Source organism: Agarivorans sp. D1326 (genome assembly GCF_056958115.1).
In genome coordinates this window covers 172,346-282,883 of sequence record NZ_JBTWEN010000007.1, presented here as the reverse complement: position 1 = coordinate 282,883, position 110,538 = coordinate 172,346, and the positions used below count along the sequence as shown (strand labels likewise).

Sequence of the window (110,538 nt, the reverse complement as noted above, 5' to 3'; positions counted from 1 at the left end):
TCAGCCCTAGGCCTTGCCAACCCTGACGTAGCCTTGCTTCGCTTTAGCGCGCTGCGTGCCGTGTCAGTGGAGGTGCATTATAGGGATCGATTCCCGCGGCGCAAGCGTTTTTTGAAGAAACATTAGGATTTTTGTTTAAGTGGTTAAAGCTTGTGCAAATCCACACAAAAACTATAGATTTCGCTGATTATTTATCCAGTTTTGCGAACTGAGTAGCAAATTCATCTACCTTCGCCCAATCAGTTAACTCTAGGTCTTGGCTTTTGTCGGTGCTACCACCGGTCATTTTCATGATGAATTGAATAAGCAGCGCTTGCCACCAAGTGTACTTTGAATAAAGCAATGCACCCGCAAACACAGCTTGCAATTTAGGCATCCAAGCGGCATTAAGGTTTAGCTTCTTCATATATACACTTGTTTCGGGGGTGTTTTTTTCAGGCTTGCGGGCGGTAAGGCACACACCAAAGAACGCTACAGGTACATTAGCCAATTGGTTTTGGTACTCGGCTAACACCGAGTAAAGTTGCGGCCTGAATTTGCCATAACGAATGGATGCGCCAATGAGTACTTTGTCATAGGCCGTTAAATCTAGATTTTGTTGATTACTATCTATCTGTATGTAATCAGCCGCTACCTCACCTGCTTGCTGAAACACAATATGTTTAGCAATCTTTAAGGTTTGTCCTTCGCAGCTTGAATATAATACTAACAACTTCATGATTAACTTTTCCAAAACACTGGGGTAAATAGTACCAATAAGGTAAACACTTCTAGGCGGCCAAATAGCATAGCAATTAGCAATACCCATTTGCTGGCGTCGCTTATATCTGAATAGTGCACCGCTACTTGACCAAGCCCCGGACCAAGGTTGTTTAAACAAGCCACCACTGCTGAAAATGCCGATAGCTCATCCATACCTGACGCTATAAGCCCCAACATACAAATAACAAACACTAATGTATAGGCAGAGAAGAAGCCCCATACCGCTTCTAATACTCGGTCGGGCAAGGCTTTATTTGCCAACTTAATTTGATAAACCGCACGCGGGTGAACCAAGCGTTTTAGCTCTCGCATGCCCTGCAGACTTAAAAGAAATACCCGGATTACCTTTAAGCCGCCACCGGTCGAACCAGCGCAGCCACCAATAAAACTAGAAAATACTAACAATACAGGCAAAAACAACGGCCACTCAGAGAAACTGGTGGTAGTAAAACCAGCTGTCGTTGAGATGGACACAGATTGAATAAATGCTTGGTCTAGCGCAACCGTGGGTGAGCTATAGACTTGCTGGGCTAATAAAATAGCCACACAAATTAGAGTTAAGCTAATCTGGATAAAGAAAAACGCTCGGCATTCTGGGTCGAGAAAATAGTACTTAAAGGTTATGTTGCGACCATTTACCGCGGCAAAGTGTAAAGAGAAATTAATCCCGGAGATAATAAGAAACACCGCACAGATGGTATTAATGAGAGAGCTATCGAAGTGACCAAGGCTGGCGTCATAAGTAGAAAAGCCACCAATAGCAATGGTGGAAAAAGCGTGACAAATCGCATCAAACATCGACATGCCTGCCAACCAAAATGCCACCGTACAACTAATCGTGAGAAACAAATAGATGTACCAAAGCACCTTGGCGGTTTCGGCAATTCTGGGGGTCATCTTTTTGTCTTTAACTGGACCAGGAATTTCGGCGCGATATAACTGCATGCCCCCAACCCCAAGAATAGGCAATACTGCAACCGCTAATACAATGATGCCCATTCCACCCAACCATTGCAGCATTTGCCGGTAAAACAAAATACCTTTAGGCAGGTTTTCGATACCAACGATCACCGTGGCACCGGTTGTGGTTAAGCCAGAAAACGATTCGAAGAAGGAGTCGGTAACCGACATGTTAGGGTTTTCGGTAAGAATAAACGGCAGCGCACCTACGCTGCCCAGCACTGTCCAGAATAGAACAACAATGAGAAAGCCTTCTTTGGCTTTAAGCTCAGTCTTTTGATGCCGTTGTGGGAACCACAATAGAAAACCAGCGCTAACACACAGTGCAAAGGCGGCCATAAAGGCCTTACCAGCACCATCTTTATATACCGCAGCGACAATAGCCGGAACGATCATAGCGAGACTAAATAGCATTACTAGAAGTCCAACGATCCTAATAATCGCTCTGATCTGCATCCGTGTCGTATCTCTTTCTAAATAAAGTTAATGCTGCATATCTTGAAGTAAAGCGTTGCACAAGACAACTTAAGACAGCAGCTTCCCTACCTTAATCTGCCCACTTGAGAGGTTAATCAGCTGTTGTTTGAAAGCTGCATATTCACTAAGCGGTAAACTAACCTGCATCTGCGCTAGGCTAGAAAACTGAGTATCAAGCTTAACCGCACGATGGCGCTCGAGCATACTCTCTACTTGGGCTGTATAGGCATAATCAAATTCCAAGCTGCACTCTCCACAAGCTACCACTCGCTCAGATTCAACTAACTTTAATGCCTGCTGAACACCACCACCATAAGCTTTAACCAGACCACCAGTACCAAGTTTAATGCCACCTGAATAGCGAACAACCACCGCCAGAATTTGACCTAAGCCACTTCCCTGCAATTGGGCTAACATAGGTTTACCCGCCGTACCCGAGGGTTCGCCATCATCGCTAAAACCCAAACATTGGCTATCGTTAGGGTGACCAGCCACAAAAGCCCAACAATGATGACGCGCTTGTGGATGTAATTGTTTAATCTCTTCTAATTGTTGCTGTGCTTGTTGGCGATTAGCAACTGGAATAATCAAGCTAATAAAACGGCTACGTTTGATTAACTCTTCGCAGCTCACCGTTTGCTGCGGTTTAAAATAATCATTTACTGCTATTGCCAATTTTGCTCTCGCGTTAGGTTGTTACAAGCCAGCGCGGTAACCACAACATTGTCTTCTATACGAATACCGCCAAAGCGACGCATTTCATCAACCCTTGCCCAATTAATCAAGCGAGTATGCTCTGATTCGGCCAATTCGGTTAACAAGCTTTCGATAAAATATAAACCGGGCTCTATGGTAAGCACTTGGCGTGGTTCAATCATGCGAGTACAGCGCAAAAACGGATCACTGGCCGGTGCAGCTTGTACATCGCCGTCTTCATCTTGCATAAAACCACCAACGTCATGCACTTGCAATCCTAAGTGATGACCCAAACCATGTGGGAAAAAACAACGTGTAATGCCTTTTTCCACGGCGGCAGCGGCACTACAGTATACAAACTCAAAATCCACCAGCAGCTTGGCCAACTGTCGATGCGCTTTAAAATGCAGGTCGGTATAGCGATACCCGGGTTTTAAATCAGTAATCAAAGCCAGCTGCAGTTTGTCCATTTCAGCCACCAACTCAGCAAACAGCCCTTTACGGTAAGCATAGGTGCGGGTGATGTCTGCCGCGTACCCCCGATACTCAGCGCCAGCATCAATCAACATTGAATAATGCTGTTTCTCGGCAAGCTTACTAGCACTTAAAGCGGTGTAATGAAGAATCGCCGCATTTTGATTCATGCCAATTATGTTTGAATACGGAAGTGAGTATTCACTTTTCCCCAAGCTGGCTAAATAAGCTAAGTTAATTTCAAACTCTGATGCACCAGCGAAAAACAACTCTTTAGCGCTAAGGTGGGCTTTAACCGCTCGACGGTTTGCCTCATGAATGCATTCGAGCTCGTAGTCGGTTTTGTAAGCGCGGTAATAATGCAGGTAGTTAAGTACCGATTCTGGGTTTCGCTCCCCAATATCCAAAGCCTCGGCTAACTCTGGATGCTCGCCGATGTAGGCACAACGTTGTCGCTTAACTGGCAGGAAGGGCTCAATATCTTGCGGATTAGCCATCCGCTTAATCTCAAAACTATCTACCCAAAAGCCCTCTGGGTCACCTGCCGTTTTATGCCAATAGTCACTTGGCTGATGATAAATCAGTACCGGCTTGCTTGTACCATCAACCACCAACCAACAATGTGGATGCTCTGTAAGCGGCAGCCAATGTTTGAAATGCGGGTTAGTTTTAAAAGGATAATGCTGATCATCCAAAAAGGTTCGTAGAGGGTAACCGGAGTGAATGATTAAGGCGTCGAGCTCCTCACGCTCTAATACATCTGCAACCCGCTGCTGCAATTGTTCAATATGCTGAGAAAACAGTTGATGAATAGTTGGCATAGCACCCTCTCTACGACTATTAATTAGCTATTTAGTTATAGCGCATTTAATAAACATATAGTTGGATCTAGAGCAGTTAATTGATGATTTATTAAGGATATAAGCCAGCCACTCATAAGCGGTTTTGTGCGGCGAGCAACAAAATATCAAACAAGTGTTTTAAATGGGTGTTATATTTGCTTTAATGTTTGAGTAACAAATTGATTACAAGTTTATCTCTAACCCCTACACAAAACTGGTGCAATGCACACCAGCCACAAGGAGAGCAGAATGATATATCAAGGCGAGAACCTTAGTGTTCGTTATATTGCCGACGGTATCGCTGAACTAACATTCGATGCCAAGCAAGGAAGTGTAAATAAGCTAGATAAAAGCACTTTAGTATCGCTAAATGAAGCTATTAGCGCGTTGCAACAGCAAACAGAACTAAAAGGCTTATTGCTTAGTTCGGCAAAAGACGCCTTCATTGTTGGTGCTGATATCACCGAGTTTTTGGGTTTGTTTGCACTACCAGAAGAAGAGCTAGGCGCTTGGCTCACCAAAGCCAATGACATTTTTAACGCCCTAGAAGATCTGCCTGTACCTACGGTTTCCGCGATTAACGGTTACGCACTTGGTGGCGGCTGCGAATTTATCCTTTCTACAGATTTACGTATTGCCGAGCCTAGCGCACGTATAGGCTTACCCGAAACCCAACTAGGCATTATGCCTGGCTTTGGTGGCACAGTGAGATTACCCCGAGTAATTGGTGCCGATAACGCCATGGAATGGATTACTACCGGTAAAAACTACAAAGCAGCAGAAGCCCAAAAATTTGGCATGGTAGACGCTGTTGTCCCCGCAGAACGATTACATGATGCGGCCTTAGCCATGCTGCAAGATGCCATCAGTGAAAAAATTGATTGGCAGAATCGTCGCCAAGCTAAACTATCGCCCCTCGCATTAAACAAAATCGAAGCGATGATGAGCTTCAACTGCGCTAAAGGCATGGTTATCGCAAAAGCGGGCCCACACTACCCCGCTCCTATCACTGCAGTTAAAACCATGGAAAAGGCAGCAGTTTGCGGACGTAAAGAAGCTTTGGCCTTAGAAGGCAAATACTTTATTGGTTTGGCAAAATCAGATGTTGCTCAAGCCCTAGTTGGTATCTTCCTAAACGATCAACAACTAAAAGGCTTAGCTAAAAAGGCAGCTAAAAATGCCCAAGCCATTAATCAAGCCGCAGTATTGGGCGCAGGCATTATGGGTGGCGGTATCGCTTATCAAAGCGCTAGCCGCGGCGTACCTGCGGTAATGAAAGACATTAACCAAGCAGCACTAGAGCTTGGCATGAATGAAGCAACCAAGTTACTCAACAAACAGTTAGAGCGTGGTCGCATAGATGGTTTGAAAATGGGCAAAATCCTTTCAGCCATTAACCCAAGCTTAAATTATGAGTCTATCGCTAATAGCGACATCGTGGTTGAAGCAGTGGTTGAAAATCCAAAAATCAAAGCAGCTGTGTTGCAAGAGGTGGAACAGAAAGTCTCTGCCGACACCATTGTGGCCTCAAATACGTCCACTATTCCTATTTCGCTATTGGCTAAGAACCTAGCCCGCCCAGAAAAATTCTGTGGCATGCACTTCTTCAACCCAGTGCATCGTATGCCATTGGTTGAAGTTATTCGCGGTGAAAAAACCTCTCAAGAAACCATCGATAGCGTGGTGGCTTACGCTGCCAAAATGGGCAAAACCCCGGTGGTAGTTAATGACTGCCCAGGCTTTTTTGTAAACCGTGTATTGTTCCCTTACTTCTTTGGTTTTACTCGCCTACTTCAAGATGGTGCTGATTTTGTAAAAGTAGACAAAATCATGGAGAAGCAATTCGGTTGGCCAATGGGCCCAGCTTACCTGCTTGATGTGGTAGGTATTGATACCGGCCACCATGCTGGCGCAGTAATGGCTAACGGCTTCCCTGAGCGCATGAGCAAAACCGGCGAAGATGCGATTGATGTTATGTACCAAGCTGAACGCTTTGGCCAGAAAAATGGCTTAGGATTTTACGCCTATACCAAAGACCGCCGAGGTAAACCGAAGAAAGATGCCGATCCGGCCAGCTATGATTTGCTCACCAAAATTTGTAAAGAACGTTACGACTACAGCAGTGAGCAGATTATTGCCCGCATGATGATTCCAATGATTAACGAAGTGGTGCGCTGTTTAGAAGAAGGCATTATTCAAAGCCCTGCCGAAGCCGATATGGCACTGGTTTATGGCTTAGGCTTCCCTCCATTCCGAGGTGGTGTATTCCGCTACCTAGATACCATGGGGTTAGATAACTACGTAGCTCTTGCAGATCAATACGCTGAACTTGGTCCACTTTACCAAGTTACCGACGGCCTCCGCGCTAAAGCAGCGGCGGGCGAAACTTACTACGGCAAGCAAGGTTAATGGAGGAATATAAAATGAAAGAAGTAGTGATTGTAGATTGTATTCGTACTCCTATGGGCCGCTCTAAAAACGGGTGTTTTAGAAATGTACGTGCCGAAGACTTATCTGCTCAGCTAATGAAAGGCTTGGTAGAGCGTAACCCTAAGCTCGATCCCAATGACATTGAAGATGTTTACTGGGGTTGTGTGCAACAAACCTTAGAGCAAGGCTTTAACGTTGCGCGTAATGCCGCATTGTTAGCCGGCTTGCCGCATTCAACCGGAGCTGTCACCGTAAACCGTTTATGTGGTTCGTCGATGCAAGCCTTGCACGATGCCGCACGCGCCATTATGGCCGACCAAGGTGATGTATTCATCGTAGGTGGTGTTGAACACATGGGCCACGTGCCAATGAATCACGGGGTAGACTTTCACCCTGGCATGGCTAAATCAGTCGCAAAAGCAGCGGGCATGATGGGCTTAACCGCCGAATTGCTATCGCAAATGCACGGCATTAGCCGTGAAGCGATGGATGAATTTGGCGCCCGCTCACATCGCTTGGCTCACCAAGCGACGCTAGAAGGTCGCTTTGCCAGCGAAATATTCCCAGTTGAAGGCCACGATGCCGACGGTACCTTGAAGTTAATTGAAACAGACGAAGTGATTCGCCCAGAAACCACAGCAGAAGGATTGTCTCAACTACGTCCGGTATTTGACCCAGCTAACGGTAAAGTAACCGCGGGGACCTCTTCAGCATTGTCAGACGGCGCATCGGCCATGTTAGTGATGTCGGCAGAAAAAGCCGCTGAGCTTGGATTAACGGTTCGCGCCAAAGTACGCTCTATGGCCATTGCGGGCTGCGATCCGTCGATTATGGGTTACGGCCCAGTGCCAGCGACCCAAAAAGCACTTAAACGTGCCGGTCTAAAAGTTGAAGATATCGATTTATTCGAACTTAACGAAGCCTTTGCTGCACAGTCTCTACCTTGCGTTAAAGACTTAGGCTTGATGGACCAAGTAGACGATAAGGTAAACCTAAACGGTGGCGCCATTGCTTTAGGTCATCCTTTGGGCTGTTCTGGCACGCGAATCTCTACAACGCTAATCAACCTTATGGAAGCCAAAGACGCCAAACTGGGTGTTGCCACTATGTGTATTGGTTTAGGCCAAGGCATCGCGACAGTGTTTGAGCGACCATAAAGTGTAAAAAATAGCTGTGAATGGGAGCATTAAGCTCCCATTTTTTTTGCTTAAACAGAGCAAGCGTTTTTCCCAAGCCCGTTGTTTGTTATTCTTAGGCCATAAACTCTTCGAAAAACAGAATTGAGGCTCATGGTTATAGCTAAACAGTTATTGGTAGTGGATGATGACTTAGAAATTCGCAGCTTACTTGAACAATATTTAAGTAAGTCAGGTTTTGACGTGATTAGCGCCAACGACGGTGAAGAGATGGCAAAATTGCTAGAGAGCAACGACCCTGAGTTAATCATTCTTGATATTATGTTACCCGGCGACGACGGCTTCACCCTTTGCCAAAAAATTCGTCGTACCTCAAATGTGCCAATTATTATGCTTACTGCCAACTCCGACGAAATGGACCGTATTGTAGGTTTAGAGTTAGGCGCAGATGATTACATTGGTAAACCCTTTAACCCTCGTGAATTATTAGCACGTGTAAAAGCCTTGTTGCGCCGTTCTCAAGTTACCGCGAATGCGCAACAAAATACCCGCTACATTCGCTTTGGCCAATGGCGGCTAGATAGCCAAACTCAGCAGCTTGAACATGAAGACGGGGATAAGCTCGAACTATCAAGTAGTGACTACCGCCTGTTACAACTGTTTTTGCAGCACCCCAACGAAACCCTGGATCGCGATACCATTAGCGATGCCACCCGCGGCCGCGAAAGCTTGCCAATGGAGCGTGGTATAGATGTACAAATTTCTCGTTTGCGCCAGCGCCTCAAAGACGATGGCAGTAATACCCGCTTAATTAGAACTATTCGCGGTGTTGGTTATATGATGGTGACGCAAGTGAGCCATGAAGTTTAAGGCCTTCTTAAATAGAATAAAGCCCAACTCATTATTAGCGAGAATGCTACTGCTATTGCTATTAGCAATTGGCCTAGCGCAGGGTGCAAGTAGCTTTATTTGGTTTTACCAGTTGCGCCAATCCGAGTCTGATGGCTTACGTTCAACCTCCCAAAACTTAGCCTTGAGTTTGGCCTCTACGGTGACCTTTTTTGAGTCTTTACCTTCTGAATATCGCCACATTGTGCTTAATCAGTTGCGCAAAATGGGCGGCACCCGCTTCTTTGTTTCACTCAATCAAGAATACATTCACATTGACTCCATCCCCGATAGTCACCGTAAAAACATTGTGATTCAAACCGTGGGCGAAGTATTACATCGCGAGCTCAATCGCAGCCCAATGATTGATGTAGACTTTTCCATGCCCGACAAGCTGCATGTACTCAAAAACGATATATTACTTAAAGACTTACCTTCTTCTTGGGCATCACATACTCTGCAAGTTCAACCGCTTAATCCACCTATTTTAGTGACTCAAATCGAGCTAGAAAGTGGCGAGTGGATTTATTTAGCAGCATTGCTGCCCGCGCCCTACATGACCTTGCAAGACAACCTGTTACCGCAAGATCGCATCATGTTCATCGCCTTGATGACTTTTTTCTTGCTACTGTTCACCTTTATCTTAGTTCGCCGTCAAACTCGCCCACTGCGTCGTTTGGCTAAAGCGGCTTCACGTTTAACCATCGATTTATTTCAACCGCCATTGGTGGAAGAAGGCAGCGATGAAATTCGCAAAGCTACCCGCGCCTTTAATACTATGCAGGGTAAACTGAAGCGTTATATTGAAGACCGAGAATTATTATTTCGCTCTATTTCTCACGACTTAAAAACGCCGATTACCCGGCTACGCTTGCGCGCAGAATTACTTGACGATGAGAAAATAATTGATGCCTTTAACCGTGATTTAGACGAGTTAGAGATCATGGCAAAAGGTGCTCTGCAAACAGTTAAAGATACCGACATTCATGAAAACTTAAGTGATATCAATATAATGACTCACTTAAAACACTGCATTGAACCGTTCTTAGGCAAGGTAGTGGTATTTGGTGAAACCGACAATCCTTATCGCGGAAAACCGCTAGCGATAAAGCGCTGCATCAGCAACCTTGTAGAAAATGGCATTAAGTACGGCAACGATATTGAGATTTATTTGCTCGATGATGATGCCGAGCTTTGTTTGCTATTTGTTGACCATGGCCCTGGTATTCCGGAAGAGCGAATTAAAGAAGTATTTAACCCCTACGTACGATTAAGCAAAGACGATTCTGGCTCTGGTTTAGGCCTAGGTATTGCCCGCAATATTGCCCATGCTCATGGTGGTGACATCACCCTACAAAACCTCCCTCAAGGGGGTTTAGAAGTAAAACTCCAACTGCCTCACATTAAATAAGCCTTTTGTAACAACTTCGTTACAAAAGGTTACTTTGTTATCAAGCTGTTTCATCTAGTCTATTTAGTAGCCAATCAGCGCAGTAAGATTGGTGAAATAAGGAATGGAATTCACAAAAAAATAACAAAGGCATCAATATGCGTAAATTTGCAACTCTCGCCTCTACCCTGGCACTTACTAGCGCTATTAACCTTGCTTATGCAGGGGAAGTAGAAGTTCTTCACTGGTGGACTTCAGGTGGTGAAGCCAAATCTGTAGGCGTGCTAAAAGAAATGTTAGAAGCCCAAGGGCATTCTTGGAAAGACTTTGCCGTAGCTGGCGGCGGTGGTGAAAGTGCGATGACAGTACTAAAAACTCGCGCGATCTCTGGTAACCCACCAGCAGCAGCTCAAATCAAAGGTCACGACATTCAAGAATGGGCAGACCTTGGATTTTTAAGTAACCTGAATGACGTAGCTAAAGCCGAAGAATGGGACGATGCGGTTCCGGCTGTGGTTACCAATGTAATGAAGTTTAACGGCGACTACGTAGCCGTTCCGGTAAACGTGCACCGCGTAAACTGGTTATGGGCTAACCCAGCAGTATTTGAAAAAGCGGGCGCTAAAATCCCTACTACTATGAATGAGTTTTTTGTTTCTGCAGAAAAACTTAAAGCGGCTGGTATTATCCCATTAGCTCACGGTGGCCAAGCTTGGCAAGACGCCACAGTATTTGAAGCCGTGGCTTTAGACATCTTAGGTTCTGAAGACTACAACAAAGCGTTTGTGATGCACGACGATGCAGTGCTTAGCAGCGACAAAATGGTTGAAGTATTTACGGTATTCAAAAAAATGAGTAACTACATCGATAGCGACTCACCAGGCCGTGATTGGAACATTGCCACCAGCATGGTAATTAATGGCCAAGCCGGTATGCAAATTATGGGCGACTGGGCGAAAGGCGAATTTGTTGCTGCAGGCAAAGTACCAGGCAAAGACTTCGTTTGTTTACCAGCACCCGGTACCGACGGCCAATTTACCTTTAACATCGACAGCTTCGCCATGTTTGAACTAAGCAACGCCGATAATGTTAAAGCGCAAAAAGCCCTAGCTAAAACTATCCTTACTCCAGAATTCCAAGAAGTATTTAACTTAAACAAAGGTTCTATTCCAGTACGTACCGATATGGATATGAGCAAATTTGACAGTTGTGCCTTGGATTCAATGGCGACCTTTAAAGCCAGTAACCAATCGGGCGACCTAGTGCCAAGCATGGCGCATGGCCTAGCCACTACTGGTTACGTTCAAGGTGCCATTTACGATGTAGTGACTAACTTCTTTAATGATCCAGACGGTGACCCTAAAGAAGCGGTAACTAAGTTAGCGCGCGTAGTTAAAGCCGCTAAATAAGCCTTAAAACTCCGGCCACCCGGTCGGAGTTTACCTTTGCTATCCCCATGTTAGTTTGAACACGGAGTTCGAACGAGGCTGTACTATGTTTAATACTCTGCAAAAATGGTTGCCTAAAATCATTCTGTCGCCGTCGATATTTCTGGTTACAGTGTGTATTTATGGCTACGTAGCTTGGACTGGCTACTTATCGTTAACCCATTCTCGCTTTTTACCCAACTTTAAGTGGGCGGGTTTACTGCAATACCAAAAATTGATGGAAAATGACCGTTGGGTCACATCCTGCATTAACCTGCTGATTTTTGGTGTATTGTTTATCATTATCTCAATTATTTTAGGCACCTTGTTAGCGATATTTCTGGATCAGAATATTCGCCAAGAGGGAGCTATCCGCACGATTTATCTTTACCCGATGGCGCTGTCATTTATTGTGACAGGTACTGCCTGGAAGTGGATTTTAAACCCCGGTTTAGGTTTAGAAAAAATGATGCACGACTGGGGCTGGACCAGCTTTGAATTCAACTGGCTAGTGAGCAATGACATGTCGGTGTATACCCTAGTGATTGCAGCCGTTTGGCAATCCTCCGGCTTTGTAATGGCAATGTTTCTGGCTGGCCTGCGTGGCATCGACTCAAGCATTGTAAAAGCGGCGCAAATCGATGGCGCAAGCATGCCCACCATTTACTGGAAGATCATACTTCCTTGCCTACGCCCAGTGTTCTTTAGCGCGGTAATTATCACCTCACACATTGCAATTAAGAGCTTTGATTTAGTAACCGCATTAACCTCTGGTGGCCCAGGTTATTCCTCGGATCTACCGGCACTCTTTATGTATACCCACGCCTTTACTCGCGGACAAATGGGCTTAGGTGCGGCCAGCGCCATGATGATGTTAGGCGGCGTACTCGCGATACTCGTGCCGTATTTATACTCTGAACTGCGTAACCGGGAGCAATAATCATGACTAAATTTTCTCCGGGACGTTTGTTCATCTACTTCATCTTAATATTGTTTTGTGCCATTTATTTAATGCCACTACTGGTAATGCTATTAACCTCGTTTAAAACCCTACCGGATATTCGTGGCGGCAACCTGTTGTCGTTGCCAGAAGTATGGGTATTTGAAGCTTGGTTTAAAGCCTGGGGCAGCGCCTGTACCGGGGTAACCTGTGAGGGGGTGAAAGGCTACTTCTGGAACTCCTTTAAAATGGCCATTCCAGCAGTATTTATCTCTACCCTAATTGGCGCTTTAAACGGCTATGTCATTGCTCATTGGCGTTTTAAAGGTTCAAACTTGTTTTTTGCCTTAATGCTATTTGGCTGCTTTATTCCCTTCCAGGTAATTTTGCTCCCTATGGCAGCTACCTTAGGTAAATTTGGCTTAGCCAATACCACCACCGGTTTGGTATTTGTGCATGTGGTTTATGGCTTAGTATTTACTACCCTGTTCTTCCGTAACTTCTATGTATCGGTGCCAGGAGAGCTAGTAAAGGCAGCTAAGTTAGATGGCGCTGGCTTCTTCACCATCTTCTTCAAAATCATGCTGCCCATCTCCAAACCTATCATCATGGTTTGCATCATTTGGCAGTTTACCCAGATTTGGAACGACTTCTTATTTGGCGTGGTGTATTCGGGCTCAGACTCGCAGCCTATAACTGTGGCATTAAACAACTTAGTGAACACCAGTACTGGTGTTAAAGAATACAACGTAGACATGGCCGCCGCGATTATCGCCGCGTTACCTACCCTATTTGTTTATGTTGTAGCAGGAAAATATTTTGTGCGCGGCTTAACCGCTGGCTCAGTAAAAGGATAAAAATTAATGGCGACCTTAGATATAAAACAACTTTATAAGCGCTATGGTAAAAACGGTCCCAATACCCTAGAAGATATTAATATCTCCATTGAGTCGGGTGAGTTTTTAATCCTAGTTGGACCTTCAGGCTGTGGTAAATCTACTTTAATGAACATGATTGCCGGCTTAGAAGAAATTACCGCCGGAGACATTTGCATCGATGGCAAAGTAGTAAACAACGTAGACCCCAAAGACCGCGATATTGCGATGGTGTTCCAGTCTTACGCGCTTTACCCCAATATGACAGTGCGTGGCAATATTGAGTTTGCCTTAAAAATTCAAAAAATGGATAAACCAGAACGCGATAAAGAAATCACTCGTGTTGCCCAATTACTGCAAATTGAGCACCTGCTAGACAGAAAGCCTTCGCAGCTCTCGGGTGGTCAGCAACAACGGGTATCAATGGGCCGCGCCTTAGCGCGTCAACCCAAGATCTACCTGTTTGATGAGCCTTTAAGTAATCTAGATGCCAAGCTACGAGTTGAAATGCGTCATGAGATTAAAAAGCTACATCAGCGCTTGGGCACTACCATCGTTTATGTAACACACGATCAAATTGAAGCTATGACTTTAGCCGATCGCATCGCCGTGATGAAAGATGGCCAGCTACTACAATTGGGCTCACCAGCTGAGATTTATAACGACCCAGCAGACATGTTTGTTGCTGGCTTTATGGGCTCGCCAGCCATGAACTTTTTACACTGTAGTGTGGAACAAAGTGAGCATGGTTTAGTGGGCTCCTTAGTGTGTGACCAACAACAATCACACACTATTCCACTGCCAGAACACTTAGCAAAATACGCCGATAAATCGGTTGTGGTAGGCATTCGCCCAGAGCAGATTACCCATGTGAATCCTTACAAACAAGACAAGCCGTTAGTCACAACCTTAAACCTAAAACTGGGTGTTTTAGAACCTACTGGCCCCGATACCATTGCACTGGTGACATTAAACGACAAAGAAATTAGCTGTCGTTTAGATCCTGATAAGCCAGCGGTGATGGGCGAAAGCCTAGATTTGATGTTTGATATGTCGAGCGCAGTGTTTTTTGACCCTAATAGCGAACAGCGGATACGCTAAGTAATACACTAGGGTCTGTTGATCTTTGCTGATGGTTTTTGCATCAATTTATTAGCCATTTAGGCAAGGCAGTGAGTGTGCAGTTAAGTGCGCTTAATAATCACTCGCTAACACTGAGTAAATGGCTAAGAAATGCTGCCCGAAGGGTTCGGGTAAGCGGGCTTTACTCTTTGTTAAGCACTTCTTGCTTAGCCCACTAGGCTGCTAAGTGCTCGCCGCGATTAAAGCCCGCTTATCTCGAACAACATTTCAACACCAAAGATAAACAGACCCTAGCAACAAGAGGCTTCGGCCTCTTTTTGTTGGGTTTTCTGCGCCTTATCCATTGCCATATAGCTCACTCTCCACACAATGGTCAAAGTTGACAGCTGACACCTCGCTTTTAGCTGGTATACAATAGCGCTGTAGCACAAAGAGACCGCAGTAAAATGAGCAATAACATAGATTTCAATCAAGCCGATCACCAATTAGATGCCTTAGGTTTACGTTGTCCTGAACCTGTTATGATGGTTCGCAAAGCCATCCGTAACATTGATATTGGCGAAACCTTGTTAGTGCAAGCCGACGACCCATCAACCACTCGCGACATGGTCAGCTTTTGCGAGTTCATGGATCACACGTTAGTGGCTAAAAAAACTGACCAAACGCCCTTCCAGTATTTGATCAAGAAAGGCAGTTAGCTTAGTTTTTTCAAAAAAGTCTAATTTATCAGCAATTCCCCGCACAACAGCACTAGGGTCTGCCTGCTTGCTAGGGTATACTCCGTCAGTTATAAAACCGATTATTTTTCATACGCGCGACACTAATCATGCATAAATACGATATTAAAACCTTTCAAGGCCTTATTTTGGCCTTACAGGACTACTGGGCCCGCCAAGGCTGCGTAATTGTTCAACCTTTAGACATGGAAGTAGGTGCAGGCACCTTTCATCCGCAAACCTTTTTGCGCTCTATCGGTCCAGAACCGATGTCTAGTGCTTATGTACAACCATGTCGTCGCCCAACCGATGGCCGCTATGGTGAAAACCCTAACCGCTTGCAACACTACTACCAATTTCAGGTAGTGATGAAGCCATCACCAGACAACATTCAAGAGCTTTACCTAGGCTCTTTAGTTGAGCTTGGCATTAACCCAGAGGTTCACGATATACGTTTTGTTGAAGACAACTGGGAATCACCAACACTTGGTGCTTGGGGCCTAGGCTGGGAAATCTGGTTAAACGGTATGGAAATTACTCAGTTCACCTACTTCCAACAAGTTGGTGGCTTAGAATGTTCGCCAGTAACCGGTGAAATCACTTACGGTTTAGAACGCTTAGCCATGTACATTCAGGGCGTAGACAGTATCTATGACCTAGTGTGGACAGATGGCCCAATGGGCAAAGTGACCTATGGTGATGTATTCCATCAAAACGAAGTAGAGCAGTCTACTTACAACTTTGAACATGCCGACACCACGGCCTTATTCGCCCAATTTGATCAGTGTGAAAAAGATAGCCAAAAATTAATCGAAGCAGGCTTACCATTGCCAGCTTACGAACAGGTAATGAAAGCCTCACACGCCTTCAACCTACTTGATGCTCGCCATGCTATATCGGTAACCGAACGTCAGCGTTTCATCCTACGTGTCAGAACCCTTTCTAAAGCCGTAGCCGAAACGTATTACAGTGCTCGTGAAGAGCTTGGTTTCCCATTATGCAAAGACAAAAAGTAACGGAGGCAGCATGAGTAACGAAAACCTATTAGTAGAAATCGGCACCGAAGAGTTGCCACCTAAAGCCTTACGCGGCTTGGCTGAGTCTTTTAAAAGCAACGTACAGCAAAGCTTAGAAAAAGCCGGTTTTGAATTTACCAGTGTTGAATGGTATGCCGCTCCGCGTCGCCTAGCACTAAGCATTCAAAACTTAAGTGAGCAGACCCCAGATAAAGTTGTAGAAAAGCGCGGCCCTGCTATTAGCAGTGCTTTTGACGCCGACGGCAATGCCACTAAAGCCGCCGAAGGCTGGGCGCGCTCAAATGGTATTACTGTTGATCAAGCAGAGCGTTTAAAAACCGATAAAGGCGAATGGCTACTACACAAAGCTGAAATAAGTGGCCAAAGCATTTATCAATTATTTCCAGAAATTGTGGCTGACGGCTTAGCCAAACTGCCAATTCCAAAACCGATGCGCTGGGGGGCTAAAAGCACTCAGTTCATTCGCCCTGTTCATACCATCACCATGCTATACGGTGAGAAATTAGTTCAAGGCAATATTCTGGGTATCGAGTCAGCCCGTACCGTGCGCGGCCACCGCTTTATGGGTGAAGCCGAGTTCGAACTAAACCATGCTAACGACTACGTTAAACAGCTAGATCGCCGCGGCAAAGTGATTGTTGATTACCAACAACGTAAAGCCATTATTCGCGAGCAAATTGAAGCTGAAGCAGCCCGAGAAGGCGGCGTAGTGGAAATGGATGAAGCGTTACTTGAAGAAGTATGTTCTTTGGTTGAATGGCCAGTAGCCATGGTAGGTAGTTTCGAAGAGAAATTCTTGGAAGTTCCTGCTGAAGCACTGATTTATACCATGAAAGACAATCAGAAATACTTCCCGATTTTAGATACCAAGGGTAACTTATTACCACGTTTTATCTTTGTATCTAACATTGTTAGTAAAGACCCTCAGCAAGTTATCGAAGGTAACGAGAAAGTTGTTCGCCCTCGCCTTGCTGACGCCGAGTTCTTCTTTGAAACCGATAAAAAATCACGTTTAGACTCGCGCCTAGATAAGCTTGCCAATGTTGTATTCCAACAAAAATTAGGCAGCCTACTCGACAAAGCTAATCGTGTTTCAGAGCTAGCTGCACAAATTGCCGCAGAAATTGGTGGTGATAGCCAACACGCACAGCGCGCTGGTTTGCTATCAAAAGCTGACTTAAACAGTGAAATGGTACTTGAGTTCCCAGACATCCAAGGTGTTATGGGCATGTACTACGCCAAGTTTGATGGTGAACACGAAGACGTAGCCAATGCGCTTAACCAGCAATACTGGCCACGTTTTTCTGGCGATAAATTACCAGAATCTAAAGTTGCTTCTGCGGTAGCAATTGCCGATAAACTGGATACCTTGGTGGGTATTTTTGCTATTGGCCAGCTGCCTAAAGGCGATAAAGACCCGTTTGCTCTGCGCCGTGCCAGTTTAGGCATTATTCGCATCATTCAAGACAAAGGCTTTGAACTAGATTTAGATACGCTAATCAACAGCGCCCTGTTGCTATTGCCGCTTGAGTTAAACCAAGAGCAACAAGCTAAAGTACATGGCCAACTTATTGAGTTTGTCTATGCTCGCTTGCGCGCCATGTATCTTGAGCAGGGAATTGACGCCAGCGTCATCACTGCGGTACTAGAGCGTAAACCAACTAAGCCAGCAGACATTGAGCAACGCATTAAAGCGGTAAGCCACTTCCGCTCTTTAGAGCAAGCTCAAGCCTTAGCGGCTGCGAATAAACGTGTATCAAACATTCTGGCTAAAAACCCAGATTTTGTTAAACCACAAATTGATAGCAGCTTGCTAAAAGAGCCACAAGAAAAGGCCTTAGCAGAAGCTATTTCAACTATGCAAAGCAGCTTAAAACCTTTGTTGGAAAACGGCGATTACCAAGCAGCATTAATAGAGCTAGCCACCTTACGTGAAGTAGTGGATAACTTTTTTGATAACGTGATGGTTATGAGCGATGAAGACGCGCTAAAAATTAACCGTTTAAGCCTATTAAACTCGCTACGAGAGCTGTTTTTAGAAATTGCTGACATCTCTGTGATTCAGTAGCCTAAAAGCCTACGCTGCACAATAAAAAAGCCGCGTCCAAGCAAGGGATGCGGCTTTTTTTGATCCACTTAACTTTTTTAATAAAATCAGCCTTTTCTTGAAATCCTTTTCAGCATAGTAGTGTGAGCTTGGCACGTTTTTTCGCGCCTAGCTTCGCTATAAATAAGCTCGAGTTCGGCTCATTACGTAATGTTTGTCTGTAAAGACAAAGGAAAGCTATAAAAATAGAAAGGAATTGGAAATGCTTAAAAATATCATGAAAGCAGGTGTGCTAGCGCTAATCACCGTAATTGCTGCAGGCTGTGCCTCTGGCGATTCAAACAGCAAACTAACTCGTGACGTATACCTACGTGGTGTATTCACATGGTGGGATGCTGATCCTCAGTTCAAACTTCAGCCTGTTGAAGGTAAAGAAAACGTATGGTTTGCTACTTCTGCTGCTGACGAGCCACTAATCGCTGACGGCCAACCTTACGAGTGGAAATTTGGTGATGCTGCATGGCAATGTGGTACTAACTTCGGTTTCCTATCTGGAGAAGCAGACATCAAACTTGGCGAGCGTCGTCAATCTAACAAATGTTCAGCATTTGATAACTTCAAGTTCACTCCAGAAGAAGATGGTGTTTACCGTTTCTTCCTAGACTGGACAGAAGAATTACCAGTTGTTTACATCGAAAAAGTAGAAATGTAAGCACAGCTTACTCTCTATATAAGCCCCTCTTTGGGGCTTTTTTTTTCGGTCAACAGCAATAACTATATGGATGTAAGCAATGCAACAAGTCATTAAACCTGCCCTGCTTGGTTGTTTAGTCAGCATGGCAATAGCTGGGTGTGCTTCAAACGAGGCAAACACTGGCGGAGCTGCTAGCAGCTCAAGCGAAGCACTTGCTCAAAGCGCACAATGCCTACAATGGGATGGTCAGCCCGTAACGGTAGATGTAAGTGAAAGTTTTGAAGAAGGCACCGCTGTTAAAGATTTTTATAGCGGTCAAATGAGTACCGTTTATCAAGGTAAGGTAACTTTTACCCCTTCACCTGAAAGTGGCGGCTTGTTACTACTAGAGTCTGTGGGTAAAAAAGCCGATGAATTTAGCTGGGATAGCGCCTCTGTATACTTTGTTATGACAGACCGCTTCTACAACGGCAACCCCGATAACGATAATAGTTATGGCCGTACTAAAGATGGCAAGAACGAAATCGGTACCTTCCATGGCGGCGACATTGCCGGCCTGAGCAAAAAGCTCGATTACATTGAAGATTTAGGCATCAACGCAATTTGGATTACTGCACCTTACGAGCAAATCCGTGGTTGGGTTGGCGGCGGTATGCGAGGTGACTTCAAACATTACGGTTACCACGGCTACTACGTGCAAGACTACACCGTAATGGACCAAAACATGGGTACAGCGGAAGAGTTTAAGCAGTTCGTAGATGATGCCCATGCTCGAGGCATTCGCGTGGTGATGGACATTGTGATGAACCACACCGGTTACGCAACCTTGAGCGACATGCAAGAGTTTGGTTTTGGTGCCACGCAAGAATACGACGTACCTATCGAAAATTACCTGGGTAAAAAGTGGACCGATTGGTCTCCAGGTAAAGGCGAAACCTGGCACAGCTTTAACGACTATATAGATTATGGTGATCGTAACGAATGGGTGAAATGGTGGGGTCCTGATTGGGTACGAACTGACATTTCTGGCTACCCTAACCCGGGCCCAAGTGACTTCGAGATGTCACTAGCTTACTTACCTGATTTTAAAACTGAATCAGATAAGGTTGTGGGTTTACCGCCTTTCTACAAAAATAAAGCAGATACCAAAGCGGTAGAAATTCCAGGAGCAACAGTTAGAGACTACTTGGTCACTTGGTTGTCAGACTGGGTACGTGAATATGGTATCGACGGTTTCCGTGCAGACACCGTTAAACACGTTGAGCCAGAAGCATGGCAAGCCTTGAAATTGGCTTCTAGTAAAGCCTTTGCCGAATGGAAACAAAACAACCCTGATAAAGTACTTGATGACAATGACTTTTGGATGACCGGTGAGTTTTGGGGCCAAGGCTTGAATAACTCGCGCCTATTTGACGCCGGCTTTGATTCACTGATCGATTTCACTTACCAAACCGATCTAGCTAAAAAAGGCATGAACTGTTTGTCTAATATGCAAGATGGCTATCAACGCTACGCAGACGTGCTAGGAATGCGCGATGGCAAGGTTCTAAGCTACGTATCATCTCATGATACTAAATTGGCCTTTGGCACCATCAGCAAGGATCTGGAGCAGCAAAAACAACTTGGCTCAGCCTTCTTGTTAATGCCTACTGCGGTACAAGTTTACTACGGTGATGAAAGCGCTCGTGAAAAAGGACCTCGTAGCTCGGATAAACACCAAGCAACCCGCTCAGATATGAACTGGGATCAGTTAAACGATGAACAACGTTTAGCTGTTCATAATCACTGGCAAAAACTCCTTCAGTTCCGTAAGCGCCACCAAGCGGTGGGTAGTGGTGAGCACAAGCAATTAAATTCAGCTCCTTACGTATTTGAACGCCGTAAAGGCGATGATGCAGTGGTTGTTGTTTATGTAGGCCAGCAAGCTAAATAGACTCAACCTGCACTAAAATAAAAGCGGCTTACTTAAGCCGCTTTTTTATTGCCGAAGACCAGAGAAACTCAGCCGGAGTTTGTTCGGTAATGACAATTGCTATTCAAAAGCAAACTTTGTTAAGGTGACGCCTTAGCTTAAAAGGTGCGTTATGACATATTCAAATTTTGGCAACAAATTCACTCGCCATTCAGGCATTACTCAACTGATGGATGACCTTGATGAAGGGATCCGAGCGGGCGATGAAATGATAATGTTAGGCGGTGGTAATCCTGCGCAGATTCCCGAAATGAACACAATCTTTGAACAGCACCTTCAAACTGGCCTAAGTAATAAAAGCTTACTGGCTGCACTATGTAACTACGATGCGCCACAGGGCAACAAGAACTTCATTGCCAACCTGGCCGCATTTTTTAGAAATGAATTCCACTGGGGTATAAATGAAGAAAATATTGCACTCACGAACGGTAGTCAAAGCGCATTTTTCTTCCTTTTCAATTTGTTTGCAGGTAAAGGCAAGAATAATAAACGAGTATTGTTCCCGCTTGCTCCTGAATATATCGGCTATGAAGACAGCGGAATAGACGAAGACTTATTTATTGGTAATAAACCTAGCATCGAATATTTGGCTGATAGACAGTTTAAATATCACGTTGATTTTGAACACTTAACAATTGATGAAAGCGTTGGCCTCATTTGTGTGTCACGCCCCACCAATCCTACCGGCAATGTCATTACCAATGACGAAATCAGCAAGCTTTCGGCACTTGCCAAGCAGCATCAAGTACCACTATTGATTGATAATGCCTACGGACTGCCCTTTCCAAACCTAGTATTTACCGAGGGAGCTAGTCCATTCTGGGACAGCAATACTATTCTTTGCTTAAGTTTATCTAAGCTTGGTTTACCCGGAACACGCTGCGGCATTGTTATAGCCAAACCAGAAACTATCAAAGCAGTCTCTAATTTGTCAGGAATTATTAATTTGTCACCGGGCGGCGTTGGCCCTGCGCTAGCTAACGAGATGCTTAAAGACAACAGCTTGCTAGATGCTAGTAACCACGTAATAAAACCTTTCTACCAGCAGAAGTCACAGCAAGCGATTAGCTGGCTTCAAGCTGCTATACCTTCTAGCAAATTTCGAATACATAAATCTGAAGGTGCAATGTTCTTGTGGCTTTGGTTTGAAGATTTACCTATAAGCGACAAACAACTTTACCAGCAGTTAAAAGAAAATGGCTTACTCATAGTGCCAGGCAGTTACTTCTTCCCAGGTATCGACAAGGACTGGCGACATACCCAAGAATGTATTCGCCTTAACTTTGCTCAAAATGAAGAACAGGTTAAACGCGGTATTGAGATATTAGCTGATGTAGTAAACCCACTACTGGCAGATTAACTCACTAACAAAAAAAGGGCCTGCTGGCCCTTTTCATTCTCTATCACTAGCGTTTAGTTAAGCTGATTTAGCTTCTAAGCTTTCTACGTTTAACTTACCGTTAATAGGTATTTGCTTAGGTTTAAGCGCTTCAGGGATCTCCCGCTCTAGCTCAATAAACAACAAACCATTTTCTAAGTTAGCTGCTTTTACTTTTACATGGTCAGCAATTTGATATTTACGCTCAAAGCCGCGTTCTGCTATACCTTGATGTAAAAACTTAGCTTGGCTGTTTTTCTTCTGCTTGGTACCAGTAACGATTAATGCATTCTCTTGAGCAACAATTGATAGCTCATCTTCTGCAAACCCAGCAACAGCTAAAGTGATTCGGTAGTTATTTTCATCTACCGCTTCAATGTTGTAGGGAGGGTAACCGTTATTCTGAGTTTGAGCACTTTGGTTAGATGCAGCTTCAATAAAGTTAGCTAGACGATCAAAACCAATGGCTGTGCGATAAAGTGGTGAAAAGTCGTATTGATTACGCATAGTATATTATCCTCATAGAGCAATAAATTGTATTGGACCAGCACTATTGCTGCGCCCCTTTCTTAACAAAACCCACCTTTGTGGCATCCTGTTATTACTAGATGTGGGGATAAGATTTTTGGTTTCAAGAGCGGCAGATACAAAAAAGGCAATATTTTCATATTGCCTTTTTTTAGTGCTACTTTTTGAACTTGGAATTAAACGTCTAGGTTTTCCACATTCAATGCGTTGTCTTCAATAAAGTTACGACGCGGCTCAACTTGGTCACCCATTAAAGTAGTAAACAACTGGTCACAAGCAATCGCATCTTCAACAGTTACTTTCAACATACGACGCGTTTCTGGGTCCATAGTAGTTTCCCAAAGTTGGTCTGGATTCATTTCGCCCAAACCTTTATAACGTTGAATGTATAAACCACGACGCGACTCAGCCATTAGCCAGTTAAGCGCTTCTTCAAAACTAGTAACAGGCTTGGTCTTCTCACCACGCTTAACGTAGGCACCCTCTTCTATTAAGTTATTAAGATTATCGTATAAGCTACAGATATCTTTATAGTCATTAGAAGCAAAGAACTCAGGTTCGAACTTAAAGCTTACATCCACACCATGCTGACGTAGTGTAACAACAGGATAATAGATATCACGTTCGTCGTGTTTTTCTATTTCAACTGAGTAATAGTTACCACTAGGAAGCTCAGCATTAACCGGAGCAATAAGCTCTTCAGACCATTGCTCCAATGCTTCAGCATCTTTAAGTTCATCAACATTAAGCGCACGCTGGTAAACCATCTGGCTTAGTAATGATATTGGGTAACGACGTGCTAAGCGCTCGTTGTTTTTCCAAACACGACGATACTGAGTCACTAAACTTTCTAGCGCTTCACCGCCAATAGCAGGAGCCTCTGGGTTTACATATAAACCAGAATTATCTAATGCCAAGGTGGTTAGGTACTCAGTTAACGATTCTTCATCTTTTACATAGCGCTCTTGCTTGCCTTTCTTTACTTTATATAAAGGAGGCTGAGCAATGTAAATGTAGCCACGCTCAATAATTTCTGGCATTTGACGATAGAAGAAGGTCAATAGCAAAGTACGAATGTGCGAGCCATCGACATCAGCATCGGTCATGATAATGATGTTGTGATAACGCGTTTTATCTGGATCGTATTCGTCACGACCAATACCACAACCCATGGCAGTAATTAGCGTTGCCACTTCTTGAGAAGATAACATCTTATCAAAGCGGGCTTTTTCTACGTTTAAGATTTTACCTTTTAATGGAAGGATTGCTTGGTTCTTACGGTTACGCGCTTGTTTAGCACTACCACCCGCAGAGTCACCCTCCACTATGTATAGTTCAGATAAGGCGGGGTCTTTTTCCTGACAGTCGGCTAACTTACCAGGTAAACCAGCTAAATCTAATGCGCCTTTACGACGTGTCATATCACGAGCTTTACGTGCAGCTTCACGAGCACGAGCCGCATCAATAATTTTTTGCGTGATAATCTTAGCTTCTTGTGGGTTTTCTAATAAGTACTCACTTAGCTTTTCACCCATGGTTTGTTCAACCGCAGACTTCACTTCCGAAGACACTAACTTGTCTTTAGTTTGGCTAGAGAACTTTGGATCAGGTACCTTAACCGAGATAACCGCAGTTAGACCTTCACGAGCATCATCACCCGTGGCACTGCTTTTATCTTTCTTATTAACTTCTTTTTCCATGTAGCTATTAAGAGTACGAGTTAACGCAGCTCTAAAGCCAGCCAGGTGAGTACCACCATCACGCTGAGGAATGTTGTTGGTGAAACAATAGATGTTTTCTTGGAAACCGTCGTTCCACTGCATTGCCACTTCTACCGCAATACCGTCATCACGTTGGAAGTTAAAGCTAAATGCTTTATCGTGGATTGGTGTTTTGTTGGTATTTAGGAATGAAACAAAAGCCTGAATACCACCTTCATAACAGAAGTGGTCCTGCTTATCATCACGCTCATCTTTTAAGATGATAGACACACCTGAGTTCAAGAATGACAATTCGCGCAAACGTTTTGCAAGAATATCGTAATGGAACTTAGTGTCAGAGAAGATTTCATCACTAGGCCAAAAGCGTAACTCGGTACCAGTTTTATCAGTATCGCCAACAACCGCTAACGGCGCATCAGGTTCACCCAGGGTATAAAACTGCTCATAAACGTGCCCCTGACGCTTAACTGTTAGCTGCAGCTTAATAGACAAGGCGTTAACTACCGATACACCTACACCGTGCAAACCACCCGATACTTTATAAGAGTTATCGTCAAATTTACCACCAGCGTGGAGAACCGTCATGATTACTTCAGCTGCAGACACACCTTCTTCAGGGTGAATATCAACTGGAATACCACGACCATCATCGGATACAGATACCGATCCATCGTTGTGAATTGTCACTACAACATCAGAACAATGGCCAGCCAATGCTTCATCAATAGAGTTATCTACAACTTCGAAGACCATGTGATGTAAACCTGAGCCATCATCGGTATCGCCAATATACATCCCAGGACGTTTTCTTACTGCATCAAGGCCTTTTAGTACCTTAATACTCGATGAGCCATATTCATTTTCAGCCATGTTTTACTCTCGTTTTATAGTCGCTGATAACACCATGTTCCACGTGAAACATTGTGCATCCTTCTAAATCAAATCCATCTAGCATTTGCTCCTCAATCGCGGAAACAAACACTTGAGACCCATTGTGTTGTAAGCATTTAGCTAACAACTGTCGTTTAGACATATCTAGTTCTGCAGCAAAATCATCAATCAGGTAAACGGTTTTCTTCCCACTTTTTTGTTGAGCATGTTGCCCTTGTGCCAAAATTAAAGCGCACACAAACAGCTTTAACTGCCCTCTCGAAATTACGTCTACTGCATTTATGCCATCAAACTTAAACTTCAAATCTGCTTTGTGAGGTCCGTACTGGGTATAACCAATCAATCGGTCTCTCTCAAAGCTTTGCTTTAGCAATTCTTCTAAAGCAACTTTATCGTCCCATCCTTGATAAAATGCCATATCAAATTGGTACTCTGGCAAAAACTCTGTCACTAACTCAGCCAGCGTATCTGCAATACTCTCTACATACTTTTTGCGTTGTTCACTTACTACTAAAGCGAGTTCAACTAACTGCTTATCCCAAAACTGCAAATCTTGATATTGCCTTGTCTGTTTCAACAAAGCATTTCTTTGTTTCAATATTCGCTTGTAGTTTTGCCAAGCGGCGTGGAACTGATGTTCCACGTGAAACACTCCCCAATCCAAATAAGCGCGCCGATGTTTAGGACTACCATCAACCAAGCCATACCCTTCTGGATGAAGGATTTGCAAAGGCAATAATGAAGCAAGCACCGCTTGGCTTCTTACCGTCTCTTTGTTAATCCTTAAAGCAGTGTCTCCGCCTTTAAACTTTTGCAATCCAATTTTGTGCTCATCTAACTGAGCAAACACAACAAAACTGTCTTGCTGGTAAGTAATAACTTTACTAGGCCTATTACTTCTAAAAGAGCGTCCAAACCCTAAGTAGTAAATGGCTTCTAGTACACTTGTTTTACCGCTGCCATTTTGCCCCAAAATAACATTAAGCTTGGGGTTAGGACTTAGGTTGGCACTCTTTATATTTCTAAAATTTTGTAAACCTAAGCTTTGAATTTGCATTAGCTACAAGACATTACAAACGCATAGGCATTACAACGTACATTGCTTTGCCGGTTTGTTCAGCATCTTCAATCAAGGCGCTACTATTACTGTTGCTCATATTTATTCTGATTTGATCGCACTTAAGGGCATTCAATACATCCAAAACATAAACAACGTTGAATCCTATTTCTAAATCTTCGGCCTGATAATCTACGTCCAAGATTTCTTCTGCTTCTTCTTGCTCAGGGTTATTTGCAGTGATCTTTAAGCTTCCAGATTCTAGCTGTAAGCGTACACCACGAAATTTCTCGTTAGACAAAATAGCAGCACGAGAGAATGCCTGTTTAAGCTCATCTCTACCGGAAATTAATGCTTTATCACTATTAGCAGGAAGAACTCGGCGATAATCAGGGAAACGGCCATCAACCAATTTACTAGTGAAAGTAAAGCCTTGAACACTGGCTCGAATATTGTTGCTACCAATTTGCAATTCAACCAACTGATCTTCGTGCTCGAGCATTCGCGCTAGTTCAATCACACCTTTACGCGGAACAATAACCTGTTGCGCTTGCAAAGGTTGCTCAAAACGTTGTTCGGCTAAGGCTAAACGGTGACCGTCGGTGGCAATAGTTTTCAAACCTTTTTCGTCAGTCTCAAACAACATACCATTTAAGTAATAACGAACATCCTGACTAGCCATTGAGAACTGAGTACTATCAATCAGGTTCTTAAGTTGGCCTTGAGTCAGCTGAATTAGCTGCTGGCTTTGCCAATCTTCGATGTTTGGAAAATCGTTAGCAGGTAAGGTTGCTAGAGAAAAACGACTGCGCCCAGAGCGCAGTACCAAACGATTATCGTCGGCCTTACAGCTAATCTCACAACCATCTGGTAAACCACGACAAATATCTACAAACTTTTTAGCCGGTACAGTTACTCGCCCTTCGTTTACTGCACTCTCTAGCGGAAGTGTCGCAATAAGTTCTACTTCCATATCGGTGCCGGTAATCGACAACTGTTGGTTGCTTATATCTAGCAGAACATTCCCCAAAATAGGAATAGTTGGACGCCCACCCAGCGCAGCACTCACTTGCTGCAAAGGTTTAAGCAGTTGTTCTCGGTTAATACTAAATTGCATACCTAGTCACGCCTCTCCGATTATGACGATAATGTGCGGATTAAATTCTGATAATCTTCTTTAATGTCGTGGCTTTCTTCTTTAAGTTGAGAGATCTTACGACAAGCATGTAATACCGTTGTATGGTCGCGACCACCAAACGCATCACCAATTTCTGGCAAGCTGTGGTTAGTAAGCTCTTTTGCCAGGGCCATTGCTAATTGTCGCGGCCTAGCCACCGAACGAGAACGTCGTTTAGACAACAGATCAGCCACTTTAATTTTGTAATACTCGGCAACTGTTTTCTGAATATTATCAATAGTTACCAATTTCTCTTGCAGCGCTAACAAATCACGTAAGGCTTCACGAACAAAATCAATGGTGATTGCGCGTCCAGTGAAGTTGGCGTTAGCAATCACACGATTCAACGCCCCTTCTAGTTCACGAACATTAGAACGCAAACGTTTAGCGATAAAGAAAGCAACTTCGTCGGGCAAACGAATATTATTTTCGTTCGCCTTAGTCATTAAAATAGCTACGCGAGTTTCTAACTCAGGGGGTTCGATAGCAACCGTTAAGCCCCAACCAAATCGACTTTTTAAGCGATCTTCAACACCATCAATTTCTTTAGGGTAGCGGTCACTGGTTAAGATAATTTGCTGATTACCTTCCAACAAAGCATTAAAGGTATGAAAGAACTCTTCTTGTGAGCGTTCTTTATTAGCGAAAAACTGAATATCATCAATTAACAAAGCATCAACGCTACGGTAGTAACGTTTAAAATCTTCTATCGCATTGTTTTGTAAAGCTTTTACCATATCTTGAACAAATCGCTCAGAGTGCATGTACACCACCTTAGCATTCTTTTTGTTCTCGATAATGCCATTACCCACCGCATGTAAAAGGTGAGTCTTACCTAAACCGGTGCCGCCATATAAAAATAGCGGGTTATAAGCACCACCAGGATTATTGGCTACCTGAGTAGCAGCAGCGCGCGCGAGTTGGTTCGACTTACCTTCAACAAAGTTGTCGAACTGGTAAGTGGCATTAATATTGTTTCGATGATTGGCTTCTAGAGCGGATTTTACCGCTGGTTCTTTATCCCAGCTCTTACCGCTATCGTTATTACTCACTGGTGCAGCAGCGGCTCCAGCTTGCACGGGATCGGCTTTTACTGGATTAGATAAGGTTCGGCTAACAGGTTTACTGCCTACTTCAAACCGCAAACTCGGTTTATCACTTCCGCAAAACTCTTCGAGTAAAGCATTCACTCGGATCAAGTACTTATCTTTAACCCAATCCAATACAAAACGGTTTGGTGCATATAACACCAATAACTCTGCGTCTTGCTCAACTTGCAGTGGTCGGATCCACATACTAAATTCTGTTGCCGGCAATTCATCTTGTAAACGTACTAAGATTTGTTGCCAAAGAGACCCACTCACTCGCGACTCCGCGTTATCACCAAAAAGACCGTCTATTTTATAACGGAAGCCGCTTAAACTCTAGGTTTCTTATGAATTATTCACAAGCAGATAACAAATATGTGAATAAAATTCGCCGAGCCAGATAACAGCTTAGTTATTTGATATAACCACAGCGTATTTGTGTATTTACTGAGGCTGAACTAGAATTTTTACCCATACACAACTACAGATACAGAAGAATAGAAATGAAACTACTAAATAAATCACGATTGCTACTTGGTTTACTGCTAGTTAGCCTAAGTCCTTGGTCAGCATTTGCACAAGATACCGTTAAAGTAGGTATGTCTGGTCGTTATTTTCCTTTCACTTTTGTAAAACAAGATCAGCTACAAGGCTTTGAAGTTGATGTTTGGAATGAACTGGCCAAACGTAATGATTGGAAAGTTGAATTTGTAACCGCGAACTTCTCTGGCCTATTTGGCATGTTAGAGACAGGTCGTGTAGATACCATTTCTAACCAAATTACTATTACCGACGAACGTAAAGCTAAATACCTATTCTCTCACCCCTATGTGGTGGATGGCGCGCAAATTGTTGTACGTAAAGGCAATAGCGAGATTACTAGCATTGACGACTTAAAAGGTAAAAAGGTTGCAGTAAACCTAGGTTCTAACTTTGAGCAGCTATTAAGAAAACACGACACCGATAATCAAATTAACATAGCGACTTATGATACAGGCATCGAGCAAGATGTTGCATTGGGTCGTTCAGATGCATTTGTTATGGACCGTGTATCTTCGTTAGCACTTATCAAGAAATCTGGTCTACCCTTAGCGCTAGCGGGTCAGCCTTTCGAAACCATCGAGAATGCAATGCCATTCAAAAACAACGAAGCAGGCCAAGCATTACAAGCTAAAGTTAACGCTAGCTTAGAAGCTATGCAGCAAGATGGCAGCCTAAGCGCAATTTCTCAAAAATGGTTTGACGGAGACATCACCAAATAATGTCTACATTTGACTTCGGTTACATGTTAGAGCTGTTCCCAATACTGTTTAAGTATTTGGGAACCACCATGGAAATGGCTGCAGTTGCAGCCGTTTTTGCATTAGTGCTTGCACTAGTATTGGCTCTATTTCGTGTATTTAAATTGCCGCTGCTTAATCAATTTGCAGTGGTATTTATCTCATTCTTCCGCGGTACGCCGTTACTCGTACAACTGTTTATCTTGTATTACGGCTTACCTCAGGTATTCCCAATTCTGATTGGCTTAGATGCATTTAGCGCATCGGTTATCGGTTTGAGTTTGCACTTTTCTGCCTATAAAGCAGAAAGTATTAGAGCGGCCATTAACTCTATTGATAAAAGCCAGTGGGACGCTTGTTACGCCTTTGGTATGACTCGACTGCAAGCTTTACGCAGAGTAGTGCTACCACAAGCACTGCGCACCGCCCTGCCTTCTCTAATGAACTATCTTATCGATATGATTAAAAGCACCTCTTTGGCCTTTACCTTAGGTGTGGCAGAAATAATGGCTAAAGCGCAAATGGAAGCATCTAGTAGCTTTAAGTTCTTTGAAGCATTTTTAGCAGTAGCACTTATCTATTGGGCAGTTGTTGCAGTATTTACTCAGCTACAAAACCTTGCTGAACAGCGACTATCGAAGGCTTATTAACGATGATAAAAATCTCCAATTTAAGCAAGTCCTTCGATGGGCAAAATGTGCTTAACGGTATCGATTTAGAAGTGAAAGAGGGCGAAGTTGTAGCGATCATCGGCCCATCAGGAACCGGGAAATCTACTTTTCTACGTTGTATTAATTACTTAGAACAACCCGATACCGGCCTTATTAGCGTAGATAGTTTAACGGTAGATGCACAAAACCATCACCAAAAAGACGTGCTCGCGCTGCGCCGTAAACTATCTTTTGTTTTTCAAAATTACTCGCTATTTGCCAACTTAAACGCAGAGCAAAACATAGCCGAAGCGTTGATCACTGTTTGGAAGCAACCCAAAGATAAGGCCTTAACCGAGGCAAGAAAGATACTTAAAGATATTGGCCTAGCGGATAAAACCAAACACTATCCTAGCCAATTATCGGGTGGCCAACAGCAACGTATAGGTATTGGCCGTGCCATGGCTACTCACAGCCAAGCTATTTTGTTTGATGAACCTACATCAGCCTTAGATCCAGAATGGGTTGGCGAAGTGCTTGAACTCATCAAAAAGTTGGCGGAACGCAAACAAACATTAGTTATTGTTACTCATGAAATGGCCTTCGCCCGCGAAGTTGCCGACCGAGTGGTATTTATGAGCGATGGAACTATTGTTGAACAAGGTAGCCCAGAAGAACTGTTTAATCAGCCGAAAGATCCACGAACTCAACAGTTTATATCGCGTATCGTTAAGCGTAATCACGGCTAATTACATTGTTTAGTTGCACCTATATATAGGAGCACTATAATGCCGCCAAAGATCCAAAGGATCTTTTCCACAACAGTATTTAAGATTAAGCGATTTTTCGTTTGACTTAGAAGAGGTGAATGATTAGAATTTCGCCTCTTTTTTACCCGGTGCGCCTACCATTTTGGTTAATTGCACCGACTGTACAGTAAAAAACTAGCTAGCAAGAGTAATAAATATGAAACGTACTTTTCAACCAAGCGTACTAAAGCGCAAGCGTAGCCACGGTTTCCGCGCTCGCATGGCAACAAAAAACGGCCGCCAAGTTTTGGCACGTCGTCGCGCTAAAGGTCGCGCAAGTCTGTCTGCATAATTAAGTGCAAAGACATTCTTTTAGCAGGGAGTTACGTTTGTTAACTCCCATGCATTTCAAACATGTATTCTCCAACCCCGTTCGTGTGGGTACCCCCCAACTCACTATCCTTGCCAAAACCAATACTCTAGAACACCCTCGTCTAGGTTTAGCTGTTTCTAAAAAAAGCGTTAAACTAGCGGTAGGTCGTAATCGAATTAAACGTTTGGTAAGAGAAAGCTTTCGTCTACATCAGCACAAGTTGCCCGCAGTAGATATAGTGGTTATTTCCAAGAACGGTATTTCAGACTTAGATAATAAAGACCTGACCAAGCTTCTGGAGAAATCATGGCGAAGACTAACGCGCCGTTGCGAATAATCGCAATTATGCCAATCAAGGCTTATCAATACGTGATAAGTCCTTTGCTTGGTCCGCGCTGCCGGTTTACGCCAACATGTTCAGATTACGCGATTGAAGCAATTAATTTGCATGGTGTGTTAAAAGGTAGTTGGTTAGCAAGCCAACGTCTATTAAAATGCCATCCTCTACATCCTGGCGGACATGATCCGGTTCCAGGTTCCAAAAAAACCAATAGTGATTAACTAAAATTATGGAATCTCAACGCAATTTACTGATAATTGGGTTGCTGTTTGTAAGTTTTCTTATATATCAGCAATGGCAAAAAGACTACGGCCCACAGCCTGTAGTAACTACTGCTACCAATACTGTTACCGCAACTGGTACTACTGCAAATGGTGATGTGCCAGCCAGTGCTTCATCTCACGACGATTCAGACTTAACGCAGGCTACCGCTGCAGGTCAGTTAATCACGGTTACTACCGACGTTCTTAAGCTTAAAATTAGCGCTCAAGGCGGTGATGTAGTGAGTGCCGAACTATTGGCCTACCCAATAGAAGAAGACTCAACAGAACCATTTGTACTGTTGGAAGAAAATCCTAACTTTACCTATGTAGCCCAAAGCGGCTTAATTGGTCGTGATGGCCCAGATGCCAGCGCCAACGGCCGCCCAGTTTACCAAGTAACTAGCAACAGCTTTGAACTTGCTGATGGTAGCGATGAACTGGTTGTAGCCCTTAACTACCAAGACCAAAGCGGTAACGTATTTACTAAAAACTTTACCCTTACTCGTGGTAGCTACGACGTAAACGTAGACTTTCAAGTAAGCAACAAAAGTGACTCCGACCTAAGCCTGCAACTATACAGCCAGCTTAAGCAAACTGATAAAGAGCATAGCTCTAGCATGGTAATGCCGGTTTATCGTGGTGGTGCTTACTCTAGCGAATCAACTCGTTACTCAAAGTACAGCGTTAAAGACATCAAAAAATCTAACCTAAATGAAACCACTACTGGTGGTTGGGTTGCGATGATGCAGCACTACTTTGTAACCGCTTGGTTGCCAAACGAAGGCGATACCAACCAGCTATATTCAAACAGCGGTAACGGTTTTGTATTCATGGGTTACAAAGCACCTTTACAAACCATTGCGCCTAACGATACAGCTACCCTAACTAGCTCGTTATGGGTTGGCCCTAAACTGCAAAAGCAAATGGCTGAATCAGCAAAACACCTAGACCTAACCGTAGACTACGGCTGGTTATGGTTTATTGCCCAACCATTGTACAAACTACTAACCTTCTTCCACAGCATTGTAGGTAACTGGGGTGTAGCAATTATTCTTATCACCTTCACCGTAAAAGGTTTGTTGTACCCGCTAACTAAAGCGCAATACACCTCTATGGCGAAGATGCGCTTACTGCAACCTAAAATGGCTGCACTTCGTGAGAAGTACGGTGACGACCGTCAGAAAATGTCGCAAGGTATGATGGAGCTGTACAAGAAAGAGAAAGTAAACCCCTTAGGTGGTTGTTTCCCTATTTTGCTACAAATGCCTATCTTTATTGCATTGTACTGGTCGTTAATGGAAAGCGTAGAGTTACGTCATGCACCGTTCTTTGGTTGGATTACCGACCTATCGGTACAAGACCCATTCTACATTCTGCCTATTTTGATGGGTGTGAGCATGTTCTTCATTCAGAAGATGTCTCCAACCACTGTAGCCGACCCAATGCAGGCTAAAATTATGCAGTTTATGCCAGTAATCTTTACTGTATTCTTCTTATGGTTCCCAGCAGGTCTAGTACTTTACTGGTTGATGAGTAATGTGGTAACGCTGATTCAGCAAACCATCATCTACCGTAACCTTGAGAAAAAAGGATTGCATAAACGCTAAGCACAAAGTTTAGCAACAATGCTAAAATGCCATTCAGTGAAGGCTGAATGGCATTTTTTATTTTCAGCAGAAATGAGCAAAGAGAGTGAGCATGAATTCAACTGATACTATTGTGGCGCAAGCTACCGCCCCAGGTCGTGGTGGTGTAGGCATAATTAGAGTATCTGGCCCTTTAGCCCAGCAAGTAGCCGAAACGCTATTAGGCAAGTGCCCTGCTCCTCGCTATGCCGACTACTTACCGTTTAAAAGCCTTAGCGGAGACACGCTTGACCAAGGTATTGCACTGTACTTTAAAGGGCCAAATTCCTTTACCGGTGAGGATGTACTAGAACTACAAGGTCACGGCGGCCCGGTAGTAATAGACATGCTAATTCGCGAAATTTGCCAATTAGATGGTTTACGCATGGCTCGCCCAGGCGAGTTTAGTGAGCGCGCATTTCTAAACGACAAGCTCGATTTAGCCCAAGCAGAAGCGATTGCCGACCTTATTGAAGCCACCAGTGAACAAGCAGCCAAAAGTGCCTTACACTCGCTGCAGGGTGAGTTTTCAAACAAGATCCATAGCTTAGTGGAAAGTGTTACTCGCCTGCGTATTTACGTTGAAGCCGCAATTGATTTTCCCGAAGAAGAAATCGACTTTTTAAGCGACGGAAAAGTACAAGCCGATTTATACGCCATTATCGAAGAATTAGGCTTAGTACAAAGCCAAGCTCGCCAAGGCTCGTTACTACGAGAAGGCATGCGAGTAGTGATAGCTGGCCGCCCTAACGCCGGTAAATCAAGCCTACTTAACGCCCTAGCAGGTAAACAAGCCGCCATTGTTACCGACATAGCCGGAACCACTCGTGACGTATTACGCGAGCATATTCATATTGACGGTATGCCACTACACATCATCGATACCGCTGGTTTACGTGATGACGCAGACGTTGTAGAGCAAATAGGTATAGAGCGCGCCTGGGAAGAAATCAATAATGCTGATCGGGTATTGTTTATGGTGGATGGCACCACCACCGAGGAACTCGACCCACAAAAAATTTGGCCTGAATTTGTGGCAAAGCTACCCACCAATATGGGCATGACAGTAGTACGCAACAAAGCCGATGTTACCGGCGAAAGCTTAGACGTAGTAATGGATCACGGACATCCTGTTTATAAGATTTCAGCGAAAACCGAGCTAGGCCTAGCAGAGCTAAAAGACCACCTAAAACAATGCATGGGTTTTCAAGGCAATATGGAAGGTGGCTTTATGGCGCGTCGCCGCCACCTTAACGCCATCGAACTTGCAGCTGAACACTTAGACAATGGCAAAACCCAACTAGAAGTTTATCAAGCAGGTGAACTATTAGCCGAAGAATTGCGCTTAGTACAACAACACTTAAGCGAAATTACCGGTGAGTTCAGCTCCGACGATTTACTCAGCCGCATTTTCACCAGTTTCTGTATCGGAAAGTAAAGTGGGCAAATAACAATTAACTTGCTGAAATAATTAAAAGTAAGAGACTAGTTGAATGGCAATCTCAGAAGTATGGTTTTAAAGATAGTACAAAGCGCTCAGCCAGTTTTGTTAACTACTTTCAACAGCAACTTGATATCAAAGATCAAACCACCTCAAGACCCAATAATTCAATCTGCATGTAGGCGAGAGCCTGATGACGCTAAGGTTATGCTTGCCTCAGCCAAAATGAGCTGATATTTAGAGGCTGAGCATGTGTTCGCAATAAAAAATACGCGGCTAAGTCAGTTAGCCACGTATTGTCAAACTAAGGTGTATTATTTTGTAGTGAAGCTTAATAGCTCTTAACCTGCTCAATTAACCACGCGATGTCGTTAGCTGCAATCTCAAAGTCTTGACCTATTTTATAGGTGGAAAACTTAGCAATTGCCACGTTTGTTGCTTTATTAAAGGCGATGAATTGACCAAAAGAGCCCATGCCAATAGCAATGTCTTCATCAACGACATACCACTGGTTGCTGTAGAACTTAAGCATTGGCAGTGCACTGCCATAAGCACTGTTCTTAAATGCAGCTGTTTTTTCTGGATTAGAGGTAAATACGTCGTCAATATATGTTTGAGAGATGGCTTCTTTACCATTAACAATACCGTCAGCAGCCATAGCATGAGGCAACTTTACAAAGTCTCTTAAAGTGTAAGATTGACCACCGTCAGCTGAAACTTGTCCATGTAAGTTGGCAACAGTATTAGATATATACTCAAAGCCCAGTTTGTCATAGAAGGCCTTCATGCCTTCATAAGCATGTTTACCACTAAGTTCTGAGCCCATATTATCGAGCAACAGTGTGTTAGGGCTAACGTAATACCAATCGCCATCAGCTAATTCAGGATTACGAGTTAATGAATTTAAAAAGCTAATTTGTTCATACTGGGCATCTTTAAAATCCCAGCCTGTCGCAGAACCAGAGAGCACTACAGGGCTGTTTGGATCGCCAAAATCTTCCGCCCAATAGGTTGGAGTGCGCATATCAGAAACATCTCGAACCGTAATGTCTTTGTAAATAGAGTCTGCAAGTTCAGGAATGATTTGACTGACTGTTTTGTCCATTACAGGCAACAATTGATTGTGCCAGGTTGCAGAAGTATATGATTTACCTACAGAGTACACTGCGTGCTTGGTGGTTTTATACATGCCTTTAGCATAATACTCTTTAACAATGGTGCCGTCTTTCACAACAATGTAACCGTCAGTATTGGTACCTTCTAAGTGCAAGACTTCGTCATTATTGAGTGGCGTAATGCTCTCATTAAAAATTAACGGAGTTGACGAAGGTGCGAAGTTCCACGATACAACAGAAAACTCAGAGAAGTTACGATTAGCATAAACCGCTCCGCCTTCTGCATTTGGCGTAGCATCAGTAAGATCTGTTTTGTGTGGAGCTTCTGCTCCCATTTGGTCAGCATATTGCTGTTGATAAGGCAATTCGGCTGCTTGTACAGAAAGGCCTAAAGTAGACATAAGGATTAATGTAATAGGTAGTTTTTTCATGGTGATTCTCCAACGGGTCGTATTTTTGTTCAAAGGATTAATTCGTTGGGTCTAAGATAAACCTAAATTTATTTACCTCGTAGTTCGAATCATCCCATTTTTGGGACACTTAAGAAGGAAGAGTATTTTAGAGCGAATGAACGATTTATGTATATTGGTCGTTTTTCGATCTGACAGATAATTCAAATGACTACGTCTCGTTAAGTGAGAGAGCGGGCTGAATAAGACCTATATAAGCAACGAACATATTGCGCAATCAGCAAATTTATACTGATAGCTTTAGGCGGAAAGCTTATAGATTTTTCTAGATAGAAATTTATGAAAAAGGCACTCGTAATGAGTGCCTTTGTTTTCGGGATTAGGACGAAATCGGTTAATACTATTTGTCGAAACAAACCTCTGTGAAACCAGTTAGGTCTGGGCGATACGGTGCAACATACTGACAACCTGCGTTAATATCTGACACGTTCGACATTGAAGAAATGAAGTAGTTATCAGCAGTAGGTGCTAACAAAATAGGGCGCTGTGTTAGCAGGTCTTTAATTGAACCAGCGCTGCGTTCTAAATCGTATTTAGCATAGGCTGACGCAACTTCATACCGAGAGACCGTCTCTTTCATCGCTTTGTTGAATTCATAAAGATCCCCATCGTAAAGCACATCGGCTAATTCTTGTTCACGGTCACGAGGGTGATTGGTGTGAACAATGTAACCATCTTCTTGATCGAAGGTCTTGAAACCATTAGCGTGCCATTCGAAGGTTTTAAGTCCGCCTTTTTTATCTGCTAAGGTGGTAGATGCCGCACCAGCTATTTGGTATTTAGACATCATCACTTCAGCTTCATCAACACTCACATTGTGAGTGATGGCGGTGATGTACATTAAACCGATTGATATACCGTTTTCTAAAGCAACCGTTGAGAATGCGTCAATGGTATTGGTGTTAGATGCCATGTTGCGAGACATGCTCATAACCGGATGAAACGGAGACGGACCACTTGCAATCAACTCATCACTTTTCCAGGTTGCAGACTCACCAGACATGTTAAGGGGTAAATCCATGTTTTGACCCAATATGCCGTTAGTAAAACCAACAGCAGTACAGCCTTTTATTTTGTCGTCTTCACCATGACGAGTGAATTCTTTACCATCAAACAGTTGATCACCGACGCTTAGCATTGATTTAGAAAACAAAGCATCTTCAGCCCAGAACGCAAGCAGGATGTGTTCTACTGATGCGCCTGATGCGTCAGCAATACCTTCAATGAAAGCTTTCATGCGTGGAAAGTCTTCAATAAAGGCATTATTAACAGCTACTGCCTTTTTAATTTCTTCCGCGGTGAACTCTTCTTTAATTTCATCGTTGTAACGTTTGACGAAATCCTGATAGTAAGTGGCACCGAATGCGTCATTGTAACCCGCAACGATTTGTTGACCGCCTTTAAAGGTTAATCCATCAAACTCAATGACTGGTAATTCAGCTTGCACAATAACGTTGTTTGGTTCTGCTTGCGTACCTTGTAATACAACTTCGACACCATTTAGGCTTGTCACGGTGTTTACATCTGATGTTGCGAAGCTGGGAAGAGCGATTACAGCTGTTAGAGCTGCGGCTAAAAATGAAGTTTTCATGGTTTTTTCTCTATATCGTTATCTTTAACCAACACTTACCTGAGAGGAATCTAGCCATCCCAAAAAAGTGTTTCTAGTATTCTGGTTATGCTTACCCCGATAACAGGTGTGCAAATATCGGGGCTTTAAAAACGCTAATAATGTTTGGATTAAAAATAGTAGTTAGCTTGAAGCATAAACTTAGTATCTTCTTTAACTCGGCCTGTGCCTTCGTTATGGTCGATACGGAAACCAACAGAGAACAGGTCATTGATCATATAACCACCGCCAATTTCAGCAGAAGCAACCCAATCATTATGACGAGCGTTGTACTGAACACGAGGGTTAGCAGATAACCAGTGGCCATCGTCGAATGCGTACAGTAAGAACACACCAGGTTGGACGATAGTAGACTCTTCACGGGTCTTAGCGCCATTATCACTGGTGGAGTAACTGAACTGTCGACCAACATCTAGCATTGGGAAAATCATTACGTTGTCAGATACCTCGTAACGATAAAGAGCACCAACAAGAGCAGTATCGCTACCAGATTTGTCTGCATTGTGTGACCCCAAAAGAGTCGCTGATACACCAAAACCCTCATCAGTTACATGAAACATACGAGCTCGGTAATTCTGGTTGCCTTCGCGGCCTTTGTCATCACCTAGCGCTTTATCATTAAAGCCGTAATCAACTTGGTAGATATTGTTACCTTTGTTGACTTGTAGGTTTAACATCATCGAGTCAGCAGCGCGTGAAACTCCAACGGTAGAATATGCTGCTGTTGGGTCACCATAGTTAATGTCGTGTTCTTGTCTTTGCTCCTGTTCAGCTGCAAGTAACGAAGTGCTTAACAGGCTTGTTGCTAGTGTTGCGATGATGATTGAGTTTTTCATGATGTTTCCTCCAACTGGACGTATTTTTGTTTAAAGAACTTATTCAGTGAGGCCAAGATAAACTCAAATTTGTCTAACTCGTAGTTCGAATCATCCCATAATTGGGATAATAAAAGAGAAATGTTTAGTGTAGATAGAAATGATAAATGAGATGTTTATTAAGGTTGGAGCTGTAAATAGTGTAAGAGTGGCAGCAACAAAACAGAGAAGTAGCTAACTTGAATTTAGTGAATGTACTAAAAAAGTAGGGTTTTACAGCAGTACGAAACCTTTCTTTTACGAATGGCGAAAGAGCTAAAAAATAAGCTATTTGGTATAACCGAACCAACTCTTTAGTGTGCTAATAACTTGTTCGGTCACTTCAGGGTGTGGGTAATCCATCCGGTAGTACAACATCATAGGGAACGAAGGGATAATCTCTCTTTGGTTATAGCTAAGTGCTACCACTTCACCTGACTTACTCGCAGAATGCGTTATGTACTCAGGAAGTAATGCAACCCCTAAGTTCTTTTTTACTAATGACACTACTGTGCTCGCTTCACCGCATTCTATTGTATCTAAGCTATTGAAAAGTGCTCTCTCATCTTGCAGAGCTTTTTCATAAGGGGAAGACCATATGGCCGTTTGAGACATTAGCATGTCTAGTTGCACTTCAGGTTCTTGGCATAATGGATTATCGGGGTGAGCAATTAAACTGATATTTTCTTCGCCTACAACAACCCCGCCTATATTAGGATAAAAAGAGTCGGCAGCTGCGCCTAACGCAAAATCGACATCGTTACTGTCAATAGCCAACTGAACATGAACCATGTCAATATTTTTAAACGCAATTTGGAGAGTTGGCCAGGTAGCTTTAAGATCTTGAATAACTTCAGCAATGCCTTCACCGTCAATCAGCTCACTAAAACTAATCGTTAATTCAAGTGGAGAGCCGTCTCCGTGCATTGAATAGGCAAGGTCTTCCAATTTTCGCATGTAATCAATTGCAATTTTAGCCTTAGGTAACAGCGCCTCACCTTTTGGGCTTAATACTACGACAAGTCCGTTACTTTTCCTTTCGAACAATAAGTAGCCAAGATCATCTTCTAATTCGCATATCCAGCGACTGACAGAGGATGACGATTTTCCTATTTTTCGGGCAGCTTTACTAAATGCGCCGGTCTCTGCTGCAGCGATAAAGCACTCTAGAGTTTGAATCGATAACGATAACAATACTTGAACCTCATGTATGCGGCGCTGTTTATTTAAGTATTTGCAGCCTATTTAAGAATAATATACGCAATAGTATGGGGAGAAAAAACTGGTAGTCAAACAGCATTATGGCTAAGTGTAGAGTTCATACTGAATGCATACAGGGCTAAACAGTTAGTCATTTTAACGGTAAGATTTGAAAGACATATAGCGAACAAATAACTATATTCTATTAGGAAAGTACACTTGGGTTGAGAGCACATTTATCAATTTGGTCCCCAATCGGTCCCCCAAGTGTGCAACCACACCTGTGTTTATGGGCGTCTTCACTTTCTGTATCGGAAAATAGCTTAATAAGTAAGTGTTCACTATTACCAAGCTACCCTTAAAATATAGATAAACACCAACAACACCTGATAAACAGCAAGTAAATATAAAGCTATTATCAGGTTTTCGATTAACAGATAAACCCACTCTCAAACTAAGCTAAATCTACCTCACAGTTTCATCACTCTCCATCAATTATCGCTAAAAATATTGACTTAAATCAATTTTCAATTAAAGTTTCACTGTTTTCTGAAAGTTCAATAAAAGGATTTAGCGCGTGCAATTATCAGAGAAGAGCCAAGCTTTTGTTCTTCATTTTGGCGAAATGGGCAGCCGTTGGGGTTTTAACCGAACAGTTGGCCAAATATTGGCTTTGTTAGTGATTAATAAAGAGCCTTTGCACGCCGAACAAATTATGCAACAGCTGGGCATTAGCCGCGGCAACGTCAGCATGGGTTTAAAAGAATTACAGTCTTGGCGCTTAGTAAAGCTAAGCCACCAAGCAGGTCAGCGCCGAGAATTTTTTACTGCCGCCGGGTCCATTTGGGATATGGCGAGAACTGTATTTGAAGAACGCAGTAAGCGCGAAGTTGACCCAACCCTCTCTTTACTACGTTCTAATTTATTGGAAGAACCGGAAAACGAAGCAGACCAGTTTACTCAGAAAAAAATGGAAGAGATCCACGATCTCTTAGAGTTAATCACTCAATGGTCATACGCACTTAATACGATGAATCCAGACAAACTGCAGAGTTTAATGAAGATGGGCTCAGGTATTAGCAGAATTTTAGAGTTAAAAGACAAAATCGTTGGTAACAAGGGATCTGCCGCCAGCTAATGAGATTATCAACCTTAACGAGGCTTAACCATGCTTGATGCCCTAATGCTCTCAAGGATACAGTTTGCTGCCAATATCAGCTTTCACATCCTGTTTCCCACCATCACCATTGCGATGTGTTGGTTCCTAGTTTTTTTTAAAGTTCGCCACGATATGACCGGTAACCCAGTTTGGATGCGCGCCTATCGCTTTTGGGTAAAGGTGTTTGCGCTTTCCTTTGCGATTGGTGTTGTAAGCGGCATTACCATGTCATTCCAGTTTGGTACTAACTGGCCAGGCTTTATGGAGACTGTGGGTAATATTGCTGGTCCTCTGCTCGGTTACGAGGTGCTTACCGCCTTTTTCTTAGAAGCGACCTTCTTGGGCATTATGCTGTTTGGCATCAAACGTGTTCCAAACAAAGTACATACCCTAGCAACCATATTGGTAGCGATTGGTACCAGTTTGTCGGCATTTTGGATTCTAGCGCTAGACTCATGGATGCAAACCCCAACCGGTTTTGAAATGCGTGATGGTGTTGCTTATCCAACCGATTGGTTTGCAATTGTGTTTAATCCATCATTTCCTTATCGCTTAACCCATATGTTGTTAGCTTCTGGCCTAACTGCATCGTTTTTTATCGCCGGTATTTCAGCCTATCGAATTTTAAAAGGCGACGTTAAAAAAGCTCCGCGCCTTACCTTAAAAGTAAGCCTAATAGTGGCAGCGATACTAGCGCCAACTCAGGCTTTAGTGGGTGATTTTCATGGCTTAAATACTCTTGAGCACCAACCTGCAAAAATTGCCGCCATTGAAGGTATATGGGAAACCGAGAAAGGGGCTCCATTACTGTTATTTGCATTGCCAGATGAAGAAACTAAAACCAACAAATTTGCCATTGGCATTCCTAAGTTAGCGAGCTTAATTTTAACTCACGAGCTAGATGGTGAGCTTAAAGGCTTAAACGAATTTGAAAACGAGCACCCGCCAGTAGCACCTGTTTTTTGGAGTTTCCGGGTAATGGTGGGCTTGGGTCTACTTATGTTAGCCCTAAGTTGGTTTGGCTCTTACCACATGGTGCGTAAAGGCAAAATGCCAAATTGGATGCTAAAAGTATTAGTAGGTACTACCTTCTCGGGTTGGGTAGCCACCCTTGCCGGCTGGTATGTAACAGAAATAGGCCGCCAACCCTGGTTAGTAACCGGAGTACTAAGAACCGAAGATGCTGTAACCAGCCTACCCGCTTCAAACGTGGCATTTTCGTTAGCGCTGTATCTAATCGTTTATAGCTTCTTGTTAGTTGCCTACATTCACACGGTTTTCTTAATGGCACGTAAAGCGGTTAAAGAAGAAGAGTTTGAAACCAACGAACCCAAACCCGACGGCAACTTAACCAATGTTAATCAGCCACAAGACAACGTTGAAGGGAGTGCTAAAGCATGATGGACGCCTACTGGTTACCGGTTATTTTTATCGGCTTAATGGGACTTTCGGTTCTTGTTTACGCAATCTTAGATGGCTACGACTTAGGTGTGGGTATTTTGCTGCCAATGGGCGAAGCCGACGAAGCACAGCGCGATACTATGATTGCCTCTATTGGTCCGTTTTGGGATGCCAACGAAACTTGGTTAGTACTGGCAGTTGGCATCATGCTAATTGCCTTTCCAGCAGCGCATAGCATTGTGCTCTACCACCTGTATATTCCGGTCGCAATTATGCTGATCGGACTTATTATGCGTGGCGTAGCTTTTGACTTTAGAGCCAAAGCAGCAGTTGACCATAAGTTAGCTTGGGACAGAACCTTTAAAGCAGGTTCTATACTCACCACCCTAGCTCAAGGTTACATGTTAGGTTTGTATGTAATGGGTTTTGAGGGTGGCATAAGCACCCATTTATTCGGTTTGCTCAGTGGCTTGGGTGTAACAGCTGCTTATAGCTATATTGGTGCAGCTTGGTTAGTAATGAAAACCGAAAACAGCTTACAGCAACGTGCTGTTGCTTGGACAAAATCCACTGGCCGTTTTTGTTTCATGGGGGTGATTGCGGTATCTATCGTTAACCCTTTAGTTAACCCTGGTGTATTTGATCGCTGGTTTGACTTCCCATTGGTCATGTTTGTATTGCTGATCCCAGCTTTGTGTTTTGCAGCATTTTTGTTTAACGACTTTTTGCTAGGGCGTTTACCTAAAGAAAACGATCGCCACTGCTGGGTACCATTTAGCTTAGTTATGCTGATATTTTTGCTATGTTTTAGCGCTTTGGGCTTTAGCTTCTTCCCCGATGTAGTACCTGGACAAATGGATATTTGGGAGGCGGCATCTGCGCCAGAATCACTGATAGTGATTTTAATTGGCGCCCTGATTGTTGTGCCGGTGATCCTCATGTACACCGCCTTTTCCTACTGGGTATTTAGAGGTAAAGCGACCTCGTTGAACTACCACTAAACATTACAGTTATACCAACTAAAAGAGCGCCTTTGGGCGCTCTTTTTTTTGTTCTCTTAAAACTTCATACTAACGCCAAGTTTTATCTGGCTATCATCTTTTAGCGGGCTGCTGTTGTAGCCACTGCTATCAAAGTTTTTCTGAGTATATTGAACATAAGGCTGGTAGCTTCCTAAATTGGTAAGAAACACCTTAGTTTCAAGTTCATTAATTTTCAGGTTATTATTTTTGTGCTCTGCATTTGCGTCTTTATGAATGTAGTTAAAAGACACACCAACAATATCACCGGCCCAACCAGCGGTTAAATCGGTTCGGTTAGTTTTTACATCGCCTAGTTCAGCTTTATTTATGCTGTTGTTATTTTGGGTACCTTCGTAACGGTAACGCGCAGCAACAAAAATACCATTATCAAAGTTATAACCACCTTTAAGAGCAAACTTACCGGTGTTGGCGTCGTTAGCGACATTACGTGTATATTCAACTCTTGGCTGAACATAAGCATTACCGAACTTGTAGGTATAATCTGCAGCAAAAGTAGCTTCGTGCAAACCTGACTCATGCTGATTTTCGCCATAAGGTCGCCCACCCAAACGGCTTTTTGCCTCAACATCAAAGCCAAACTGACCGTAATCAGTATCAAACTCATAACCGCCTTTTAGTATGCCTAGATGGGGGCCAGTACGGTTACTTTCTGCGGCAACTTCACCACGAATTGTATTAGCCGCTGCAAATTGACTAAACAGCGCAAGCGAAACGGTAGAAGCGACGATAATTTTTTTCATTTTGGAACCTTTCAGTAGATGATTACTAAAACATCCGTGCATCATTGAGTACCAGTTACATACTCGTAAAACAGTCCATCGCCGCTATGATGATGAGATGGCACTGCGCTAACAAATCAGAGTCTGTTAGCTTTTATTAACACAGAGGATCCCAAATGAATCTTCAAGCAATCCAAGCTTTTGTATTAAGTCATCAGTTGGGCAGTATTTCAGCCGCTGCCAAAAAGATGCAGAAAAACCGCGCCCAACTTAGTCAATGGATCAGTAACTTAGAAATAGATTGGAATGTTGAATTGTTTACCCGAAGCGGCCACAAGCCGGTGTTATCGGAACAAGGCTTAAAAATGCTTCCCTTGTGTGAGCAGTTACTAAGTGCAAAACAACACCTAAACGAACAGGTAGAGCAAATTGCCAACCTGGACTGTTTAAGGTTAAACCTTGGAGTAAGTGCTTATTTGCAAGATAGTTCTATAGCAAAGGTGCTTAGCCAATTTAACCAAGCCTACCCACAAGTAGATTTACATATTTACCAACGCCGCGATGAGCAGCTACTCAACTGGCAACAACAGCCATCATTAGATTTAGCCGTTTGTTTTTACCGGGACGCTTTTCCTAGCCAATTTACTGTAGAACCTTTGTGTGAAATGCCAGTAGTAGCAGTATGTTCACGAACTCACCAATTAGCGTCTGCAACGTCTACAACTCTTCAACAAGTACTAAGTCATACCTGGATAACCGTACTTTCTTCAACCAATACCGAGCTGTGGGATCCCGATACAGTACAAAGGCAAATTGCAGTAGAGCATCATTCGCTGGCTATTGAACTTTGTTTACGTGGTGTTGGCGTTTTTGTCGGCCAACAACAGCAGCTAAATCCTTATATTGAAACGGGTGAGCTAGTAGTCTTAGCCCATAACGATGCCATTGCCAATGAACAACTTGGCTTGATTTACAGCAAACAAACAACGGTTTCCCCAGCTCAACAGGCGCTAATTAATTTGTGTAAAGCAGAGTTTCGAAACAACCCCCATTAGCCATTTAGATAATTTGTGCACAACTCTTATTCACACACAACAAATGGGATCATCAGCTTAGATGGCGGGTAAAGCGAATTTTACTGAGGTTTCACGTGAAACTATCAACAACTAGATCACAATAAATTCGCAGCTAGTTAAACCCTATTAGATCACGTTACAATGTAGCCAAGACTCTACATTTAACAGGATCGTAAGTGGATATAGAAATCATTGTGGGATCAACCCTCGGTTCGGCTGAATACGTCGCAGATGAGTTAGAAGCGCTTTTAAAAGAACAGCATCAAGTAAAAATTCACTTAGATGCAGAGTTTGAAGAGCTAAATCAGCAAGCTTTTTGGCTTATTTGCAGTTCTACTCATGGCGCAGGAGATGTGCCAGACAATCTACAGCCATTTTTCCAACATTTACTCGAAAACCAACCGGATCTTTCTTCTGTTTCTTATAGCGTAGTGGCTATTGGTAGTAGCAGTTACGATACCTTTTGTGGAGCAGGTAAAGATCTCGACCAAACCTTAAGTAATTTGGGTGCCAAAAAGCTAAAAGAACGTTTAGAAATAGATGTTGATCTAGAACCAGTGCCTGAAGAACCAGCAGTTGCATGGTTAGAAAGCTGGAAAAATGAGCTAAATGTGAACTAAATACTGTGGATAACCCTAGGGAATAGCTATTAATTTAACATAGTTATTCCTATGGATAAGCTTATACCCATTTCCACCTGTGGATAAACAGCAAATTAGATCCCAGTTTTTCCCCTGCTTAGATCGCCCTTCATTAACAAGATCTGATCTTAATTAAGTTAATGATCATAAAGCTAAAAAATCACTTATCTACAGATCAGCAAGTTACTAATAGTAGATCTAATAAAAGATCTTTAAAAAAAGATCTTATATATATTTATAAGAGATCGAGTACAGATCTAATTCTGATCTAAGCATTCCCTTATCGCCACTTAACCAGTAAAATGTCGCACCCTTTTGGGATTAGGCTGGTTCGAGGTAATAACAAATGTTCTATAAACAACAATATGACGTGATAGTGATCGGTGGTGGTCATGCCGGTACTGAAGCAGCAGCTGCAGCTGCACGCATGGGTCAAAATACCTTGTTGCTTACTCATAACATTGAGACTTTAGGTCAAATGTCTTGTAACCCAGCCATTGGTGGTATTGGTAAAGGTCACTTAGTAAAAGAAATTGACGCCTTAGGTGGCTTAATGGCACAAGCTGCCGACCTTTCAGGGATCCAATTTAGAACCCTAAACTCATCTAAAGGCCCAGCAGTTCGTGCAACTCGCGCACAAGCAGATCGAGTACTTTATCGAGCCGCGATCCGTGAGCGTTTAGAAAACCAAGCCAACCTAACTATCTTTCAACAAGCCTGTGACGACTTGATCGTAGAAAATGATCAAGTGGTAGGGGTGGTTACTCAAATGGGCCTACAGTTACGTGCACGCAGCGTAGTGCTCACTGTGGGAACATTCCTTGGTGGCATGATCCACATTGGTTTAAATAACCATGCTGGTGGCCGAGCTGGTGATCCGCCGTCAATTGCTTTAGCTCAACGACTTCGAGAACTACCGCTACGAGTTGATCGCTTAAAAACCGGTACTCCACCTCGCATTGATGCGCGCAGTATCGATTTTAGCCAAATGCAGCCACAGCCTGGTGATACACCTACACCAGTATTTTCGTTTATTGGTAAACAAAGCGATCATCCACAACAGATCCCTTGTTATATCACTCATACCAACGAATCAACTCACGACATTATTCGTAATGGTTTAGACAGAAGCCCGATGTTTACCGGTGTGATTGAAGGTATTGGGCCGCGTTATTGCCCATCTATCGAAGATAAAGTAACTCGCTTCGCCGATAAAAACTCACATCAGATCTTTATTGAGCCTGAAGGCTTAACCACTCACGAAGTGTACCCAAATGGTATTTCTACCAGCTTACCTTTTGATGTTCAGGTTGAATTAGTTCACTCGATGAAAGGTTTAGAGAATGCCCACATAACCCGTCCTGGTTATGCCATTGAATATGACTTCTTTGATCCTCGTGATTTAAAACAAAGCCTTGAAAACAAATACTTAAAAGGTTTGTTCTTTGCTGGACAAATCAATGGCACTACCGGTTATGAAGAAGCCGGTGCCCAAGGTTTAATTGCTGGCTCTAATGCTGCACTTTACGCTCAAGGCAAAGATGCATGGGCACCTCGACGCGACCAAGCTTACATGGGCGTGTTGATCGACGATTTAGCGACTTTAGGCACTAAAGAACCTTACCGTATGTTCACTAGCCGTGCCGAATATCGCTTATTGTTACGTGAAGACAACGCCGATATGCGTTTAACTGAGCAAGGTCGTAAGCTTGGTTTAGTAGACGATCATCGTTGGCAGTTGTTTAATCAAAAAGTGGAAGCGGTTGAGTTAGAACGCCAACGCTTAAAAGACACTTGGGTTCATACCAGTTCTAAGCAATTGGATCAGCTAAACCCATTGTTGAAAAATCCAATTACCCGCGAGCATTCTTTAGAAGAGTTGATTCGCCGACCAGAGCTTAACTACCAACAATTGATGGAAATTGATGGCTTTGGACCTGGATTAGAACTACCAACCGCCGCTGAGCAAGTTGAAATCCAGATCAAATATGATGGCTATATTAAACGCCAATTAGAAGAAATTAAGAAAACCCAAAAGCATGAAAATACTTTGCTACCTTTAGATTTGGATTACTCTAAAATTAGCGGTCTATCGAATGAGGTAGTTGCAAAACTAACCAATGCCAGACCAGAAACCATAGGTAAAGCAGCACGTATTTCGGGAGTAACTCCAGCTGCGGTATCATTGCTATTGGTATATTTGAAAAAACACGACTTGGCACGCAAGTCAGCTTAGGATGATCGGGTGTTAAAATCTCGCTTACAGGGCTTATTGGCTCAAACGTCTCTGCAGCTTTCCGAGCTGCAAATCTCTCAACTGGTTAGTTTGGTTGAGCAGCTTGATAAATGGAATAAAGCTTATAACCTTACCTCGGTAAGAGATCCTATGGAGATGATGGTAAAACACATTCTCGATAGTTTAGTGGTAAGTCCTTACTTACAAGGTGAGCGTTTTATTGACGTTGGCACAGGGCCTGGATTACCTGGTCTTCCCTTGGCCATTATTAATCCTGATAAACAGTTTGTATTGCTTGATAGTTTGGGGAAACGAATTACTTTTATTCGCCAAGTTTGTCATTTACTCAAACTCGATAATGTTACCGCGGTGCAGAGCCGAGTAGAAAACTACCAACAAAACCTCGATTTTGATGGCGTAATAAGCAGAGCGTTCGCTTCTTTAGAGGATATGCTTAACTGGTGTTCTCACCTACCGGCAAATAATGGTAAATTCTATGCTTTAAAAGGCTTAGTGCCCGAACAAGAGCTAGAAAACCTGCCTGAAGGCTTAAAACTGCACAGTATCGAGAGTTTAACGGTTCCCGAACTTGAAGGTCAGCGACATCTAGTTATTATTGATAAAAATAACCCTTAGGCGAAAATATTGTGGGTAAAGTAATTGCGGTTGCCAACCAGAAAGGTGGCGTAGGAAAAACTACAACCAGCGTAAATTTAGCAGCGTCTATGGCGGCCACTAAACGCAAAGTATTGTTGATTGACCTAGACCCACAAGGTAATGCCACCATGGGCAGTGGTGTTGATAAATACGATGTTCCAAAAACAGCCTATGAGTTACTGATTGATGAAGAACCTATCGATCAAGTAACGGTAAAAGATACCAGCGGATTTTTTGATTTAATTGCAGCTAACTCAGATGTTACCGCTGCAGAAATTAAATTAATGGAATTTTTCGCGCGTGAAGTACGCTTACGTAATGCATTAGCGCCGGTGCGTGACTACTACGATTACATTTTTATAGATTGCCCGCCTTCGCTCAACATGCTTACCGTTAATGCAATGGCTGCTGCCGATAGTGTATTGGTGCCAATGCAATGTGAGTATTACGCCTTAGAAGGCTTAACAGCTTTAGTTGATACCATTAGTAAATTGGCTTCTGTGGTTAATCCTGATCTGCAAGTTGAAGGCATTTTGCGAACCATGTTTGATCCGCGAAATAGATTATCTTCGGATGTAAGTGATCAGCTTAAGCAGCATTTTGGTAAAAAAGTCTACCGAACTGTGATCCCAAGAAATGTGCGTTTAGCCGAAGCCCCTAGCTTTGGTAAACCAGCCATGTATTATGATAAAACGTCAAATGGTTCTAAGGCTTACCTTGCTTTAGCGGGTGAAATTATTCGCCGCCATGAAGAAGAAGCACAAGCGGTGGTCGTAGATTAATGAATACGGATAAAGACATGTCAGCGAGAAAACGTGGATTAGGTAAAGGATTAGATTTATTACTCAGTACCAGTAATAACGCTCGTCAACGTCAAGTTGAAGAGGACACTAAAGCCGATACTAATCAGCAAACCGTTGATGAAAACCGTGGTGAACTGCGTAAGCTACCTATCGAATGGTTACGCCCTGGTAAGTACCAACCTCGTAAAGACATGTCGGCTGAAGCACTTGAGGAACTGGCTCACTCGATAGAAGCACAAGGGGTTATTCAACCCATTGTGGTTCGAGAAGTGGGTGATAATCAATTTGAGATTATTGCCGGTGAGCGCCGTTGGCGCGCCTCGCAACAAATTCATCTGCACGATGTTCCTTGTTTGATTAAAAACGTGAGTGATGAAAACGCGGTTGCTATTGCGCTTATTGAGAATATTCAGCGTGAAGATCTTAATGCAATGGAAGAAGCGGTTGCCCTTGACCGCTTAATGAACGAATTTGAACTTACTCATCAGCAGGTCGCTGAAGCGGTAGGTAAATCTCGCACAACTGTAACCAACCTACTGCGTTTAAATAGCCTTGATAACGATGTGAAAATCTTATTAGAGCATGGCGATATCGAAATGGGCCATGCGCGTGCCTTGTTAGCTTTAAGTGGCGAAACTCAAGCCGAAACTGCACGTAATGTTGCAGCCAAAGGCTTAACTGTGCGTGATACCGAAAAGCTGGTTAAGGCAGTTTTAAACCCTAAAGCCCCTAAACAAGCCGCTAAAGTTGATCCAGATATTAACAGATTAGAGCAAAGAATAAGCGAACGCTTAGGTGCTGGTGTAAAAATTCAGCAAAACAAAAAAGGCCAAGGTAAGTTGGTTATAGACTATGCAAACTTGGATGAATTAGATGCTATTTTGGCGCTCTTCATCGATTCCGATGAAACACTTTAGTTTTTATAAACTATTCTTACCTACATTTCTTTGATCTTGATTACCTAACTTTCACCAAAAAATGACCAAAATCGCTGGTTTGTAACATAAAAATTAACAATAACCGCTATTTGTTTATGTAAGCTGTTACAAATTGGTGACTTCCGCTTTGCTTCTGATTGCAAAAGTGCGCGTTCAACGTATAATCATTAGGCTTTTTCGCAAGCCCTTTTTACCTACTTATAGGTAATGGGTTAAATGTAAAAACTAGTAGAGGTCGAGAATGTCTGGGTCTTTAACAACAGAAGTACGCCTTAAGGCGTTATATTTTGTTATCTTTCAGACAGGGTTTGTCGCACTGCTAACACTTAAAAGTGGTTTCTTTTTTGATAAAGAGACTGCCATTTCTGTGTTACTCGGAGGAATAATCTTTTTACTACCAAATGCGCTGTTTACTGCCATGGCATTTATGTTTGTGGGAGCTAGACATCGAAAATACGTAGTATTGAGCTTTTATCTCGGGGAAGTCGTAAAACTTTCTCTAACAGCCATTATGTTCATACTAGCCTTTGCCTTGCTAGATGTAGTGCCTTTAGCACTATTGCTAGGCTTTGTTTTTAGTACTTTGACACAATGGACTGCCTCTATTTTTCTTAGTAACAAAAATAGGATGATAAATGGCTGCTGAAGGTAACGTTTCAGGCTATATCCAGCACCACCTTACAAACGCTCAAATGTGTATGGCCGATGGCGGTCTGGCATTTAATTACGCTTGTAAGGATGCAGGGTTCTGGACTTGGCACATTGATTCACTCCTGTTTTCAGTTGGCTTGGGCGCTTTGTTCTTATTTCTTTTTTATAAGGCAGGGCAAAAAGCAACAACTGGCGTACCTGGCAAGTTTCAATGTTTTGTTGAAATGATGGTTGAGTTTGTTGATGGAGCCGTTCGTGACGCATTCCATCGCACCGACCGCGTTATTGCGCCAATTGGTCTAACCATCTTCGTGTGGATTTTCCTCATGAACTTGATGGATCTAGTCCCTGTTGACTTTATACCCCACGTCGCCGGACTTATGGGCGCTGAGTACTTTAAAATTGTACCTACTACTGATTTAAACATTACATTGGGCATGTCTATTGCCGTGTTTGGTTTAATCATTTTTTACAGTATTAAAGTAAAAGGATTGAAAGGGTTTACAAAAGAGCTAACGCTTAATCCTTTCAACCATTGGTCAATGATTCCATTCAACTTCTTGTTAGAATCGGTCACCTTATTGGCTAAACCTTTCTCACTCGCTTTGCGTCTGTTCGGTAACCTGTATGCAGGTGAATTGATCTTTATTCTTATTGCCGCACTTGTTCCTTTATGGGCTCAATGGACCTTATCTGTGCCATGGGCAATTTTCCATATTCTGGTCATTGTGCTTCAGGCGTTTATTTTCATGATGCTAACGATAGTTTATCTAGCTTTAGCCCATGAAGATCACTAATTAAGTTTAATAAAAACTGTTTTAACCTAATAAATACTATTTGGAGAAAATCATGGAAACTGTTGTTGGTTTAACTATTATCGCTGTTGCAATCATGCTGAGCATGGCCGCTCTTGGTACTGCTATCGGTTTTGCACTTTTAGGTGGTAAATTGTTAGAAGCATCAGCCCGTCAGCCTGAGCTAGCCCCTGCACTACAAACTAAAATGTTTATTATTGCTGGTCTACTAGATGCGATCTCAATGATTGCCGTGGGTATCGCGTTATTCTTCGTATTCGCTAACCCGTTCGTTGCCTTGTTAGGTTAATCCTTCGATTCCTAACAAATAGGAGGTGTCGTTGTGAATATCAATGCAACCATGTTTGGACAAGCGATATCGTTCGCGATTTTTTGTTGGTTCTGCGTTAAATACGTATGGCCACCATTAATCGATGCGATTGAAGCTCGTCAAAAGAAAATTGCGGATGGTTTAGCTGACGCTGAACGTGCCGGAAAGGATCTTCAATTAGCTCAAGCGAAAGCTTCAGAGCAAATGAAAGACGCCAAGTCCGAAGCTGCTGGTATTATCGAGCAAGCTAACAAGCGCAAAATTCAAATCATCGACGAAGCAAAAGAGCTGGCTAACATTGAGCGAGAAAAAATTCTTGCTCAAGGTAACGCAGAAGTTGAAGCTGAACGTAATCGTGCTCGTGAAGAGTTACGTGCACAAGTAGCTGCTTTAGCCATCGCTGGCGCTGAGAAAATTCTTGAGCGTTCAATCGACAAAGAAGCCAACAAGCAGATTGTTGATAAGCTAGTCGCTGAGCTGAAATAAGGGATAAAAGGTAGAGCTTATGGCTGATTTAACCACCATTGCTCGTCCCTACGCTAAAGCTGCGTTTGATTTTGCTGTTGAGCAAAAAGCCTTAGAACAGTGGACTGAGATGCTAGCATTTGTTGCCGAAGTGGCAGCCAATGAGCACGTTGCAGTTCAACTGAAAAGGGAGTCAGCAAATACTTTGGTTAATTTATTTACCACAGTATGTGCCGAACAGCTTAACGAGCATGGCCTTAACTTAATTAAGTTAATGGCTGAGAACGGACGTTTAAATGCGTTGCCTGCTGTGTTAGCTCTTTTCTTGGAGTATAAGGCCGAATTGGCTAAGGAAATAACCGCTGATGTTGTTTCCGCTACCGAGTTAGATGCCGCGCAGCAAGCGCAAATTAGTGCTTCCTTGGAACAGCGTTTAGCACGCAAAGTGAAGCTTAACTGTAGTGTTGACGCCTCACTAATGGCCGGTGTGATTATTCAAGCCGGTGATTTAGTGATTGATAGCTCTGTTAAAGGGCAATTGGCGAAACTTTCTGAAACACTGCAAGCGTAATTGGGGAATAGAGCATGCAACTGAATTCCACTGAAATAAGCGAACTGATCAAGCAACGTATTGAGCAGTTTGAAGTTGTCAGTGAAGCTCGTAACGAAGGTACTATCGTTTCTGTAAGTGACGGTATTCTTCGCATTAATGGTCTTGCTGATGTAATGCAAGGCGAGATGATTGAGCTTCCTGGTAACCGTTATGCTATCGCATTAAACCTAGAGCGTGATTCTGTAGGTGCGGTAGTAATGGGCCCTTATGCTGACTTAGCAGAGGGTGACAAAGTAAAAAGTTCTGGTCGTATTTTGGAAGTTCCAGTAGGTCGTGGCCTACTAGGACGTGTACTAAATACACTAGGTGAGCCAATTGATGGTAAAGGCGCAGTAGACAACGATGGCTTCTCGCCAATCGAAGTAATTGCACCTGGCGTAATGGAACGTAAATCGGTAGATAAACCTGTTCAAACAGGTATTAAAGCGATTGACTCAATGATTCCAATCGGCCGTGGTCAGCGTGAGTTGATTATTGGTGACCGTCAGATTGGTAAAACAGCTATCGCTGTTGACACCATCATTAACCAAAAAAGCTCTGGCATTAAATGTGTTTACGTAGCGATTGGCCAAAAAGCCTCTACTATCGCTAGCGTAGTACGTAAGCTAGAAGAATACGGCGCAATGGAGTACACCACCATTGTTGCAGCTTCTGCATCAGATTCAGCCGCACTACAATACCTAGCGCCTTACGCGGGTTGTACCATGGGTGAATACTTCCGTGACCGCGGTGAAGATGCACTAATCATCTATGATGATTTGTCTAAGCAAGCCGTAGCTTATCGTCAAATTTCTTTGCTACTACGTCGTCCGCCAGGCCGTGAAGCTTACCCTGGTGACGTATTCTACCTTCACTCTCGTCTACTAGAGCGTGCCTCTCAGGTAAACGAACAGTACGTAGAAGAGTTCACTAAAGGTGAAGTAAAAGGTAAATCAGGTTCATTAACTGCATTGCCTATTATTGAAACCCAAGCCGGTGACGTATCAGCATTCGTACCAACCAACGTAATTTCGATTACCGATGGTCAGATCTTCCTAACAGGCCAGTTGTTTAACTCTGGTACTCGTCCGGCGGTTGACCCAGGTATTTCGGTATCGCGTGTAGGTGGTGCAGCACAAACTAAGATTATTAAGAAACTGTCTGGTGGTATTCGTACTGCATTGGCACAGTTCCGCGAACTAGCAGCATTTGCTCAGTTTGCTTCTGACTTAGATGATGCAACACGTAAGCAGTTAGACCACGGTCAAAAAGTAACCGAGTTAATGAAGCAGAAGCAATTCAGCCCATTATCTGTTGCTGAACAAGCACTAGGTCTATACGCCGCTGAAAAAGGTTACTTAGCTGACGTAGAAATCGATAAGATTGTTGATTTTGAAGCAGCGTTGCTAGCTTACGCTAACAACGAGTACGCCGATCTATTAGCGACTATTAACGAAAAAGGCGATTACAACGACGAGATTGATGCATCGATTAAAGGCTTAATTGAAAGCTTTAAATCTACGCAATCTTGGTAATCAAACCTGACGAATAGGAGCAATAGATATGGCCGGCGCTAAAGAGATTAAAGGTAAGATTGGCAGTGTTAAAAACACCCAAAAGATTACCAAAGCGATGGAGATGGTTGCAGCAAGTAAAATGCGTCGTTCGCAAGACGCAATGGAAAGCAGCCGTCCCTACGCAGTAGCTATGCGCAAAGTAATTGGTCATATCGCGCTAGGTAAGCTCGAGTACAAGCATCCGTATGCTGTAGAACGAGAAGCCAAGCGTGTAGGTTATATCGTGGTATCTACTGACCGCGGTTTGTGTGGCGGCTTAAACATTAACTTGTTTAAGCAAGTCGTCACCGACATGCAGCAGTGGAAAGACAAAGGGGTTGAAACTGACCTTGCCGTTATTGGCGGTAAAGCAACAGCCTTCTTTAACAGCCACGGTGGTAATGTGGTAGCTCAAAACTCTGGCTTGGGCGATCACCCAACCGTTGAAGAGCTTATCGGTACCGTAAAAGTGATGTTAGAAGCCTACGATGAAGGCAAGCTAGATCGCATTTATGTGGTGTACAACAAGTTTGTAAATACCATGGTACAAGAACCAACGATTGACCAATTATTGCCGCTGCCTAAAGCAGATGATCCAGAAATTGCGTCTCGCAGCTGGGATTATTTATACGAGCCAAGTGCTGAAGAAATTCTCGACGGCCTACTAGTTCGTTATATCGAATCTCAAGTGTATCAAGGTGTGGTGGAAAACCTAGCCTGCGAACAAGCTGCACGAATGGTTGCAATGAAAGCGGCAACCGATAACGCGGGTAACCTGATTGATGAGCTTCAGTTGGTATACAACAAAGAGCGTCAAGCAGCGATTACTCAAGAATTGAGCGAAATTTCTGCGGGAGCTGCAGCCGTTTAAGGCAAGGCACTAAGCAATATATTTAGAGGAATCAACATGAGTAACGGTAACATCGTCCAAGTAATTGGCGCTGTTGTGGACGTTGAATTTCCACATGACAGTGTACCTAAGGTATACAATGCTCTAGAAGTTCAAGGCGAAGAGTTAGTTCTTGAAGTTCAACAGCAAATTGGTGGTGGCGTAGTTCGTTGTATCTGTATGGGTGCATCGGAAGGCGTACGTCGCGGCCTAGAAGTGGTTGATACTGGTGACGCGATTAAAGTGCCTGTGGGTGATGCCACCCTAGGTCGTATTATGAACGTACTAGGTCAAACTATTGACCACAAAGGTGAAATTGAAACGGAAGAGCGTTACAAAATTCACCGCTCTGCTCCAACTTATGAAGAGCAGGCTAACTCTAGCGAATTGCTAGAGACAGGCGTAAAAGTTATCGACTTGATTTGTCCATTCGCTAAGGGTGGTAAAATTGGTCTATTCGGTGGTGCCGGTGTAGGTAAAACCGTAAACATGATGGAGTTGATCAACAACATCGCTAAAGCTCACTCAGGTTTATCTGTGTTTGCTGGTGTTGGTGAGCGTACTCGTGAAGGTAATGACTTCTACTACGAGATGGAAGAAGCCGGGGTACTTGATAAAGTAGCCATGGTTTACGGTCAGATGAACGAGCCACCAGGAAACCGTCTACGCGTAGCGTTAACGGGTTTGACTATGGCTGAGAAGTTCCGTGACGAAGGTAAAGACGTATTGTTGTTCATCGACAACATTTACCGTTACACCTTGGCCGGTACCGAAGTATCTGCACTGTTAGGTCGTATGCCATCAGCGGTAGGTTACCAGCCTACGTTGGCTGAAGAAATGGGTGTTCTTCAAGAACGTATTACATCTACTAAGACTGGTTCGATTACTTCGATTCAGGCGGTATATGTACCTGCGGATGACTTGACTGACCCATCTCCTGCAACCACTTTCGCGCACTTAGACGCAACCGTTACGCTAAACCGTAGCATTGCAGCAATGGGTTTATACCCAGCGATTGACCCACTGGATTCAAACTCTCGTCAGTTAGATCCTCTTATCGTAGGTCAAGAGCACTATGAAGTTGCTCGCGGTGTGCAAGGCGTATTACAACGCTATAAAGAATTGAAAGATATTATTGCGATTCTAGGTATGGATGAATTGTCTGAAGAAGACAAGCAAACCGTAGCTCGTGCGCGTAAGATCGAGAAATTCTTAACTCAAGATTATCACGTAGCTGAAGTTTTCACTGGTAACCCAGGTAAACTTATCCCACTTAAAGATACTATCCGTAGCTTTAAAGGCCTATTGGCTGGCGATTACGATGATATTCCAGAGCAAGCGTTCTTGTATGCAGGCGATATTGATGACGTGCTTGAGCGCGCCAAAAATATGTAAGCTTCGCCAATTGGCGTAACAGGAGGCTGAAATGGCAGCGATGACAGTTCACTTGGATGTGGTGAGCGCAGAAGAGAAAATTTTCTCTGGCCGCGTTGAGCACTTACGAGTAACCGGTGAAGAGGGTGAGTTAGGAGTATTGCATGGCCATGCTCCACTACTAACCCCAATTAAGCCTGGTATGGTTCGCATGGTTAAACAGCATGGTCACGAAGAGGTGATTTACATCTCGGGTGGTTTCTTGGAAGTACAACCAGGAAATGTAACCGTGTTGGCAGATACCGCGATTCGAGGCAACGAGCTCGATAAAGCCAAGGCCCAACAAGCTAAACAAGCTGCAGAGGAAAGCATTAGCAATCCCAACAGCGATGTGGATTTTGCGAAAGCTCAAGTTGAACTTGCTAAAGCAATGGCTCAACTTCAAGTTATCGAAATCCTCGGAAAAAACGTCCGATAGATTTAGCTTGATAATAAAAAGGCGCTCCCAGAGCGCCTTTTTTGTCTGTGAAAAATGATGCTGACATCAACGAAACCTATTTTTATAGCCGTTACTATAGTTATAAATAGATTGGCTTCGTGCTAACAACTACTATATTTAGTGGGTTTGAACTTTGCTTCAAACTAACACTCATCAAGGGATGGATATGGCAACAATCTCGCCATTAAATCAAGCAAGCAAAGCCTTGCTCTCAGAGCGTATTCAAGGCCTTATTAAAGCCTTATCAGCAGGTATCTACGAACGTGAAGAAAGCTTTAAGTTATGCCTTTTGGCTGCTCTAGCCGGCGAAAGTGTATTTTTGCTAGGCCCACCTGGTATTGCCAAAAGCATGATTGCCAAACGTTTGGTAAAAGCCTTTAAAAGCCAAAGCTTCTTTGACTACCTAATGACTCGCTTCTCTACCCCAGAAGAAGTATTTGGCCCTTTATCTATTCAAGAGCTTAAAGATAATGGTAAGTACGTTCGTTTAACCGAAGGCTATTTGCCCACAGCGCATATTGTTTTTCTTGATGAGATCTGGAAAGCAGGTCCGGCTATTCTTAATACCCTACTCACGGTAGTGAATGAGCGCACTTTTCGAAATAGCTACGAAAACTTGCCTGTACCAATGCGCTTACTTATTTCTGCTTCAAATGAACTTCCCGAAGAAGATGGTGGCTTAGAAGCACTTTATGACCGTATGTTACTGCGGGTATTTGTAAATAGGATTCAGCAAAAAGACAATTTCAAAGCCCTGCTGCTTGATAATCAGAGCTTACAAGAGATCCCTGAACACCTTGTGATAAGTGACGAAGAGTATCAAACGTGGCAAGCGCAACTTGGCCAAGTCACCATGAGTGACGAAGTGTTTGAGAAAATGTACCTAATTAAAAACTTGGTTGAGCAAGGTTTGCCTCTGGCCGGTGAAGGCAGCATTGTTGGTGATCTCTATGTGTCGGACCGACGCTGGAAGAAGTCAGTGCACCTGTTGCAAACGAGTGCATTTTTTAATGGCCGCTCAGAGATTAATCCGCTCGACTTGCTGCTATTGCAAGACTGCCTCTGGCATAACCTAGAAGACCGCCAGTTTATTCAAACTTGTATTAAAGACTATGCCGTTAATCATGCATTCGATCAGCTTAAACTAAAAGAGCTTGCCGAAGGGGCCGAGCGTCATTATCAAGCCACCGTGGATGATATTTGCGAGCAGCTTACCCTACAGTTTTCTCATGATTCAGGCTTAAGAAAAGACCAATATAAATACGATTTTAGCAGTGCTAAACGTTACCCCAATAAACATGGTGGCGAGCTATTTAAGCTGGTAGTTTTGCAAAGCAATTTGTCGGTGAGTGAAAAAGACAAAGGTGAAACGCGTTGGGTCTATGTGGATGCAAATGAGTTCTCAAAGAAAATAAAAAACGGTAATTGTGAAATGCTCGGGCGGATCAACGAAGGTTCTGAATTATGTCAGCTACGCTTTGATATTGATATTAACCACCAGCTAGTAATTAAAGATTTAGCTAATCGACCTTTATTACTAGGCATAGCTACGCAACAAGGTCTCGATGACGATTTAGTGGCTAGCTGGCAACAGCAAATTGATGCGGTATTAACTAGTATTAAACAAGCAGAGTATGAGCTAAAACGCAGCCGGGCTCAGTTTCACGGTGCCTTGCCCCATAACTTTATATCTAATCAACTGCCAGAGTCGATAGAAGCAAGCTTAATGGAAGTAGACATGATGGTATCAGGGGTTGCTAGCTTGCTAGATAAACAGGCTTATAGAATGCGCAACATAAACGACTTTTTTAACTAGGTTAAAACATGTTAGATAGCCTGCAATTTGGTGTGATGTTAGCCGAGTCGGGACTGCTTGATGAAGCAGTTCGCGAGGTGATGATGCGTCCGCAACTGATGATGATTGCAGAGTCTAGCCCTGGTATTCAAAGTGCCATGAAAAGCCAAGTTAGCAAATGGAAAAGTCAAATTCGTGCTCAGCTTGGTCAAATAACCATTGAAGAAAAATTTGCCGAAGAAATAGCGCTATATCAGCGTTCTATTGAATTAGATAGTGCCGCGTTCAGCCAACAGTTAGATGACTTATTAATACAGTTAAGCGTTTGTTCTTCCTTTTATGGTAAGGCAAGTGAGTTGGCTGCTCATCCTCACCACCGTTATAGCCCAATGTTTCAAAGTTACTTTTGTAATCAGTGGTTTGAAAACATCGCCAAGGCACTTAATCAAGCTCAGTTAGATGAAATGAAGCAGCATAAGCAAGCCTTGCTGGCCGATCTTTATCAACGGGTTGAAACGCTGCAGGCCATGCCTGAAATGACCGAGTCGGGTGACTCAAATAAGTTAGGCCGGTTATGGGATATGGCGGCGGCAAAGTTGCGTAAAAGTGAAGTTAATTTGCTTAAGCAGTTTGCGGTGTTCCTTAAGTCGCAAAAAGGTCTACAAAAAATTGCCGAGCAATTAGGCAGAATGGCCGACCAAGTGAGTGACCCAAATGCTAGCAATGCACCGGTCGAAGAGCCTCAATTGGTTGAGGAGCAATTAGAGCAAGTTACCGACGATATAGTTGGAGTGCACGAAGGTGATGACTTAGCCAAACTCCTGCCTAATGAAACCATGTTCTTAGCCTACCCAGAATTAGAGGTTATTTTTTATAAGCACTTAGTTGACCACCAGCTAATGAACTATCAAATGCAGGGCAAGCAGCGCAAGTTGCGTAAGGTGAAAACCTACAAAAAAGCAGCTGACGAGACCATGCTGGATAAGGGCCCATTCATTTTAGCCATTGATAGCTCTGGCTCTATGCAAGGCTTCCCTGAGAAGTGTGCTAAAGCCCTAGCCTATGGCTTAATGCAAATAGCCTTAGCTGAGCAGCGTGACTGTTATGTAATTATGTTTTCAACAGAGCTCATCACTTACGAACTCACTAAAAAAGATGGCTTAAGAGAAGTTCTTAATTTTCTGTCTTACAGTTTTCATGGTGGCACCGATATGGCCGCAGCGCTCCAGCAAGCGGTTAAGCAAATGACAGAAGATAAATACCAAAATGCAGATTTAGTGGTATTGTCAGATTTTATTGCCCCTGCTCCACCTAATGATTTGTTAGATGCAATCAAGCAGTTAAAAGCGCAAAAAAATCGATTTCATGCGCTTAAATTATCTAGCTACGGAAACCCTGAATTAATGCAGGTGTTTGACCATCTGTGGGATTACACTCCTTCACCAATGAAGCGCTTGTTTAAACGATAATTCCAAAGCTGATGCGTTTCGCTTACACTTGTTTAAGTTATCGATAATCATTTTGGTTGATTGGGAAAATCAACCTGTAATAAGGAAACAAAATGAACTTCAGTGTTGTTATTTTGGCTGCCGGTAAAGGAACAAGGATGCGTTCAACTTTGCCGAAGGTACTTCATAAGTTAGCGGATAAACCAATGGTGCAGCACGTCATCGATACCGCTAAAACATTAAAGCCAGAAGCTATTCACCTTATTTATGGTCATGGCGGTGAATTGATTAAACAGCAAATTCAAGATCCAAGTCTAAACTGGGTAGAGCAAGCTGAGCAACTAGGTACTGGCCATGCTATGCAACAAGCTGCACCGCATTTTGCGCCTAATCAGCCGGTAGTTATGTTATACGGCGATACCCCCTTAATTAGTGAACAAACTATTCAGCGCTTAATTGAAGCCTTGCCAGAAAATGGCATTGGTTTACTCACCGTAGATCAAGAAGACCCAACTGGCTATGGACGAATTGTGCGTGAAAACGGCAGTGTAGCGGCGATTGTTGAGCACAAAGATGCAACACCTGAGCAGCTAGCGATTAAAGAAGTGAACACTGGCGTATTAGTGGCAAACAGTAATGACTTTAACCGTTGGTTGGCTAACTTAAGTAACGACAATGCTCAAGGCGAATACTACGTTACCGACATTATTGAAATGGCCACTAAAGAAGGCAACGTGGTACAAGCGGTTCAACCCGACTCTATTGTTGAAGTGCAAGGGGTTAATGACCGAGTTCAACTAAACGGTTTAGAGCGCGCTTACCAAAAAGCCCAAGCTGAACAGCTATTACGTGATGGCGTAAGTCTAGCCGATGCTAACCGCTTTGATTTACGTGGTGAGTTAAGCATTGGTAGCGACTGTTTCATCGATATCAACGTGATTATCAAGGGCAAAGTTACCGTTGGTAACAATGTGACTATCGAAGCTAACGCTATTTTGATTGATTGTGAGATTGGCGATAACGTCACCATTAAAGCTAACAGCATTATTGAACAAGCTAGCTTAGCGGCAGATGCTTCCGCTGGTCCATTTGCTCGCCTTCGCCCTGGAGCCAAGCTGGAGCAAGATGCTCATGTAGGTAACTTTGTAGAAATGAAGAAGTCTACTTTAGGTAAAGGCTCTAAAGCTGGCCACTTAACTTATCTAGGTGATACTACGGTAGGTGAAAAAGTGAATATTGGTGCTGGTACTATTACCTGTAATTACGATGGTGTTAATAAATTCCAAACTGTGATTGAAGACGGTGCCTTTATTGGTAGCGATACTCAGTTAGTTGCTCCAGTTACCGTGGGTAAGAATGCAACCGTAGGTGCTGGTTCTACAATTACTAGCGATGTGGAAGCTGAAGTATTGGCAATATCTAGAACCAAGCAGCGCAGTATTAAAGGTTGGCAACGTCCAGTTAAGAAATCTTAATTATTTGAATTGTTTATAAAAAGCGGCCTTTGGTCGCTTTTTTTGTTTTAGCGACTGTTTTCACATAAATCCCTACTTTTATTAGGTATAACTAGAGTTTTGCTTTAGGGACAGACCATGAACAAACAGTTTGAACACCCGCTGCCAAACAGCGAAGGTTATTTTGGCGAATATGGTGGAAGTTTTATTCCGCCAGAGCTTCAAACAGTAATGAATGATATTAATCAGGCTTACTTAGAAATTCGCCAAGATCCAGAGTTTGTAAAAGAGCTTACTCGTTTGTATCAAGACTATGTGGGTCGCCCTAGTCCAATTTTCCACGCCGAGCATTTATCGCAAACCTATGGCTGCGACATTTATTTAAAACGTGAAGACTTAAACCATACTGGCGCGCATAAAATTAATCACTGTTTAGGTGAAGTGCTACTGGCTAAAAAAATGGGTAAAACCAAAGTTATTGCCGAAACCGGCGCTGGTCAGCATGGGGTTGCTTTAGCAACCGCTGCTGCCTTGTTAGGGTTAGAGTGTGATATTCACATGGGTGAAGTAGATATTGCTAAAGAGCACCCTAACGTAGTGAGAATGCGTATTTTAGGTGCCAATGTTATCCCTGCTACTCACGGTAGAAAAACCTTAAAAGAAGCGGTGGATAGCGCTTTTCAAGCTTACATGGCCGATCCTCATAGCCAGCTTTATGCCATTGGCTCGGTGGTTGGTCCTCACCCCTTCCCGATGATGGTGCGAGACTTCCAATCAATTATTGGCATAGAAGCACGTGAGCAGTTCCAAGCAATGACCGGAGCTCTACCAGACAATTTAGTGGCTTGTGTTGGTGGTGGCTCTAACGCTATGGGGCTGTTTAGTGCCTTTTTAGAAGATGAAGCGGTAGCTATGCATGGTTGTGAACCTGCCGGTCGCAGTTTAGAAGAAGTGGGTGAACATGCAGCTACTTTAACCAAGGGTGAACCTGGCACTATGCATGGTTTTCATTCCTACATGCTTAAAGATGAGCAAGGAGAGCCTGAGCAAGTTTATTCAGTAGCTAGTGGATTAGACTACCCCTCCGTTGGGCCACAGCATGCCTACTTAAAAGACTTAGGCCGGGTTCAATATGGTGTAGTAAGCGATAAAGAAGCCATTGACGCTTTTTTTGAGCTCTCGCGTTTAGAAGGCATTATTCCAGCAATCGAATCTGCCCATGCTGTAGCTCACGCTATCAATTTGGCTAAGCAAGGTAATAAGGGTTCTATTCTGATTAACTTGTCTGGCCGAGGCGATAAAGACATCGACTTTGTGGTAGAAAAGTACGGTAAAGAATACGGAATAGAATCTCTGCTATAAGCAGTAAAACTTGGTAAACAAAAAGGCCACAAATGAAAACTTGTGGCCTTTTTTAGTTTGGGGAAAGCTAGTTTAGAATTTATACGCTACGTTGAGCATTGGCCCGCGGTAGTTATATTTTAAAGTTGTTTCATTCCATTCCGCTTCAACTAGGTAATAGTTATAACCTAGCTCAACATCCCAATCTTGGTTGATATGGTAAGAGATAGAGGCATTTAAATCGGCTAAGTAACCACTAGTATTGTCTATAGATATATAGAAAAATTGAGTATGTGCACCAATTGTCCAATCTTCCGATAAGTCGTAATCGGCCCATAGCCCTATATCAGGCAATGGAGCAGTGGTTGATTCATCTACTACTTCGCCGTTGGTATTGGCACTGTCACAAGTAATGGTTCCACTATTATCGACACAACCAGCTATCTCACCGCTAAAGCCCATTTCAATGAACATAACGTGTAAGCCTAAAGAACCCCCTATTTCAGCACGCTCTGTTTTATAGAAAGAGTAACCATAACCAGCGCGCAGAATGTCAATGTCCATGCGGGTATCAATAGATGCGCCTACCAGGATACCTTTATCAGGATTATTAGGAAGGGTATAACCAAAGGTTGATTTGGTAGTGGCTTGTCGATGTAAGCGACGCCAATCGGCATAGACATAGTGGCGTTCGTTAAACTTATAGCCGGCTTCGAAAAAAGGAAGAAACTGAGATTCTTCAAGGTTGAAGGTGTCTTCAAAATCCAGTTTTAGGTCACTACCATCAAATGCTTTTGTTGATATAGATGAATCGGTTTGCGCCCAAAAGCCGCCTGCTTTAATCACCCATTCACCGGCAAAACTGGTAGAGCTAAAGCTTGCAATTAGGGCAGCAAGAGGCAGCCACTGCTTGGTTTTCATATACTATCCTTGTATCGCAGTACTAAAACAGTGCTATAGATGCGCTGTTCTACAATTTATCACTTCATTGTGAGCTATTAGTTAGTATAAGCACTTAAATCTGATAGTAAAATATAAACAAGCCACTATTCTTAAGGGGCGGTTTGATTTATTTTAAACCGTTCAGTTAGTCTGCATGTACAGCTTATTTACTACTTTGTTGGTTGGAGAAAGTGATGTTAAAGGAATTAACGCGTTATTGTGGTGCTCTGGGCTTAGCAGCATTGTTAGTCTGCGCTCCAATAACTTCGGCTATGGCAGTCGATTCTGGGAGTGACCAAGCTACCTTGTTGTTGGATAAATACCAGCGCCAGCAACAGCGAATCGAAAAAATAAAAGCCAATATCGACCAAGTCTCAAGCATTGAACAGGCGGCTATCTCTCACCGTTTGTTAGAACGCCATTTACATGCTTTTGAAACCATCAATCAGCTGTCTCAGTATTTAATTGAGCAAAAGGCCTTAGGTTTGGCCGATGAGCAGGTGTTGGCAGAAGTTGAGCAAATTATTGCCCAAAATAACCAAGATTTAGTGAATGGTATCGAAAAGCAGCAGCTTGAGTTTAATAAGGCTTATGCCGAAGAAGAAGCAGATGGCATTAAAGCTTTCCAACTCTATATCGAACACCTTGCTAGCTCAGACCTTATCTATACTGCCATGGTGCAGCAAATATCAAATCAGCAAGCTTTAGGTTTTAGTGTTGATACTGAAAAAGAGTATTTGATTGACCGACTATATACCCGCGCCGAGTCTTTCTCTGGCATGGTGGGCTTAGTTGGTAAAAAGCGCGAAGAACTAGGTAAGCTAATTAAAATTACGCCAGACGATCAAAGCCTTAAAGACCAACTAGCGGTTGTTACCGAGCAGCTTGCCGTTGCCGGAGAAAGCTTTAAGTTAACCGTGGATTTGCTTACTCAGTTGGGCTTTAACGCGTCGTTCTACCAGCAAACCTTACTTAAGCTGGGTGGCCAAATTACTACCGATGTTCTGGATGTAAACATTTTAGGTGGCATAGCAAAACGTTGGTTAGAACGTTTATCTGAATACTTTGTAGAACACGGTGGCGAATGGATCTTCAAGCTATTTTTGCTGGTGGCTATTTACTACATTTTCCGTTCTCTATCGCGTTTGGTGCGTAAACTTATGACTAAGAGTTTGGATTCTTCCAAGCTAAATTTGTCGTCATTAATGAAAGACATGATTATCTCCTCGGTCGCACGAGTGGTCATCATTATAGGAATACTGTTTGCGCTCGCCCAAGTGGGAATTTCGCTGGCACCTATCCTGGCTGGTTTAGGTGTGGCCGGTTTCATTATCGGTTTTGCTTTACAAGATACTCTAGGTAACTTTGCTGCTGGTTTGATGATTCTTATCTATCGCCCTTACGATGTAGGCGATATGGTAGAAGTGGGCGGAGGGGTATTTGGTAAGGTGAAAAGCATGAACCTTGTGTCTACCACTATTCTTACCATCGATAACCAAACTTTGGTTATACCCAACAGCAAAATTTGGGGTGACGTTATTAAAAACGTTACTGCACAAAAGCTGCGTCGGGTGGACTTAGTATTTGGTATTGGTTACTCAGACGATATTGAAAAAGCTGAAGCAGTGCTAAATGAACTGCTAGAAAAACACCCAATGGTATTGCCTGAACCAGAGCCTACGGTGAAGTTGCATGTACTTAACGAATCTTCAGTTGATTTCATTGTTCGCCCTTGGGTTAAAACCGATGATTATTGGGACGTATATTGGGATATTACCCGTGAAGTGAAAATGCGCTTCGACCGCGACGGTATCTCAATTCCGTTCCCGCAGCGCGATGTGCATTTTTATCCTGCCACTAGCGAAGCAGCGCAAATCGAGAAATAGCTAGGGTCTGTTGATCTTTGCTGATGGTTTTGCAGCAATTTATTAGCCATTTAGGCAAGGCAGTGAGTGTGCAGTTAAGTGGGCTTAATAATCACTCGCTAAGGCTGAATAAATGGCTAAGAAATGCTGCCCGAAGGGTTTGGATAAGCGAACTTTACTCTTTGTTAAGCACTTCTTGCTTAGCCCACTAGGCTTCTAAGTGCTCGCCGCGATTAAAGCCCGCTTATCTCAAACAAAATTTCAACACCAAAGATCAACAGACCCTAAAACATTAACTACAAAATCAAAGGCTTGGTTTTTATTTCCAAGCCTTTGTTGTTTTTGATTCTGGCTACCGCCGCTGAATAACTGGAAAATTTGGCTAAAATAAGTAAAATAGCGCTTCATTTTTGAGCAGAGGTTGTTGCAGTTCGTGAGTCGTCAACGCGCCCTAGAAAAAATAGCTAAGTGTTTAGAGTTGGGTAACTCCTCAAATGTACATGAGGCCGCTCAAGCTATTCGTATGGCTCATCGGCTTATGCTTAAACATGGTCTAGAACAAGCTGATATTGAGCTTATTCAAATGGGTAAAACCTCAACCCAAACCCTGCTACCTGCCAATGTAAGTGAAAATATTTTGCGGATTATCCGCGGCATTAATAGCCGTTTTGGGGTTGAAGCCGTGTTGGTTAATCACAAAGGTTTGAAACGCGCAGAATTTGTTGGGCATGCTGACCGTGCGGTATTTGCGGCTTTTGCTTTTGACATCGTTTATCGCGAAATGAACCAGCAAGTAGGATCTTTTAGAAATAGCTTTGCCGGTTCGGGCACCGATAACGTAACAGTGGCACGCCGAGTTACCTCGTTCACCGCTGGTTGGTTAGAAGGTGCGCTAGAAAAACTGCCTGACCTGACTACTAATGGTCGTAATGAACATATGGACGACTATCTTGATGAGATGTTTGAAAAGTTAGACCGCGAAACCTTTAAAGCTAAAATTAAGGCTTCGATGGGGCAACTTACCCCAGACTTTCAAACCGGCATGAAAAAAGGCCGAAAACTGTCAGTTAATCGGCCTGTAGAAGGCGCTAGAGCGGCTTCTCTACTTCGCTAGAATACAATACTTAGCTTACCTTTAGGATCTTACTGGTATTGGTATGACCGGTTTGGTCGAATACGTCGCCGTGGGTCAATATAACCAAGTCGCCCTTGCTCAAGTAACCTTGTTCTTTCAGCTGTTCTATCGCAATTTTTGACACCTTAATAATATCTTCGCTGCTCTCATCAAAGTGAATTGGGTATACACCGCGATACAAAGCACAGCGGCTTAAGGTATTGGCATGACGAGACAACGAGAATATTGGTAAGCCACTACTTAAGCGAGACATTAACAGTGGTGTGCTGCCAGACTCGGTTAACGCAATAATAGCCTTCATGCCCTTCATGTGGTTGGCAGCAAACATGGTACTCATGGCTACCGTTTCAGAAATACTCTCGAAAGTATCGTTAATGCGGTATTTAGAAACGTTAATGCTGCGTTGTTTTTCTGCCCCTAAACATACGCTGGCCATAGCTTGTACTGTTTCTATAGGGTATTGGCCGGCGGCGGTTTCGCCAGAAAGCATCACAGCATCGGTACCATCTAGCACGGCGTTGGCTACATCCATAACCTCAGCGCGGGTTGGCATTGGTGCGCTAATCATCGATTCCATCATCTGAGTGGCGGTAATTACTGCTCGATTGTATTTTCGAGTGAGGCGAATAAGGGTTTTTTGTACACCCACTAATTCGGCATCGCCAATTTCTACCCCTAAATCACCACGTGCAACCATTACCGCATCAGACGCTTTAATAATATCGATCATCGCTTCTTCGGTGGCTACTGTTTCGGCGCGTTCTACCTTAGCAACCAATTTGGTGGCTAAACCTGCTTGTTGGGTAAGGCGACGAGCATAATGCATGTCTTCGCCACTATTAGGGAATGATACAGCGAGGTAGTCCACTTCAATTTTGGCCGCGGTTAAAATGTCGGCTTTATCTTTATCGGTAAGTGCAGCTGCAGATAAGCCACCGCCGAGTTTGTTTATGCCTTTGTTGTTAGATAAAACGCCGCCAATGGTAACTTCGGTAGTCACTTGGCTGTCTTTTACCGCCGTTACTTTAAGTTGAATACGGCCATCATCGAGCAATAAGATATCACCTGGTTCAACATCTTTAGGCAGGTGTTTGTAATCTAGGCCTACTTGTTTTTCATCGCCTAAACCTTTGTCTAGCTCACTATCTAAAATAAAGCTGTCGCCTACATTTAGGTTTACTTTGCCATCTTTAAAGGTGGAAACACGAATTTTGGGGCCTTGTAAGTCGCCCAGTATCGCAATGTGTAGTTTATGTTTGCTGGCTAACTCTCTCACTTTGGCTGCGCGTGCCAAATGATCTTCTGCGGTTCCATGAGAGAAGTTAAGGCGCACCATATTTGCACCACTCAATATCAGTTGTTCCAGTACATCGTCTCGGTCGGTGGCGGGGCCTAAAGTTGTGACTATTTTAGTACGTCTTAACATGTTGCTAATCCTTAAAAATTGATGAGATGTTTGCTTGAATTCGCTGATGCTGATTTAAGTATATGTAAACCAGCTTGTCCCTTGGTTTTTTTTTGTCTCTCAAGTACATTGCGCATTAGGGATATTATTTGCTGTGGGGTGACAGAATGAAACAGGCAATCTTGGCAGAAATGAAGGTTTTGCCAGAAATTGATCCAGAGTTTGAAGTTAAACGTCGAATCGACTTTATAAAAGCGCGTTTAAAACAAGCTGGTTTAAAAACACTAGTACTTGGTATTAGTGGCGGTGTTGATTCAACAACCACTGGTCGCTTAGCGCAGTTGGCAGTTGAACAGCTTAATAATGAGAGTGATAGTCAAGACTACCGCTTTATTGCTATGCGTTTACCTTTTGGTGAGCAAAAAGATGAAGCCGATGCGCAACTAGCTTTAGGGTTTATTAAACCCTCACATATTGTTACCACTAATATCAAAGCAGGTACCGAAGGCTTGCATACTAGTGCTAGCGAAAGTTTAGTGGCTGCTGGTTTAGATTTACCTGCCCAAGCTGCAGTAGATTTTGCCAAAGGCAATGTTAAAGCTCGTATGCGCATGATTGCCCAGTATGAAATAGCTGGCTTAAGTGGTGGTCTGGTTATTGGAACCGATCACTCAGCTGAAAACTTAACGGGCTTTTATACTAAGCATGGTGATGGTGCGTGTGATTTAGTGCCTATCTTTGGTTTAAACAAACGCCAAGTTCGTCAGGTTGCTGACTATTTAGGCGCGCCAGAGAAGCTGATTGGTAAAGCGCCAACGGCCGATCTTGAAGAAGACCGTCCGCAATTACCCGATGAAGTGGCATTAGGTGTTACTTATGACCAAATTGATGACTTCTTAGAAGGTAAGAAAGTAGCCGACGAAGTCGAGCAAAAACTTATTGGCATTTACCAACGTACCCAACATAAACGTCAGGCTATTCCTACCATTTACGACTAAGCCTGTAACAGTAACAAATTAAGCCGAAGTGATTAGGCTTCGGCTTTGTTTGATCTGCATCTTGTATTGCTGAGTCTACATGTTGTCTAATTGCAGCCGAATTTTTAGAGGAACTCGCTTTGGGCAACGCCATCATATTTAGTCTTGATCTATTTGGTACCGCTATATTTGCCATTTCTGGGGTATTGATAGCTAGTCGTCGCCGAATGGATTTGTTTGGTGCCTTGGTGCTTGCCTGTGTTACCGCCATTGGCGGCGGTACTATTCGCGATATGGCTTTAGGCGCTAGCCCGGTATTTTGGGTAGAGAACGGTTTGTATTTATGGGTAATTCTTGGAGCTAGTTTAGGCTCGGTATTATTGCTTAATAACTTTCCTACGCCTCCTCGCTGGTTACTGCCGGTAGCTGATGCTATAGGTATGGCGGTATTTATGGCGATTGGTGCTAACAAAGCCTATCAATATGGGTCGCCAATGATTGTAGCCGTTACCATGGGAGTGATTACCGCCTGTGGTGGAGGCATGATCCGTGATGTATTAGCCAATCAAGTCCCTTTAGTACTGCAACGTGAGGTGTATGCCACTGCTTGTATTGTTGGTGGACTGGTTTGGGTGGCTGCTTTATACCTACAGTTTTCGGATACTATTGCTACAAGTGCTTGTATTTTGACCGCTTTGCTCATTCGTTTAGTGGCCATTCGCTACCATTTATCCCTACCTAAGCTTGCTAAAAATCGTTAGTTAGCGATAAATGCCGATAGATGGTGTGAGATATCTCTTACAAGCTTGTGCGTTAAAAGCAGCTTTGCTTACAGTTGTTAAAAATAAATTTTCTTTTAAATTAATGGTTTAGTGTTTTTGTAAGAATTTGTAAGTAAAAAAATGAAAGTTTTTTGCTTACGCGGCTTTTTCTCAAACTTAGATTCCGTATAGTTGTTTGTGCACGGAGGCACTGACGTTTATCAGGATGAGAAACGTAGCAGGAGCTAAAAAGGAACAGCTACAGGAAGTAGCAAGGGACACCTCCTAGGAAGGAGACGTGCAACTGGTATGGATGACCGGTTATGCCATAGAAGGCTAAAGGACAGCTCAAAGGATTTGAGAAAAGGATAACTACAGGACGTAGTAACACAGTCAAAAAGGATTGCAGGGAGCAACTACCCGTTCACGGATTTGAGCGATATGACTACTAGGGGCGACACGAAAGTGTCGCCCCGACCTTTTTCTAAACCCAGCCAAGTGCTGGGTTTTTTATTGTCTGCACTTTTTCATCGATTTTAGATGAATAGTTAAGATTAAAAGTGTTTTATTAGTTTTTTATTCTTTTAAGGCGTATTTGTTTAGACTTATTGAGAATTTTAGCGTGCTGAATTTAGATGCTTGTTTGGCGATCGACCAAAGGCCGTGTGAGAGATCGACCATTCAAACAAGCCGATAAGTCTCTTTGTTTATGAGTGTGAAAAATATTTTTTATTTATTATTCAATGGTTTATTGTTTTTTACCTCTTAAGTAATAGTTTTATTTAGATGTTTTTGTTTCTGGCCTACTGGGCTTTAATTGGGATGAGCGTAAAGTATCAACCATCAGGACGAACCAAGATTCAGGAAGAATTAGGCAGGACGCCGAGGTATTTAGGACGCAGCGCTCAGGATGAGCAGGCTTATCAAGGTAGATGAGTTTGGATGTCAGCATAGGATTGCTAGAAAGCAAAATACCAAATAGCTTCAGGACGAAGTATAGGGATACCTCCAGGACGGAGAGAGCAAGTGTTTAGGATGAACGCTTATGCCATAGAAGGCTAAAGGACAGCCCAAAGGAACTGGGAAGAGGAAACGCTAAGGAATAGTGTGAAACAGTCAAAAAGGATTGCAGGGAGCAATTAACGTTCATGGAATAGAGCGATATGACTACTAAGAGGGCGACACGTATGTGTCGCCCTTTTTCTTTGCCTGCTATTTATTGTTAGGGTTTATTACCTATCTGCAGAGCTTTTAATGGATAACCTGTAATTGGTTGGATTTTTATATTATTAATCTCGATCTGGTAGTTTCTTTATCTGCTATTGCCTGTGTGAGAGATCCGCCCGAGCTGTAGCGGGTAATTTCACTTGTTTAATAAGCCATAACTAAACTAAGTTTATATATTTCAATGCCTTATGTTTTTTATCATGGTTTTTTGTAGCTAAAACCAAAATTATTTTATCTTGGCTACTGGGATTAAGGGCTCATCGGCGTAAAGTATCAACCATCAGGACGAGCCAAGGCTTAGGAAGAGTCGGGGCAAGATGCCAAGGTATTAGGAAGCATTGCTTAGGAAGAGCGCGTTTATCAAGGTAGATAAACTTTAGGATGTCAGCACAGGAGTGCTAGAAAGCAAAATACCTCAAACTTTCAGGATGAAGTTAAAGGATACCTCCAGGACGGAGAGAGCAAGTGTTTAGGATGAACATTTATGCCATAGAAGGCTAAAGGATAGCTCAAAGGAACTGGGAAGAGGAAACGCTAAGGATTAGTGTGCAACAGTCAAAAAGGATTGCAAGGAGCAATTACTGTTCACGGAAAAGAGCAATATGACTACTTAAAAAGGCGACACATTTGTGTCGCCTTTTTTCATTTTAGCGAAACTAAGATTGTGAATGTTGCCACCAGTTGTTTTTGCTCATCAACCAAATCAATATGATTAAGCTCGCTAAGCCGGCTAAGGTGTGAGCAATAATAATCGCTAAAAATATTACTTTGCTACTTCCCCACATTGCTCCGATGTAAATAGCTGGCAGCATAAAACCAAATAACCTAATTAGATTTATTGCCATTGCTAACAGCGGCTTAGCTAAGGCATTTAAGGTTTGAGCTAACAATAAGGGCACAGCCATCATGCCGTAGCAAAAAGGTACTAACTGTAAGTAATATTGGCTAAGTTCAGCCACTTCAGTATCGTGATTAAAGCTATAACTCACTAAAGGGGCCAAGGCGTACATTGCGATAGCCAGCAATAGTTGCCAAACCACCGCTAGCCTAATGGCATGATGAACTATTTGCTGAGCGCGTTGTGCTTTGCCGGCTCCTACGTTTTGTCCAACTAACATCGGAATCACCGAGTTAATCGCCATCACTCCAATAAACAATAGGGCTTCTACCCGTGTAGCAAAGCCATAGGCTGCTACGGTTGCCGTGCCAGCACTGGCCAAAATTACCAAAGTTATGGTGGTAGCTATGGGAGTAAGTAGCTGAGAAAACACCGCCGGAATGGCGATGCTAAGCAGCTTTTTCCAAGAGGTTAAAAGCTGTTGAATGGTGCAAACTTCAAAACGTAGTAGTTTTAATTTAAAACTAAGCAAATAAACAGCAACACTAAAGGTGAGTGCCCAAGCTGCAGCAGTGGCTAAAGCGGCTCCTTGCACTCCCATGGCAGGCACAGGCCCCCAGCCAAAAATAAAAATAGGGTCCAATATGCCATTTACGATACCAGCAACCAGCATCACTATACTGGGGGTTTTACTGTCGCCACTCGCTCTTATGGCACTATTGCCCACCATAGGTATCACTAATAGCGGAACCGAGAGATACCAAATTTGCATATATTGCTCAATATAGGGCATTACGGGTAATTCGGCGCCTAAGTGGCTGAAAAGAGGATAAATGCTGATATAACCCAAGCCTGCAATAGCAATAATTAGCAGTAGGCTAAACAATAAACTGTGGCTAGTGAGCTGGGCGGCTTGCTGATGTTGACGAGCCCCCAGTAGCCGTCCTACATGGGACGACAAGCCAATGCCTAAGCCCATAGCAACACTGGTGATGGCAAAGGTAATGGGAAAAGTAAAAGATACGCCAGCCAACGCATCGGTGCCGAGCATGGCAACAAAAAAGGTATCAACAAGGTTAAAAAAGATGATCGCAAAAATGCCAACTAAGGTTGGACTGGCCTTATTGATAATAAGCGGCGTGATGGGGGCATCAAGCAAATACTGGCGTTGTTGTTCCATTAACTTGCAGCTGAGAAATCGAGGCTCCAGTATACGTGGCTCAAAGGCTAAGCGAAAGAATCTGTATTAAGCCTTAAAAACTGCCAATGATTGTTTAAATTTTAATCATTATTGTTGTTTTTAAGAGCAGAAAACGGTAAATTGCGGCTTCCTTAATAGCGAGAGAAGTTATGTCTCAGTTTGACAGTATTCGCCCTTATCAAGATTCCGAAGTAAAAAGTACACTGCAACGCCTCATTAATGATCCCGAATTTATCACTACTTTAATTAAGTTTCGTTACCCTAAAGCCAGTGGTGTCTTTCTCTCGCTAACGTCTTTTGCCTTGCGCCAAGTGCTTAAATTTAAAGTAAGAAATGTAAAAAGTGTTTACGACTTTCAAATAATGGTAGAGCGCTATATGGCGCACATGATCAAAACTACGACTTCGCAACTAAGCTCTAGCGGATTAGACAGCCTAGATTTATCTAAGCCGCATTTGTTTATCTCAAATCATCGCGATATCGCGCTAGACCCTGCTTTTGTGAACTACTTGCTGCATATAAATGGTCAAGACACGGTACAAATTGCCATTGGTGACAATTTATTAAGTAAGCCTTGGGTATCTGACTTAATGCGTCTTAACCGCAGTTTTATTGTTAAGCGCTCAGCTTCTGCTAAACGTGAAAAGCTGGCTAACTTAAAAGAGTTATCTGCGTATATTCAACATACCCTAGCGAGCACTGGTGACCATATTTGGATTGCTCAGCGTGAGGGGCGCGCCAAAGATGGATTAGATCTGACTAATTCGGCACTTATTTCTATGCTGGCTTTAAACAAACCTAAGCAGCAAGAATTTGCCGATTACATTAAAGAGCTAAACATTGTTCCTGTGTCTATTTCTTATGAATTTGACCCTTGTGATGTGGCTAAAGCTAATGAGTTGGTGTCGCAAAACCAACATGGCGAATACCAAAAAGAAGAGCATGAAGACATTTACAGCATCTCTCGCGGTATTGTGGGCCAAAAAGGTCGAGTGCATGTGCATTTTGCAGAACCACTAGCTGGTGAATATGAAAATGCCAAAGACGTGGCAGAAGCTTTAGATAAAGCGATTATTGGCAATTACCAGCTTATGCCTACCAACTGGATTGCCCTTGGTGATGCTATTCCAGAAGAAATTCCTGCTAACGAATTGGCTGAAGCAAAGCGCTATTTTGAAGCGAAGACTCGCGATATTAGTGCAGAGGTCCGATCTCAGCTGTTCGAAATGTACGCAAACCCTATTCGTGCTAGACAGCAACTGTCTGAATAATAAGGTTAATAAATTGTTCATATAGCTTTGGCACTATAGGTGCATACCCCTAATTAGGTATCAAAATTTAGGGGTATGATATGTTCCGTACAAAAACTAGCCAAACTATTGCCAATGTATTGTCTGACCAAGAAAAATTAGAACAGCTATTGTCGTTGATGTTACCTGACGAAGTATCTGAGCTTGACCAACTTGGCGCACAGCATTGCCGCAGAAAACGCCAAGCTAGTGGGCGTTCGCACTCAATTTCGGCTAAATTTTAGTCATTATCTGTTAATAAACTTACTGTGTAATAAGCTGTTACTGATAAACTATAGCGAAAGAGCCAACTAATAGGCTTTTCATCTCAGTTAATAGCAAAAATAAGACAGCACAGTATATGGCCACAAAAACTCAAGCGGGTGTTTCATTTCCACTCGGCGCGACTTACCAAGGTAAGGGCGTTAATTTTAGTATTTTCTCTAAAAATGCTACGGGAGTTACCCTTCTATTATTTAAAGAAGTTAACTCTCGTAAGCCTTTTGCCGAGTTCCCTTTAGACCCAAATACCAACAAAACAGACCATTACTGGCATATTTTTGTTGAAGACTTAGAAGTAGGAACGCTCTACGGCTTTCAAGTAGACGGTCCTTGGCAACCAGAGCGTGGTTTGCGCTTTGACTCAAGTAAAGTTCTGCTCGACCCTTACGCCAGAATCACCCATTTCCCAGATAACTATTTACGTCAGGTAGCGTCACGCCATGGTCATGTAAATACTAACCAATGTATTAAAGGTGCAGTGGTGGATTTGCGTGGTTTTGATTGGCAGGGCACTCAGCCTATTAAACGCTCATTGCAAGATACCGTTATTTACGAAATGCATGTAGCGGGTTTTACCAAGCACCCGTCTTCGGGTGTAGCGGAGCATAAACGCGGTACTTACGCTGGCGTTATCGAAAAAATTCCTTATCTAAAAGAGCTGGGCATTACCGCAATTGAATTAATGCCGGTGCAGCAGTTTGACTTACAAGACGCGCCGCTGGGTAAGCAGAATTATTGGGGTTATAGCCCAATTAACTTCTTCTCTCCGCATACGGCTTACAGCTCGGACAAAAGTGTCTGTGGCGCCTTTAACGAATTTAGAACCATGGTGCGTGAGCTGCATAAAGCCGGCATTGAGGTGATATTGGATGTGGTGTTTAACCATACAGCCGAAGGCGGACACGATGGCCCAACGCTCAGCATGAAGGGTTTGCAAAACGATACCTACTACATGCTAGAAAACGAAAAGCGTTGGTACAGTAACTACTCGGGTTGTGGCAATACTTGTAATGCTAACCACTCGGTAATGCGCCGCATGATCCGTGATGCACTGCGTTTTTGGGTAAACGAAATGCATGTAGATGGTTTCCGCTTTGATTTAGCCTCGGTACTGGCGCGTGACTCTAAGGGTCATGTAATGAAAGAGCCACCACTGCTTTGGTCGATTGATTCAGATCCTTCTTTAGCTGGCACTAAAATCATTGCCGAAGCTTGGGATGCCGCTGGTCTTTACCAAGTAGGTGAGTTTGTTGGTGACCGCTGGAACGAATGGAACGGCAAGTTCCGCGATGATGTGCGTTCTTTCTTTAGAGGGGATTCCGGTGTAACGGGTAAGTTTGCTTCGCGCTTATTGGGTAGCCCAGACATTTACTACAAAGAAAACCACTCGCCGCAACGCTCGGTTAACCTAGTCACTGCGCATGATGGATTCACCTTAAACGATCTAGTGAGCTACAACGACAAGCACAACCTAGAAAATGGTGAAAACAACCGTGATGGTGATAACCACAACATCAGTTATAACCACGGTGTAGAGGGGCCAACCCTAAACCCCAAAATCAACGATCTGCGTGAACAGCAAATGAAGAACTTCTTCGCTACTTTGTTGCTCTCTTTAGGTACGCCAATGATTACCATGGGCGATGAAGTAAAACGCACTCAAAACGGTAATAACAATGCTTACTGCCAAGATAACGAGTTATCCTGGTTTGACTGGAGCTTAGTGGACAAAAACCAAAACTTGCTGCGCTTTGTTCAAGAGATGATTAAGTTACGTCGTTATGACGATGTGCTTGAAGAGAAGATCCACTTGAGCCTGTCGGATGTGATTCATGATGCCAATATCGAATGGCATGGTGTGCATCAAGGTCAGCCCGATTGGTCTGAACATAGTCACTCTATTGCGGTTACTTTGTTAGATCCATACTCAAAAGACCGCTTATACATGGTGTTTAACTCCTACTGGGAAGAGTTAGAGTTTGAAGTACCTTGTATTGAAGGGCATTGGTTTAAGCTTGTTAATACCGCAGCCAAACCGCCAGAAGATGTTTATGACTTTAAAACAGCGCCCATGTTAGAAACGGGCTCGGTTAAAGTGGCTGCACGTTCGGTAATGGTATTTGTGGCGAACCCACAAATTGAAAAACGTAGCGAGAGAGTTTAACTCGCTGCCTTACTAGTTTGTGCAGGGCAATAAAACTTTGCCCATGAAGAATGGGTAGTGTGTGAATAGCTAAACACGCTACCCAACATTAATACCAATAATAGTACTCTTACACCCATCGAAAAAAACGCCATTGTGTTGCCCTCTTTGCCTCCATCCGTGTGACTTGTTTGCCATTATGATTTGCTAGTTTGAGGCTAGTATCTAACGAAAGTTTCATTATTTTAATAAGTTATGGACTTTTGTTTGATAAAAGTGAGCTAGGTTGGATTTTTATTCTTATGTTACAAAAAATGCTTTGTTCGTGAAAAGTCAATTTTATTGGCCGTTATAGGGATAATACAAGCTCTTAATTCACCCTGTTTCACCAATCTAGAAAGTAACTTTAGGCGCTATATGAACAAGCAATCTGGTTTTACTCTCATCGAATTAGTAATAGTAATTATCGTTTTGGGAATACTCTCTGTGGTAGCTGCACCAAAGTTCCTAAATCTTCAAAGCGATGCAAAAAAAGCGACCTTAGAGGGGGCTGCGGCTGCAGTAAAAACCTCTGCTGACTTGGTATTTAACCAAGCGGCTATTGATGGCCTAGAGCAAGAATCACGTGCAGAGGTAGAAACGAGCTTGGGTATTGTAGAAGTAAAAGATGGTTACCCAGAGGCGCACGGTGAAGACTACCTTGGTATGGAGTCGTTGATTGAAACTGACTTAGAAATGCAGTTTGTGAATGGCAGTTCGCGCTTGTATATCGGTTATGTCTCTGGCGATAAAGATGTTAATGATAGCGGATGTTTTGTTACTTACACTGAAGCGGGAGGAACCCTTAACCCTAGTGAGTCAAACTACCTGGTTAGTATTGACGACAGCGAGTGTTAAGCGCCGAATGAAGAACATGCATATTGAAAAATTAACAAAAACTATCAAAATGCGAACCATGGTCGTTCGAGCCATGTTTGCTTCTATCAGTTTGTTGTTGCTGGTTTCAGCCTCTTTAGAAGCAAAACCTTTTCTACTCGGTTAACTAGAACAAACCTAATTGCGCAGAGGTTATTTGCTCAAAATCCAAATCAATGAAGGGCAAAATAGCATCGGCAATCGGCTGTAGTTGTTTGTCTAAGTAATGTTGATAGTCGATTTGGCTAACTCGGTTAGTTAGCGGCTCAGGCCCATTTATGGTCATCCAATAGGCAATACTGCCTTTATTTTGATATTGCAGTGGCTTGCCTAGGGCTTGGTTATGTTCGTCGGCGAGCCGCGCTGCCCGCACCTGTGGCGGCACATTCTTCACGTACTCGGCTAACTTGCGGCGTAAACGCTTACGGTAAATAAGTTGCTGGTCGTACTCGCCAGCCATTAGCTTATCCACGGTATCGAGAACAAACTGGCGTGGGTCTTGGTCAGAAAATACTCGCTCAAGCAAACCGGTTTGAAATATCTTCGCCATCTCTGTCCAATCTGAACGTACTGTTTCTAAGCCTTTTATGACTAACTGCTTATCGTTGGTTAAACCTGCATAACGCTTTTTACTGCCGGTTTCAGAGCCGCGAATAGTTGGCATTAAAAAGCGAGAAAAATGAGTCTCAAACTCAATTTCTAGGTGACTATCTAACTGCATTTCTGAGGCTAGCTTGTGCTGCCAATATTGATTTATACCTTGCGCCAGTTGTTGGCCTATTTGTTTGGCTTGCTCTACGTTCAAATCTTGATTTAGCCACACAAAGGTAGAGTCGGTATCACCATAAATCACTTCATGGCCTTGCTCGCAGATCCACTCTGCTGTTTCTTGCATTAGCTGGTGGCCGCGCATAGTGATTGAGCTGGCTAAGCGGGGATCGTGAAAGCGACAACCAGTAGAGCCTAGCACTCCATAAAAGCTATTCATTAAAATTTTGATCGCCTGTGAGCGAGCGCTGTCATGATCGGCCTTGGCTTGATCGCGCTGCAGCCAAAGCTGATTAATGATCTCTGGTAAAAAATGTTTGTCGCGGCTAAATACTCCGCCTCTAAAGCCTTCAATGGCATTGTCGGGGCTCGCTAGCCCTTCAATTAAGCCCAGCGGATCAATTTTAAAGGTACGAATGATAGAGGGGTACAGGCTCTTAAAATCGAGTACTAGCACATTGTTATACAAGCCTGGTTTAGAGCTCATCACATAACCGCCGGGGCTATCGGCGATAAAGTCTCGGGTAAGATTTGGCGCTACATAGCCAGCTCGGTGCAATTTAGGCAAATACACATTGGTAAAGGCGGCCACCGAACCACCACTTCTATCCAGCATTAGGCCAGTAAGTTGGCTGCGCAAACATAGGTATTCAAGGATTTGCGTATGCCGGAAGATGTCTAACACTAACTTACAGTCTTCGAGGTTGTAGGCGGCAAGCTGGGGCTTGTTGTGGGCAAAGTTATGGTTAATTTCAGCCATACGATCATGCACTTCGTCTACCAATTTGCCGCGCTTAAGCAGTTGCTGGGCAACGTTTTCCAAGCTAAAACTATCGAAGTGGTAAGTGGCTGATTTTAGTGCGTCTATGCCGTCCACTACTACACGCCCAGGAATGCTAATAAATCCTGTTTGCTCGTTATCGCTACGCTCGCGCCAACGCGCCACTCCTTGTTGGCGGCCTAGCGCCAGTTTTATTCCATGCAAAGCGGCGCGTTTAACCAGCAACCTAAAATCAAAATTGATGACATTCCAACCAATTATGATGTCCGGGTCGAGTTTTTCTATTACTAGCTCAAGCTGTTTTAGTAAGGCGTACTCATTGGCCAGCCAGGTAATTGGCGTATCAGCGGCTTGTTCACTGCCAATCATAAGCACTTGCTGAAAGTGCTCACCGTATAATCCAATCGAGTAAAGTTGGCCTTTTTCACTGCATTCTATGTCTAGCGATAGCACCGACAGCTTAGGTGTATATTGGGCCGTTTTTATTTTGGCTTGTTGCCAAGCGGGGTAACGTGGATTACTCCCTTGGCTGCCAGCAAAAGCCATGCTGCCATAACAAAAACGTTCGGTAAGAAAACGTTCATGTAATTTTATATCGTGTTCAAAGCAGCTTAATCCGGCTTGCTGTAAGTTTTGTGCGGCGCGGTAATGCGCATCGATACTGGCAAAGTACAAGGCCGTAATCGGCTGATGCTGGAAGGTGTTTAACGCTAGGCCTTGGTGCTTAAGCAAGTGCTCGCCAACGGTTTCTAGCACGGTATCTAGTTCACTACTTAACACAAAAAATACCGGCTGCTGGTCACTGACCTCTAAACACACCGGGCCTTGGTTACTGGCTAACCAAAGCTGAATATAAGCCCGACCTTGACGATCGTAACTATTGGCGGTGAGTAAAAAACCTTGTCCTTGCCGCTGCTGGCTTGGCACTGTAAGCCCTCGGTACTGCATTATGCTTGGCAACTTAGCACAAAGCCGAGTGCCTTAGCTAATATCCACCAGCATCTTTATTTTGTTTAACTAAGCATTTGTGAATAGTGGTTTCTGCCAAGGTGCTAATAGACTGCGTAGCCATTTAGCTGCACAGTTAAGCTAAAGCCTTTTAGTGAGTGGTAAGCATGACAAGTCAATTTGAGCGAATGATGGCGGGTTTAAGTTTTAACCGTTGGGATAAAGACTTAGGCGAGCGCCGTTTAGCTACCCGGCAAATTACTCATAAGTTTAATCAAACCACACCAGAGCAAAACCAACAGCGCGAAGCGCTAGTGCGTGAGCTGTTTGTGAAGGTAGGCAAAAACATCGAGGTTTGCCCGCCACTCACCGTGGATTATGGCGACACAGTGTTTATCGGCGACGATGTATTTATTAATACCAACTTCACCTTGGTGAATTCGGGCAAAATTACTATTGGTGATCGGGTGATGATTGCACCAAACGTAAGTTTGTTTTCGATTAACCACGCCTTAGATCCTGAACTACGCAAAACCTATATTAATCAGCAAGGTGAGCGAGAAGTGATCGACTACCCAGCGCCCATCACTATTGGTGACGATGTATGGATCGGCGGTCATGCAGTAATTCTAGCTGGTGTAACGGTGGGCAATGGCTCGGTTATCGCCGCCGGTGCGGTAGTGAATAAAGATGTGCCAGCAGGCGTATTAGTGGGAGGCAACCCGGCTAAGGTGATTCGTGAGATACAAGCCGGGGAAACGGTGCGCCAAGCAAGAGTTTAGTGCTTACAGTGCTTTATTTTGTAGCTTACTTATTTATCGCAAAGATTAAAAAAAGCTGGCCTAGGCCAGCTTTTTACATTTAACGCAAAGGGTAAGCAGTAAGGCTTAGCTCCAAGCTTTAAAGGTATTAATTAAACCATTGGTTGAGCTGTCGTGGCTGCTTACTTCGCTGCCATCTTTTAGCTCTGGTAAAATTTGGTTAGCTAGCTGCTTACCTAGTTCTACGCCCCATTGGTCGAAGCTGAAGATGTTCCAGATAATGCCTTGTACAAAGATTTTGTGCTCGTACATAGCAACCATGGCACCCAATGAGCTAGGGGTGATTTTCTTAACCAAGATAGAGTTAGTTGGCTTGTTACCCGTGAATACTTTAAATGGTGCTAACTCAGCTACTTCTTCCGCTGATTTACCGGCTGCTACTAATTCTGCTTCTACGGTTTCGCGTGACTTACCAAAAGCCAAGGCTTCGGTTTGGGCGAAGAAGTTAGACATTAGTTTAGCGTGGTGATCCGATAATGGATTGTGGCTAGTGGCTGGTGCAATAAAGTCACATGGAATTAGCTTAGTACCTTGGTGAATCAGCTGGTAGAAGGCGTGTTGGCCGTTGGTACCTGGTTCGCCCCAAATAATTGGGCCAGTTTGGTAATCAACAGGGTTGCCGTTGCGGTCTACGTTTTTACCGTTAGACTCCATGTCACCTTGCTGGAAGTAAGCAGCAAAGCGGTGCATGTATTGGTCGTAAGGTAGAATAGATACGCTTTCTGCACCATAGAAGTTGTTGTACCAAATGCCTAACAAACCAAGAATAACCGGTAGGTTTTGCTCTAGCTCGGCTTCTGCGAAGTGTTTGTCCATAGCGTGTGCGCCATCTAACAACTCAATAAAGTTGTCGTAGCCAACTGTAAGGGCAATCGATAAACCAATCGCTGACCAAGAAGAGTAACGACCGCCTACCCAATCCCAAAATTCAAACATGTTGTCGGTATCAATACCAAACTCAGCAACAGATTTAGCGTTAGTAGATAATGCTGCGAAGTGTTTAGCTACGTGAGCTTGGTCGCCAGCTGCAGCTAGGAACCAATCGCGCGCGCTGTGGGCGTTAGTCATGGTTTCTTGGGTAGTGAAAGTTTTAGACGCTACTAAGAACAAGGTAGTTTCTGGGTCTACTTGTTTTAGGGTTTCGGCTATATGAGTGCCGTCTACGTTTGATACGAAGTAGGTAGTAATGTTTTCTACTTTGTATGCGCCTAGTGCTTCAGTAATCATTACTGGTCCTAGGTCTGAACCGCCAATACCAATGTTTACAATGCTTTCAATAGCTTTGCCGGTGTAACCTTTCCATTCGCCAGAATGTACTTTTTCACAGAAGCCTTTCATTTTTTCTAGCACAGCGTTTACTGCTGGCATTACGTCTTCGCCGTCTACCATTACTGGAGTATTGCTGCGATTACGTAGTGCGGTATGTAGTACCGAGCGGCCTTCTGTTTGGTTGATTTTCTCACCAGAGAACATGGCTTTAATTGCGCTATCTAGCTTGGTTTCTTTAGCTAGTGCAACTAACTGCTGCATGGTTTCTTCAGTGATTAAGTTTTTAGAGTAATCCAATAAGATTTGCTCGTTAAACTCTACCGAGAAGCGATTGAAACGGTCTGCGTCAGCGGCGAATAGCTCGCTAAGTTTAACCTCTTTTTGTGCTTCAAAATGCGCTTGTAACGCTTTCCAAGCCTGTGTAGTTGTTGGATTGATATTGTCCAGCATTGACCTTGTTCCTTAGATGCTTTACCTAGTTGACCGAGTTGCAAGTTTATTGACCAGTACTTGCGGGTAGCACTTTACCCTTTCTGGGAAAAAGGACGCAAGCAATCAGATCAATATTGTGCAAAAGCTTGCGACCTATTTTAGCTAAGTTTGACCATTTTGTATTAAAACTGCGCGCCGTGTTGGTGTTTATCCATTTTTTATCAAAGGGTTTTTCTGTTCTCGCTATTCAAGTTGTTGCTACAATGCCCACAAATTATTCGCCTCTCACCTGCAAGGGATCTGTTTTTGCGCAATGTGCAGTTACAAGTAAACACCGAAAACGCCCGTTATTTACTTAACAATGGGCGTTTAGTGGCGTTAATGACCTTTGCGTATAGCCTTATTTGGTGGTGTTTGTTTGCGCCTAGCCTTTCTTCAAGCCTGCATTTGCTGTGGCTATTTTGCATGTTGGCTTTATCGGCCGTGTTTTACTTTTTTGCGCGTATTCAAAGCGAAGTAATTGACGATTTTGTCCCGGCGCCGCAACTAACGCGTTATTTTAGTTTGGCTACCAGTTCTGGGGTGCTTTGGGCGGTAGGTATTCTGCTATTTATGCCGGTGTTACCTGCTTCCGAGCGTTTATTATTGGTGGTGCTGGTGGGCGCGTTGTTGTCGCTGGTGGTGGTGCCAAACTTACTAAGTATTCGTAGCTTTAACGGTTTTAGCATCCCATTGTTATTAGCGCTGTTGGTTTCTATGGTGGGGGCTAGCCGAACCGAGTGGGTGGCTTGTTTGGTATTACTGCTAAGCTGGGGAGTACTAAATATTGTGTTACGCCGCGCCGAAACCTTAGTTAAGGCTAATTTTTCCGAAGGTGCGCTAAATAGAGCCAAGGCTTTAGAGTTGGCCGACAGCCATGCTTTAATGCGCCATCAAAGTGAGCGAGATGCACTCACCGGCCTGTATAATCGGGCTATATTTGAGCAAACACTGGCTTTACATTGGCGTTTAAGCAGCCGGGCAAATACTTCCTTAAGTTTATTGCTGATCGATGTTGATTTCTTCAAGCCTTATAACGATCATTACGGTCATGTTGCAGGCGATCAATGTTTAAGCAAAGTTGCTAATTTGTTTACTCAAGCCTTGCAGCGTGAAGATGATATTGTTGCCCGCTATGGCGGCGAAGAGTTTGTAATGGTATTGCCCAACACCGATACCAAAGGCGCATTGCAAGTTGCTGCAAGAGTTAGAACACTAATGGCCGAGGCTAAATTGCGCCACGAGTATTCGACCGCAGCCAGTTATGTGACCGTGAGCATTGGTATTTCTTGTTTAATTCCAGTGGCTCAGCAAAGCACCAAAGAGATCGTAGATAAAGCCGATAAGGCACTATATAGAGCCAAGCAGTTAGGTAGAAACCAAGCTGTAGTGGCCGCCCGTGGAGAAGTATAATGAGTATGCAGTTGCATCGTATTGAAGAATTAATCGATTTACTCACACCGGTTTGGAAACAACAACCGGAGCTTAACTTAGTAGAAATTATCACTCAAATAGCCGACCAAGCAGGGAACAATAAACCCTTGAGTGAACTGACCGATGACGTGCTTATTTACCAACTTAAAATGCTTACAATTGGTAAAGACGAGATGATTCCTGGCATCGCAAAAGATTGCGAGGATGATTTTAAAACCGCCTTATTAAAAGCACGTGGCGTAAAAGTTTAATTTCTTAAGTGGCAATTGCGTCTGCAATTGCCGTTTTTGCTTAAGCAAAGGCATTAGTCACATCAGTGCCTGCCCTCATAAGGATTGAGTGATGAGTGAACGTATTCCTGTTAAAGACGTCAGCCCCAAACCTCGCGCGGCTAAAAAACGTGCTCCGGTAGATCGTTACAACCCCCAAGAACAAATTTATGTGCGTGAGCAAAAAGGTGTATTTCAACGCTTGCGTAAGTACATGGGCTGGTTTTTTATCGCGGCTTTTGTGATTGTGCCGTTTATTCCTTACGGCGATCGCCAAGCAATTTTGCTAGATATGGGTGCGCGTCAGTATCACTTTTTTAGCTTAACCCTGTGGCCGCAAGATTTATTGTTATTGGCTTGGTTCTTCATTATTGCTGCCTTTGCTTTGTTTTTTATTACCACCTTTTTAGGCCGAGTATGGTGTGGTTACTTGTGTCCGCAAACGGTGTGGACTTTTATCTTTATCTGGTTTGAAGAAAAGATTGAAGGCAGCGCCAATAAGCGTAAAAAGCTAGATAAATCGCCCTGGAGCTTTAACAAAATTTGGCGAAAAACAGCCAAACATAGCGCATGGATTGCGGTGTCGGTATTTACCGCTTTGTCGTTCGCCGCTTACTTTGTGCCCGTTAAACAGCTGTGGTGGGACTTCTTTACGCTAAATGCTAGCGGTGCGGTTAACTTCTCGGTGATTTTCTTTACCGTAGCAACTTATGCCAACGCAGGTTGGATGCGCACCATCGTATGTACTCACATGTGCCCCTATGCGCGTTTTCAATCGGCGATGTTTGATAAAGATACTTTTATTGTGGGTTATGATGTTGAAAGAGGCGAAAGCCGCGGCCCACGTAAGCGCAATGCCGACCACAAAGCCTTGGGTTTGGGTGATTGTGTAGATTGTGATCTGTGTGTGCAGGTCTGCCCTGCAGGCATTGATATTCGCGAAGGCTTGCAATACGAATGTATTAACTGTGGTGCTTGTATTGATGCCTGTGACCAAACCATGGAGCGCATGAACTACCCGAAAGGCTTGATTCGCTATACCACCGAGCATAACTTGGCGGGGCAAAAAACCGATGTACTGCGGCCTAAGCTGATTGGTTATGGGGTGGTGTTAAGCGCCATGCTGGTCGCTTTTGTTTTCACCTTGCTTAACGTGAAGCCGATGCAGTTAGATGTGTTGCGTGATCGTTCTTCTTTGTACAACGAAACCTCTGAAGGTTTGGTCGAAAATACCTACACATTAAAGGTGATTAACAAATCCTCTGAAGCGCGCGAGTTCCACTTAAGTGTGCGTGGTTTGGAAGAAGTAGAATGGATAGGCCAGCAAATTGTCACAGTAAAAGGTGGCGAAGTGTTTAGTTTGCCTATTTCACTGGCGAGCGACCCTTACTTGTTGCCTCGCTCGATCACCGATATTGAGTTTGTATTAGAAAGTGGCGATGACCAATTTATCCAAGCTAGTCGCTTTATTAGTGGCGGTTAACCGGGTGCTGGAGAATAAAGCTTGAAACTGGTTCTGGCGTGTTTTGCGTTGTTGTTAGTGCTGCCTTATTTGCTGGCAGCACTCGGTTCGGCAGCGCGTAAGCGCCAGTTAGGCACTATAGATAATCAAGATCCCCGCCAACAATCCCAATTGTTAAACAGCCTTGGCCAACGCATCTATGCTTCTCAACAAAATGCTTGGGAAGCCTTGGGTTTGTTTACGGGCAGTTTGCTAATAGCCCATCTTGCAGGGCTTGATTTTAGCCGTATTCAATATGCCGCTGTGTTATTTACCGCTACCCGCTTGTTGCACCCTTGGGTATACGTATTTGGCTTTGCTACCTTGCGTTCGTTGCTAATGCTGGTGGCTTGGTTAAGCTGTATTTATATTGTGGTTCAAGCCTTTTATCAGCTACCTGCTTAGCGCTGGCTAGGGAACTTGTTTTACTGCTACACTGCGCCGATAACCTCTTGTAAAACTGCCGAGCCATGAGCGCCTTTTTATTTGCCGATTTACACCCCGACACTATTCTTGATGCTATTGAATCTCAAGGTATTTTCCCTAGTAGTGGTTTGTTGGCTTTAAACTCTTACGAGAACCGGGTTTATCAATTTCAAGCCGAAGATGGGCTGCGTTATGTGGTGAAGTTTTATCGGCCAGAGCGTTGGAGCCAAGCCCAGATTCTCGAAGAACATCAATTTAGTTTATCGATGGCAGAAGTAGATGTGCCGATTGTGGCACCGCTAGTGCGAGATGGTCGCAGCTTGTTTGATTATCAAGGTTGGTTGTTTACCATTTTCCCTAGTGTTGGTGGGCGCGGTTTTGAGGTAGATAACCTCGACCAAATCGAGCGTGTTGGCCAATACCTAGGGCGCATGCACCAGAAAGTGGGCAGCAAACTGTTTGAGCACCGCTTATCGATTAATACCGAAGAGATGCTCGACCAGCCGTTGGAGTTATTACGTGATTGGCTACCCGAGGGCTTGGCACTGCCATTTTTTACCGTAGCTGAGCAAGTAGCCGAAGCGGCAAAGGCGGCCTATAAACCTAAAACCATTATTCGTTTACATGGTGATTGCCACCCTAGCAACATATTGTGGCGTGATGGTCCGATGCTGGTGGATTTAGATGACGCGCGTAATGGCCCTGCTGTGCAAGATCTATGGATGATGCTAGCCGGAGATGACAATGAGCGCCGCCTGCAATTAGAAGTTCTATTAGAAGGCTATGAGGCCTTTTGTGAATTTGATAGCAGTGAGCTGGCCTTAATTGAGCCGCTGCGCGCTATGCGAATGATTCACTACATGGGCTGGTTAGCAAGGCGCTGGCAAGATGCCGCCTTTCAACGCGCCTTCCCTTGGTTTAATTCGCAACGTTATTGGGAAGACCAAATACTCGCGCTTAAAGAGCAGCTTTCGGCTCTGCAGCAGGCGCCATTGTCATTAACTCCCGGTTATTGAGGTCTGTTATGAGTGTAGAAATTGAACGCAAGTTTCTGGTTAACAGCGATGCATTTGTTAAGCAAGCTAGCGAGCAAACCCGAATTGTACAGGCTTACTTAAACAGTGATAAACAACGCACGGTTCGAGTGCGTGTCCGCGGTAAGCAAGGTTTTCTTACCATTAAAGGCAAAAGTAATCAGTCGGGTTTAAGCCGCTATGAATGGGAGAAAGAAATTCCCCTGAGCGAAGCCGAACAGCTATTAGCGCTGTGTGAGCCTGGCGCCATTGATAAAGTTCGCTACTTAGTGCCTGTTGCACAACATGTATTTGAAGTGGATGTGTTTGCTGGAGATAACCTTGGCTTAATTGTTGCCGAAGTAGAGCTGAGCAGCGAGCAAGAAAGCTTTGCAAAGCCTGACTGGCTAGGGCAAGAGGTCACTGGCCAAGCTAAATACTATAACTCTCAACTTAGCTTAAATCCTTTCAAGAACTGGTGATAAACAGAGTGTTTGTTCACATTACTTCGGCTTATTTTCGATTTGTACTGGCATCCTGCGCCTAGCCGTATAGGATTGATATAAAAGGTGAATAACTTGTAACGAGGTTGTGAATGACAAACTTTGTCACCCCCGTTGATGCATTAATGCATTGGCAAAAGCAGGATCCGCAGCGCGTTTACCTACGTCAGCCTATTGATGGCGTATATCATGAGAAAACTTGGGCAGTAGTAGCGCGCGAAGCCGGCCAAATTGCTCAAGGCTTGTTGTCTCAAGGCCTAGAGCCAGGCGACAAAGTGGCCATTTTAGCTAAAAATAGTGCCGAATGGTTTATTGCCGATTTGGCAATCATGATGGCTGGCTGTGTAAGCATTCCTATTTATTCCACCGCGAGTGTGGATACCATCTCTTTTGTACTTCAACACAGCGAAGCTAAGCTGTTGTTTGTGGGTAAGTTAGACGAATGGGGTAAGCAAGCCTCGGCCGTACCTATCGGCCTAAAAACCGTTGCGATGCCCTATCCCACCATGCCTTGCCACATTCAATGGAGTGATTGGTTGAAGGAATTGCCGGTGATTGAGAAAAATCATCTGTGGGATGCAAAAGACATTATGACGATTATCTATACCTCGGGCAGTACCGGTGACCCTAAAGGCGCCGAGATTAGCTTTGAGGCATACCGGTATGCCTGTGAACAGCTCATTGATGTGCTGCAAGCTGGCAGTGAAGACCGGGTTATGTCGTACTTACCCTTGGCGCATATTACTGAGCGAGTTTACATTCAAGGCACCAGCATTTTTAGCGGTCAATTTAGTGTGTCGTTTGTTGAATCCTTAGATACTTTCCCTGATAACTTGCGCAGCGTACAGCCTACTTTGTTTATTTCAGTGCCTCGTTTGTGGGCGCGTTTCCAGCAAGGTGTATTTGAAAAACTGCCACCGAAAAAACTCAAGCTATTGTTATCTATTCCCTTGGTGTCTAGCTTAATTAAGCTCAAAATTAAAAAGGCTCTGGGTTTAAATAAGGCGCGAATTTTAGGTTGTGGCAGTGCTCCGGTAGCACCTTCATTATTGCACTGGTATCAAAGCATTGGCTTAAATATTTCTGAAGCCTGGGGCATGACCGAGAACCTAGCTTACGGCACCTTAAATGTACCTTTTCGAAGCGACAAAATTGGCACCATCGGAAAAGCGGGTCCTGGCGTAGAAATAAAAATCTCTGAGCAAGGAGAGATCCTTGCTAAGGGCGAGGGCATGATGCAGGGCTACTACAAACATGCTGATCTCACTAAGGAGTCAATTGTTGATGGCTGGCTGCATACAGGAGACAAGGGTGAAATAGATAATGATGGCTACGTTAAAATTATTGGCCGTTTAAAAGAAAGTTTTAAAACGGCGAAAGGAAAATATGTAGCCCCCGTTCCTATTGAACAGAGCTTGGCTGAAAATTCGATGGTTGAGCAGGTATGTGTGGTGGGCAGTGCCCTCACGCAGCCTTGTGCTTTGGTGGTGTTAGCGGCTGAAATGAAACAGCATTCGCAAGCGCAAATTGAAGCAAGCTTAAATCGCACCCTTAAAAAGGTGAATGAGCAGTTAGAAAGTCATGCCAAGTTGTCGCATGTGGTAGTGGTAAATGAGGATTGGAACGTAGATAACGCCCTGCTTACCCCTACTTTAAAAATTAGACGTAACCAAATTGAACAACATTATTCGGTATTAATTCATCAAGATGTAGATACCACTGTAATGTTTGAAATGGGATCTTGGTAAACGTAAATTTGTGTCAACAACATAGTCAACGATTGACCGAGCTGGTGCTAATCATTATGCTCGGTTTTTTATAAAGTTCACTGGAAGGAAATACCGAGTGATGAAAAAACTACTGATTGGTTTAATGGCAATGCTTACTTTGCCGATGGCAATAGCGGCTGACTTTAAAGAAGGCACGCATTACGATGTGATTAAGCAAACTGCTACCGCTAAACCAGAAGTTATCGAGTTTTTCTCGTACTACTGCCCGCACTGTTTTAAGTTTGAACCAGTAGCAGAGAGTATTAAAAAATCCCTACCAGAAGGCGTAGCGTTCAAAAAGAACCACGTAAGCTTTATTGGCGGCCAGATGGGTGAAGAAATGGTTCGCGCTTTTGCTGCAGCAGAAATGCTAGAAGTAGAGCCTGCAATTAGCAACGCTATCTTTGATTCTATCCATAACAAACGTCAAAACTTCACCAGCCGTGATGATCTTCGCAGCATCTTTGTTGCCAACGGTGTTGATGGTAAGAAATTTGATAGCGCAGCCAGCAGCTTTGTTGTGAACGGCATGGTTTCGCAAATGGAAAAGAACACCATGAACTATAAGATTCGCGGTGTGCCGGCCTTAGTTGTTAATGGTAAGTACCAAGTTAACACGGGCTCAGTAAAATCAATTGAAGAGCTAAATGAGTTAGTTAGCTACTTGGTTAACTTAAAGGGCTAGTCTCTTATACTGATAAAAAAGCAGCCTATTGGCTGCTTTTTTTGTTTTTATAAACCCAAATCCACTTGGTATTGTTGTTCGTAAGACGCCAATATCTTGCTTATTTTTCCGCTTTTTTGTAGTTGATTAAGGCTGGTTTGCAGTTTTTGTAAAGCGCCAGCATCGCTGTCTTTGTTACACGCGATGGCGCGTAGCGAACTATAAAAATCAAACCCCTGTTTTTGAATGCCTAAAGAATAATGGTAATGCACATAGGCAGAGGACAAGATATCGCTAGCCCAAGCTTGAGTACGTTGGCGTTGTAGCTTTTTAGCGCTGTTAAGGTTGGTTTTAGCCAAATCAACCTCAACTCCTAGGCTTTCTAAATACTCGCCAATCCCACTACCCAAATAGCTGCCTATTTTTAGCTGTTGTAGATCTGCAACGCTGCTTAAAGGTGTAATGCTTTGTTGCGGCTGGTAAATCGCATAGCGGCTAATATACATGGGGCTTATCCAGTTAAATGAGCTCTCTCTTGCTTGGCTGCGCTCTATTGCAAAAACGCAGTTATTGGGCGACTCGAGCGCCATCAAATAAGCGCGTTTTAATGGTAATAAGCGGATACTTATATCTAATTTGCTGTGTTTTTTTAGCAATTCATAAACTTCTATATTAACTCCTGCTAGCCCTCTTTGGTTTTGGATGACATAAGGTGGGTCTAAATAGGTATTAAACACCAGCTCAACCCCTTGCACTGGCAAGCTTAAGGCTAGGCTGGCACTTAAGCAGCTGGCTTTTAAGGTTGCCATTGTTTAATTAACTCTGAGTAGTTTAAGGTTTTTCCCGGCGGTTTTTCGTCTTCCAGCTTGGGTTTGGGAGAGCCGGGATGAGCCAGCCATAATGAGGCTTGTTGTGCCGAGATGAGCTTAGGGCTGCATGGGCCAGGGTTGTCTTTACCAATTTTAGCTAGTGCTAAATCCATGCTTTGTGCTAATTCTTTCATTATCTGGGGAACTGCTTCTCCATGGTCGCTAGCGCGGCCAATGTATTGCCACCACAGCGAAGATAAAGCTGGATAATTGGGCACATTTAGCCCGGTGGGCGTCCACTCGTTACGCGCATTGCTTTGGTAAAATTCTACCAAGCCGCCTAGCTCGGCTGAGCGCTCGCTAAATGGTTTCGACATCACATCGCTTTGGCGAATAGGGGTTAAACCCACCATGGTTTTACGCAGCGAAACCGTTTTGGCGACATTAAATTGAGCGTATAACCATGCCGCTTGTTGGCGCTTTAAAGGGGTAGATTTTACCAGTGTCCAAGCTCCCACATCTTGGTAGCCTGACTTCATGCCGGGTTGCCAGTATGCACCACGCGGTGAAGGTGCTACTCGCCATAAGGGTAAGCCATCTTTATCGGTAACGGCTAAGTCTGGTTGGCTTAAATCTGCAGTAAAGGCGGTATACCAAAAAATTTGTTGCGCTATGTGGCCTTTGGCTATTTCGGCCCCAGCTTGGCTAAAGGTCATCTTTTGTGCTTCTGGAGGGGCATAACGTTTTAACCAATCTACATACTTTTGAATAGCGTAGATGGCAGCGGGAGAGTCGAGAGCGCCGCCACGCCTCATGCTTGCGCCCACAGGACGACAGCCATGGCGACGTATGCCCCATTCATCCACAGGTACTCCGTTGGGTAAACCTACATCACCCATGCCTGCCATAGATAACCAAGCATCAGATATTCGCCAGCCTAGCGAAGGGTCACGTTTACCATAATCCATATGGCCATATACTTTTTGCCCATCTATTTCTTTTACGTGCTCGGTAAAAAATTCGGCGATGTCTTCATAGGCCGACCAGTTCACCGGCACAGCTAAGGGGTAGCCATAAATGGTTTGAAATTGCTGCTGTAGCTCGGGGCGCTTAAACCAGTCTTGGCGGTACCAATAAAGATTGGCGAATTGCTGGTCGGGGAGTTGCAACAAATCGCCGTAAGGACCGGTGGTAAAGGCTAAGCCAATAAAATCATCGATATCTAGGCTGGGTAAGGTGACGTCTTTTCCTTGGTGTTGCATAAATTGGCTTAAGTTAACGATGTTGCGAGAACGAAAGTGACCACCAATTAAATCACTGTCACTGACATAGATATCGTAATAGTTAATGCCCAAGTCCATTTGGCTTTGTAGCTTTTTTACTACGTCGTCTTCACCGCTGATCTCGTGGATAACTTTGATACCCGTGAGTTGGTAAAACAAGGGGGCAATAACGGTGGCTTCGTACCAGTGAGTATTAATGCGCTCTGAAATAGCGCGAATAGTAATGCCTTGATAGGGTTGAGCTGCTTGTTTAAACCAACGCAACTCTTCGATTTGTTGCTGTTGGCTTAGGCTAGACGGCTGAAATTCTTCTAGCCAAGGGCTAAAATCCTCTGCCCAGCAGCTGCCTACTAGCCAATAAAGCATCCAAAGCGATCGCCGCAACACCTTTCTCCGTTGTTTTTACTCCTATAAAAATAGCAGTAAAATCAGGCTGTCAGGATCTAGCCTTGGATATTGTGAACAGGATTAGTCTTTTAGTACGCTTTGTAGATATTGATCTTTAGTTTGCCAAGTATCATCGAGCCAAAGCTTAAAGTGGCGTTTAAATTGTTTATCTTGCAGGTAGTCGCCGCGTAACTCTTGGTTAATTGCTATGGTATCGATTTTCACCACTACCTTATCGAGCTTACCTGATAATAACGCCTTAAAAGGCGGAAGTGTTTCGGTGGTGCCGGGATAGGCCAAGGTTACATCAATAATCTGGTCAAATTGTTCGCCCAAAGCCGATAAGGTATAAGCAATACCCAGCGCTTTGGGGGGCAATAAGTGTTGATAGTTAGAGTGGGATTGTTGCTGCTTTTGTTGGGTAAAGCGGGTCCCCTCTACAAAGTTAATGACTGTTGTGGGGTTGGTTTTAAACTTCTCACAAGAGCGCTTGGTTGATTCTAAATCTTTACCGCGCTTTTCTGGATGTTTGAGCAAGTACTGGCGCGAGTATCTGCGCATAAAGGGCATGTCTAAAGCCCAGCAGGCTAGACCAACAAAAGGCACATACAAAAGCTGTTGTTTGAGAAAAAACTTAGGCATGGGAATACGTGAGCCAAACAACATGCACAGCAATACGATATCGGCCCAGCTTTGATGATTACAAATCATCAAGTACCAACTTTTTTTGCTGAGCTGGCTATTATCTTCAATCACAAACTCGGTGTTGTTTACTAAGCGAAATATGGCGCGATTCATTTCGCTCCAACACCACATTAAAAAGTTAGTTAGTTTACCCACCCAAGGATAAAGCCCTTTAGGTAACAACAGTTTAATGATGCCACAAACAATGATTAAAGAGCCCACCATGGCGGTATTTATAATGGCTAAACTGGCAGAAAGAATCATTAACAAGGGTGCTGGGGAAAAACGTAACATAGTGGTCGATATAGCTCTTTAAACAGCCAAGGGCTGGTAGTTATTGAGATTTAAATCAGCTTAAATTATGGTTGGCGCCATTCTAGCACTTTTTTTGATAAGCGAAACGCCGACCACTGTATAGTATCTGTCAGTTGGCTGCAGTTTAAGGCCGCAAGGGAGAATAAAATGAGCGAATTTAAGTTACATCCTCAACTAGAAAAGGATGGCATTTGGCTGGGTGATTTTGAGTTATCGCGGGTTCTGTTGATTAACGACAGCCAGTTTCCTTGGTTAGTACTGGTGCCAATGCAAAATGATATTGGTGATATATATCAATTAGATAGTTGCCAACAAGCGCAGTTTTGGCGAGAATCTAAGCGCTTAAGTGAAGCGGTAATGGCCCTTTATAAAGGTGATAAACTAAACTTGGCGGCCATTGGTAATATGGTGCCGCAGCTGCATGTGCATCATATTGTGCGTTTTCACAACGATGCTTTGTGGCCACAGCCTATATGGGGCAAGCTTCCTGCCAAACCTTATAGTGAGCAACAAAAACAACAACAAATAGCTCAGTTACAACAGGCTTTACAGCCACACTTTCAAGTTGTTGCTGAGTATTAAAACGGTAATTTAGTCGCAAATTTACAGTAGGAAAAACTATGGACGGTTTTTGGAAGTGGTTATTTATCATCGTGATGGTGATGCTAACCGTAAGGTGTGAAACTAACAGCTCACTCTACGAGGCCGAAGAAAACGGTATTCGATTTGAAGCGCCGCGTTTTTTAGTTACGCCAATTATTTGGTTTGATAAGCAGGTGGGCGAGTCGCCTGAATGGGGCTACAACTCTCCGTTTGCCGATGATTATGAGTTTAAGTTTGCTAAAGCCAGAGAAGAAGAGGCTATTCCAGAGGAATAGCCTGCTTAAACTGGTTCTAGTTGAAGCGGAGGTTTTTGAGGTGAATACTCAAGGCCTCTGCAACGCCAGATAAGTGGCTATGTACTTGTTTACCTTGCTCCGCCGCACCTGCGTTAGCCTCGCTGCCATCACGTAGAGTGAGTACATTTTGGTTAATCTCATCACTCGCTAAACGCTGTTGCTCGGTGGCCACTGCGGTTTGTTGGTTACGCTGTTCTAAATTGCCCACCATATTTTCAATTTTTTCAATTTGTAGAATATTTTGTTGAGCTTGCTCAGCCTGCTGCGCTAAACCTTCGGTAGTAGTAACAATTTCGGTTTCTACAGTGAGCGATACTTGCTGTAGTTGCGCAATGGTTTGCATAATCTCTTCAGTAGACTGCTGAGTACGTGAAGCTAAATTACGCACTTCATCTGCGACCACCGCAAAACCTCGACCTTGTTCGCCGGCTCGGGCGGCCTCAATGGCTGCGTTTAAGGCCAATAAGTTGGTCTGCTCAGAAATTGCGTTAATCACATCAATCACCGAGCCAATGTTTTGGCTGCAATCTCGTAGTTCTGCAACCGCAGGTTTTGCCGAGGCCATTTGCTCCGACAGTGCGCTTAAGCTTTTAACGGTGTTTAGCTGTTGCTTTAAGCTCGTGCCTGCTAGCTCCAAGGCTTGCTTAGAGGCTTCGGCCGTCTCTGCACTGTTGTTGGCTACTTCTTCTACCGTGCAGTTCATTTCGGTCATCGCTGAGGCTATTTGGTCTATTTCCGAGAACTGTCTTTGGGTATTACTGTGAGTAGTATGGGTGGCCGAAGCTAGGTCTTTGTTGGCATCTAATAGGCTATCACTCGAGTGTTTTACATCTTGCAGTAAACCTTGTGTTTGCAGACGTAGGCTTTCAAGCTGCTGGCCAATATTAGAGAATTCATTGCGCCCGCTCACCTTAATAGCTTGTTGGTAGTTACCTTTGGCTAGGCCTTTAATGGCACTATCTAACTCTTGCATTTGACCGGCCAAGCTGCGGCTAACTAGCCACGCCACTAAACCAAACAAGCCAAAGGCTAATGCTAAACGCAGCAAGGTGTAGAAATAGATGCTGTTAAGCTGGGTGTCTATTTGGTCGATATAAACGCCAGTTCCAATTATCCAATTCCAGCCCTTAACTTGTTTAACGTAAGACAGCTTGGCGTGCATGACTTGGGTTTGCGGGTGTAAAAAGTGGTATTGCACCGCGCCTTCGCCCTGTTGTTTTACGGTATCGCGCATGGCTTGCCAATGGGCTAAGCCTTTAGCATCGCGCACTTGAGTCATGTCTTTACCGATGCTGGTGGGGCGAATTGGGTGCATAAGTAATTTAAGATCTAAATCGTTTACCCAAAAGTACTCGTTACCTTGATAGCGTAGCTCGGCTAAGGCGGCTAAAGCCAGTTGTTGGGCTTGTTCGCGACCAAGATGTTGCTCTTGTTGTTGGTAGTGATTTACCAAGCTGGTAGCTAAGTCTAAGTTGCTAGCTAATTGGGTTTGGTAACCTTGATACAGCGTTTCTTTAATTTGCTGGGTATTGTTCCATGCTTGGATGGAAACCACTACTAATACCAATAGTGAGCTTAATAAGAAGAGCTGTGGAATTCGGATTTTATTGAACATAGTTTTACTTCTCTAATGGAATAAAACTATGTTCAGTTAATATTGAGGTTTTGGGTTTAATTAAGATCAATAATCATTCCGGAAAAAACTCAAAATTAAAGCAATTGCTCTAATTTTATCATTTATTCCTGATCTAGCTTATCCCAGGCTTCTTTGTTCATTTGCATTTTGGCCCACCATTCATCGTCGGCTATGATTTGCCCTTCTTCATCAATGTGGGGAATAGGCAAACCTTTGCGTTTACATGCTTTTGCAAAAATAGGGTGACCGCCTTCAAACATGATGCGATTTTGCTCGGTTTTATCAACCATGCTGGGCGCTTGATACATGCCTGCTATTTCTCGTTGGCGTTGTGCTTCATATAAGATTAATGCGCTAGCCACTGAAACGTTGAGTGATTGCACCATGCCCACCATGGGAATAATAATGTCTTGGTCGGCGAGAGAAAGCGCTTTATCAGAAATGCCATACTTCTCTTGCCCCATTAAGATGGCGGTAGGTTTGGTGTAGTCTATTTCACGAAAATCCACCGCGCTATCAGATAAGTTGGTGGCTAGAATTTGCATTCCGCTGGTGCGTAATGCCGCTACTGCATCTTCAATATTTTCGTGATTATGTACTTTTACCCAGTTTTGGCTGCCAGTAGCAGTACCACGACGGATCTCATCTTGATAGTTTTCCCACACCGCATGCACGTGGTCTACACCCACGGCATCGCAGGTACGCACAATGGCCGACAAGTTATGTGGTTTGTGCACGTTTTCCATGCACACGGTGAGGTCGGTTTGGCGAGCATCTAACATTGCACGAATGCGTTGATAGCGTTCTGGAGTCATGGCTTTCTCGTTATTTATTTCTTAATCGAACAACACGTAATACTTCTGGCATTACGCGAATTTTTCGCATGATATCGGCAAGATGAATACGGCTATGCGTGGTTACCAATAAGTCTACGGTGTAAACCCGGCCTTCTTTTTCTTCGGTAACAATATTCACGATGTTAGCGCCGGTTGAGGCAACCACACTGGTTAGGCTAGCAAGTATGCCTTGGTGGTTAACCATATCAATGCGCATTTCGGTTTTGTATTCAGCTTCTTCGGCGGCATCTTTAGACCAATCAACATTAATGTAGCGATCGGGTTCTTTTTGGTAGCCGCTAATATTTTTACAGGCTTCCATGTGCACCACTAAGCCTTTACCTTGGCTAATGTGGGCAACCACAGGGTCACCCGGTATTGGGCGACAACAGTTAGCGTAAGTAAGTAATAAGCCTTCGGCGCCTTGAATGGCAATCTTACCTTTGCCTTCTACATTGCTTAGTTCATCGGTATTACCTAATAAGCGGCGTGCCACCACAATGCTCATGGCATTGCCTAAGCCAATTTCGGCTAACAAGTCGTTGAGTGACTCGGCTTTTAAGTCTTTAAGAACTTGTTCTAAAGATTCGGGATTAATCTCGTCTAATTTAACGCTGCCTAAAGCATGATTAAGCAAGCGGCGGCCAAGGTTAACGGATTCTTCACGGCGCTGGTTTTTAAGTAGCTGGCGAATCTTTCCGCGTGCTTTACCGGTCACCACAAAGTTTAACCAAGCGGCATTAGGGCGAGCCCCCGGCGCAGTAATAATCTCTACGGTTTTACCATTGCTAAGTGCTTTACTCAGCGGGAAGGGGTGGCGGTTTACGCGCGCGCCTACACAGGCATGGCCTACATCGGTATGCACCGCGTAGGCGAAATCAACTGGAGTAGCACCAGCAGGGAGTTCAATGATTTTACCCTCTGGAGTAAACACATAAATTTCGTCGGGGAACAGATCAGTTTTTACGTTTTCGATAAATTCGAAAGAAGAGCCAGCGCTTTGCTGTAGCTCTAACAAACTTTGCATCCAGCGCTGAGCGCGAATTTGCGCGGTGGTGCCTGGGCTTTCACCGGCTTGTTTGTAAGACCAATGTGCTGCCACACCCTTGTCGGCCATTTGGTCCATGTGTTCGGTACGAATTTGCACTTCCACAGGAACGCCATGAGGGCCAACTAACGAAGTATGTAAGCTCTGGTATCCATTTGCTTTAGGAATGGCTACATAGTCTTTAAATCGGCCAGGACGAGGCTTGTAAAGGCTGTGGCTTAAACCTAGCACTCTATAACAGGTATCAAGGCTGTCTACGATGATGCGAAAGGCGTAAATATCCATTACTTCATGGAATTGCAGCTCTTTATTCACCATCTTTTTGTAGATGCTATAGAGATTTTTTTCGCGGCCGGTAACCGAAGCTTGAATGCCCGCTTCTTCTATGCGGCCTTGTAACTCTTGATGAATGCCGTTGATTAACTCTTTACGGTTACCACGGGCATTTTTTACCGACTCTTTAAGTACTCGATAACGCATTGGGTATAGGGCTTCAAAGCCAAGCTCTTCCAATTCGTTTTTAATGCTGTGAATACCCAAGCGGTTGGCAATTGGTGCGTAAATCTCCAAGGTTTCGCGGGCAATGCGGCGGCGCTTATCTGGGCGCAACGAACCTAGCGTGCGCATATTGTGGGTGCGGTCGGCCAGTTTAATAAGGATAACTCGGATGTCTTGCACCATCGCCATCATCATTTTGCGAAAATTTTCTACCTGGGCTTCTTTTTTGTCGCGAAACTTAATTTTATCTAGCTTGCTCACGCCTTCAACTAAGTCGGCGATTTCGGTGCCAAACTGTTCTTGAAGTTGTTCGTAAGTAACCGGAGTGTCTTCAATGGTATCGTGTAATACAGCGGCTACTAGAGTTTGATTATCTAGCTTGAGCTCGGCAAGAATGCGAGCAACAGCCAGTGGGTGAGTAATATATGGCTCACCGCTAGAGCGGAATTGTCCTTCATGGGCATCTTTACCCAAAATATAAGCATCACGTAATAGGTTTACGTGTTCTTCACTTAGGTAGCTAGAGGCGACTTCACGCAGGCTTTCGAATAAATACAAACATTACCTCATCAGCGGAGGAGCGCAGAAATAGATATGATTGAATTATGGGAGTTTTACCGTGCAGAGTAAACCCAGCACGGTAATTTTATAGACGGGGACGAATTAGATGCGCTTATCGGCGATAGCGGCAACGGCTGCCAATTCGGCTGCCTCACGTTCCTGACGTTCTTGACGGTCTTGAGCATCCATTGTTTCGGTGGTGATCAAACCTTCTTCAATTTCACGCAAAGCGATAACGGTTGGTTTATCGTTATCTTCTTCAACTAGAGGGTCTTTGCCTTCTACTGCGATCTGACGCGCGCGACGTGCGGCGATAAGGACAAGATCAAAGCGGTTGCCGACTTGTTCTACTGCATCTTCTACTGTTACTCGTGCCATGCACAGCTCCGTTGACTAAAAATGACGCAAGATCCTAGCCGATCTTATGAAGATTTACTAGGACTTAGCGAGATTATTTCGATAAAAGTTCATCTAACAAGTCGCGATGTTTCGCAGCTTGCTGACGGGTTTGTAATCTTTGCCCAGTAATAATGGCGGTAAGCTCACTTAAGGCTTCGTCAAAATTACTGTTAATGATTAGGTAATCGTACTCATTATAATGAGACATTTCACTTTCTGCTTCGTCCATGCGTTTCTTAATAACGTCGGGGCTATCTTGGCCACGCATGTGCAAACGGTTTTCTAATTCTTCGCGACTTGGCGGCAAAATAAATACCGATACCGCTTCTGGCATCATCTGTTTTACTTGGCGAGCGCCTTGCCAATCAATATCCAAAAATACATCAATGCCTTCGGCAAGGGTTTTTTCGATAGTGTAGCGAGAGGTGCCGTAAAAGTTGCCAAATACTTCGGCGTATTCAAAAAAGGCTTGTTCGCTAATGAGTTTTTTAAAGTCATCATGGCTAACAAAGTGATAGTGGTTACCATCAATTTCACCGGGGCGCGCTGCACGAGTGGTATGAGAAACCGATACTTGAGCTGGATATGCACGATGGCGTGAAAGGTACGCATTAATCATGCTTGATTTGCCAGCGCCGCTGGGCGCAGAGACGATGTATAAAGTGCCGGTGATTGCCATGTTGAATTCTAAGCGAATGTATAAAGGCGCCTAAGGTTACCATTTTGTGGCTTTTTTTAAAGAGTCAGCGCTTGGAATTTATCCCTGTAGTTTAGTTAATCTTGTTGTTTTTGCTCAACTTTGCAATTCAAGCCTGCAGTTTCATGGCAACAATCGTTTTTATTGCTACATTTAACTTATTGTATTGATTCATTTTTGTTTTTATTCAACAGGTTGCTTAGTCGTGGTTATCAACATTAAAGGTGAGTTCGTTTATGGCGGGTAAAATTGATAAAAAGACCTATGAAAAACGCTTAGAAGAATTGCAAACAGAGCTAGTTAAACTGCAGCAATGGGTGGTAGCAAAAGGTCTTAAAGTGGTAGTGATATTTGAGGGGCGCGATGCAGCCGGTAAAGGCGGCGTGATTAAACGGATTGCCGAAAAGCTAAACCCTCGGGTTTGCCGTATTGCCGCGCTGCCAGCACCCAATGAGCGAGAGAAAACCCAGTGGTACTTTCAGCGGTATGTGGCGCATTTGCCCGCTGCTGGAGAAATAGTTCTGTTTGACCGCTCTTGGTACAACCGGGCGGGTGTGGAAAAGGTGATGGGCTTTTGCAGTGATGAACAGCATCAGGATTTTTTACGCGCTTGTCCTGAGTTTGAAAAAATGTTGATTCGCTCAGGCACTATTCTGATTAAATATTGGTTTTCGGTGTCTGACGAAGAGCAAGAAAAGCGCTTTTTAGAACGCATTAATAACCCTCTCAAGCGCTGGAAGTTTAGCCCAATGGATTTAGAGTCACGCTCACGTTGGGTGGCTTATTCACAAGCCAAAGACGAAATGTTTGCTTACACCGATACCAAGCATTCGCCATGGTGGGTGGTTAATTCCGACAATAAAAAAGCGGCGCGGCTTAATTGCATTAGCCACTTTTTATCGCAGATCGATTATCAAGATCTTGAGCATGAAAAAATCATTTTACCGGACATTGATAAGAAAGATTATGTGCGCGTGCCGATTAACGAACAAAGTTTTGTGCCCGAGCAATATTAGCACCTAGAACTTTATCGCTATAATAGCGGGCTACTAAGTCCGCTATTAGGTTTGATATTGTGACAAATTGGCAAAGTCTGTTTGCTGAGCAACAGCAGCTTGAATATTACCCTCGTTTAATCGACAAGGTGGCTGAGCAACGTGCTGCTAAGGTGATTTACCCACCAGACGCTGAGGTATTTAGTGCCTTCGACAGTTGCCCTATGGATCAGCTTAAAGTGGTGATTCTTGGTCAAGACCCTTACCACGGTGAGGGCCAAGCCCACGGTTTAAGTTTTAGTGTGCCAGAAGGCGTTAAAATTCCACCATCGCTGCGCAATATCTACAAAGAACTTGCCACCGACATCGACGGCTTTGTGATTCCAGAGCATGGCAATTTAAGTGCTTGGGCCAAGCAAGGTGTGTTGTTACTAAATACAGTGCTTACCGTTGAGCAAGCAAAAGCTCATTCACATGCAAAATATGGCTGGGAAACCTTTACCGAGGCTGTCATTAGTCACATTAGCCAGCATTGTGATGGTGTGGTGTTCTTGTTGTGGGGCGCCCATGCGCAAAAGAAAGGCCAAGTGATTGATGCTAACAAACACCATTTGTTAAGTTCGGTACACCCCTCGCCTTTATCTGCCCATCGCGGCTTTTTTGGCTGCCGCCATTTTTCTAAAACTAACCAGCTGCTAGAACAGCAAGGAAAAGCCGCTATTGATTGGCAGCTTTAACTGGCGAGTTGGGTGCGATTGCGGCCTTTATCTTTAGCTAAATAAAGGGCGCTGTCGGCACGATTAAAGGCAACGTTAAAGGCTTCATTTTTATCGACTAGGGTTAAGCCTATGCTCATGCTCAACTTAATGTGTTGTTGCTTGCCTTCAAACGACAGCAAGAAATCTTGTTGGTGGATCAGTTTGCGCAAGCGCTCGGCAAAGTTATAAGCATCTATTTCATGCTGCTGTTCAGAAAGTAAAACAAACTCTTCACCGCCCCAGCGAGCAAATAAATCTTGGCTGCGAATCACCGAGCTTAATTGGCGAGCAAAAAAGCGCAGCACGGCATCACCGTTGTTGTGGCCATAGCTATCGTTAATATGTTTAAAGTGGTCGATATCAAAAACGAATAAGTAGTAGTTATTGTTGCTTATTGGTTTCTCTTCTAGAGCGTCTAATAGACCTCGGCGGTTAAGTACGCCGGTAAGTTGGTCGTTACTGGCGGTGTGTTTGAGTTCGTCTACATCTTTCTCAAGTGTATGAATAGACTGGGTTAAGTTCTTTTTCTGATGCAGCACATAGCGAATCAACTCGGCAGTAAAATAAACAAGCCACACGGCAATGATAGTGGCGTATAAGCTTTCGTTGCTGATCCACTTCCCTTCAGCTTCAACCTTATTCACTGTGATGGTGTATTCGCCATCGGACGAGGTGGAAGGAATATCAAAGGATATTTCTTTAACTTTAGAGAAGTCTAGAGTGAAGTCATCGCGTGATTGGTAATAACGATTTAGCCACCACGCGGGAATAGAGAATTGGTTAAATTGAGCTTTTGCTTCTTGCTCCGCCAGTTCCTGTTTCTCAAAGTAGGTAAACATAAATTTTGCATCAGACAGATCGTGGCCGCTGGTTGCTTCGGTGCTGCGCATAAAGAAGCGTAGTTCGCTAGAAGGTCCTTCGAAATCTGCGTCCACCACCAATTGTTTATAGTCACTTAAATCTATGTTTTCTAGGGAAGCGTATTTGTCTGAGGTACCCGCGTCAGTTGGCTTGTGGAACTTGATGCTTATTCCGCAATACTTTGCCGGTAAATGGCTGCTTTCTAGGTTACAGACAAACTTTTGGTTGCTGGTAAGCCAATACGCACTAGAGTTGCCGCCTTGTCCTTTATCGGAGTACAAATCCACTAGCATGTTTTCACTGGGGTAGATCTGAAGGCGCTTGGCAGGTATCCATTGGGCAGCCACAAGCACTAGCACGGTAAGGGCTAAAAGAAAATTGCGCAGCCAAGTCCAAGAAGATGAATATCGTTCCATTTATACCTGTGAAAGGTGAGTAAATACTTTTGTTTCTTGCTAAAAATATAGCCTGCTTGGAGACAAATAAATGTGAGCTATTTGGGCATCTTTACTTTTGTCTTATGTTTTTTTGCTAATTTTAGGCAGGAGCTTTGGTTGATTTGCTGTTCGGTGTATAACAAGCAAAAACTCAAGAGGTAGCAATGGCAAAAGCACAAGCACGAGCTCAACACATTATTGTGAGTTCAGAAAAAAAAGCCTTGGAAATACTAGAAAAGTTAAACAAAGGCTCTAGCTTTGAGGCGATGTCGTTACGTTTTTCGTCATGCCCTTCTGCTAAGCAAGGTGGCGATTTAGGCGAATTTGCCAAAGGTGATATGGTAAAAAGCTTTGATAAAGCAGTGTTCTCTGGACCCTTAAACGAAGTAATAGGGCCAGTTAAAACACAGTTTGGTTTTCATTTAATTAAAGTGAATGAGCGCTGGAGCTAAAACCTTGCAACAGCCCTATCAGCGCTTACTTTATAGTGCCTGAACACTTGAGCTTATTTGCTGGCCAAGATCTTCTAACTTAAATGTGCCCTTCTCGCTAAGGTTTACCGCTGGCCACAAGCTTCCAATGTCCAGTTTTACATCTACCTGATAATCTAGCTCAGGGTTTTTTAAGGCGACAAACGAGCTTAACAGGCGGAAGGTAGCAATTAAGTTGGCTTGGGCTGGCAAGGTAAAGTTGGCCTCGCCATAACCGGGCACTTCGGGTAAATCGCTGGTGGCTCCAGTGACGATTTCGTGGCCGTTGAGTGACAAGGTATATACCGCCCCAGCTAGGCTGAGCGCTTGTTTATTGGGGTTAACCACCCGTAAATTAATATCGAAGCTCGGTGTCATGCTGTCACCTGCTGTAGGCACTACCGATACCAAGTTTACTTTAGGTGGGTTGTTAGGAACCATGCTGCTACAGGCGATAAGCCATAAACTGGCAGACAGAATAAAGGTTTTAATAAGTGCTTGGCGCATGATGAGAAACCTAAGAGAAAGAAACTACAGCTAGTTAAGCACAATCTGTTTGGCTTTGCATTGTTATACCAATCGTACCAAGTAACTGCTCATTTTATCTGGTTAAAATACTCGATAACCGCGTTGGGATTTTTGATTGTAGAATAAGTGCTTATCGAAAAACTCTGCCTTTTTCTCGAGTATTTTTGCTGCGTTATTTCTGATCACTTAGTGTGGTTGGTATTAGAAAAATCAACAAGCCAGCAGAACGCTGGCTTGTGAAACGAATACTCTAAGTATTGCTTGGTTCTACGGCTTCTACCCAAAAGGTGCCTACTTCAGCGCGAATCACTTCTACTTCGCTACCTGCAGCAATGGTTTGCTCACTTTTTAAGGTCCAGCTAATGCCAGAGTGCTTATAGCTGCTTAAACCACGTTTATCGATGTCTTGTTCGCAAAAAAAACGGTGTCCATCAAAGTCGCTGCTTACTTGTTTGTTATCAGCACTATTTTGTAGCTTACGCATCGGCTTCCACAACACGCCGGCCAGTAAGCTGCTCATAACGGCATTGGCTAACAAAATACTATTCCAAGTTTCTGGTAGCACATTTAACCATACCAATGAGCCAGTAATGACTAAGGACAAGCCAATAAAAAACAAGATGAAGGTGGCAAAACCGATGATCACCACTTCAATGGCAAGCAAGATGATGCCGGAGGCAATCATTAACTGAGGAATGTGGTTAGCAAACAGTTCTGCCATAGGGCTAGCCTCTATTTAGGGTATTTAAAATGGTGGTGGCTTGAGCAACTAAAGAGCCTGCTTCAGTGCTGCTGTCGGGTAACAATACCACACTCGATTCTTTGGCAATGGCGTGTTTAGCTTCAATCGCTTTAGTCGCAAGATCTAGCTGAACCGCTTTTTGGCCTTCTGGTGTTGCGGCTGATTGACCAACCGTGGTTAAGGCTTGAGCTTGCGCATCGGCAACCGCAATAATCGCTTCTGCTTCACCTTCTGCACTTAGTACTTGCTCACGCTTTTCTGCTTCTGCTTGTAATACACGGGCTTGTTTTTCACCTTCAGCAATGTTGATTGCGGCAGCTTTTTCACCCTCAGACTCTAGGATTTTAGCGCGACGTTCACGTTCAGCGCGCATTTGCGATTCCATCGAATCCATAATTGAAGCCGGCGGAGTAATATCTTTAATTTCATAACGCAGCACTGCAACACCCCAAGAGGCAGAGGCTTCGTTAATTTGAGTAACAATTTTGGCATTAAGTGCATCACGCTCTTCGAAGGTTTTATCGAGCTCAATTTTACCAATCTCAGAACGCATAGTGGTTTGCGCTAATTGAGTTACCGCAAATACATAATCTTCTACGCCGTAAGTGGCTTTGTATGGGTCGAGTACTCGAAAGTACAACACGCCATCTACCGACAAAGAAATGTTGTCTTTGGTGATAGCTGCTTGGCTTGGTACGTCAAAGGCTTGTTCTTTTAAAGAGCGGCGCGCCGATACTTGATCAATCATAGGAATTAGGAAATTTAAGCCCGCTTCTTTGGTTGATTGGTATTTACCAAAGCGCTCAATAACCCAAGCCTCATTTTGTGGCACAAACTTGATGGAAGATTTAAGTACAAATAGCGCAAAAATCAACAGCGCAACTTGCACGGTGAGAAGATAATCAAAAATCATAGGCATAATACTTTCCTTACCAGTTAAAAACGAAGTTGTATCGCGAATATACCGTTACGCTGCGAAGCTTATATGTCACCCATATCTATTTGTTGGGGACGTTTTATTTAGCAGCAAGGTAATCATAAAAAGCCTTGAGAATACAGCGCTTTTTGACAGATAAGTGATTACCGTTGGGTCGGCTTACAGAAAACCTTATTAATCTGCTTTAGCCCTATTTAAATGCTGGCTTAAGGCTTGATCCCAATACGGGTTTAAGCCAAAACGTTGGGCTAAAAAATCTATCATTACTCGGCTACGGTGTGGCAAATAGCGGGTATTGGGGTAAACCGCCCAAGCGTGCAAAGCGGGTAATTTATACTCGGGCAGCACTATTTCTAGCTCTCCTTTTGCGATGGCTTGCCAAGCAATAAAACTTGGAGTGTGGGCAATGCCGTGCCCGGCAATGGCTAAGTCTTGTAAAAAATCACCATTGTTGGCGCTAATATGCGGTTGATAAGCCACTTGATGAACTTGCCCTTTATTATCACTTAGTTGCCAACTGGCAGCGCCGCGTAAGCTGTAATGCAGCACTTGGTGTTGGCTTAGTTGTTCAGGCTTGGTGGGACGGCCATGTTTGGCAAGGTAGGCTGGAGAGGCCACTAAGGCAAAATTGATAGGGGTGATTTTTTTTGCCTTAAGGCTGGAGTCTTTTAGCTCGGCAATGCGCAGTGCCAAATCGATGCCTTCGGCCACTAAATCATGTTGGCTGTCAGCCAGGCTTACTTTAAGTTTTAGTTGGGGATGTAGCTGCATAAATGCATCAAAAGCGCTGCTTAGGTGAGCCTGACCAAAGGATAAGGGCACTGCAATATGTAAGCTGCCAGTCAAGGTTTGCTCTTGGCAGCTAGCGTTTTGGTTTAGCTGATCAACCTCATCAATAATGCCTAGACTTCGTTGATAAAACTGTTGGCCAGCGTCGCTTAAACTGAGGCGACGCGTGGTGCGCTGCATTAGGCTGCTGCCTAGGCGTTTTTCTAAGGCACTTAAACGCCGGCTCACTACCGATTTAGCGACTCCTAACTGTTCAGCCGCACGGCTAATGCTGCCTGCCTCGACCACCCGCACAAAAATCTGCATTTCTTCGAGCTGTCCCATCGCCATATTCCATGTTCGTCAGTGATTATTGTTGCCATTATAGGAACAATTATTTGTCAAGCGCACGGTTTATCGTTCTTCATAACAACATTAATCTGTTGTTAAGCAAATGGCCTTGAGCCAAAAAACACATGGAGAACATGACAATGAATTTACTACAACAACTAAGCCAGCCTACAGCACGGGTATTTTTAGCGTTGATTTTTATTCTTTCTGGTTACGGAAAAATTGCAGCTTACGCTGGCACCCAAGGTTATATGGAAGCCATGGGAGTACCGGGTGCATTGTTACCTTTGGTTATTGCCTTAGAGCTGCTAGGGGGCTTGGCAATATTACTAGGCTGGAAAACTCGCCCAGTGGCGTTTTTGCTAGCAGGCTTTAGTTTGCTGTCGGGTTTGTTGTTTCACTTTAACCCTGGCGATCAAATGCAAATGATTATGCTGATGAAAAACATTGCCATAGCTGGTGGGTTCTTATTATTGGTTGCCCATGGTGGTGGCGCATATTCACTCGATAAACGCAGCGCATAGGAGCAAACATGACTAGCTTAAAACAGTTACAACAAGTGGTGGCTGGCCAAGCCACCAGCGATGGAGCAGGAGTAAAGCTCACCCGGATGTTAGGCAATAGTCAGCTACGTCATCTAGACCCATTCTTGATGTTAGATTGCTTTGAGTCAGACAAACCCGATGATTATTTAGCGGGTTTTCCGGAGCATCCGCATCGTGGTTTTCAAACGGTTACTTATATTCTTAATGGCCGGATGCGTCATAAAGACAATGCTGGCCACGAAAGCGTAATCGAAGCGGGTGGCGTGCAATGGATGAATGCTGGGCGCGGAGTGATTCACTCAGAAATGCCCGAGCAACAAGATGGCTTACTTAAAGGTTTTCAACTGTGGGTGAACTTAGCCGCAGAGCACAAAATGTCGGCGCCAGATTATCAAGAGCTGAGCGCCGAGCAAATACCATTGAGCCAAGATGAGCAAGGCAACGTAATAAGAGTAGTTGCCGGAGAGCTGGCTAACGGAACGGTTGGCGCGGTGCAAACTAGCCACACTGCAGCTAGCTTTTTAGATACTAGTTTGGTGGCAGGGGCAAAGGTTAATCTAGATTTACCTTCTCATCATCAAGGTTTTGTTTACGTGATTGAGGGGGAAGTAACGGTTGCCGATAACCCGCAGGCTATTACTGCTTATCACTTGGGCGTGCTTAGTGAAGGTGAACAACTGTTGTTACAAAGCCAGCATGCTAGCCGCGTATTAGTTGTAACGGGAGAGCCGCTTAACGAGCCGATTGCTTGGGGTGGCCCCTTTGTTATGAATACTCGAGAGCAAGTATTACAAGCATTTGACGATTTTCAGAATAATAAATTTTAGGAGCGCAACCGTGGGATTATTAGTTGATGGAAAATGGCAAGACAAGTGGTACGACACTAAACAAAGCAAAGGCCGTTTTGTGCGTAGCGAATCGCAGTTTCGTAATTGGGTA

Annotated in this window: 101 protein-coding genes (1 of these 101 running past the window's edge); 69 read left to right on the top strand and 32 right to left on the bottom strand. The window is 43.7% G+C overall.

Annotated elements, in window-relative coordinates; genetic code table 11:
- Positions 1-187 precede the first annotated feature (187 nt).
- From hemG to pepQ, 4 genes are all read right to left on the bottom strand, one after another.
- Entirely contained in the window at positions 188-718 is a 531-nt protein-coding gene (gene hemG, locus ACYFDN_RS15240; protein WP_483511785.1) for a menaquinone-dependent protoporphyrinogen IX dehydrogenase, read from the bottom strand.
- A 2-nt stretch (positions 719-720) separates the two neighbouring features.
- Positions 721-2,178, bottom strand: coding sequence for a TrkH family potassium uptake protein (locus tag ACYFDN_RS15235; protein WP_051147556.1), 1,458 nt, complete (start codon positions 2,176-2,178; stop codon positions 721-723).
- A 69-nt stretch (positions 2,179-2,247) separates the two neighbouring features.
- Positions 2,248-2,874 (bottom strand): YigZ family protein, encoded by a 627-nt coding sequence (locus tag ACYFDN_RS15230; RefSeq protein ID WP_338622946.1) that lies wholly within the window; start codon positions 2,872-2,874, stop codon positions 2,248-2,250.
- Positions 2,865-4,190, bottom strand: coding sequence for a Xaa-Pro dipeptidase (gene pepQ / locus ACYFDN_RS15225; protein ID WP_483511783.1), 1,326 nt, complete (start codon positions 4,188-4,190; stop codon positions 2,865-2,867). The genes ACYFDN_RS15230 and pepQ overlap by 10 nt, the downstream gene beginning before the upstream one ends.
- 270 nt (positions 4,191-4,460) lie before the next feature.
- On the opposite strand from pepQ, the gene fadB reads away from it, so the two are divergent.
- The 14 genes from fadB (at position 4,461) to ACYFDN_RS15155 (ending at position 22,206) form a co-directional block, all read left to right on the top strand.
- The gene (gene fadB / locus ACYFDN_RS15220) at positions 4,461-6,620 is read left to right on the top strand and encodes a fatty acid oxidation complex subunit alpha FadB (RefSeq protein WP_483511782.1); all 2,160 of its coding nucleotides are present in this window, start codon (positions 4,461-4,463) and stop codon (positions 6,618-6,620) included.
- A 14-nt stretch (positions 6,621-6,634) separates the two neighbouring features.
- Positions 6,635-7,798, top strand: coding sequence for an acetyl-CoA C-acyltransferase FadA (gene fadA / locus ACYFDN_RS15215; protein WP_016400298.1), 1,164 nt, complete (start codon positions 6,635-6,637; stop codon positions 7,796-7,798).
- Positions 7,799-7,930: 132 nt separating this feature from the next.
- Complete coding sequence (locus ACYFDN_RS15210; RefSeq protein WP_016400297.1) at positions 7,931-8,647, top strand: response regulator; 717 nt, start codon at positions 7,931-7,933, stop codon at positions 8,645-8,647.
- The gene (locus ACYFDN_RS15205; RefSeq protein ID WP_016400296.1) at positions 8,637-10,076 is read left to right on the top strand and encodes an ATP-binding protein; all 1,440 of its coding nucleotides are present in this window, start codon (positions 8,637-8,639) and stop codon (positions 10,074-10,076) included. The genes ACYFDN_RS15210 and ACYFDN_RS15205 overlap by 11 nt, the downstream gene beginning before the upstream one ends.
- A 137-nt stretch (positions 10,077-10,213) precedes the next feature.
- Entirely contained in the window at positions 10,214-11,464 is a 1,251-nt protein-coding gene (locus ACYFDN_RS15200; RefSeq protein ID WP_483511781.1) for an ABC transporter substrate-binding protein, read from the top strand.
- Positions 11,465-11,549: 85 nt separating this feature from the next.
- The gene (locus ACYFDN_RS15195) at positions 11,550-12,422 is read left to right on the top strand and encodes a carbohydrate ABC transporter permease (protein WP_016400294.1); all 873 of its coding nucleotides are present in this window, start codon (positions 11,550-11,552) and stop codon (positions 12,420-12,422) included.
- A 2-nt stretch (positions 12,423-12,424) separates the two neighbouring features.
- Entirely contained in the window at positions 12,425-13,279 is an 855-nt protein-coding gene (locus ACYFDN_RS15190) for a carbohydrate ABC transporter permease (protein ID WP_016400293.1), read from the top strand.
- A gap of 6 nt (positions 13,280-13,285) precedes the next feature.
- Positions 13,286-14,398: an ABC transporter ATP-binding protein gene (locus tag ACYFDN_RS15185; protein ID WP_483511780.1), complete on the top strand. Its 1,113-nt coding sequence runs from the start codon at positions 13,286-13,288 to the stop codon at positions 14,396-14,398.
- A gap of 428 nt (positions 14,399-14,826) precedes the next feature.
- Positions 14,827-15,078 (top strand): sulfurtransferase TusA, encoded by a 252-nt coding sequence (gene tusA / locus ACYFDN_RS15180; protein ID WP_483511778.1) that lies wholly within the window; start codon positions 14,827-14,829, stop codon positions 15,076-15,078.
- A gap of 128 nt (positions 15,079-15,206) precedes the next feature.
- A complete protein-coding gene (gene glyQ / locus ACYFDN_RS15175; RefSeq protein ID WP_016400289.1) occupies positions 15,207-16,112 on the top strand; it encodes a glycine--tRNA ligase subunit alpha in 906 nt (301 codons plus the stop codon).
- 10 nt (positions 16,113-16,122) lie between these two features.
- The gene (gene glyS, locus ACYFDN_RS15170; protein WP_472589647.1) at positions 16,123-18,201 is read left to right on the top strand and encodes a glycine--tRNA ligase subunit beta; all 2,079 of its coding nucleotides are present in this window, start codon (positions 16,123-16,125) and stop codon (positions 18,199-18,201) included.
- 241 nt (positions 18,202-18,442) lie between these two features.
- Positions 18,443-18,892, top strand: a complete 450-nt coding sequence (locus ACYFDN_RS15165; RefSeq protein ID WP_016400287.1) for an early set domain-containing protein — start codon at positions 18,443-18,445, stop codon at positions 18,890-18,892.
- Positions 18,893-18,971: 79 nt separating this feature from the next.
- A complete protein-coding gene (locus ACYFDN_RS15160) occupies positions 18,972-20,807 on the top strand; it encodes an alpha-amylase (RefSeq protein ID WP_483511777.1) in 1,836 nt (611 codons plus the stop codon).
- A gap of 151 nt (positions 20,808-20,958) precedes the next feature.
- Entirely contained in the window at positions 20,959-22,206 is a 1,248-nt protein-coding gene (locus ACYFDN_RS15155) for a valine--pyruvate transaminase (protein ID WP_483511775.1), read from the top strand.
- Between the two features lie 57 nt (positions 22,207-22,263).
- On the opposite strand, the gene ACYFDN_RS15150 is transcribed toward ACYFDN_RS15155, so the two are convergent.
- The 5 genes from ACYFDN_RS15150 to dnaA all read right to left on the bottom strand — a co-directional run bounded on the left by ACYFDN_RS15150 (position 22,264) and on the right by dnaA (position 28,962).
- On the bottom strand, positions 22,264-22,731 hold the full coding sequence (locus ACYFDN_RS15150) for an Hsp20 family protein (protein WP_016400284.1): 468 nt from the start codon (positions 22,729-22,731) through the stop codon (positions 22,264-22,266).
- Between the two features lie 197 nt (positions 22,732-22,928).
- The gene (gyrB, locus tag ACYFDN_RS15145) at positions 22,929-25,343 is read right to left on the bottom strand and encodes a DNA topoisomerase (ATP-hydrolyzing) subunit B (protein WP_016400283.1); all 2,415 of its coding nucleotides are present in this window, start codon (positions 25,341-25,343) and stop codon (positions 22,929-22,931) included.
- Positions 25,336-26,421 (bottom strand): DNA replication/repair protein RecF, encoded by a 1,086-nt coding sequence (gene recF / locus ACYFDN_RS15140; protein WP_483511774.1) that lies wholly within the window; start codon positions 26,419-26,421, stop codon positions 25,336-25,338. Before recF ends, gyrB begins: the two co-directional genes overlap by 8 nt.
- Positions 26,422-26,434: 13 nt before the next feature.
- Positions 26,435-27,538 (bottom strand): DNA polymerase III subunit beta, encoded by a 1,104-nt coding sequence (gene dnaN / locus ACYFDN_RS15135; protein WP_016400281.1) that lies wholly within the window; start codon positions 27,536-27,538, stop codon positions 26,435-26,437.
- 20 nt (positions 27,539-27,558) lie between these two features.
- On the bottom strand, positions 27,559-28,962 hold the full coding sequence (dnaA, locus tag ACYFDN_RS15130) for a chromosomal replication initiator protein DnaA (RefSeq protein ID WP_016400280.1): 1,404 nt from the start codon (positions 28,960-28,962) through the stop codon (positions 27,559-27,561).
- 227 nt (positions 28,963-29,189) lie between these two features.
- Between dnaA and ACYFDN_RS15125 the strand changes: the two genes are divergently transcribed.
- The 8 genes from ACYFDN_RS15125 to mnmE all read left to right on the top strand — a co-directional run bounded on the left by ACYFDN_RS15125 (position 29,190) and on the right by mnmE (position 35,404).
- Positions 29,190-29,948 (top strand): amino acid ABC transporter substrate-binding protein, encoded by a 759-nt coding sequence (locus ACYFDN_RS15125; RefSeq protein ID WP_016400279.1) that lies wholly within the window; start codon positions 29,190-29,192, stop codon positions 29,946-29,948.
- Positions 29,948-30,616 (top strand): amino acid ABC transporter permease, encoded by a 669-nt coding sequence (locus tag ACYFDN_RS15120; protein WP_040306767.1) that lies wholly within the window; start codon positions 29,948-29,950, stop codon positions 30,614-30,616. Before ACYFDN_RS15125 ends, ACYFDN_RS15120 begins: the two co-directional genes overlap by 1 nt.
- 2 nt (positions 30,617-30,618) lie before the next feature.
- Entirely contained in the window at positions 30,619-31,365 is a 747-nt protein-coding gene (locus tag ACYFDN_RS15115) for an amino acid ABC transporter ATP-binding protein (RefSeq protein WP_483511772.1), read from the top strand.
- A gap of 217 nt (positions 31,366-31,582) precedes the next feature.
- Positions 31,583-31,717 carry a 50S ribosomal protein L34 gene (gene rpmH / locus ACYFDN_RS15110; RefSeq protein WP_016400276.1) on the top strand — a complete coding sequence of 45 codons (135 nt, stop codon included), beginning with the start codon at positions 31,583-31,585 and terminating at the stop codon, positions 31,715-31,717.
- 4 nt (positions 31,718-31,721) lie between these two features.
- The gene (rnpA, locus tag ACYFDN_RS15105; protein ID WP_084681699.1) at positions 31,722-32,075 is read left to right on the top strand and encodes a ribonuclease P protein component; all 354 of its coding nucleotides are present in this window, start codon (positions 31,722-31,724) and stop codon (positions 32,073-32,075) included.
- A complete protein-coding gene (yidD, locus tag ACYFDN_RS15100) occupies positions 32,045-32,299 on the top strand; it encodes a membrane protein insertion efficiency factor YidD (protein ID WP_152785067.1) in 255 nt (84 codons plus the stop codon). Before rnpA ends, yidD begins: the two co-directional genes overlap by 31 nt.
- An 8-nt stretch (positions 32,300-32,307) precedes the next feature.
- The gene (gene yidC / locus ACYFDN_RS15095) at positions 32,308-33,948 is read left to right on the top strand and encodes a membrane protein insertase YidC (RefSeq protein ID WP_152785069.1); all 1,641 of its coding nucleotides are present in this window, start codon (positions 32,308-32,310) and stop codon (positions 33,946-33,948) included.
- A 91-nt stretch (positions 33,949-34,039) separates the two neighbouring features.
- Positions 34,040-35,404, top strand: coding sequence for a tRNA uridine-5-carboxymethylaminomethyl(34) synthesis GTPase MnmE (gene mnmE, locus ACYFDN_RS15090; RefSeq protein ID WP_483511770.1), 1,365 nt, complete (start codon positions 34,040-34,042; stop codon positions 35,402-35,404).
- Positions 35,405-35,738: 334 nt separating this feature from the next.
- On the opposite strand, the gene ACYFDN_RS15085 is transcribed toward mnmE, so the two are convergent.
- From ACYFDN_RS15085 to ACYFDN_RS15070, 4 genes are all read right to left on the bottom strand, one after another.
- A complete protein-coding gene (locus ACYFDN_RS15085) occupies positions 35,739-36,953 on the bottom strand; it encodes a serine hydrolase domain-containing protein (protein ID WP_483511769.1) in 1,215 nt (404 codons plus the stop codon).
- Between the two features lie 379 nt (positions 36,954-37,332).
- Positions 37,333-38,583 (bottom strand): C45 family peptidase, encoded by a 1,251-nt coding sequence (locus tag ACYFDN_RS15080; RefSeq protein WP_483511768.1) that lies wholly within the window; start codon positions 38,581-38,583, stop codon positions 37,333-37,335.
- Positions 38,584-38,732: 149 nt separating this feature from the next.
- Positions 38,733-39,458: a hypothetical protein gene (locus ACYFDN_RS15075; protein WP_483511766.1), complete on the bottom strand. Its 726-nt coding sequence runs from the start codon at positions 39,456-39,458 to the stop codon at positions 38,733-38,735.
- 306 nt (positions 39,459-39,764) lie between these two features.
- Positions 39,765-40,670, bottom strand: coding sequence for a LysR family transcriptional regulator (locus ACYFDN_RS15070; RefSeq protein ID WP_483511765.1), 906 nt, complete (start codon positions 40,668-40,670; stop codon positions 39,765-39,767).
- A gap of 583 nt (positions 40,671-41,253) precedes the next feature.
- On the opposite strand from ACYFDN_RS15070, the gene ACYFDN_RS15065 reads away from it, so the two are divergent.
- From ACYFDN_RS15065 to ACYFDN_RS15055, 3 genes are read left to right on the top strand one after another with little or no spacing between them, the layout of a single operon-like run.
- On the top strand, positions 41,254-41,814 hold the full coding sequence (locus tag ACYFDN_RS15065) for a GbsR/MarR family transcriptional regulator (protein ID WP_483511764.1): 561 nt from the start codon (positions 41,254-41,256) through the stop codon (positions 41,812-41,814).
- A gap of 30 nt (positions 41,815-41,844) precedes the next feature.
- Positions 41,845-43,236, top strand: coding sequence for a cytochrome ubiquinol oxidase subunit I (locus tag ACYFDN_RS15060; protein WP_483511763.1), 1,392 nt, complete (start codon positions 41,845-41,847; stop codon positions 43,234-43,236).
- Complete coding sequence (locus tag ACYFDN_RS15055) at positions 43,233-44,237, top strand: cytochrome d ubiquinol oxidase subunit II (RefSeq protein ID WP_338622866.1); 1,005 nt, start codon at positions 43,233-43,235, stop codon at positions 44,235-44,237. Before ACYFDN_RS15060 ends, ACYFDN_RS15055 begins: the two co-directional genes overlap by 4 nt.
- 56 nt (positions 44,238-44,293) lie before the next feature.
- On the opposite strand, the gene ACYFDN_RS15050 is transcribed toward ACYFDN_RS15055, so the two are convergent.
- Positions 44,294-45,019 (bottom strand): oligogalacturonate-specific porin KdgM family protein, encoded by a 726-nt coding sequence (locus tag ACYFDN_RS15050; protein WP_483511762.1) that lies wholly within the window; start codon positions 45,017-45,019, stop codon positions 44,294-44,296.
- Between the two features lie 155 nt (positions 45,020-45,174).
- On the opposite strand from ACYFDN_RS15050, the gene ACYFDN_RS15045 reads away from it, so the two are divergent.
- The 19 genes from ACYFDN_RS15045 to trpB all read left to right on the top strand — a co-directional run bounded on the left by ACYFDN_RS15045 (position 45,175) and on the right by trpB (position 64,559).
- Positions 45,175-46,053, top strand: coding sequence for a LysR family transcriptional regulator (locus ACYFDN_RS15045; RefSeq protein WP_483511761.1), 879 nt, complete (start codon positions 45,175-45,177; stop codon positions 46,051-46,053).
- A 197-nt stretch (positions 46,054-46,250) separates the two neighbouring features.
- On the top strand, positions 46,251-46,694 hold the full coding sequence (gene mioC, locus ACYFDN_RS15040) for an FMN-binding protein MioC (RefSeq protein WP_016400266.1): 444 nt from the start codon (positions 46,251-46,253) through the stop codon (positions 46,692-46,694).
- 367 nt (positions 46,695-47,061) lie between these two features.
- Entirely contained in the window at positions 47,062-48,951 is a 1,890-nt protein-coding gene (mnmG, locus tag ACYFDN_RS15035; protein ID WP_483511760.1) for a tRNA uridine-5-carboxymethylaminomethyl(34) synthesis enzyme MnmG, read from the top strand.
- Positions 48,952-48,960: 9 nt separating this feature from the next.
- The gene (rsmG, locus tag ACYFDN_RS15030; RefSeq protein WP_483511759.1) at positions 48,961-49,587 is read left to right on the top strand and encodes a 16S rRNA (guanine(527)-N(7))-methyltransferase RsmG; all 627 of its coding nucleotides are present in this window, start codon (positions 48,961-48,963) and stop codon (positions 49,585-49,587) included.
- 11 nt (positions 49,588-49,598) lie between these two features.
- Positions 49,599-50,390: a ParA family protein gene (locus ACYFDN_RS15025; protein WP_016400263.1), complete on the top strand. Its 792-nt coding sequence runs from the start codon at positions 49,599-49,601 to the stop codon at positions 50,388-50,390.
- A gap of 17 nt (positions 50,391-50,407) precedes the next feature.
- Positions 50,408-51,328 carry a ParB/RepB/Spo0J family partition protein gene (locus ACYFDN_RS15020; protein ID WP_016400262.1) on the top strand — a complete coding sequence of 307 codons (921 nt, stop codon included), beginning with the start codon at positions 50,408-50,410 and terminating at the stop codon, positions 51,326-51,328.
- 262 nt (positions 51,329-51,590) lie between these two features.
- Positions 51,591-51,995: an ATP synthase subunit I gene (locus ACYFDN_RS15015; RefSeq protein ID WP_051147554.1), complete on the top strand. Its 405-nt coding sequence runs from the start codon at positions 51,591-51,593 to the stop codon at positions 51,993-51,995.
- Positions 51,985-52,797, top strand: coding sequence for a F0F1 ATP synthase subunit A (gene atpB / locus ACYFDN_RS15010; protein WP_152785095.1), 813 nt, complete (start codon positions 51,985-51,987; stop codon positions 52,795-52,797). Before ACYFDN_RS15015 ends, atpB begins: the two co-directional genes overlap by 11 nt.
- A 52-nt stretch (positions 52,798-52,849) precedes the next feature.
- A complete protein-coding gene (gene atpE, locus ACYFDN_RS15005; protein WP_016400258.1) occupies positions 52,850-53,104 on the top strand; it encodes a F0F1 ATP synthase subunit C in 255 nt (84 codons plus the stop codon).
- Between the two features lie 33 nt (positions 53,105-53,137).
- Entirely contained in the window at positions 53,138-53,611 is a 474-nt protein-coding gene (gene atpF, locus ACYFDN_RS15000; RefSeq protein WP_016400257.1) for a F0F1 ATP synthase subunit B, read from the top strand.
- Between the two features lie 19 nt (positions 53,612-53,630).
- Positions 53,631-54,161, top strand: a complete 531-nt coding sequence (atpH, locus tag ACYFDN_RS14995) for a F0F1 ATP synthase subunit delta (protein ID WP_016400256.1) — start codon at positions 53,631-53,633, stop codon at positions 54,159-54,161.
- Positions 54,162-54,175: 14 nt separating this feature from the next.
- A complete protein-coding gene (gene atpA / locus ACYFDN_RS14990) occupies positions 54,176-55,717 on the top strand; it encodes a F0F1 ATP synthase subunit alpha (RefSeq protein ID WP_016400255.1) in 1,542 nt (513 codons plus the stop codon).
- 28 nt (positions 55,718-55,745) lie between these two features.
- Positions 55,746-56,609 (top strand): F0F1 ATP synthase subunit gamma, encoded by an 864-nt coding sequence (gene atpG, locus ACYFDN_RS14985; protein WP_016400254.1) that lies wholly within the window; start codon positions 55,746-55,748, stop codon positions 56,607-56,609.
- A gap of 36 nt (positions 56,610-56,645) precedes the next feature.
- A complete protein-coding gene (gene atpD, locus ACYFDN_RS14980) occupies positions 56,646-58,022 on the top strand; it encodes a F0F1 ATP synthase subunit beta (protein ID WP_016400253.1) in 1,377 nt (458 codons plus the stop codon).
- Between the two features lie 31 nt (positions 58,023-58,053).
- Complete coding sequence (locus ACYFDN_RS14975) at positions 58,054-58,479, top strand: F0F1 ATP synthase subunit epsilon (protein WP_016400252.1); 426 nt, start codon at positions 58,054-58,056, stop codon at positions 58,477-58,479.
- A gap of 187 nt (positions 58,480-58,666) precedes the next feature.
- The gene (locus ACYFDN_RS14970; RefSeq protein ID WP_483511758.1) at positions 58,667-60,316 is read left to right on the top strand and encodes an ATPase RavA domain-containing protein; all 1,650 of its coding nucleotides are present in this window, start codon (positions 58,667-58,669) and stop codon (positions 60,314-60,316) included.
- Between the two features lie 8 nt (positions 60,317-60,324).
- Positions 60,325-61,764: an ATPase RavA stimulator ViaA gene (gene viaA, locus ACYFDN_RS14965; protein WP_338622832.1), complete on the top strand. Its 1,440-nt coding sequence runs from the start codon at positions 60,325-60,327 to the stop codon at positions 61,762-61,764.
- A gap of 92 nt (positions 61,765-61,856) precedes the next feature.
- Positions 61,857-63,218 carry a bifunctional UDP-N-acetylglucosamine diphosphorylase/glucosamine-1-phosphate N-acetyltransferase GlmU gene (gene glmU / locus ACYFDN_RS14960; protein ID WP_483511757.1) on the top strand — a complete coding sequence of 454 codons (1,362 nt, stop codon included), beginning with the start codon at positions 61,857-61,859 and terminating at the stop codon, positions 63,216-63,218.
- 117 nt (positions 63,219-63,335) lie between these two features.
- Positions 63,336-64,559, top strand: coding sequence for a tryptophan synthase subunit beta (trpB, locus tag ACYFDN_RS14955; protein WP_483511756.1), 1,224 nt, complete (start codon positions 63,336-63,338; stop codon positions 64,557-64,559).
- A gap of 72 nt (positions 64,560-64,631) precedes the next feature.
- On the opposite strand, the gene ACYFDN_RS14950 is transcribed toward trpB, so the two are convergent.
- Positions 64,632-65,459, bottom strand: coding sequence for a hypothetical protein (locus tag ACYFDN_RS14950; RefSeq protein WP_483511755.1), 828 nt, complete (start codon positions 65,457-65,459; stop codon positions 64,632-64,634).
- A gap of 215 nt (positions 65,460-65,674) precedes the next feature.
- Here ACYFDN_RS14950 and ACYFDN_RS14945 point away from each other — a divergent pair, with 215 nt between their 5' ends.
- Together ACYFDN_RS14945 and ACYFDN_RS14940 are read left to right on the top strand one after the other, a co-directional pair.
- Positions 65,675-67,366 carry a mechanosensitive ion channel family protein gene (locus ACYFDN_RS14945; RefSeq protein WP_016400245.1) on the top strand — a complete coding sequence of 564 codons (1,692 nt, stop codon included), beginning with the start codon at positions 65,675-65,677 and terminating at the stop codon, positions 67,364-67,366.
- A gap of 412 nt (positions 67,367-67,778) precedes the next feature.
- Complete coding sequence (locus tag ACYFDN_RS14940) at positions 67,779-68,459, top strand: DUF2786 domain-containing protein (RefSeq protein ID WP_016400243.1); 681 nt, start codon at positions 67,779-67,781, stop codon at positions 68,457-68,459.
- A gap of 10 nt (positions 68,460-68,469) precedes the next feature.
- On the opposite strand, the gene pyk is transcribed toward ACYFDN_RS14940, so the two are convergent.
- Positions 68,470-69,906, bottom strand: a complete 1,437-nt coding sequence (gene pyk / locus ACYFDN_RS14935) for a pyruvate kinase (protein WP_016400242.1) — start codon at positions 69,904-69,906, stop codon at positions 68,470-68,472.
- A 146-nt stretch (positions 69,907-70,052) separates the two neighbouring features.
- On the opposite strand from pyk, the gene nadE reads away from it, so the two are divergent.
- Positions 70,053-70,883, top strand: coding sequence for an ammonia-dependent NAD(+) synthetase (gene nadE, locus ACYFDN_RS14930; protein ID WP_406609957.1), 831 nt, complete (start codon positions 70,053-70,055; stop codon positions 70,881-70,883).
- Positions 70,884-71,002: 119 nt separating this feature from the next.
- Positions 71,003-71,623, top strand: coding sequence for a trimeric intracellular cation channel family protein (locus ACYFDN_RS14925; RefSeq protein WP_016400240.1), 621 nt, complete (start codon positions 71,003-71,005; stop codon positions 71,621-71,623).
- Between the two features lie 1,883 nt (positions 71,624-73,506).
- On the opposite strand, the gene ACYFDN_RS14920 is transcribed toward ACYFDN_RS14925, so the two are convergent.
- The gene (locus ACYFDN_RS14920) at positions 73,507-74,868 is read right to left on the bottom strand and encodes an MATE family efflux transporter (RefSeq protein WP_483511753.1); all 1,362 of its coding nucleotides are present in this window, start codon (positions 74,866-74,868) and stop codon (positions 73,507-73,509) included.
- Positions 74,869-75,038: 170 nt separating this feature from the next.
- Between ACYFDN_RS14920 and ACYFDN_RS14915 the strand changes: the two genes are divergently transcribed.
- The 4 genes from ACYFDN_RS14915 (at position 75,039) to ACYFDN_RS14900 (ending at position 79,500) form a co-directional block, all read left to right on the top strand.
- Complete coding sequence (locus ACYFDN_RS14915; protein ID WP_483511751.1) at positions 75,039-76,160, top strand: 1-acyl-sn-glycerol-3-phosphate acyltransferase; 1,122 nt, start codon at positions 75,039-75,041, stop codon at positions 76,158-76,160.
- 80 nt (positions 76,161-76,240) lie between these two features.
- Positions 76,241-76,423 (top strand): hypothetical protein, encoded by a 183-nt coding sequence (locus ACYFDN_RS14910; RefSeq protein ID WP_016400237.1) that lies wholly within the window; start codon positions 76,241-76,243, stop codon positions 76,421-76,423.
- A 116-nt stretch (positions 76,424-76,539) separates the two neighbouring features.
- Positions 76,540-78,624 (top strand): glycogen debranching protein GlgX, encoded by a 2,085-nt coding sequence (glgX, locus tag ACYFDN_RS14905; protein WP_016400236.1) that lies wholly within the window; start codon positions 76,540-76,542, stop codon positions 78,622-78,624.
- A 396-nt stretch (positions 78,625-79,020) separates the two neighbouring features.
- Positions 79,021-79,500, top strand: a complete 480-nt coding sequence (locus ACYFDN_RS14900; protein WP_338622805.1) for a type II secretion system protein — start codon at positions 79,021-79,023, stop codon at positions 79,498-79,500.
- Positions 79,501-79,645: 145 nt separating this feature from the next.
- Here ACYFDN_RS14900 and ACYFDN_RS14895 read toward each other — a convergent pair whose 3' ends face one another.
- Positions 79,646-82,015: a DNA polymerase II gene (locus tag ACYFDN_RS14895; protein ID WP_483511750.1), complete on the bottom strand. Its 2,370-nt coding sequence runs from the start codon at positions 82,013-82,015 to the stop codon at positions 79,646-79,648.
- A gap of 167 nt (positions 82,016-82,182) precedes the next feature.
- Between ACYFDN_RS14895 and ACYFDN_RS14890 the strand changes: the two genes are divergently transcribed.
- On the top strand, positions 82,183-82,797 hold the full coding sequence (locus ACYFDN_RS14890) for a sugar O-acetyltransferase (protein ID WP_483511749.1): 615 nt from the start codon (positions 82,183-82,185) through the stop codon (positions 82,795-82,797).
- 105 nt (positions 82,798-82,902) lie between these two features.
- Here the strand turns inward: ACYFDN_RS14890 and pgi are convergent, their stop codons facing one another.
- On the bottom strand, positions 82,903-84,555 hold the full coding sequence (pgi, locus tag ACYFDN_RS14885; protein ID WP_483511748.1) for a glucose-6-phosphate isomerase: 1,653 nt from the start codon (positions 84,553-84,555) through the stop codon (positions 82,903-82,905).
- Positions 84,556-84,852: 297 nt separating this feature from the next.
- Between pgi and ACYFDN_RS14880 the strand changes: the two genes are divergently transcribed.
- The 8 genes from ACYFDN_RS14880 to ACYFDN_RS14845 all read left to right on the top strand — a co-directional run bounded on the left by ACYFDN_RS14880 (position 84,853) and on the right by ACYFDN_RS14845 (position 92,176).
- Positions 84,853-85,989, top strand: coding sequence for a GGDEF domain-containing protein (locus ACYFDN_RS14880; protein WP_483511793.1), 1,137 nt, complete (start codon positions 84,853-84,855; stop codon positions 85,987-85,989).
- A 5-nt stretch (positions 85,990-85,994) separates the two neighbouring features.
- Positions 85,995-86,261, top strand: coding sequence for a YihD family protein (locus tag ACYFDN_RS14875; protein WP_040306803.1), 267 nt, complete (start codon positions 85,995-85,997; stop codon positions 86,259-86,261).
- A 91-nt stretch (positions 86,262-86,352) separates the two neighbouring features.
- The gene (ccoG, locus tag ACYFDN_RS14870; protein WP_338622798.1) at positions 86,353-87,762 is read left to right on the top strand and encodes a cytochrome c oxidase accessory protein CcoG; all 1,410 of its coding nucleotides are present in this window, start codon (positions 86,353-86,355) and stop codon (positions 87,760-87,762) included.
- A gap of 21 nt (positions 87,763-87,783) precedes the next feature.
- Positions 87,784-88,185, top strand: coding sequence for an MAPEG family protein (locus ACYFDN_RS14865; RefSeq protein ID WP_472589619.1), 402 nt, complete (start codon positions 87,784-87,786; stop codon positions 88,183-88,185).
- Positions 88,186-88,250: 65 nt separating this feature from the next.
- The gene (locus ACYFDN_RS14860; RefSeq protein ID WP_152785129.1) at positions 88,251-89,222 is read left to right on the top strand and encodes a serine/threonine protein kinase; all 972 of its coding nucleotides are present in this window, start codon (positions 88,251-88,253) and stop codon (positions 89,220-89,222) included.
- Between the two features lie 8 nt (positions 89,223-89,230).
- Complete coding sequence (locus ACYFDN_RS14855) at positions 89,231-89,701, top strand: CYTH domain-containing protein (RefSeq protein ID WP_483511746.1); 471 nt, start codon at positions 89,231-89,233, stop codon at positions 89,699-89,701.
- A 113-nt stretch (positions 89,702-89,814) separates the two neighbouring features.
- Entirely contained in the window at positions 89,815-91,470 is a 1,656-nt protein-coding gene (locus ACYFDN_RS14850) for an AMP-binding protein (RefSeq protein ID WP_483511745.1), read from the top strand.
- A 100-nt stretch (positions 91,471-91,570) separates the two neighbouring features.
- Positions 91,571-92,176: a thiol:disulfide interchange protein DsbA/DsbL gene (locus ACYFDN_RS14845; protein WP_221075382.1), complete on the top strand. Its 606-nt coding sequence runs from the start codon at positions 91,571-91,573 to the stop codon at positions 92,174-92,176.
- Positions 92,177-92,223: 47 nt separating this feature from the next.
- Here ACYFDN_RS14845 and ACYFDN_RS14840 read toward each other — a convergent pair whose 3' ends face one another.
- The 3 genes from ACYFDN_RS14840 to ACYFDN_RS14830 form a co-directional block, all read right to left on the bottom strand.
- Positions 92,224-92,964 carry a substrate-binding periplasmic protein gene (locus tag ACYFDN_RS14840; RefSeq protein WP_483511743.1) on the bottom strand — a complete coding sequence of 247 codons (741 nt, stop codon included), beginning with the start codon at positions 92,962-92,964 and terminating at the stop codon, positions 92,224-92,226.
- Complete coding sequence (locus ACYFDN_RS14835; protein WP_483511742.1) at positions 92,952-94,634, bottom strand: ABC transporter substrate-binding protein; 1,683 nt, start codon at positions 94,632-94,634, stop codon at positions 92,952-92,954. Before ACYFDN_RS14835 ends, ACYFDN_RS14840 begins: the two co-directional genes overlap by 13 nt.
- An 81-nt stretch (positions 94,635-94,715) precedes the next feature.
- Positions 94,716-95,612: an acyltransferase gene (locus tag ACYFDN_RS14830; protein WP_483511741.1), complete on the bottom strand. Its 897-nt coding sequence runs from the start codon at positions 95,610-95,612 to the stop codon at positions 94,716-94,718.
- 168 nt (positions 95,613-95,780) lie between these two features.
- Between ACYFDN_RS14830 and ACYFDN_RS14825 the strand changes: the two genes are divergently transcribed.
- Complete coding sequence (locus tag ACYFDN_RS14825; protein WP_016400218.1) at positions 95,781-96,215, top strand: HIT domain-containing protein; 435 nt, start codon at positions 95,781-95,783, stop codon at positions 96,213-96,215.
- Between the two features lie 38 nt (positions 96,216-96,253).
- Positions 96,254-96,511 carry a hypothetical protein gene (locus ACYFDN_RS14820; RefSeq protein ID WP_016400217.1) on the top strand — a complete coding sequence of 86 codons (258 nt, stop codon included), beginning with the start codon at positions 96,254-96,256 and terminating at the stop codon, positions 96,509-96,511.
- 16 nt (positions 96,512-96,527) lie between these two features.
- Here the strand turns inward: ACYFDN_RS14820 and ACYFDN_RS14815 are convergent, their stop codons facing one another.
- The 5 genes from ACYFDN_RS14815 to gmk form a co-directional block, all read right to left on the bottom strand.
- Positions 96,528-98,147, bottom strand: a complete 1,620-nt coding sequence (locus ACYFDN_RS14815; protein ID WP_338622781.1) for a methyl-accepting chemotaxis protein — start codon at positions 98,145-98,147, stop codon at positions 96,528-96,530.
- A 122-nt stretch (positions 98,148-98,269) separates the two neighbouring features.
- Positions 98,270-98,983 carry a tRNA (guanosine(18)-2'-O)-methyltransferase TrmH gene (gene trmH, locus ACYFDN_RS14810; RefSeq protein WP_016400215.1) on the bottom strand — a complete coding sequence of 238 codons (714 nt, stop codon included), beginning with the start codon at positions 98,981-98,983 and terminating at the stop codon, positions 98,270-98,272.
- A gap of 10 nt (positions 98,984-98,993) precedes the next feature.
- On the bottom strand, positions 98,994-101,108 hold the full coding sequence (gene spoT, locus ACYFDN_RS14805; protein ID WP_016400214.1) for a bifunctional GTP diphosphokinase/guanosine-3',5'-bis pyrophosphate 3'-pyrophosphohydrolase: 2,115 nt from the start codon (positions 101,106-101,108) through the stop codon (positions 98,994-98,996).
- A 105-nt stretch (positions 101,109-101,213) separates the two neighbouring features.
- Positions 101,214-101,489 carry a DNA-directed RNA polymerase subunit omega gene (gene rpoZ, locus ACYFDN_RS14800; protein ID WP_016400213.1) on the bottom strand — a complete coding sequence of 92 codons (276 nt, stop codon included), beginning with the start codon at positions 101,487-101,489 and terminating at the stop codon, positions 101,214-101,216.
- Positions 101,490-101,562: 73 nt separating this feature from the next.
- Positions 101,563-102,189 carry a guanylate kinase gene (gene gmk / locus ACYFDN_RS14795; protein ID WP_016400212.1) on the bottom strand — a complete coding sequence of 209 codons (627 nt, stop codon included), beginning with the start codon at positions 102,187-102,189 and terminating at the stop codon, positions 101,563-101,565.
- A gap of 254 nt (positions 102,190-102,443) precedes the next feature.
- Here gmk and ppk2 point away from each other — a divergent pair, with 254 nt between their 5' ends.
- Both ppk2 and ung read left to right on the top strand, forming a co-directional pair.
- On the top strand, positions 102,444-103,223 hold the full coding sequence (gene ppk2, locus ACYFDN_RS14790; RefSeq protein WP_016400211.1) for a polyphosphate kinase 2: 780 nt from the start codon (positions 102,444-102,446) through the stop codon (positions 103,221-103,223).
- A gap of 59 nt (positions 103,224-103,282) precedes the next feature.
- Entirely contained in the window at positions 103,283-103,939 is a 657-nt protein-coding gene (gene ung, locus ACYFDN_RS14785; protein WP_483511740.1) for a uracil-DNA glycosylase, read from the top strand.
- On the opposite strand, the gene ACYFDN_RS14780 is transcribed toward ung, so the two are convergent.
- Complete coding sequence (locus ACYFDN_RS14780) at positions 103,936-105,237, bottom strand: GGDEF domain-containing protein (protein WP_483511738.1); 1,302 nt, start codon at positions 105,235-105,237, stop codon at positions 103,936-103,938. The genes ung and ACYFDN_RS14780 overlap by 4 nt on opposite strands.
- A gap of 185 nt (positions 105,238-105,422) precedes the next feature.
- Here ACYFDN_RS14780 and ACYFDN_RS14775 point away from each other — a divergent pair, with 185 nt between their 5' ends.
- On the top strand, positions 105,423-105,710 hold the full coding sequence (locus ACYFDN_RS14775; protein WP_483511737.1) for a peptidylprolyl isomerase: 288 nt from the start codon (positions 105,423-105,425) through the stop codon (positions 105,708-105,710).
- A gap of 30 nt (positions 105,711-105,740) precedes the next feature.
- Here ACYFDN_RS14775 and ACYFDN_RS14770 read toward each other — a convergent pair whose 3' ends face one another.
- From ACYFDN_RS14770 to ACYFDN_RS14755, 4 genes are all read right to left on the bottom strand, one after another.
- Positions 105,741-106,235, bottom strand: coding sequence for an LEA/WHy family protein (locus ACYFDN_RS14770; protein ID WP_483511735.1), 495 nt, complete (start codon positions 106,233-106,235; stop codon positions 105,741-105,743).
- Positions 106,236-106,506: 271 nt separating this feature from the next.
- Positions 106,507-106,977, bottom strand: a complete 471-nt coding sequence (locus ACYFDN_RS14765; RefSeq protein ID WP_016400205.1) for an NfeD family protein — start codon at positions 106,975-106,977, stop codon at positions 106,507-106,509.
- 4 nt (positions 106,978-106,981) lie between these two features.
- On the bottom strand, positions 106,982-107,917 hold the full coding sequence (locus ACYFDN_RS14760; protein WP_016400204.1) for an SPFH domain-containing protein: 936 nt from the start codon (positions 107,915-107,917) through the stop codon (positions 106,982-106,984).
- A gap of 192 nt (positions 107,918-108,109) precedes the next feature.
- Positions 108,110-109,048, bottom strand: a complete 939-nt coding sequence (locus tag ACYFDN_RS14755) for a LysR family transcriptional regulator (RefSeq protein ID WP_483511733.1) — start codon at positions 109,046-109,048, stop codon at positions 108,110-108,112.
- Positions 109,049-109,188: 140 nt separating this feature from the next.
- Here ACYFDN_RS14755 and ACYFDN_RS14750 point away from each other — a divergent pair, with 140 nt between their 5' ends.
- The 3 genes in view from ACYFDN_RS14750 to ACYFDN_RS14740 are tightly spaced (at most 10 nt apart) and all read left to right on the top strand, a layout consistent with a single transcriptional unit that may run on beyond the window.
- A complete protein-coding gene (locus tag ACYFDN_RS14750) occupies positions 109,189-109,578 on the top strand; it encodes a DoxX family protein (RefSeq protein WP_338622764.1) in 390 nt (129 codons plus the stop codon).
- Positions 109,579-109,586: 8 nt separating this feature from the next.
- Positions 109,587-110,426, top strand: a complete 840-nt coding sequence (locus ACYFDN_RS14745; RefSeq protein ID WP_483511731.1) for a pirin family protein — start codon at positions 109,587-109,589, stop codon at positions 110,424-110,426.
- Positions 110,427-110,436: 10 nt separating this feature from the next.
- Positions 110,437-110,538 carry the 5' end (the start) of a glutathione S-transferase family protein gene (locus tag ACYFDN_RS14740; RefSeq protein WP_472589605.1) on the top strand. It continues 870 nt past the right edge of the window, so the window shows 102 of its 972 coding nt (coding positions 1-102); its start codon is at positions 110,437-110,439; its stop codon lies off the right edge, out of view.

Excerpts from the sequence above, each read along its gene's own strand:
- ACYFDN_RS14875 (WP_040306803.1), top strand. The coding sequence starts at position 85,995 with ATGCAGTTGCATCGTATTGAAGAATTAATCGATTTACTCACACCGGTT.
- ACYFDN_RS14945 (WP_016400245.1), top strand. The coding sequence starts at position 65,675 with ATGTTAAAGGAATTAACGCGTTATTGTGGTGCTCTGGGCTTAGCAGCA.
- ACYFDN_RS15015 (WP_051147554.1), top strand. The coding sequence starts at position 51,591 with ATGTCTGGGTCTTTAACAACAGAAGTACGCCTTAAGGCGTTATATTTT.
- ACYFDN_RS14910 (WP_016400237.1), top strand. The coding sequence starts at position 76,241 with ATGTTCCGTACAAAAACTAGCCAAACTATTGCCAATGTATTGTCTGAC.
- ACYFDN_RS15165 (WP_016400287.1), top strand. The coding sequence starts at position 18,443 with ATGCTTAAAAATATCATGAAAGCAGGTGTGCTAGCGCTAATCACCGTA.
- atpD (WP_016400253.1), top strand. The coding sequence starts at position 56,646 with ATGAGTAACGGTAACATCGTCCAAGTAATTGGCGCTGTTGTGGACGTT.
- ACYFDN_RS14850 (WP_483511745.1), top strand. The coding sequence starts at position 89,815 with ATGACAAACTTTGTCACCCCCGTTGATGCATTAATGCATTGGCAAAAG.
- ACYFDN_RS14950 (WP_483511755.1), bottom strand. The coding sequence starts at position 65,459 with ATGAAAACCAAGCAGTGGCTGCCTCTTGCTGCCCTAATTGCAAGCTTT.
- ACYFDN_RS15055 (WP_338622866.1), top strand. The coding sequence starts at position 43,233 with ATGATGGACGCCTACTGGTTACCGGTTATTTTTATCGGCTTAATGGGA.
- ACYFDN_RS14860 (WP_152785129.1), top strand. The coding sequence starts at position 88,251 with ATGAGCGCCTTTTTATTTGCCGATTTACACCCCGACACTATTCTTGAT.
- ACYFDN_RS15050 (WP_483511762.1), bottom strand. The coding sequence starts at position 45,019 with ATGAAAAAAATTATCGTCGCTTCTACCGTTTCGCTTGCGCTGTTTAGT.
- pyk (WP_016400242.1), bottom strand. The coding sequence starts at position 69,906 with ATGTTAAGACGTACTAAAATAGTCACAACTTTAGGCCCCGCCACCGAC.
- fadB (WP_483511782.1), top strand. The coding sequence starts at position 4,461 with ATGATATATCAAGGCGAGAACCTTAGTGTTCGTTATATTGCCGACGGT.
- tusA (WP_483511778.1), top strand. The coding sequence starts at position 14,827 with ATGAGCAATAACATAGATTTCAATCAAGCCGATCACCAATTAGATGCC.
- ACYFDN_RS15150 (WP_016400284.1), bottom strand. The coding sequence starts at position 22,731 with ATGCGTAATCAATACGACTTTTCACCACTTTATCGCACAGCCATTGGT.
- ACYFDN_RS15075 (WP_483511766.1), bottom strand. The coding sequence starts at position 39,458 with ATGAAAAACTCAATCATCATCGCAACACTAGCAACAAGCCTGTTAAGC.
- ACYFDN_RS15195 (WP_016400294.1), top strand. The coding sequence starts at position 11,550 with ATGTTTAATACTCTGCAAAAATGGTTGCCTAAAATCATTCTGTCGCCG.
- atpG (WP_016400254.1), top strand. The coding sequence starts at position 55,746 with ATGGCCGGCGCTAAAGAGATTAAAGGTAAGATTGGCAGTGTTAAAAAC.
- trpB (WP_483511756.1), top strand. The coding sequence starts at position 63,336 with ATGAACAAACAGTTTGAACACCCGCTGCCAAACAGCGAAGGTTATTTT.
- ACYFDN_RS14920 (WP_483511753.1), bottom strand. The coding sequence starts at position 74,868 with ATGGAACAACAACGCCAGTATTTGCTTGATGCCCCCATCACGCCGCTT.
- atpH (WP_016400256.1), top strand. The coding sequence starts at position 53,631 with ATGGCTGATTTAACCACCATTGCTCGTCCCTACGCTAAAGCTGCGTTT.
- ppk2 (WP_016400211.1), top strand. The coding sequence starts at position 102,444 with ATGGCGGGTAAAATTGATAAAAAGACCTATGAAAAACGCTTAGAAGAA.
- atpA (WP_016400255.1), top strand. The coding sequence starts at position 54,176 with ATGCAACTGAATTCCACTGAAATAAGCGAACTGATCAAGCAACGTATT.
- ACYFDN_RS14745 (WP_483511731.1), top strand. The coding sequence starts at position 109,587 with ATGACTAGCTTAAAACAGTTACAACAAGTGGTGGCTGGCCAAGCCACC.
- fadA (WP_016400298.1), top strand. The coding sequence starts at position 6,635 with ATGAAAGAAGTAGTGATTGTAGATTGTATTCGTACTCCTATGGGCCGC.
- dnaN (WP_016400281.1), bottom strand. The coding sequence starts at position 27,538 with ATGCAATTTAGTATTAACCGAGAACAACTGCTTAAACCTTTGCAGCAA.
- viaA (WP_338622832.1), top strand. The coding sequence starts at position 60,325 with ATGTTAGATAGCCTGCAATTTGGTGTGATGTTAGCCGAGTCGGGACTG.
- ACYFDN_RS15125 (WP_016400279.1), top strand. The coding sequence starts at position 29,190 with ATGAAACTACTAAATAAATCACGATTGCTACTTGGTTTACTGCTAGTT.
- ccoG (WP_338622798.1), top strand. The coding sequence starts at position 86,353 with ATGAGTGAACGTATTCCTGTTAAAGACGTCAGCCCCAAACCTCGCGCG.
- ACYFDN_RS14755 (WP_483511733.1), bottom strand. The coding sequence starts at position 109,048 with ATGGGACAGCTCGAAGAAATGCAGATTTTTGTGCGGGTGGTCGAGGCA.
- ACYFDN_RS15045 (WP_483511761.1), top strand. The coding sequence starts at position 45,175 with ATGAATCTTCAAGCAATCCAAGCTTTTGTATTAAGTCATCAGTTGGGC.
- rpoZ (WP_016400213.1), bottom strand. The coding sequence starts at position 101,489 with ATGGCACGAGTAACAGTAGAAGATGCAGTAGAACAAGTCGGCAACCGC.
- pgi (WP_483511748.1), bottom strand. The coding sequence starts at position 84,555 with ATGCTGGACAATATCAATCCAACAACTACACAGGCTTGGAAAGCGTTA.
- ACYFDN_RS14895 (WP_483511750.1), bottom strand. The coding sequence starts at position 82,015 with ATGCAGTACCGAGGGCTTACAGTGCCAAGCCAGCAGCGGCAAGGACAA.
- ACYFDN_RS15085 (WP_483511769.1), bottom strand. The coding sequence starts at position 36,953 with ATGAAAAAACTACCTATTACATTAATCCTTATGTCTACTTTAGGCCTT.
- ACYFDN_RS14915 (WP_483511751.1), top strand. The coding sequence starts at position 75,039 with ATGTCTCAGTTTGACAGTATTCGCCCTTATCAAGATTCCGAAGTAAAA.
- ACYFDN_RS15185 (WP_483511780.1), top strand. The coding sequence starts at position 13,286 with ATGGCGACCTTAGATATAAAACAACTTTATAAGCGCTATGGTAAAAAC.
- nadE (WP_406609957.1), top strand. The coding sequence starts at position 70,053 with ATGAAACAGGCAATCTTGGCAGAAATGAAGGTTTTGCCAGAAATTGAT.
- ACYFDN_RS15080 (WP_483511768.1), bottom strand. The coding sequence starts at position 38,583 with ATGAAAACTTCATTTTTAGCCGCAGCTCTAACAGCTGTAATCGCTCTT.
- ACYFDN_RS14975 (WP_016400252.1), top strand. The coding sequence starts at position 58,054 with ATGGCAGCGATGACAGTTCACTTGGATGTGGTGAGCGCAGAAGAGAAA.
- mnmE (WP_483511770.1), top strand. The coding sequence starts at position 34,040 with ATGAATTCAACTGATACTATTGTGGCGCAAGCTACCGCCCCAGGTCGT.
- pepQ (WP_483511783.1), bottom strand. The coding sequence starts at position 4,190 with ATGCCAACTATTCATCAACTGTTTTCTCAGCATATTGAACAATTGCAG.
- atpE (WP_016400258.1), top strand. The coding sequence starts at position 52,850 with ATGGAAACTGTTGTTGGTTTAACTATTATCGCTGTTGCAATCATGCTG.
- glgX (WP_016400236.1), top strand. The coding sequence starts at position 76,540 with ATGGCCACAAAAACTCAAGCGGGTGTTTCATTTCCACTCGGCGCGACT.
- hemG (WP_483511785.1), bottom strand. The coding sequence starts at position 718 with ATGAAGTTGTTAGTATTATATTCAAGCTGCGAAGGACAAACCTTAAAG.
- ACYFDN_RS14770 (WP_483511735.1), bottom strand. The coding sequence starts at position 106,235 with ATGCGCCAAGCACTTATTAAAACCTTTATTCTGTCTGCCAGTTTATGG.
- glyQ (WP_016400289.1), top strand. The coding sequence starts at position 15,207 with ATGCATAAATACGATATTAAAACCTTTCAAGGCCTTATTTTGGCCTTA.
- rpmH (WP_016400276.1), top strand. The coding sequence starts at position 31,583 with ATGAAACGTACTTTTCAACCAAGCGTACTAAAGCGCAAGCGTAGCCAC.
- recF (WP_483511774.1), bottom strand. The coding sequence starts at position 26,421 with ATGCAAATTCAAAGCTTAGGTTTACAAAATTTTAGAAATATAAAGAGT.
- yidD (WP_152785067.1), top strand. The coding sequence starts at position 32,045 with ATGGCGAAGACTAACGCGCCGTTGCGAATAATCGCAATTATGCCAATC.
- ACYFDN_RS14900 (WP_338622805.1), top strand. The coding sequence starts at position 79,021 with ATGAACAAGCAATCTGGTTTTACTCTCATCGAATTAGTAATAGTAATT.
- ACYFDN_RS14775 (WP_483511737.1), top strand. The coding sequence starts at position 105,423 with ATGGCAAAAGCACAAGCACGAGCTCAACACATTATTGTGAGTTCAGAA.
- ACYFDN_RS15060 (WP_483511763.1), top strand. The coding sequence starts at position 41,845 with ATGCTTGATGCCCTAATGCTCTCAAGGATACAGTTTGCTGCCAATATC.
- trmH (WP_016400215.1), bottom strand. The coding sequence starts at position 98,983 with ATGACTCCAGAACGCTATCAACGCATTCGTGCAATGTTAGATGCTCGC.
- yidC (WP_152785069.1), top strand. The coding sequence starts at position 32,308 with ATGGAATCTCAACGCAATTTACTGATAATTGGGTTGCTGTTTGTAAGT.
- ACYFDN_RS15020 (WP_016400262.1), top strand. The coding sequence starts at position 50,408 with ATGTCAGCGAGAAAACGTGGATTAGGTAAAGGATTAGATTTATTACTC.
- ACYFDN_RS15115 (WP_483511772.1), top strand. The coding sequence starts at position 30,619 with ATGATAAAAATCTCCAATTTAAGCAAGTCCTTCGATGGGCAAAATGTG.
- ACYFDN_RS15155 (WP_483511775.1), top strand. The coding sequence starts at position 20,959 with ATGACATATTCAAATTTTGGCAACAAATTCACTCGCCATTCAGGCATT.
- ACYFDN_RS14840 (WP_483511743.1), bottom strand. The coding sequence starts at position 92,964 with ATGGCAACCTTAAAAGCCAGCTGCTTAAGTGCCAGCCTAGCCTTAAGC.
- ACYFDN_RS14845 (WP_221075382.1), top strand. The coding sequence starts at position 91,571 with ATGAAAAAACTACTGATTGGTTTAATGGCAATGCTTACTTTGCCGATG.
- ACYFDN_RS14825 (WP_016400218.1), top strand. The coding sequence starts at position 95,781 with ATGAGCGAATTTAAGTTACATCCTCAACTAGAAAAGGATGGCATTTGG.
- ACYFDN_RS15200 (WP_483511781.1), top strand. The coding sequence starts at position 10,214 with ATGCGTAAATTTGCAACTCTCGCCTCTACCCTGGCACTTACTAGCGCT.
- ACYFDN_RS15205 (WP_016400296.1), top strand. The coding sequence starts at position 8,637 with ATGAAGTTTAAGGCCTTCTTAAATAGAATAAAGCCCAACTCATTATTA.
- ACYFDN_RS15120 (WP_040306767.1), top strand. The coding sequence starts at position 29,948 with ATGTCTACATTTGACTTCGGTTACATGTTAGAGCTGTTCCCAATACTG.
- ACYFDN_RS15160 (WP_483511777.1), top strand. The coding sequence starts at position 18,972 with ATGCAACAAGTCATTAAACCTGCCCTGCTTGGTTGTTTAGTCAGCATG.
- ACYFDN_RS14815 (WP_338622781.1), bottom strand. The coding sequence starts at position 98,147 with ATGTTCAATAAAATCCGAATTCCACAGCTCTTCTTATTAAGCTCACTA.
- ACYFDN_RS14820 (WP_016400217.1), top strand. The coding sequence starts at position 96,254 with ATGGACGGTTTTTGGAAGTGGTTATTTATCATCGTGATGGTGATGCTA.
- gyrB (WP_016400283.1), bottom strand. The coding sequence starts at position 25,343 with ATGGCTGAAAATGAATATGGCTCATCGAGTATTAAGGTACTAAAAGGC.
- ACYFDN_RS14890 (WP_483511749.1), top strand. The coding sequence starts at position 82,183 with ATGACAAGTCAATTTGAGCGAATGATGGCGGGTTTAAGTTTTAACCGT.
- ACYFDN_RS15190 (WP_016400293.1), top strand. The coding sequence starts at position 12,425 with ATGACTAAATTTTCTCCGGGACGTTTGTTCATCTACTTCATCTTAATA.
- glmU (WP_483511757.1), top strand. The coding sequence starts at position 61,857 with ATGAACTTCAGTGTTGTTATTTTGGCTGCCGGTAAAGGAACAAGGATG.
- ACYFDN_RS15235 (WP_051147556.1), bottom strand. The coding sequence starts at position 2,178 with ATGCAGATCAGAGCGATTATTAGGATCGTTGGACTTCTAGTAATGCTA.
- atpB (WP_152785095.1), top strand. The coding sequence starts at position 51,985 with ATGGCTGCTGAAGGTAACGTTTCAGGCTATATCCAGCACCACCTTACA.
- mnmG (WP_483511760.1), top strand. The coding sequence starts at position 47,062 with ATGTTCTATAAACAACAATATGACGTGATAGTGATCGGTGGTGGTCAT.
- ACYFDN_RS14780 (WP_483511738.1), bottom strand. The coding sequence starts at position 105,237 with ATGGAACGATATTCATCTTCTTGGACTTGGCTGCGCAATTTTCTTTTA.
- ACYFDN_RS15210 (WP_016400297.1), top strand. The coding sequence starts at position 7,931 with ATGGTTATAGCTAAACAGTTATTGGTAGTGGATGATGACTTAGAAATT.
- ACYFDN_RS14765 (WP_016400205.1), bottom strand. The coding sequence starts at position 106,977 with ATGGCAGAACTGTTTGCTAACCACATTCCTCAGTTAATGATTGCCTCC.
- ACYFDN_RS14830 (WP_483511741.1), bottom strand. The coding sequence starts at position 95,612 with ATGTTACGTTTTTCCCCAGCACCCTTGTTAATGATTCTTTCTGCCAGT.
- ACYFDN_RS14760 (WP_016400204.1), bottom strand. The coding sequence starts at position 107,917 with ATGCCTATGATTTTTGATTATCTTCTCACCGTGCAAGTTGCGCTGTTG.
- gmk (WP_016400212.1), bottom strand. The coding sequence starts at position 102,189 with ATGGCAATCACCGGCACTTTATACATCGTCTCTGCGCCCAGCGGCGCT.
- glyS (WP_472589647.1), top strand. The coding sequence starts at position 16,123 with ATGAGTAACGAAAACCTATTAGTAGAAATCGGCACCGAAGAGTTGCCA.
- ACYFDN_RS14855 (WP_483511746.1), top strand. The coding sequence starts at position 89,231 with ATGAGTGTAGAAATTGAACGCAAGTTTCTGGTTAACAGCGATGCATTT.
- ACYFDN_RS14750 (WP_338622764.1), top strand. The coding sequence starts at position 109,189 with ATGACAATGAATTTACTACAACAACTAAGCCAGCCTACAGCACGGGTA.
- ACYFDN_RS14970 (WP_483511758.1), top strand. The coding sequence starts at position 58,667 with ATGGCAACAATCTCGCCATTAAATCAAGCAAGCAAAGCCTTGCTCTCA.